We start from the raw sequence: 110,944 nt of genomic DNA, 5'->3' as shown, positions 1-110,944 counted from the left end.
GTGTCGACGGGAGAGCCATTCAGGGGAAAAGGATGAAACGAGAACGGAGAAAGGTCGGCGAGCGCGCGTTGATGCTGGCGCTCAGCCTTGGCGTGGTCGCGATGCCTTCGGCGCAGGCCGACGTGGTGGACAACTGGCAGGTGGAGGGCGCCCATGGCGTGCTGCAGGTGTACGGCGCGCTGACGGAGAGCGCCTGTCGACTGGAGATGACCAGCGCGCGGCAGGAGATCTGGCTGGGTGAGACCGGCACCGCGCGCATGCGCCAGGCCGGCGATCGCGGGCGGCCGGTGGCGTTCGAGCTGCGTTTGATGGATTGCCTGCGCACCCCGGGCGGCCAGCGTGATGCGCGCACCGGCGCGCTGGTTTGGGCGCCGAATCAGCCGGCGGTGACGGTCAGCTTCGCCTCGGTGGCGGACAGCGACAACCCGCAGCTGGTGAAGGCGCAGGGCGTTTCCGGGGTGGGGCTGCGCCTGCGTGATGGCCGTGGCCGCGACGTTCGGCTGGGGAGCCGCGGCGAGCCGCTGCTGTTGACGCCGGGGCAAGACGCGCTGAGCTACAGCGTGGCACCGGAGCGGACTGCGGCGCCGTTGATGGCCGGCGCTTATCGGGCGACGGTGGACTTTAGGCTGAACTATGACTGAGGCGAGGACATGGTGCTGAGGATAACACGGGGCCGGGCGCTGATTGGGTTGGCGGGGCTGCTGGCGCTGGGCCTTCCGCCGGCTCAGGCGACCACGGTGAACGTGCGGGTCACCGTGCTTTCTCCACCCTGCATCATCAATGGCGGGCGGCCGATCGAAATGGATTTTGGCGACGAAGTGATGACCACCCGCATCGATGGCGTCAACTATCGGCGGGCGGTGAGTTACACGCTGACGTGCAGCGGGCAGAGCAGCAACGGGCTCAAGCTGCAGGTACAGGGGACGGCGAGCGGTTTCGACGGCCAGCTGCTGCGCACCAGTAAAGACGGGTTGGGCATTGCGTTGATGAGCGGTGGCCGCCGTTGGCCGATCAACCAGTGGTTGAACTTTACCTACCCGACCGCGCCGACGCTTGAAGCGGTGCCGGTGAAGTCGGCCACAGCCAAACTGGCGGCGGGCGAGTTCACCGCGGGCGCCACCATGAAGGTGGATTACCAGTAACGCGGGAGCGAGAGCATGAAACTACGTTTTACGGCGAGCGTGCTGCTGTGCGCCGGGATGGCGTGCCATTTCGCCTGGGCGGAGAAAACGGTCGATATGCAGTTTCGCGGCACGCTGATCGAACCGCCGCCCTGCACCATTAACGATGACGGGATCATCGACGTGAACTTCGGCGATCGCGTCGGCATTAACAAGGTTGATGGCGTGAACTATCGGCAAAATATCGGTTACCGCATTCGCTGCGAACCGGGGATCGGCAAATGGGACATGCTGTTGAGCCTGACCGGCACCGCCGCGACGTTTGACGAAGCGGCGGTGCAAACCGACCGGCGCTATCTGGGCATCCGCATTTACCAGAACGCACAGCCGTTCAAAGTGGGCAGCGCGCTGCCTGTCGATCCGGCCAAGCCGCCGGTGCTGGAGGCGGTACCGGTCGGCAAATCGGGTGAAACCCTGACGGAAGGCGCGTTCGATGCCACGGCGACGCTGCGGGCCGAGTATCAATGAAGGAGGAGGCGAGCGTGAAAACAACGCAAGGCGGCCGGGGCGTTATCGGCCTGGTGCTGTTGGCGCTGGGCGTGAACGGGGCCGCGCAGGCCGCAGACAATCTACGCATGCGCGGTGCGCTGGTGGCGGAACCCTGCGTTATTCAGCCGGGCGACGAAGACATCGAGCTGGATTTCGGCACGCTGGTCGACAAGTACCTGTACCTGAACCAGCGCACGCAGGGGCAACCTTTCGAGCTGCGGTTGGCGCAGTGCGATCTCAGCCTGGGCAAGACGGTGTCGATCACCTTCAAAGGAACGGAGAATGCGCAGCTGCCGGGGCTGCTGGCGCTGGCGGCGAGCAGCCAGGCGCGTGGGATCGCCATCGGTATGGAGACGCTGCAGGGGCAGCCTTTGCCGCTCAACAGCGCCGGCGGCAAGTACCCGTTGCAGGACGGCGGCACGGTGATTGGCATACAGGCCTATGTGCGCGGCGAACCGGAAGCGTTGGCAAAGCGAACCCTCGGCCGCGGCGCTTTCAGCGCTATTGCGACTTTCAGTCTGGATTACCAATGAGCGCCGGGTTCCGGCAAAACAGAATAAGGATATGACGCGATGCAGCGTGTTCACTTCAGCGCGATGTACTTACTGCTTGGCCTGCTGCCGGGGCTGTGCTCGGCGCAAATTTACTCCTACGTGACCAAAAGCAGCGGTTCCCCCAGTGACGCCAAGTATGAGTATGTGCTTGAGAGCTGGGATACGGATGATCCGTCGCCAAACCCGTGCTATCAGCAAAGCCAGTGCGCGATCGGGATCAACCACCGTCACACCAGCGCCAACACCGGCGGCAGCACCGATGTGACGCCATCGGCTTCGGTTGTCGGTTCCTCCGTACATCCGCAGATCACCAAACTGAAGACGATGGGGGAACTCAGCAGCTATTACCAGCGCTATTACCCGTTGCCGATTAGCGGCAAAACCTCACATGTGGGCGATCCCATCACTCAGGAGTGCGTGGGGCTGTTTTATACCACCAGTTCCGGTTCCGCCGTTGTGGGGTCCAGCGCACGGCTGATGCCGAGCAGCGTCTGCGGCATCGCGCCGCCGCCGGTCGGGGTGTGCGGCATCGATGAGCAACAGCTCGATCTGAACCACGGCGTATTACCGGATACCGAATTGGCGGGCAACACGGCGCGCGGCAGCCTGCGCGTGGTTTGCTCGCAGAAGATGAACATCGTCATGTATATCCGCGTCGGCAGCAATGGCCGCCTGGATCTGGGGAGCTCCGGCGTCTACAGCACGCTGCGCATCAACGGCGCCCTGGGCAACCTGGGGTATCAGTTCACTGCGGATACGCGCGGAGTCACGGTGCCGATCACCTCCACGCTCGGCGTGACGGGCACCATCAAGGCCGGCAATTACTCGGGCCAATCAGTCGCCATTTTGGCGCTGCCGTAGCCGTATTATCCCGCCGCGCGCCGCCACGATACGGCGCTGTGTCATGGCGGCGCGCGTCATCCGGGAGGATGACTCACGCCCGGCGGCGGCCGGGAAGGATTATTTCAAAGGGAGCGTGCCGATGGAAAGCACCATCACTCTGGCGTTTATCGATAATGACCGTTTCTTTATTGACGGTTTGCAGCAACTGCTGCTGCCGTATTTCGCGCGTCGCGGCATACGGGTGCAACTGCTCGACGCTGCCCTGGCGCACCGGGCGGATATGGTGTTTCAGTCCGTGGCGCGAGACTGGCAGGCGCGCTTCTGCCTGCGGTCAGCGAGCGGCGGCCGGCCGATGAACTTTGCGTTGCGTGTGCCGGACGATACCCGTTGGCGCGAGAACCCGCGCTGCGCCAGCGAAACGGGCGTCATTTTCCGCAACGACTCGCCGGGCAGCGTCTTACGCCAGTTGGAGCGGGCACTGACGGCGCGGGCGCATGGCGATGTCGCACACCGTTGCTATTGGTGTGAACGTCAGCGCATTACTCGCCGTGAACGGGATGTGATGCGCTATCTGGCCAGTGAATTACCGCAGGCCACCATCGCGCGCAACCTGCGTCTGAGCGTGAAAACCGTCAGCAACCACAAGCAGGCGGCGATGAGGAAGCTGGGGTTCAAGCGCAACGCGGATCTCTACCGCTGGCTGCGCTTGGGCGGATTGAACACCGTAGAGCGGCCGCAAGGGTAAGCGGCCGGGGGGGCGTCAATACAGCAGCGTCATCGCGCTGAAGAACAGCAGGGTCAACGCGATGATGATGACGTTTTGCGTGGCTTTGCGCACCAGCCTGCTGGCGCTCAGCCGGCTGTCGATGACGTAGAGCAGCGGCACCATCAGCAGCACGTAGGCAAACATCAGCATGGCGGTAAAGGGCTGCAGGTTCATTCATGTTCCTCCTGTGCGTCATCATGGCCGATCAAATGTACCAGCACGGCTTGCGTCTGGTGAGGCAAACCGACAAAAGACGGGGTGGAGGGAAAGGCCGGCACGAACGCTACGCCGGCGCGCCGCGTTTTCACCGCCGCTTGCAGGATTTTCTTTCGATGTTTCCGAGTATGGTCGACCATGCGCCTCCGAATAAGGCCGCCTGAAGGCGGCCGACTGCCGTATTGCCCATTAAGCTGGAGAAGGATTGCGGGCCACTGCCTGGCCACAAAGCCATAATATTGCGAATGATAATTATTATCAATATTGAAGATGAAAAAAATAGGGGTATTGCGGGCGGGCGTTTCGGCGGGGCATAAAAAGAAAAAGCACGCCTTATGGCGTGCTTTGCGGAGTATTAACCCAGACGGTTACTTCTGATCGGGCAGCGCGTACGCGATCACATAGTCGCCCAGCTTGGTGCCGAAGGAACCGTGGCCGCCGGCGAAGATCAGCACGTACTGCTTGCCGTTGACCTCATAGGTCATCGGCGTCGCCTGGCCGCCGGCCGGCAAACGCGCTTCCCACAGTTTTTCACCGTTGGTCACGCTGAAGGCGCGCAGGTAGTTGTCTGCGGTGGCGCCGATGAAGAACACGTTACCGGCGGTGGTCACCGGGCCGCCCAGCATCGGCATGCCCATTTTGAACGGCAGCGGCAGCGGTGAGCTGTCGCGCACGGTGCCGATGCGTTTTTTCCACACGATGTTGTTGGTTTTCAGATCAACGGCGGAAATGTAACCCCAGGCCGGCTGTTTGCACGGCAGGCCGAACGGTGACAGGAACGGGTTCAGGGTGACGCCGAACGGCACGCCATACTGCGGCTGGATACCGGTTTCGGTGCCGCTGCCGCCTTTGTCGCCTTCCGGCGGTTCAATCGGGTTGCCTGGGCCGCGTGGGATCAGTTTGGAAACGAACGGCAGCGCGATCGGGTTGGCGATGGCGATTTCGCGATCGGTATCGACGGCCAGGCCGCCCCATTCGAACATGCCCAGGTTACCCGGGAACACCAGCGTACCCTGCTCGGAAGGCGGGGTGAAGGTGCCTTCATAACGCAGGTTGTGGAACATCACGCGGCAGACCAGTTGGTCATAGATGGTCGCGCCCCACATGTCCGCGCCGGTCAGTTTCTTCTCAGGACGGAAGGTCAGCTCGGAGAACGGCTGGGTCGGCGACAGGCGATCGCCCTTGGCCGGGCCCTGCGGTACCGGTTTCTCCGGCGCCGGCACTACCAGCTCGCCGTTGGTGCGGTTCAGCACGAAGATGTTGCCGGTTTTGGTCGGCACATAGATGACCGGCACTTTTTTGCCGCTCTTGTCGGTAATGTCCGCCAGGGTCGGCTGCGCCGGCACGTCCATATCCCACAGATCGTGGTGGACCGTCTGATAGAACCAGACCAGCTTACCGGTAGAGGCGTTCAGCGCCAACAGGCCGCTGGCGTAGCGCTCCATTTCCGGGGTGCGATCGCCGCCCCAGATGTCCGGCGTGGCGACGCCCATCGGCAGATAAACGATATCCAGCTTGGCGTCATAAGCGGCCGGCGCCCAGGAGTTCGGCGAGTTCGGCACGAAGTGATGCTCGTCCGCCGGGATGGCGTTCGGATCTTTCGCGCCCGGATCGAAGGCCCACAGCAGCTTGCCGCTGTTGACGTCGAAGCCACGGATCACGCCGGAAGGCTCGCGGTTGGAGTAGTTGTCGGTCACGGCGCCGGCGACGACGATCACGTTATCGGTGATCACCGGCGGCGAAGTCGGCTCGTAGTGGCCCGGCGTCGCATACGGCATGTTGCTCTGCAGATTCAGCTCGCCGTTGTTGGCGAAGTCTGGGCACGGTTTACCGGTTTCGGCATCCAGCGCGAACAGACGGCCGTCGTTGACCGGCAGAATGATGCGGCGCGCGCACATTGCCGGTGCGGCGTCGCCGGCGGCGCCCGCAGCCGCAGCGGTTTCGTGGTAAGACACGCCGCGGCAGGTGATGTGCTGGAAGGTCGGGTTATATTTCAGCTGCGGATCAAATTTCCACTTCTCTTTACCGGTGGCGGCATCCAGCGCGAACAGCTTCTGGTGCGGGGTACACATGTAAAGGGTATCGCGGATCTTGATCGGTGTGACTTCGTTGGTGATCTCGCCCGGATCGTTGGCGGTCTTCAGATCGCCGGTCTGGAAACGCCAGGCCTCTTGCAGCTGGCCGACGTTTTTGTCGTTGATCTGGCTCAGCGGCGAATAACGAGTGCCTTCCTGGGTGCGGCCATAGGCCGGCCAGTCTGCGCCGGTGGTGTCTTTCGGCTGTACCTGCGCGGCGTCGAGCGTACCGTTGATCTCTTGCGGATCGTTGAACACGGCATAGGCCAGCGCGATGACGGTGATGACCAGCGCCGCGCTCAGCGCGCCGTAGGCGAACTTGCCGTTAGCGACCAGCTTGCGGTAGATAAACGGCAGCACCAGCCACAGGCCGAAGAAGAAGGTAACGTCGAGCCGCGGCGTCAGCGCCCAGAAGTCCGGGCCGACTTCCCACAGGGCCCAAAGGGTGGTGCCCAACAGGAACACCGCGTACAGCAGCAGCGCGGTGGCGCGGCGGCGGAACAGCAGCCATGAGGTCGCCAGCAGCACCAGCCCGGCGATGATGTAATACAGCGAACCGCCCAACTTGGCGAGCCAGATGCCGCCGCCGAGCAGATAGAGCCCGCTCAGCGCGGCAAACAGCGCCGTTATGACGATAAGCGGCGATAGTGACGCTTTATTTTGCATAGCAATACCCTTACCAAAAAATGAAAGTCCCCGATTTAGAGATTAAGCCAAATCGCAAAAAACACGCGGTTTCTCCCTACTATTTCAGCGAGAAGCCGCTAGGGTGACGTAAAACCCATCCCGTTTTTTAACCTTAAGGTGCTTTGCCTTATTCAAAGCGATAAGACAAGGTGGCGCCGCCACCCCAGTTGCGCCCCGGCGCCGGCTCGAAATAGCGGCCGTTGCCTTCGTTGACGATCACCGAACCGACGTAGCGGCGATCGAAAACATTGTCCACCCGGCTGAACACGTCCAGCGCCCAGCGGTTCCAGGTAAAGCGATAGCCGGCGTTCACGCCGGCCACGGTGTAAGCGGGGGCCTGCGCGCTGTTGGCGTCATTGGCCTGAATGTCGCTCATGTAGCGCAGCTCCGCCCCGGCGTGCCAGCCTTCCGGCGGCGCATAGGCCAGTGAGGCGTAGCCCATGTTGCGGGCGATGCCCGGCAGGCGGTTGCCGGCGGGAATGGTTTGGGCCGGGGTACAAACGGCTTTGCCGCACATCTCGCTGCGGTAGGTGGCGTCCAGCAGCGTCCAGGCCATATGCAGGCGCCAGTCCAATGCGAACTCCTGATCCAGCGCCAGCTCCAGACCACGCCGCCGGGTCTTGCCGGCGTTGGCGTAGCTGGTACGCCCGCCGCTGCTTTCCGCCACCACCAGCTCGTTGTCGGTATCGGTCTGGAACAGGGCGGCGCTCACCAGGCCGTTGCCGAGGCGCAGTTTGCTGCCCAGTTCGACGGTGTCGCTGGTGGATGGCTGCAGGCCGATGTTGAGACCCGCCTGGCCGTCGGGACGGTAGGAGAGTTCGTTGATGGTCGGGGTTTCGAAGCCGCGGCCGGCGGAGAGATAGACGTTCCACGCCGGGCTGATTTTGTAGTTGAGCGAGCCCATCGGCAGCCACTGGTGATAGCGTTTGCTGCCGCTGTCATCGCCGTTGCGCGGGGTGATGTAGTAGTCGGTCGAATCGAAGCTGACCGTGCTGTAGCGCAGGCCGGCGTCCAGCGTCCAGTGTGGCGTCAGTTGCCAGGAAGTTTGCAGGTAAGGATCCAGGTTCCAGATGCGGTTCTTCTCGTTGCGCCGCTGGTCGCCTTTCTCGCCGTAGTCCACTTTGCCGTCTCGCAGAATAAAGTTTTCGAACCCCTGCCGGCGTTCGGTCATGGTTTCATAATCCAGACCGCCGATCAGTGTTACCGGTAACGAGGCGAGAGTATCCTCATGCTTCCAGCGAGTGTCAATGCCCTGATATTTCCTTTCCAGCACGATCACCCCGCCGGCGTGGGTGGGGTTGAGCTGCGGTCCGCTCGGGATCGATTGGTACTGCGTGGTGTGGCGCTCGCCGTGGTAGGCGGTCAGCGTCAGTTCGTCGCGTTCGCTCATCTGGCGCTGATAGCGCAGGCCGGCCTGGGTCTGGTCGAGCGATTTGCGGGTGTTGTATTGATCCGCGCGCGGTGCCTGGCGTGGGTTTTCTTTCCATTCCGCCTCGGTCAGGCCGCCCGGATCGCCGGCGTCAATCGAGACGCTGTTGAACATCAGCGTCAGGGTGCTGACGTCGTCCAGCCGCACGCCGAGCTTGCCGTTGCCGAGGTTTTTCCGCGCGGCGCTGTGATCGCGGTAGCCCTGGGTGGTAAAGCGGGTGCCGGAGAGGGCGTAGTTAACGTCGCCGGCCTGGGTGCCGTCGCCGGTGGCGCCGGTTGCTTTCACCCCGTAACGCCAGGTGTTGTCGCTGCCGAAATAGCCGCCGGCTTCCAGCGTCGGCGGCTGGGTGCCGGTTATCGTATCAACGTTGATGACCCCGCCCGAGGCGTTGCCGTACAGCGCGGAATAGGGGCCGCGCAGTACCTCGATGCGTTCGACGGAATTGATGTCAATGTTGGAGGTTTGCCCCTGGCCGTCGGGCATGGTGGCGGGAATGCCGTCGACGTACATGCGCACCCCGCGCACGCCGAACATCGAACGGCTGCCGAAGCCGCGTATCGATAGCTGCAGATCCTGCGCATAGTTTTGCCGATTCTGGAGCTGCAGGCCCGGCACGCTGCCAAGATTTTCCGACAGGTTAATCTGCGGGGCGGCGTTGCGCAGATCCTGGCCGTCGATCACGCTGACGGACACCGGCGATCCCAGCTCAGTGAGGCCGGTAGGTTGCGCCATCACCACCAGGGTGTCGCTCTTTTCTTCAGTTTTTTCCGCCGCTGACGCCTGGCCGATGAACATGGGTTGCAGCAATAGCATCGCCGCCGGGGTCAGCACGGCGCTTTTCTTATTGGTCATGGGATAAATCTGCCACTGGTATTAAAAGGGAATCGCTGATCGATTCAGGGTTAGCCATCTGTCACTCCATCTACATGACGCTAAACGAAAAGGGTAGTGCATCCTGACATCAGTATAGAGTATCTGCGGAAGGAACGTTCCCGGAAAATGTTCAATCCGCTGAGACGGTTAGCGGATTAATGAAACTGACTCATAAGCTCAAGCGTATTTTGCCCCATAGTCATGGCGGCATGGGTCTTTTACAGTCATCTCATCCGAGCGGCTCTGTGTCAGGGGGCCGGTATCCATCCGCAGGAGAGTGAAGATGCAAACACGTAAGTTGGGGCGCGAAGGGCTGGAAGTATCGGCGTTGGGTCTGGGCTGCATGGGGCTCAGTTTTGGCTACGGCCCGGCTACCGACAAGCGGCAGGCGATCGATCTGATCCGTGCCGCGGTTGACGAGGGCGTGACGTTCTTCGATACCGCCGAGATTTATGGTCCGTTCACGAACGAGGAATTGTTGGGCGAAGCGCTGGCGCCGGTGCGCGATCGGGTCGTCATCGCCACCAAGTTCGGTTTCGATCTGCCGCAACCGGCGGGGCAACAGGTGTTGAACAGCCGCCCGGAGCATATTCGCCGGGCGGTGGAAGGTTCGCTGCAGCGCCTGCGGGTAGAGACTATCGATCTGCTGTATCAACACCGCGTCGATCCCGAGGTGCCTATCGAAGAGGTGGCGGGCACGGTGCAGCAACTGATTCGCGAAGGGAAAGTGAAGTACTTCGGCCTGTCGGAAGCCGGCGCGCAAACCATTCGGCGCGCCCATGCGGTGCAGCCGGTCACGGCACTGCAAAGCGAATATTCGCTGTGGTGGCGCGAGCCGGAGCGTGAAATCCTGCCGACGCTGGCGGAACTGGGCATCGGTCTGGTGCCGTTCAGCCCGCTTGGCAAGGGCTTTCTCACCGGCGCCATCACCGAAGACACCGCCTTTGACAGCGGCGATTTTCGCAACGTGGTGCCGCGCTTCAGCACCGAGGCGCGCCGGGCCAATCAGGCGCTGGTGAGCGTGCTGGGGCAGATAGCGCAGCGCAAGGGCGTGACGCCGGCGCAGATCGCCCTGGCCTGGCTGCTGGCGCAGCAGCCGTGGATCGTGCCAATCCCGGGAACCACTAAGCGTCACCGACTGGAAGAAAACCTTGCGGCGGCGTCGGTGGTGTTGACGGCGGACGAACTGGGCGAGATTGAGCGTGCGCTCTCCGCTATCGACGTGATCGGCGATCGCTACCCGGCGCATCTGCAAAAGAACGTCGGGCGTTAAGCCCCGCGCCGCAGCGCCTCAATCAGCAGCGCAAAGGCGGTGGTGTGTTGCCTGCGGCTTGGGTAATAGAGGTAATAGCCGGGAAACGGCGGGCACCACTCGTCCAGCGCCATCTGCAAGCGCCCGTCGGCAAGCGCCTCGGCGACGCTGTCTTCCGGCACGAAGGCGATGCCGAGACCGAGCTGTGCGGCGTCGATTCGCTGGCGCAGGCTGTTGAAGGTCAATTGCCCCTCCACCCGGACTTTGATCTCCCGGCCATCGCGGGCGAACTCCCAGGCGTACAACCCGCCGAGGGTGGGCAGGCGCATATTGATGCAACGGTGGTTTTGCAATGCCTGCGGCGTGGCGGGGAGGCCGTGACGGGCGAAATAGGTGGGTGAGGCGACGGCCACCATGCGCATGTCCGGGCCGATGCGTACCGCGATCATGTCCTTCGCCACCTGTTCCCCCAGCCGGATGCCGGCGTCGAAACGCCCGGCGACGATGTCGGTCAGGCTATTGTCGACGGTGATTTCCACGTTGATGTCCGGGTAATCGACGAGAAAAGTGCGCAGCACCGGCCACAGCACCGCATCCACCGCGTGTTCGCCGGCGGTGAGGCGGATGTTGCCGGCGGGGCGATCGCGCATTTCACCCAGCGCGTTCAGCTCGCTTTCTATCTCCGCAAAGCGCGGGCCGATGCTGTTGAGCAGCCGCTCACCGGCCTCGGTGGGGGCCACGCTGCGGGTGGTGCGCGTAAGCAAGCGCAGCGCCAGGCGTTCTTCCAGCCCGCGGATAGCGTGGCTGAGCGCCGATTGAGACACCCCGAGCTGCGCCGCCGCTTTGGTGAAGCTGCGTTCTCTGGCCACCATCAGGAAAGCGATCAGGTCGTTAAAGTTTTCTTTCAGCATATCGGCACCGGAGAGCAAGGTTAGGGCGCGGCCACGCGTAGATTTATGAATTGAGCTCATAGCTCCTTGCGCATTTTAGCCGCTAGTCGCTGGAAAAGCATGGCGCTATCTTGGCATCACTGACCCATGACTATCAGCGCCGGCTGTGAGAGCCGGCGCGGAGGACACTACAGATGAAAATACAACGCAGCGGTTCGATCCCTTCGCAGCGCGGCCCGGCGGATTACTTTACCGGGCAGGTGCGCATCGACGCGCCGTTCGCCGGCGAGGCGCCGGCCAGAGTGGGCGGCGCAACCGTCACCTTCGAGCCCGGCGCCCGCACGGCCTGGCATACTCACCCGCTCGGTCAGACGCTGATCGTCACTCAGGGGCGCGGTTGGATCCAGATGTGGGGCGAGAAGACGCAGGAAATGCACCCCGGCGATATCGTCTGGATCCCGGCGGATGTCAAACACTGGCACGGCGCGACGCCGGACTGCGCCATGACCCATATCGCCATCGCCGAAGCGGTGGACGGCAGCCCGGTGACCTGGCTGGAGCCGGTCAGCGAGGCGGAGTACCGGCAATAACGGCGCTCAGGACCGGCGGTTCTGTTCGCAGAACCGCAGGCGGTTGCCGAACGGATCGGTGAGGTTCAGTTCCTTGCCCCAATCGACAATCTCCAAGCCCGGCCGTGCATAGCGGTAGTTTTTGGCCGTGAGTTCGCGATGCAGCGCATCGATGTCCTGCATCGGAATGAAAATGGCGGCGCCGGGCGTGCTGTCGCCGTAGTGTTCGCTCAGGTGCAGTGTCAGCCCGGCGCGGGCAATCTGCATGTACAGCGGCAGGTCTTCGCTGAAACGGTGCTCCCACTCCAGCGTGAAACCGAGAAAATTCAGGTAAAACTCTTTGGCCTTGTCGACCGAAAAGATGTGCAGGATCGGAATGGCGGGCGAGAAGGCGATCATCGTTGACCTCATTGCCGCGTTAGCGGCAGCCGATGTGGATATCGACCGCGTCGGGGCCGGTATAGGCTTCGAAGTCGGTCAGGAAGCGGCGTTCGATCTCAGGGTGTTGTGCGAAGTAGGCCCAGATGCGCTGCCAGCCTTCGATGACCGCCGCCGGCATCGCGCCACGGGCGGAGAAGACCAGATAGCGGCCGGGTTGGATGTGCAAACCGCTCTGTGCCTCACTGCCGGCGGTGACGTCAAACGGCCCGCTGGCGTCGGAAGCGTAATTGGAATAGACCCCGTATACCGGCAGGGCGGGTGAGGTAGCGAAAAAATCCGACCACAGCGCGGGAATCTTTGCCGTTTCGGCTTGGGTTTCGTTCTGGTTGGTGGTTCTGACTGTTTGGCCGGCGACGTAAAAGCCGTGCAAGTGCACCGAGGTAGGCTGCATAGGGGAAATTCCTTTTAACCGCTTGAAAGAGATGCCTAAAGGTAGCAAAGGCTTGCCGGATCCGCCAGGTATGGCCCCCGCAGGTGCGGGGGCCGATCGCATCAGGCGCCCAGGCCGCCGAGGCACAGGTATTTGATCTCGAGATAGTCTTCGATGCCGTATTTGGACCCTTCGCGGCCCAAGCCGGAGTGCTTCATGCCGCCGAACGGCGCTACCTCGGTGGAGATCAACCCTTCGTTGATGCCGACGATACCGTACTCCAGCGCTTCGGCCACGCGCATCACCCGGCCGATGTCGCGGCTGTAGAAGTAAGCGGCCAGGCCGAACGGCGTGTCGTTGGCCATTTCGACGGCTTCGGCTTCCTGGCTGAAGCGGATCAGGGGCGCCACCGGGCCGAAGGTTTCCTCACGGAAGATTTTTGCCGTGCGCGGCACGTCGGTCAGGATGGTCGGGGTGAAGAAATTGCCGCCCAACGCGTCAGGCTTGCCGCCCAGCAGCACCGAGGCGCCGTGTTCGACGGCGTCGGCGATATGCTCGCGCACTTTCTCCACCGCGTCCTGGTTGATCAACGGGCCGATGGTGACGCCATCATCCAGGCCGTTGCCGACTTTCAGCTTGGCGACGGCGGCTTTCAGCCTGGCGGCGAAGGCGTCGTACACGCCATCCTGCACCAAAAACCGGTTGGTGCAGACGCAGGTCTGGCCGGCGTTGCGGTATTTGGAGGCGACTGCGCCGGCCACAGCGGCGTCCAGATCCGCGTCGTCGAATACGATAAACGGCGCGTTGCCGCCCAACTCCATGCTGGTTTTCTTGATGGTGGGCGCACACTGAGCCAGCAGCTGCGCGCCGACTTCGGTGCTGCCGGTGAAGGAGAGTTTACGCACGTCCGGGTTGGCGGTGAGCTCGCCGCCGATGCCCTTGCTCGGGCCTGTTATCACGTTGCATACCCCGGCGGGCAGCCCGGCGCGCTCCGCCAGTACGGCGATTGCCAGCGCCGAGAACGGGGTCTGGCTGGCGGGACGGATCACCCCGGTGCAGCCTGCCGCCCAGCCGGGGCCGGCTTTACGGGTGATCATCGCCGCCGGGAAGTTCCACGGAGTGATGGCGGCGAACACGCCGATCGGCTCTTTCTGCACGATAATGCGGCGGCCCGACTGGGGCTGCGGAATGGTGTCGCCATAGACCCGCTTCCCTTCCTCGGCGAACCATTCGATAAAGGAGGCGGCATAGGCGATTTCACCGCGGCTTTCGGCCAGGGGTTTACCCTGTTCCGCCGTCATGATGCGCGCCAGATCTTCCTGATTCTCCATCATCAGTTCAAACAGCCGCCGCAGCTTGCCGGCGCGCTCTTTGGCGGTCAGGGCGCGCCAGGCGGGCAGCGCTTTTTTTGCGGCGGCGACGGCGCGCGCGGTTTCTTCGGCGCCGAAGGCCGGCACGTGGCCGACCAGCTCGCCGTTGGCGGGGTTATGAATGGCGATGGCGCGGCCCTCATGGGCCGGCAACCATTGGCCGTCGATGTAATTGGCCTCGCGGAACAGCGTGGGATCCTTGAGGGTCGCGCAGATACTGGTGCTCATTGGTCTCTTCCTTTGCTGAGTTCAACAGAATGGTCTATCCCATACGGCTACCCTTTACCCTAGCAAACTTTGCCGCCGCCGTTTGCCGACGCGGCGACAAGATGACCGTTTTCTTTATGCGCACCTTCTGTACAAAAAACATCCGCCGCCGGGTCGATACTGAAAGAGCAGGCATATGACCCTTTTCGATGTGATTAAAAGGAGTGTGCGAATGATGAAATCAGTGGACAGGCATCTCGCGGCCTACGGCAGCGAAATGGATTTTTTGGCGTCGAGCATCGCCCTGATGGAGTGGCAAGGGCGGCAGATTGACGCCGGGCAGGTGGCCGGCAACATGTCGGAGCAGCAAAGCCGCCTGTTCTTTGCGCGGTTGAGTTATTTTCGTCAGCTTTATCAGGCCGCAGCGGCGGCCGAACACAGCCTGTAATTTGCCGATGTTTCCCGACATCGCAGGCGCCGCCGTTCGCTTAAGCTGAGGCGAACGGCAATTTTGCCTGACGTATTTTCTACCTTTTGACAGTGCTCTGCCTGGGTATGTGAGCGCTTATCAATGTCATCGCCAATCTCCCCGCTGAGGACGTCGTTTACTGAGGGTATCCGGCGGCGCGTCATGCTTTACCATTCTGAATGCCGTTCTCCGTACGCTAAAATAAACAGCATGTGAGTTCTTCAATGCCAGCCCTACTTATGGTGTTGTCTTTTGACGCTCTCTGCATCGATATTGCAACCTATACTCATACAGGCATTCGACATGCTGTGATTTGGCTGGGGCAATATCTTTATGTGTTTTAGCCGCAGCAAACGGATGAATGAGCCGCGTTTGAAAATAAAGGGGGGGACATGACAGCTGACATCGCCATCAACAAGAACGAAGGTATTCTCACGATCGCGTTAACACGGCCGGATAAAAAGAATGCGCTAACGACGGCGATGTATGCGGCTTTGGCCGATGCTTTGGCTATTGCGGAAGCGGAGTCGGACATTCGCGTCATTCTGCTCCAGGCGGCGGGCGACATGTTTACTGCCGGCAATGACATCAATGAATTTGCTTCGCAGGTCATGCAAGGCAGCGGGGGGCAAGAGGTCGTGCGCTTTTTAAAGAGCCTGGCCAGTATCACCAAACCTCTCGTCGCCGCGGTGCAGGGGAAGGCGGTCGGTGTTGGCACCACCATGCTTCTGCACTGTGATTATGTGCTGGTTGCCGATAATGCGGAGTTGAGCACGCCGTTCGTGAATTTAGCCTTGGTGCCGGAGGCCGCCTCGAGCTATTTGTTACCTTCGCGGATAGGCCATGTCAGAGCCTTTGAGATGTTCGCTCTCGGTGAGCCCGTCGCCGCGCAGGACGCGGTTGCCTGGGGAATGGCGAACAAATGCGTTCCGCTCGCCGCTCTCGACGAGGAGGCGCGTCAGGTCGCGCTGAGGCTGGCGGCCAAACCGGCGATTTCGCTGCAGGCAACGAAAAAACTCATGCGTGATGCCGAGCATCTCATTGCCCAGACCGACCTGGAGTTGAGCGTTTTCATGGCGCGGCTGCAAAGCGCGGAGGCCAGAGAGGCATTTGCCGCCTTTGTGCAAAAGCGCCGGCCAGACTTCACCAATCTGGTATGACCCCGATGCCTGGCTCGGTGCGGCCAGCAACCTCTCAGCGATCGCCCTCGGCATTCGTGCTATTTTCATGGCAAAAATAAACGCGGCCGGCGGCGAAAAAGTTTCATGGGTTAAACTTTTTCGCCGCAAACGAGGTTTTATTTTACCGGACGCGCATTGCTGCAACGCCCATCTTGACAATAATTTTGCCGCTGCTAATAGTTACTTTATATTTTAAATAATAAACGAAGTTTAATATATGAGACAACTTGCGGGGAGCTATGATAACGGCGCTACGGTGGATGATGAAGCGGCTATTTTGGCTTCGTTTCAAACCCGCAGCGCGGCCGTTTATAATCAGACGCGGCATGAAAAGAATATTGCTTACGGTGAAAGCGAACGCGAAACATTGGATTGGTTCTATTCTGCAAAGCAACATCAGGGGACGTTAATTTTTATTCACGGCGGCTATTGGCAATTTTGCGATAAGGCGGATTTCGCCTTTATCGCCGCCGGGCCGTTGGCGTTGGGATTCGACGTGGTGCTGGTGGAATATACGCTGGCGCCGGCGGTTAATCTTGACGCTATTTGTCGGCAGATCGGCGCCGCATTGGATGCCATTCAGCGTCGCCTGCCGCCGCACGACGCCCATCCGGTGCACCTGTGCGGCCATTCCGCCGGCGGGCATCTGGCGGCGTTTTGGCAGCAGCATGCGATGGTGGATGCGGTCTTTCCCATCAGCGGCCTGTTCGAGCTGGCGCCGCTGCGAGAAAGCTATGTCAACCGGGCGCTGCAGCTGACCGCACGGCAGATTGAAACGCTCAGCCCAGCGCGCCACCTGCCGGCGCGAACCAAACCGCTCACGCTGTATTACGGCGCGGCTGAGCTGCCGGAACTGATCGGCCAGTCGCGCCACTATCACGCGGCGCTGCATCAACATGGGCTGCCGGCGGAACTGGTCGCGGTGCCCGGCGCCAACCATTTCACCATTCTGGATGCGTTGTTCGCCGCCGACGGCGCGCTGCTTCGCCAACTTGATCATCATGGGAAACACTGACATGCGCGAGATCGTAGAGACCGGGCTGCCGGAAATCGGCCAGCCTTTTTCCTGGGCTACCCGGGGCGGCGGCATGCTGTTTACCGCTCATGGCCCGGTGCGGGCGGACGGCAGCATCGAGACCGGCGCGCCGGAGCAACAGATTGCGTTGACCTTCGACAATCTGGCGCAAACGCTGAAGGCGGCGGGCAGCCACAGCGATAAGGTCTTGCAGGTGATCGTTTATCTTACCGACGTCAACGACGTTAAATGTCTCGATAATATTTACCGAGAATACTTTAATTATCCTTACCCTAACCGATCCACGGTGATTGTCGAAAAACTGGTGGCGCCGGGAATGAAAATAGAAATTACCGTCAGCGCTATCGCCTGATTTAATTTCCGCTTAAATCCGTTCTTATATTAATTCAATAATGAATTAAGGATGCGTCATGTTTAAACAGATTGCGCCTTCCGCAGCCGATCCTATTATGTCGCTGATGGAAGCCTATTTGCAGGACCCCAATCCGAACAAAGTGAATTTAGGCATTGGGCTGTATTACGACCAGCAGGGGAATATTCCGCTGATGCAGGCGGTTGCGGCCGCCGAGCAACGCCTGCTGGCGCTGCGTCGCCCGCATGGCTACCCGCCGATCGAAGGCTCGCCGCAGTTCGCTCGCCAGGTGCAGACGCTGCTGTTCGGTGAGCGAACTGTGGCCGACATCGCCACGGTGCAGACCGTCGGCGGCTCCGGGGCGCTGAAACTGGCGGCGGATTTTCTGCGCCACTTTTTGTCGCGCAGCGAGATCTGGGTGTCCGATCCCACCTGGGCCAACCACTGGGCGATTTTTGAAGGCGCCGGGTTGCAGGTGAAAACCTATCCCTACTTTGACGAGGCGGTGGGCGGCCTGCGTTTCGCCGCCATGCTCGACGCGCTGAGCAACCTGGCGCCTGGCAGCGTGGTCTTGCTGCATCCTTGTTGTCATAACCCGACCGGCACCGATCTGACGCCGGAGCAGTGGCGCGCTACGCTCGCCGTACTGCAGCGGCGCAACCTGCTGCCGCTGTTCGATATCGCCTATCAGGGCTTCGGCGACGGGTTGGACGAGGATTGTCTGGCAGTACGCGAAGCGCTGAAAATCGACTTGCCGTTTTTGGTCTGCAACTCGTTCTCCAAAAACGTGGCGCTGTACGGCCAGCGACTGGGCGCGCTGTCGGTGCGCTGCGCCGATGCGGAAAACGCCGCCAACGTCAAAGGCGCGTTAAAAACGTTGATCCGCCGCAGCTACTCCTGCCCGCCGACACACGGCAGCCAGATCGTGGAAACCCTGCTCGGTGATGCCGAACTCGGTGCGCTTTGGCGCAACGAGCTGGCGGAAATGCGCTCGCGCATCAAGCAGATGCGTGAGCAGCTGGCCGCCGGGCTGGCGCGGGGCGGCTCTTCGTTGGATCACCGGCGCATTCGCGATCAGCGCGGCATGTTCAGCTATACCGGCCTGAACGAAACGCAGCTGCAAACCTTGCGGCAACGCTACGCCATCTATCTGGTTGCGCCCGGCCGCATGTGCCTGCCGGGGCTCAACCCCGGCAATATCGATTACGTGACCGCCGCCATTCTCGACGTCACCCGTACCGTCTAACTCTGCTCGGGAACACTGCCATGCCACAGATGAATGATTTTGAGCATATCGCCCGTCGCCAGGGCGGGTTGAACAAGCATCTTACCGCCGGGCAGATGTCGATGCTGGCGATAGGCGGCGCCATCGGCACCGGGCTGTTTCTCGGCAGCGCCTATGCCATTCAGATGGCGGGGCCGTCGGTCTTGCTGAGCTACCTGATCGGCGGCGTCATTGCGTTGCTGCTGATGGGCAGCCTGGCGGAAATGACCTCCGAACACCCGACGCCCGGTTCGTTCGGCGACTACGCCGAATTTTATCTCGGCCCGCTGTTCGGTTTTCTGGTGCGCTACTCCTACTGGTCCTGCGTGGTGCTGGCGGTGGGCACCGAAGTCACCGCCATCGGCATGTACATGCAGTTCTGGTTTCCGGCGACGCCGACCTGGCCGTGGGTGCTGCTGTTCTCGGCGGCGGTGATCGCGGTCAACGTGATCGGCGTGAAGTCGTTCGGCCAGGTGGAATACGCGCTGTCCACCGTCAAAGTGACGGCGATCGTGGCCTTCATTCTGATCGGTATCGGCATCCTGGCGTTCTCGGGCAACCCGACCTACGGCCTGCGCAACCTGACCACCGGCGGTTTTATGCCGTTTGGCATCAAGGGCATGTGGTTTGCGGTGATCGTTTCCATCTTCAGCTACCTGAGCATTGAGATGATCGCGGTGGCCGCCGGTGAGGCGAAAAATCCGGTGATTGCGGTGAAGGCGGCGTTCAAGGGCACCATCGTGCGGCTGTTCATCTTCTACATGCTGTCGATCGCCCTGATGCTGGCCATCGTGCCCTGGCGCCAGTCCGGCACCGGCGAAAGCCCGTTTCTGATGGCGATGAACGTGATCCATCTGCCTGCCGCCGCCGGCATCTTCAACTTTATCGTGCTGGTGGCGGCGCTGTCGGCGATGAACAGCCAGCTGTACATCACCACCCGCATGATGTTCTCGCTGTCGCGCGCCGGGCAGGCGCCGGCGGCGCTGGGGCGCGTCAGCCGGCGCGGCATTCCGGTCAATGCGCTGGCGATGTCGTGCATCGGCATCGTGGTGTCCATCGTCCTGAGCCTGGTGGCGCCGGAAACGTCGTTCGCCGCCATGATGTCCATTTCGGTGTATGGCGCCTGTTTTACCTGGCTGATGATCTTCGTCACCCATCTGTTCTTCCGCCGCCGGCACCGGCAGACCCATCTGAAGTTCCGCATGTGGGGATTCCCCTATACCACCTTACTGGGTGGCGGGCTGATGGCGGCGCTGATGATCTCGACGGCGTTTACCGAATTCTTCCGCATGACGCTGTGGTTCGGCATTCCGTTCACCTTGCTGCTGGTGGTGGCCTACCGCTTCCAGAGCCGCCGCGCGGCTGCGCCGTCGCCGTTCAAGGCGCCGGAGGTGGAGTAATGCGGGGCAGGGGCTGAGACGCACCTCAGCCCTGGGGATTAAAGCTGGCTTTTCGGGATGAGGTGATCGCCGAAGCTCAGGCGCTGGCGGCCCGGCTCGATTGCGGTCAACGGCGCCACTTCGTGCAGCGAGGATTTGCAGCGCTGCACCAGATCCTGATACTCGCGGGTGCCGGCGATCTTCCAGGCCAGCTCCTGTTCGGTCAGATCGCGCAGCACGCGCGCCGGGCTGCCGACCACCAGCTTGTTGGCTTCGATCGTCGCCGCGGCTTTGACGAACGCCATCGCGCCGACGATGGTGTTCTCACCGATCTCCGCGCCGTCCATCACTACCGCGTTCATGCCCACCATCGCGTTGCGGCGAATGCGGCAGCCGTGCAGGATGGCGCCGTGGCCGATATGGCCGTCTTCTTCCACCACCGTGTCCTGCTGCGGGAAGCCGTGCATCACGCAGTTGTCCTGAATGTTGGCGCCGTCGCAGATCACCAGGCGGCCAAAATCGCCGCGCAGGCTGGCGTTCGGGCCGATATACACGTGTTTGCCGACGATCACGTCGCCGATCAGCACCGCGGTTGGGTGCACGTAACTGCTGGGGTCAACGACCGGCGTCAGACCGTCAATCTGATACACAGGCATAGCGTGAGTTCCTTAACATGTAGGGTCGCGCGGCAGGCCGCCGAAGCGCCGATAGTAACCGGCGGCCGGCGCGGGCAGGGCGCCGATGGTGGTCTCCGCCAGCGAGCTGACGTACTCCGTCGCAGCGCGATCGACCTGCTGATAGAGATTGATGCACAGATTGCGAGCGATCTGGCCTTCCCACTGCGCGGGCAGCAGCGCGTCCGGCAGCAGCGGATCTTTCAACACCACGCGACGGAAGAAGTGAATCAATAATAGCTTAATCTGGAAACAGCGCAGCGGCGTCAGCGCCGCCGGGTCGACTTCGCGCAGCAGCGCCATCAGCGGCCGGAAGGAGACGATAAACTCGTGATAGCCGGCCGCCACCTCGCTCAGCGACCAGCAGTCGGCCACCAGTTTCTGCAGGGTTTGTTCGGAGCGGTTGTAGGGGTAATCGGCGCGGAAGTAGATCACCTGCTCGCTGGCGTTCAGTTCGCCGAGCAGCGCCGTCACGTCGGTCTGCGCATGGGTGGGGGCGGCCATCAGGTTGCTGGCGATTTGCCCGAACCCGAGCCAGCCGAGCTCTTTTTTCAGCCGCGCGCGCGCGTTTTTATCGGCGCTTTCCAGCAGCAACAGCTCCCACTTGCCGTCCCAGGCGGGCTGCTCGCGCAGATAAATTTTCGATTCGGCGTGGCGGAACTGACGCATTCCCTGATCGGTCACGCGGTAGAAGCTGCGGCGGCCTATTTTCTCCACCGCCAGCCAACCCTCTTTCTGCAGGCGGAACACCGAGGTGCGCACGAAGCGATCGCCGAAACCGAAGGCCTCCAGCAGCGCGCTCAGGCTGCCGAGCCACACTTCGCCGCCGCGGTGGCTGAGCGCGTCGCCGTACAGCGAAATGATCAGCGAAGTGCCGCTGATCGGCTGCGCGTCGACGGCATGGCGAATGAACTCATCCAGTTTATGTTCCATATTTTTCCATGGGTTAGCCTTCGATGAGCCATAACATTACGCCTAATTTAGGGCGGCGTCATCCGTGACGCCGTGCGCCTCAGCGCGGCCGCAGATCGACCACGCGCTGCGCTTTGCCTTCCGATCGCGGAATATCGCCGCAGTTGGCGATGCTGACGTCGGTGCTGACGCCCACGATCGATTTGATGTGGTGGCGCAGCTGGTGGCAGATGTCGCAACGTTGCTGGTGGCTGAGGCTGAGCGCCGATTCTTTCAGCTCGACGCGCACCGCCAGCGTGTCCAGGTGCCCGCTGCGGCTGACCTGCAGCTGATAGTGCGGCGACAGCTGCTCGAACTGCATGATCTGCTCTTCCACCTGCGACGGGAAGACGTTGACGCCGCGGATGATCAGCATGTCGTCGGAACGGCCGGTGATCTTGCCCATGCGGCGCATCTGGCGCGCGTCCCCCGGCAGCAGACGGGTGAGATCGCGGGTGCGGTAGCGGATCACCGGCAGCGCCTCTTTGGTCAGGGTGGTAAACACCAGTTCGCCGTGCTCACCGTCCGGCAGGGCGACGCCGGTCTCCGGGCAGATGATCTCCGGCAGGAAGTGGTCTTCCCAGATGGTGGGGCCGCCGCCGCTCTCCAGGCATTCCATCGCTACGCCCGGCCCCATCACTTCCGACAGGCCATAGATATCCAGCGCCTTGATGCCCATGCGGGTTTCGATTTCGTGCCGCAAGGCTTCGGTCCAGGGTTCGGCGCCGAACACGCCGAGCCGCAGCGAACAGCCGCGCGCATCGCCGCCCATCTTGCGCTCCAGCTCGTCGATCAGCGTCAGGCAATAGGACGGCGTCACCATGATGATGTCGGGTTTGAAGTCGAGGATCAGCTGCGCCTGTCGTTCCGTCTGGCCGCCGGACATCGGGATCACCGTGGCGCCGAGCCGCTCCGCGCCGTAGTGCGCGCCCAGGCCGCCGGTGAACAGGCCGTAACCGTAGGCGACGTGCACCTTGTCTTTGGCGGTGGCGCCGCCGGCGCGCAGACAGCGGGCGACGATATCGGCCCAGTTATCGATGTCGCGCTGGGTGTAACCGACCACCGTCGGGCGGCCGGTGGTACCCGAGGAGGCGTGGATGCGTACCACCTGTTCCATCGGCACCGCGAAGGTGTCGAACGGGTAGTTGTCGCGCAGATCCTGCTTGGTGGTGTAAGGGAAACGCGCCAGATCGCTCAGCTGTTTGAGATCGTCAGGGTGCACGCCTGCCTGGTCGAACTTGCGTTTGTACATCGGCACATTGTCGTAGGCGTGGTGCAGCGTCCATTTCAAGCGCGCCAACTGCAACGCTTCAATCTCATCGCGCGAGGCGAATTCGATGCTATCGAGGGGCTGTGGATTTATTGTCATGGTTAGCCTCAGGGGTCAGACACGCTCAATGATCATGGCGATGCCCTGGCCAACGCCGATGCACATGGTGCAAAGCGCGTAGCGGCCGGCACGCCGTTCCAGTTCAAACAGGGCGGCCAGCGCCAGGCGCGCGCCGCTCATGCCCAGCGGGTGTCCCAGAGCGATCGCGCCGCCGTTGGGGTTGACCTGCGGCGCATCGTCCGGCAGGCCAAGCTGGCGCATCACCGCCAGCGCCTGGGCGGCGAACGCTTCGTTCAGTTCGATAACGTCCATCTGCGCCAGGCTCAGCCCGGCGATCTCCAGCACCTTGCGGGTGGCGGGCAACGGGCCGATGCCCATCAGCCGCGGCTCCACGCCGCAGGTGGCGGTGGCCAGGATGCGCGCGCGCGGCGTCAGGCCCTGGCGCGCCGCCATCGCTTCGGAGGCGACGAGCAGCGCCGCCGCGCCGTCGTTCAGCCCCGAGGCGTTGCCGGCGCTGACGCTGCCGGGCTGACGGAACGGGGTTTTCAACGCCTGCAGCTGCTCGAGCGTGGTGTCGGCGCGCGGATGCTCATCCTGGCTGAACAGCGTCACCGCGCCTTTTTTTCCAGTGAGGCTGACCGGGGCAATCTCCTGCGCCAGGTAGCCCAGCGCCTGCGCCCGGGCGGCGCGCTGCTGGCTGCGCAGCGCAAAGGCGTCCTGATCGGCGCGGCTGATGTTGAACTGCGCCGCGACGTTTTCGGCGGTCTCCGGCATCGAATCGGTGCCGAACTCGGCCTGCATGCGCGGGTTGACGAAGCGCCAGCCGAGAGTGGTGTCGTACAGCTGCGCCTGGCGGCTGAAGGCGCTGTCGGCCTTGCCCATCACCAGCGGCGCGCGGGTCATCGATTCTGCGCCGCCGGCCAGCATCAGCCCGGCGTCGCCGGCTTTGATGCTGCGCGCCGCCATCGCCAGCGCATCCAGACCCGAGCCGCACAGGCGGTTCACCGTGGTGCCGGACACGCCGACCGGCAGCCCGGCCAGCAGCAGCGCCATGCGCGCCAGGTTGCGGTTGTCCTCCCCGGCCTGGTTGGCGCAGCCGAGGATCACATCGTCCAGCTGCGTCCAATCCACCTGCGGATAGCGTTCCAGCAGCACGCGCAGCGGCAGGGCGGCGAGATCGTCGGCGCGCACCTGTGCCAGCGCGCCGCCATAGCGGCCGATCGGGGTGCGCACGCCGTCGCAGATAAATGCCTGATTCATGCCTGCTCTCCTAAAATGCTGTGGCCGAGGCGGTGCGCGCGGCCGCGGAACCAGGCGACGGTTTTGCCCAGTTGGTTAACGATCTCTACGTCATACAGCCCGGTGGCTTTGCCCTGATGGCGCACCTCCGCACTGGCGGTGAGGCGATCGCCGGCCAGCGCCGGGCGGACGAAGTCGATGCTGCAGCCGGAGGCGACCGCCGCCAACCCCTGGCTATTGCAGGCGTAGGCGAAAGCGGTGTCCGCCAGGCTGAACAGCTGGCCGCCGTGACAGGTCTGGTGGCCATTGAGCATCTGCGGGCCGACGGTCATGCTGACCTGCGCGTACCCGGCGTCGACGGCGTCGATATGCATACCCATCGCCTGAGCGCAGGTATCTTGCTGAAACATTTGCTCGGCGCAGCGCTGAGCCAGCGCGCGCGGCGTATTGGCGTTCATTGTTCGGCTCCTGGGAAAGAGGCGGGAGAAGCATAACGGCGCAGCAGCGGCATAGGGCGATAGCGCGCCTCGCCGTAATAGCGTTGCAGGTTTTCCAGCGTCGCCAGGATGTGGCGCCAGCCAAGCGCGGCGCCCCAGGCCAACGGTCCGCGCGGGTAGTTGACGCCGCGCAGCATCGCCAGATCGGTATCTTCGGCGCTGGCAACGCCTTTGTTCACCACGTCGAGCGCTTCGTTGGCCAGCATGGCCAGGGTGCGCATCGTCAGCAGGCCGGGGTAATCCGGCAACGGAATGACCTGCTTGCCGAGGGACTGCAGCAGGCGAATCGCTTTGGCATTGTGTTGCGCACCGTTTTGCGCCGCGCAGCTGATGGCGATGGCGGAGGCGCGCGCATAGTCGGCACAGAGATCGAACAGCACCACGGGCGTTCCACGTTCGTCGGCCAGCTGGCCGGCGGTTTTACCATTGGTTAACATCAGTGTAACGTCGTCGATCGTGACGTGCGGGCTGGTCTGGCCAGGTTGTATGATCGCCCCCGCATTTTCGCTTAACAGCTGCGCCAGATCGGCCAGCGGCGACCAATCGCCGTGCAAGGTGACGCGCTGTGGCTGCGCGGCCTGCGCCGGCGGCGCAAAGGCGATCTCGGCGGCGGAGCGCGATGTGTCGTAGCGGTAGAAGCCGCGGCCGGATTTGCGGCCGAGGTGCCCCGCGGCCACCAACTCCTGCTGCACCAGCGAAGGGGTGAAGCGCGGATCCTGGTAGAAGGCCTGATACACCGATTCGGTCACGGCGAAATTGACGTCCTGGCCGATCAGATCGGTCAATTGCAGCGGGCCCATGGCGAAACCGCCGGCGTCGCGCAATACCGCGTCCAGCGTGGCGGCGTCGGCCACCCGTTCCTCCAGCGCGCGCAGGGTTTCGGCATAGAACGGCCGCGCCACGCGGTTGACGATGAATCCCGGCGTTGAGCGGCACAGAACGCTCTGCTTACCCCAACGCTGCGCCACGGCCTGCAGCGCGGCGAGGGTTTCGGCACCGGTCTCCAGACCGCTGACGATCTCCACCAGCTTCATTAGCGGCGCCGGGTTGAAAAAGTGCAGTCCGGCCATACGCGCCGGGTGTTGCAATGCCCCGGCGATGGCGGTGATCGACAGCGAGGAGGTGTTGCTGGCAAACAGCGTCGCGGGCGAGCAGACCGCTTCCAGATCGCGGAACAGGCTCTGCTTAATCGCCAGGTTTTCCGCCACCGCTTCAATCACCAGCGCGCAGTCGGCCAGTTGCTCGAGCGAGTCGGCGCGTTCGAGGCGCGCCAGCAGCGCTTCGGTGGTCGCGGCATCGGCCTTGCCGCCGTCCACCCGCTGCCGCAGGCGGCGAGCGAGTTCGTCGATCGCTCGTTGGGCGGCGGCGGGCGCGATATCGAACAGCCGCACCGGGTGGCCGGCGGCAGCGGCCACCTGGGCGATGCCGATGCCCATGGTGCCGGCGCCGATCACCGCCACCCGGCCGTTAACAAGGGACGCGTTCATGGCTATTTCCCGCTGAAGTTCGGCGTGCGTTTGGCGAAGAACGCGCTGACGCCTTCGCGGTAGTCGTCGCTGCGGCCGCCCAATCGCTGCAGATCGCGCTCCAGATCGAGCTGCTGATCGAGGCTGTTGGTGGCCGAGCTATAGATGGCTTTCTTGATAAGGCCCAGACCGTAGGTTGGCTGAGTGGCCAGATGGCGTGCCAGCGTTTGCGTGCGATCGGCCAATTCCTCCGCCGGCACTACCTGCCAGATCATGCCCCACTCCAGCGCCTGTTGGGCGCTGATTTTGTCGCCCAGCAGCGCCATGCCCATCGCGCGAGCGTGGCCGGCCAGCCGCGGCAGGAACCAGCTGCCGCCGGAATCCGGCACCAGCCCCAGGCGGCAGAAAGACTGAATAAAGCTGGCGTTGTCGGCGGCGATGACGATGTCGCACGCCAAAGCCAGCGCGGCACCGGCACCGGCCGCTACGCCGTTGACCGCACACACCACCGGCTTGGGCAGGGCGGTCAGACGGCGGATCAGGGGGTTGTAGAAACGTTCGACCGACAGACCGAGATCCGGTGCCTGTTGATCGGCGCTGACGTTGCGATCGTTGAGATCCTGCCCGGCGCAGAAACCGCGTCCGGCGCCGGCGATCAGCAGGCAGCGCACGTTGTCGTCGCGCTCGGCTTGCGTCAGCGCCTCGCTCAGCTGGCGATGCATCTCGTCGTTAAAGCTGTTGAGCCGATCCGGACGGTTGAGGGTCAGCGTCAACACGCCGGCGTCGAGATGGCTGAGAATCAATGCGTTATCCATAAATCAGCGCCCCTGATAGTTTGGCGTACGTTTTTCGAAAAAGGCGGCGATGCCTTCGCGGCGATCGTCGGTGGCGGCCAGGGTGACGAACTGCTGACGTTCCATCGCCAGCCCCTGGCTAAGGCCGGTCTCCTCGGCCTGTTTCAGCGCCTGCTTGGCGGCGCGCAGCGCCAGCGGCGCCTGACGGCTGATGCGCTCGGCAATCTGCTGTGTGCGTTCCAGCGTCAGAGCATCGACGCACACTTCGCTGATAAGGCCGGCCTGCAGCGCGGTGCGGGCGTCGATGGCTTCGCCGGTTAGCACCATCTGGCTGGCGCGCGATTTGCCGACGCAGCGGATCAGGCGTTGAGTACCTCCGGCGCCCGGCATCAGACCAAGGGTGATCTCCGGCAGGCCGAAGCGGGCGCTTTCACCGCCGATGACGATGTCGCAGGCCAGCGCCAGCTCGCAGCCGGCACCCAATGCATAGCCGTTTACCGCCGCCAGCAGCGGCTTGCTGAACTGCGCCAGCCGCTGCCACAGCTGCGGACGGCTGTCCGCCAGGGCGGCCGGCACATCCTGCTGCTGCAGTTCGCGCAGATCGGCACCGGCGGCGAAGAAACGCGCCGCGCCGGCGATCACCACGGCGCCCACGCCGCGGTCGGCATCGGCCTGCTCCAGCAGAGACACCAGCTGCTCCAGGCAGGGGGTGCTCAGGGCGTTGCGCGCCTCCGGGCGGTGCAGCGTCAGCGTGACCACCCGGTGTTGTTGTTGGCGTAAAATGAAAGGGGTGTCCATCGCGGCTCCTAGACGTCGAAGTCCAACACCACGCCGTCGCCTTTCGGCCACGACTGGCAGCTCAATACATAGCCCGCGGCCAACTGGTCCGGCTCCAGGCTGTAGTTGACGCCCATCTCCACCTGGCCGGCCTTCAGCCGGCATTTGCAGGTGGCGCACACGCCGCCTTTGCAGGCGTAGGGCAGGTCGGCGCCCTGGCGCAGCGCCGCGTCGAGAATGCTGTCGTCCTGTTCGCCGACCTCAATATCCAACCGGCGGCCGTCGAGCAGGATCGCCACCCGGGTGGCGTTGCGATCGCCGCTGCTGCGCGGGCGGGCGACCAGGCCGCTGGTGTTGAAGCGCTCGCTGTGGATGTGATTGGCCGGTACCCCGGCCTGTTCGAGTACGGTTTGCGCGTCGTCCATCATCGATTCCGGCCCGCAAATGAAGGCGTGGTCATAGTCGCGGAAATCCAGCAGCGCGCCGCCGATCGCAGCCAGGCGTTCGCGGTCGATGCGGCCGCTGAGCAGCGGGCTGTCGAGGCTCTCCTGGCTGAACAGGTACAGCTGCTGAAAACGCTGTGGGTAGCGGTTTTTCAAATCCGACAGCGCTTCTTTGAACATCATGGTTCTGCTGTTGCGGTTGCCGTAGATCAGGGTGAAACTGCTGCCCGGTTCGAGCTGCAGCGTCGCCTTGATGATCGACAGCATCGGCGTGATGCCGGAACCGGCGGCGATCGCCAGGTAGTTGCCGCTGCGCTCCGCCTGCGGTTGATAGCCGAAGCGCCCCTGCGGCACCATCACCTCCAGCGCATCGCCGACCTTCAGCATGCGGTTGACGAAGCCGGAGAAACGGCCCTGATCGATCGCTTTCACGCCGATCTGCAGCAGGCCTTCCTGCGGTGAACTGCAGATGGAGTAGCAACGCCGCAGCTCTTCGCCGTTGACCAACGCCTTGAGCGTCAGGTGCTGGCCGGGGGTATAGCGGTATTGGTTTTGCAGTTCTTCGGGCACGCGCAGCGTGATGGCTACGGCGTCCGGCGTTTCGCGCTCGATGGCGGCGACGTTCAGGCGATGAAAGACCGTCATGGTGTCAGCGCTCCTATATGCATTTGAAGTAGTCGAACGGTTCCCGGCAGTCGCAGCAGCGATACAGCGCTTTACAGGCGGTGGAGCCGAACTCGCTGATCTTCTCGCTGTGGGTGCTGCCGCAGCGCGGGCAGGCTACCGGGCCGTGGGCGTGCGGACGATCGCAGGTATGGCCCTGCGGCGGCGCCACGCCGTATTGCCGCAGCCGTTCGCGGGCGTCGGCGTTCATCCAGTCGGTGGTCCAGGCCGGGCTGAGGCGGATCTCAACCTGCACCGGGCTGAAACCGGCTTCCGCCAGCCGCTGCTCGATGGCGTTGAGCAGAAATTCGGTGGCCGGGCAGCCGGAGTAGGTTGGGGTGAAAGTCACGCGCCAGCCGGCGCCGTCGCGCGCCACGTCGCGCACCATGCCCAAATCGGTGATCGACATCACCGGCAGTTCGGGATCGCTGATCTGCTGCAGGCAGTGCCAAATCTGCGGAATTTCGGCGGGTTTCAAACGAGTGACGTTCATCGCGGCCTCCTACCACTGACTGTTTGGATAGGCGCGCTGCAGGAACTGCATCTCCGCCAGCAGCGGGCCGAGGTGTTCGCTGTGTCGCCCTTGTTTGCCGCCGTGACGGAACGCCTGCTCGGCAGGCAGCGTCAATGTCGCCTGGCGCAGCGTCTCTTCCACCTGCGCCTGCCAGGGGGCCTGCAGTTCGCGCGGATCGACGGCAACGCCTTGCTCCGCCAACGCCAGTTCCAGCTCGTCGGCGTGGAACAGCTCGGCGGTGAAGCGCCACAGGTTATCCAGCGACTGTTGGATCTTGCCGTGGCTGACGTCGTTGCCGTCGCCCAGGCGGATCATCCAGCCGCGGCTGAAACGCAGGTGGTAATCGGCTTCCTTCAACGACTTGGCGGCGATGGCGGCGATCTGCGCATCGCGGCTGCGGCTCAGCGCCTGGTGCAGCTGCACGTGGTAGGCGTCGAGCAGGAACTGGCGCACCAGCGTGTCGTTGAAACCGCCGTTCGGCTGTTCCGCCAACAGCAGGTTGTGAAACTGGCGCTCGTCACGGCCAAAGGCCAGGCTGTCTTCGCTGCAGGGCGGCCCGGCCAGTTCGGCGGCGTAGCCCAGAAAGTTGCGCGCCTGGCCGAGCAGGTCGAGCCCGATGTTGGCCAACGCCAGATCGATTTCCAGCTCGGGCGCGTGGCCGCACCAGGCGCACAGGCGCTGGGCGAGGATCAGAGGCGTGTCGCCCTGGCGGAGCAAATAGCTGATGCGCGGATCGTTAACCGTCATGGTCGCCTCTACATGTTCTTGATGCCGTCGGGGATGGTGTAAAACGTCGGATGACGGTAGATCTTGTCTTCGGACGGATCGAAGAACGCGCCGCGATCTTCCGGCTGCGAGGCGATCAGATGGCGCGACTGCACCACCCAAATCGAGCAGCCTTCATTGCGGCGGGTGTAAGCGTCGCGGGCGTTTTCCAGTGCCATTTGATCGTCGGCGGCGTGCAGGCTGCCGACGTGGCGATGCGCCAACCCTTGTTTGCTGCGGATAAACACTTCATACAGCGGCCATTCAACGTGGCTCATGATCTCGATTCCTTATGGTGGCTATGCGGCGGAGGCGGCGTTTTTCGCGGCGTGGGCCATGGCGCCGTCGCGCACCCAGGCGCCGTCTTCCCAGGCGCGGCGCTTGGCCTGCAGGCGTTCGTGGTTGCACTGGCCGCGTCCTTTGATCACCTCATGCAGTTCGCTCCAGTCGATCTCGCCGAAGCGATAGTGGCCGGCGGCATCGTCCCAGATAAGGTCCGGGTCCGGCGCCGTCATGCCCAGCGCCTCAAGCTGCGGCACGGTGTTGTCGACGAATTTCTGCCGCAGCTCATCGTTGCTGTGACGTTTGATTTTCCATGCCATGCTTTGGGCGCTGTGCGGGGAGTCGGCGTCGCTCGGGCCGAACATCATCAGCACCGGCCACCAGAAGCGATCGATGGCGTCCTGCAGCATGGCGCGTTGCGTGTCGCTGCCGTTGGCCATCGCCATCACCGCCTCATAGCCCTGGCGCTGGTGGAAGCTTTCCTCTTTGCAGATTTTCACCATCGCCCGCGCATAGGGGCCGTAGGACGCACGGCATAACGCCACCTGGTTGACGATGGCGGCGCCGTCGACCAGCCAGCCGATCACGCCGATATCCGCCCAGTTGAGCGTGGGATAATTGAAGATAGAGGAGTACTTCATCTTGCCGTCGAGCATCTTTTGGTAGATGTCCTGGCGTGAACAACCGAGGGTCTCGGCGGCGCTGTAGAGGTACAGACCGTGGCCGGCCTCATCCTGCACTTTGGCCAGCAGCACCGCCTTGCGGCGCAGCGTGGGGGCACGCGTCAGCCAGTTGGCTTCCGGCAGCATGCCGATGACTTCCGAGTGGGCGTGTTGGCCGATCTGCCGAATCAGGTTCTGACGGTAGGCGTCCGGCATCCAGTCTTTGGCCTCGATAGCGATATCCGCCGCGATCTTGTCGTCGAAATGCTGCTGGTACTGTGCTTCAGTTGTCATGCTTGCCTCTTGGTGATTCGTATTTTTCACATTAAACACAAAAATGTGAATCACTTTAACTAACCATAAGGCTACAAACTGATAACAAAAAGATCAAACGAGATTTATGTGGTTTTGCGAGTTCAATCACAGGGTATATCATTAGTGTATTGATTTAATTTGATAAATTTTGAGGTTAACTCCGCGTTAACGGCAAGATTAGCGGCTTAGTGGTGCCTTTTGTTCTCTTTTTGTTAAAATTGAGCTTGGCGTTGACTGGCATTTATGTGATACGTAATTAAGCTGTATGGTGAAAATTTATGAATTTTGGAGGGCACATGCAGCAGTTACACAGTTATCTTTCTGGCGCCTGGGTGTATGGGCAGGGAGAGGGCCGCCAGATCCGCCACGCCGTGACCGGCGAAGCGCTGTTCCAGGTCTGCTCCGACGGCCTGCCGTTAGCGGCCAGCCTGAGCTATGCCCGTAGCCACGGCGGCCCGGCGCTGGCGAAAATGACGTTCCAGCAGCGCGCCCAGATGTTGAAAACGGTGGCGAAGCACCTGCTGGCGCATAAAGAGGCGCTGTACCAGATCTCCTATCAAACCGGGGCGACGCGCAGCGACGGCTGGGTCGATATCGAAGGCGGCATCGCGACGCTGTTCGCTTATGCCGGCATGGCCGGCCGCGATCTGCCGGACGATACGCTGTGGCCGGAAGATGAGCTGATCCCGCTGTCGAAGCAGGCGCAATTCGCCGCCCGCCACGTACTGACCTCGCGCCCGGGCGTAGCGCTGCATATCAACGCCTTCAACTTCCCGTGCTGGGGGATGTTGGAAAAACTGGCGCCGACCTGGCTGGCGGGCATGCCGGCCATCATCAAGCCGGCCACCGCCACCGCGCAGTTGACGCAGGCGATGGTCAGGCTGATCGTCGACAGCGGCCTGGTGCCGGAAGGGGCGCTGCAGCTGGTGTGCGGCGGCGTTGGCGACATGTTTGCGCACCTGGATTATCAGGATGCGGTAACGTTCACCGGTTCGGCGCAGACCGGCCAGCGGCTGCGCGCGCATCCGCGCCTGTTGGAGAAATCGATCGCGTTCACCATGGAGGCGGATTCGCTCAACTGCTGCGTGTTGGCGGAGGACGTGACGCCGGAAATGCCGGAATTTGCCCTGTTTATTAAAGAGGTGTGTCGTGAAATGACCGCCAAGGCGGGGCAGAAATGCACCGCGATCCGCCGCATCATCGTGCCGGCGTCGCAGGTGGCGGCGGTGCGTCAGGCCTTGCTGCAGCGACTGTCAGGCGTGACGGTGGGCGACCCGCAGCTGGAGCAGGTGCGCATGGGGGCGTTGGTCAGCCACGAACAGCGTGATGATGTGCAAAGCAAGGTGGAGTTCCTGCTGCGCAACGGTTGCGAGCCCCTGTGCGGCGCAGCCCTGGATAAGCTGGACGTGCTGGGGGACGGCGCGCGCGGTGGCGCATTTTATCCGCCGACCCTGCTGTATTGCGCCGATCCGTTCACCCATCAGGCGGTGCACGGTACCGAGGCCTTCGGCCCGGTGGCGACGCTGATGCCGTATGCGGATACCGAGCAGGCGATCGCGCTGGCGTTGCTGGGGCAGGGCAGCCTGGCGGGATCGCTGGTGACCGCCGACCCGGCGCTGGCCAAGCGCTTTATCCGCGCGGCGGCCTGCGCTCACGGACGTATGCTGATTTTGGATGAGCAGGCGGCGGCGGAATCCACCGGCCACGGCTCGCCGTTGCCGATGCTGGTGCACGGCGGCCCGGGGCGCGCCGGCGGCGGCGAAGAACTGGGCGGGCTGCGCGCGGTGAAACATTATATGCAGCGTACGGCGATCCAGGGCAGCCCGGCGATGCTGGCGGCCATCGGCGGTGAATGGGTGCGCGGCGCGCCGGTCGCCGAGTATCCGGTGCATCCGTTCCGCAAATATTTCGAGCAGCTGCAGCTGGGCGACAGCCTGTTGACCGCGCGCCGCACCGTGACCGAGGCGGATATCGTCAACTTCGCCTGCCTGAGCGGCGACCATTTTTACGCGCACATGGACAAGATCGGCGCTGCCGATTCGCTGTTCGGCGAGCGGGTAGCGCACGGTTACTTTGTGGTGTCGGCCGCTGCCGGGCTGTTTGTCGACGCCGCCGTCGGGCCGGTAATCGCCAACTACGGCATGGAAAATCTGCGTTTTATTGAACCGGTGAAGATCGGCGACACCATTCAGGTGCGGTTAACCTGCAAGAAGAAGATCCGCAAGCCGCAGAAAACCGCCGAAGATCGGCCGCATGGCGTGGTGGTGTGGGATGTGCAGGTGCTGAATCAGGAACAGCAGCCGGTGGCGCTGTACAGCATCCTGACGCTGGTGGCGCGCCAGCAAGGGGACTTCGAGGCATAATGCGCGCTTCGCCGCCGCCGGGTGCCGGCGGCGGCGGGTCATTCAGATCAGCGGCTGCCCGCGCAGCTGTTCCAGCACTTTCAGCGGCGAACGCTGCGGATCCTGCATTTTATTCACCGGCAACAGGAAGGTCTGCTCCAGCATAAACTGGCCGCCCATCGCGGCGTGCGGCGTTTGATCCGAGAAGCAAATCCAACTGCTGCCCGGCGGGAACTCCAGCGCCAGCTGCGGACCCCGTTGCTGATAATCGCCGTCGGCCTTCATCGCGTCATGCAGTTGCAGCATCAGATGGTCATAATGGCTGCGGCGGGTTTTGGTGATGCGCACCTGATGTTGCAACCAGCTGCTGAAGGCGGAGTAACGGGCCAAACGCGGCATAAAGCGTTCCGCCAGATCGGGGAAGGGTTCTCCGACGCGCCATTGGCGATTCTCACCGTGCGGATTGATGTTGGTGAAGATGCGCAGAATGCGTTCGCCGTAGTTTGGACGCGACGGGAAAGCGTCGACGTGCAGCCGGCTGTCGTCTTTGCGCCAGGAGTTCTTGGCGCGCCAGGCGGAAACCGGATGCAAGCGCAGGCTGCCGGTCGGATGGTGCAGCACCTCCTGATACTCGGGCAACAGCCCGGCGATCAGCTGGCGACAGGATTGGTAATAGCGTTCCAGCATCTGCTGCACCTGCTGCTGGCGCTCCGCAACGGCGACGCCGGTCAGCTTGCCGGACAGAGGCTGATAGCTGATGTTCTTGCGCTTCGGATCGACCAGCGTCGGATCCAGCAGCGGCTTTTCCTGCTCAGACAGGGTGAAGGCCAGTTCAGGCAGAAACAGCACTTTGCCCTGTTCCAGTTCGCTGACCGCGCTGGATGTTTCCGCCGCCGCCCATTGCCGCAACGGCAGCGTCAGTACGGCCTGTTCACGCATAATATCGCCAGTAGGCATGAGATCTCCTCGCAAATCTGTATCGCTTTATTCCCGCCTTTCAGGTTGCCGCGTGGATGGCTGCACTGGTTTGCACAGTGGCTGGCTGGAGCGGCGTCAGAACGCTTTGCGCCGGTCGCCCAATGGCAACGTGAAATAGGTGAGTTCTATTATGGTTGTATCAGCAGGGCGCATTGCGCCGAAGCGTGCGATGGCTTCCTGATATTTAGAATAGTTCTGACAAGGGTATCACCGGCAACGCCAATAAAAAGTAAACGTAGGCTAAACGAGCCCCGCTGTAGGCACGAATAATCAAAAAAGGCACGAATTGTTCGTTAAATGGCGTGTTTTTTATCTTGTTGAATTTTAATGGAAATAAATACCCTGCTTATTTTTCGCCGCTATTCTATTCAGGAGGGAAGATAACGCCGGAGAGAAAAAGTTTTGGGGGGGAATTATTTCATTTTTCCGGATGAATAATTGGGGCCGCCTGGTTGCGACGGCCTAATTATTGGTCAAGCGCCGTAAATGCAGTTTTTGCCTTTTTTCTTGGCCTGATACAGCGCGCTGTCGGCCTCATTGATAAAGCCGATCGGCGTATCGTTGTACATATGCGGCACTTTGGCGCAGATGCCGATGCTGATGGTAACGATGCCGTGCGGATTGCCCTGATGCGGGATCTTCAGATCGCGCACCGCATTGATAACGCGTTCGGCGAAAATCAGCGCGCCTTGCACATCGGTATCCGGCAGAATAATCCCCATCTCTTCACCGCCGTAGCGCGCCAGCACGTCGTTGCTGCGGCATGCCAACCCCTTCAGCGTTTGGCCGATCTGCTGCAGGCACTGGTCGCCGGCGACGTGGCCATAGCTGTCGTTGTACTGTTTGAAGTAGTCGATATCCAGCATCAGTAGCGCCACGCTGCGGTAGTTGCGCGAAGCGCGCGCCAGCTCGTTCTTCAGCGCGATATCAAACTGGCGGCGATTGGCCAGGCCGGTCAGGCCGTCCAGCAGCGCCAGCTCTTCGAGCATCTGGTTGATGCTGGTCAATTGATCGCGGGTGCGCATCAGTTCGGCTTCGGTTTGCATGCTGTGCTTGATTTGCCGCAGCAGCACCATGCCCATCGCCAGCAGGATCATCAATAAAGAGAGGCCGCCGGCGGCGAACAGGCCGGCGTCGGTGCGCCAATCCGCCAGCGCGTCGCGTTTCGACAATCCCGCGGCGATCACCAGGGGAAAGCGGTTCACTCGCGAGTAGCCGTAGATGCGCTCCACTTTGTCGAACAGCGAGGTAATGGTGGCGTTGCCGAACTCCGAATGCGGCAAAATCTCGCTGAACAGCACGCCCTTGGCGATGTTTTTACCGATCGACGTTGCCGAGTACGGGCGGCGGTACAGGATGGTGCCATCCGCCAGCAGCAGGTTTAACGAGGCGTCGGTGTTGAGCGCGAAACTATCGTAAAACTGGCGGAAATAATCGATGTACAGCGTGGCCAGCACTACGCCGCCAAAGCTGCCGTCCGGGTTGTTGAATCGCCGCGAAACGGGGATGATCAGATCGCCGGTGGTGCGGCTGCGGATCACTTTGCCGATGTACAGGCCGGCGCCATCGCGATTCTGATGATATTTGAAGTAATCGCGATCGGCGTTGTTGGCGTTCTTGATGAATTTGCCTGAGGCCGTCGCCAGCCAGCGGCCGCGCGCATCGTAAACAAACAGCCCATGCAGCTGCGGCAGGTTGCCGACCTGTGTCTGCATCACCCGCTGCAGCCGCATCAGCTGTGACGGACCCAGTCCGTCGGTCTGAATACGCTCGGTCAGATCGAGCAGATTGCCATCCACCTGCATGAAGGTGTCGTCGGCATGCTGCGCCAGCGAACGGGCGAGGTTGGCGGATTCATGCTCGGCGCTGCGCAGATCGCGCTGGTGCGCGCTCCAGATTTGCCAGCTGTTAAAGAGGATCAGCGTGGCGGCAACGATGATGACAAACACGCCGGCCTGAAATAATAATGGGGAGCTTTTAACGCTGCGCGGCGGCACGGCATCCTGTAGGGGTTGCTGCTGAGTCATGTCACCCTTGTGGTTTGATTACTATTCAATTTGAGTTAAGAGCAATCCTATATTTTATGCATAAATGCGCCAGACCTCTAGCCCTTAACGTGGCGATGCGGGAAAGTCGGGCCGCAAACTGCATCAGCGGCGGCGTAAACACTACGGAGTGAAAGGATCCATGTCGGATTACATCATTATCGCGTTACTGACGTTGGCGGTGTATTACCCCCTCACGCTGGGGGCGCTGGCGGTGATGATGTACTTCGCCTGGCGGCGGCGTCGGTCGCCCTACTGGCGGTTGGGATTGATGCTGTTGGCGCTGCTGTTCGTTCTGTTCGCCAAGGCGGCCTATGACTGGCACCGCTATAGCTAGCGGTGCCATGACGGAGTTACTCGACGTTGATCATCCAGTTGACGCCGAATTTGTCGGTCAGCATGCCGAAGCCTTTGGCCCAGAAGGTGGCTTGATAAGGCATCGTCACCTGGCCGCCCTGCGCCAGATTATCGAACAGTTTGCGTCCTTGTTCCGCATCGCTGGGGTTCAGCGACAGCGAGAAGCCTTTGTGGGAAGCCCCGCCGCTGTCATCCTGCGGACAGCCGTCTGAAGCCATCAGCACGCCGTCGCCGATCAGCAGGCGCGCATGCATGATCGCATCCGGGTTGACGTCCTGTGGCCCGCCTTGTCGGGCCTCTTCGGGCATATCTTTGAAACGCATGACCATTTCAATTTTGGCATTCAGCTGCTGCACATAGAAGTTAATCGCTTGCTCACAGTTACCGCTGAAGAACAAATAAGGTTGTACCAGCATGACATTGACCTCGGTTAAGACCCGGCAGGCAACGACCGGCCCACGGGCGGGAAAAATGATTGCTGGCGGCAATAATTGCCGTCGGTGACTTATTAGTGTAGTTCCCCTGCTGCAGAATGCTTGAGCGCGGCGAAGGCGATTAATACAGCGAAGGTTCGCCGGGCGGGCGGGTTTTAAAGCGGCGGTGCAGCCACATGTATTGATCGGGTGCCAGCAGCACCTGTTCCTCCACCACGCGGTTCATCATGGCCGCCGCGCGCGTTTCATCGTCCAGCGGGAAGTCCGTCAGCGGCGGTTGCACGATCAGCTCGTAGCCGCGGGCATTCGGCAGGCGGCGCGGCACGAATGGCACGATCGACGGCCGCCCCATACGCGCCAGGATATAGGTGCCGGTCGTCGTGGCGGCGTTTTCCACGGCGAAGAACGGGGCGAACACGCTGCTTTGCGGGCCGTAGTCGTGGTCCGGCGCGTACCACAGGATTTCACCCTGCTTCAGGTTGCGAATCATGCCTTTGATATCTTTACGATCGATCATGAATTTATTCGAGCGCAGCCGGCCCCAGGTCTGCACCCATTCCATCAGCTTGTTATTGTGCGGGCGGTGTACGCCGATGCCGGGGTTTTGCATGCCGAAGATGCGCGCGCCCAGCTCCAGAGTGAGGAAATGCAGGCCGATCAGCAGCACGCCTTTCCCGTCCTGACGCGCCAACTGCATGTTTTCCATGCCGCTCACCTTAAACCAACGGGCGATGCGCCAGTCAGGCCAGAACCAGGCCATGCCGACTTCGAACAGGCCCATGCCGACGGACTCAAAATTTTTGACAATCAGCGCCTCTCGTTCGGCGGCGGGCATCTCAGGGAAACAGAGTTCTAAATTACGGCGCGCTATTTTTACCCGGCGTTTCATCAGGAGCATGGCGATTCTGCCAAGGCCGTGTCCAAGCCGATAAATGAGCGGGTAGGGCAATAACACCAATAGATAGAGTATTCCCAGCCCTATCCACAGCAACCAATAACGAGGGCGCAAGAATTCGCGCTCAAAGCGTTGGTTTAAAATCATTTTTTCTGTTCTTCCTTTAATTTCGCAATGGGACCTTAACCCAAATTGTTAAGTGCGAAATGATAGAGCATTTTTTGTGAGACCGGGTTTTCCATTCATGCTTTTTTTACGCTTTATTTAAGCGCAGACGGAAAACGGAACGAAATGAGATTTTTACCGAGGGAAGGGGGGATATTCACCGCTATTTCAACCGGCTGGCGACATTGAAAAATAAGGACACAATTCAGCGCATCGCAAAAGTGACAACCGCTATGTAACCTTAGAGAAACAGTAACGCGGCGGAACCGTCCCAGATGGCGGCCAGTGCGTACAGTAGCGCGAGAATCAGAACAAACGGGCCATTGAACATCGGCGTTTCCTCCCAAAGGATTTGTTCAAAGTTTAGTCTGCCAATATGACGACGAGATGAAATGCGAGCGTTTTTTATACGGTGAAATTCAGACGGACGGAAATGGGTAAACCGCTGATTTTTTACTATAGTCATAGTGTGAAGTTGCGCGTTTGTCGCCGCACACCCTGCATTGAGCTGCTGCGGGCAAGTCGCCCAGAGCAACATCGCGGAGCGGACGGCGTCTGGCGTGAAACAGGTGACGCAATTCTCAGAGGGTGGGTCTGTAAGGATTTGACATGTCATATGAAAATGACGATCTAAACGGTGTTGAGCAACCGAGCGACTACGTGAAAACCACCGCCTGCGAAGTGCGCAGCGGCGTACAAGCAGCGCTCGAGCAATCATGTGCCTGCATCAAGGATAACCCTTGGGCGGGGATAGGCGCCGGCGCCGTCGTGGGCCTGGTCATAGGATTTCTGTTAGGCAAAAGGTAAGAGGGAGAGTAAAGATGGGCATCATTTCCTGGATCATTTTTGGTTTAATCGCCGGTATCCTGGCCAAATGGATTATGCCGGGCAAAGACGGCGGCGGGTTTATTATGACCGTGGTACTGGGGGTCGTGGGCGCCGTGGTCGGCGGCTATATCAGCACCTTCTTCGGCATGGGTCGCGTTGACGGTTTTAACCTGGGCAGCTTTGTGGTGGCAGTCATCGGTGCCCTGGTGGTGCTTTTTGTCTACAGGAAGATCAAAGGCTAAGCAGCCGTTGCTCAACAGGGTCGCCGCGGCGGCCCTTTTTCGTGAAATCAATCCGGCGGCGCGGCGCGGCCGAATCGCTGAAAGGGGAATATCATGGGTCTGTTCGATAGCGTATTGGGTAACATTTTAGGCGGCGGTGCCAACGGCAAAGGCATCGATTACATCGCCATTATGCAGTGGGTCGAGCAACAAGGCGGCCTGCAGGCCATTTTGGACAAGTTCCGTCAGGGGCAGTTCGGCGATATCGTCGGTTCCTGGCTCGGCAATGGCGAAAATCAGCCGATTACCGGCGATCACGTGCAGCAGGCGTTGGGCAGCGATGCGATCAATCAACTGGCTGAAAAGCTGGGCGTCGATCCGGCCCAGGCGTCCAGCACCATTGCGCAGTTCTTGCCGACGGTAGCCGATGCCGCTTCACCAAATGGCGAAGTACAGCAAGACAGCAATGAATTGGGCGACATGGTCGGCAAATTGTTCAAATAATGATTATGCTCCCGGCGTCTGGCCGGGGGCATTCACTCCGCTGATTCCCTCGATCGTCGTCAACGCCTGTTGCAGATGCGCCACCCAGGCGCGCACTTTCTGCGGAATAAAACGTAAAGCGGGATAGACCGCGTGCAGCGCCATGGGCGGGTAGCGGTATTCCGGCAACACGGGAACCAACGCCCCTGTCGCCAGCTGCTCGCCGATCAACGGCCGCTGCGCGCCGCCGATTCCGGCGCCTGCCTCGATGGCCGCCAGCAGCGATAACGTATTGTTGGCGCGGAACGTGGGCCGCAGAGCGACTATCTCGGCGCCGTGTGGGCCGAGCAGGGTGAGCGTATCACCGTCGTTTAATCCGCTGTAACGAATGTGCGCATGTTTCACCAGCTCCGCCGGCGAACGGGGGGTACCGTGCTTGGCCAGATAGGCCGGCGACGCCACCAGCAGGCGTTGCAACTCACCCAGCCGTTTCGCCACCATGCCGGGCGCGTGCAATTCGCCGAAGCGAAGCGCTACGTCGATGCCTTCGCCGATCACGTCGGCGCGGCGATCGTCCAGCAGCAGCTCGATGGTGAGTTCCGGGTGACGCTGCTGGAACGCGATGGCCAGCGGCGTGACGTGTCGTTGCCCGAAACCGGTCGGTGCGTGAAGGCGCAGATTGCCCTGCAGCCGGTGGTGCTGCCCGAGCAGCGCCTCTTCCGCTTCGTCGACCGCCGCCATAATCGGTTTGATACGCTGATAGTAATCATTGCCAGCCTCGGTCAGGGTGACCGCCCGAGTGCTGCGAAACAACAGCTGCGCTCCCAGCTGTTGCTCCAGGCCGGCGATTTGCTGACTGACCGCCGGCTGCGTCAAACGCAGATCGCGAGCGGCGGCCGACAGGCTGCCCAGCTCCGCTACCCGCAGAAAGGTTTTCATCGCGTTCAGCTTATCCATGATGTGCTTGCCTATAGATTTTTCTTATTAGTGTTAGTAGAAAGTCTCTTCTACCACAAGTATTGCTAATCAATAACACTCAGGGCATCGATAACCCGAGGAGTGGCAAGATGAACGCAATGCGACAGGCGCTGGTGATCGGCGCCAATGGCGTGATTGGGCGCCGATTGATTGAGGAGCTGACCGGCCTGGGTTGGCCAGTGGTGGGCGTTTCGCGGCGGGGTGGTCAACCGGCGCCAGGGGTGAGCCATCTGCAGGTTGACCTGCTGGATGCGGCGGCGACGCGTGACGCGCTGCGACCGCTGAGCGCGATTAGTCACGTTTTCTATGCCGCCTATCAGGATGCGCCGGACTGGGCGGGACTGGTGGCGCCGAACCTGCAGATGTTGCAACACGTTGTCGAAGGACTGGAGCCGATCGCGCCGGCGTTGGAGCATATCAGCCTGATGCAGGGCTATAAGGTCTATGGCGCGCATTTGGGGCCGTTTAAAACGCCGGCGCGCGAAAGCGACGCGGGGCATATGCCGCCGGAGTTTAACATGGCGCAGCAGCAGTATTTGGCGCAGCGTCAGGCAGGCAAGCGCTGGCGCTGGAGCGCTATTCGCCCGAGCGTGGTGGGGGGCTTCTCGCTCGGCAACCCGATGAATCTGGCGTTAAGCATCGCGGTTTACGCCTCCATCAGTAAAGCGCTCGGGCTGCCGCTGCGCTTTCCCGGTAAGCCGGGCGCTTACCCATGTTTATCACGCTGTTTGATGAGTTCCGCCGTCGCGGCATCATTCCCTGAGTGGCGTATTGGCTTCCCCGCCGCGAGGCGGCGGGGAACGGTCTTAGAACGTCAGCATGATTTTGCCGATATGCTCGCTGGACTCCATCAGCGTATGCGCTGCGGCGGCCTGCTCAAGCGGGAAGGTTTTAAAGATCTGCGGTTTCAGCACGCCGCGTTCCAGCAGCGGCCAAACCTTCTCTTGCAGCTCGGCGGCAATCTGCGCCTTGTCCGCGACGCTGCGCGAGCGCAATGTCGAACCGGTATGGGTCAGGCGTTTCAACAACAGCGGCATCAGGTTTAACTCTTTCACCACGCCATGTTGCGTGCCGATTTGCACGATGCGGCCTTCCATCGCCGCTGCCTGATAGTTCTTGGCGACATAGTCGCCGGCGATCAGATCGACGATTACGTCGGCGCCTTTGCCGCCGGTGACCTCTTTGGTGCGCGTGACAAAGTCTTCGTTGCGGTAATTAATCGCCACGTCGGCGCCCAGCGCCAGACTGGCCTGGCGTTTATCTTCGGAGCCGACGGTGGTGATCACCTGTGCACAGAAGGCTTTCGCCAGCATGGTGGCGACTGTGCCGATACCGGAAGTGCCGCCGTGGATCAACACGGTTTCGCCGGCTTTGAGGTGGCCGCGTTGGAACACGTTGACCCAGACGGTAAAGAAGGTTTCCGGCAGTGCGGCGGCCTCGGTCAGGCTCAGACCCGCCGGCACCGGCAGCGCATTGCTTTCATGTACGGTGCAGTATTCCGCATAGCCGCCGCCGGCGATGAGGGCGCAAACCCGATCGCCAAGGGCGAAATGGGTTACGCCTTCGCCGAGGGCCACCACTTCGCCGGCGATTTCCAGACCGGGGATATCCGAAGCGCCCGGCGGTGGCGCATAGTTTCCCTGGCGCTGCAGCACGTCGGGGCGGTTAACGCCGGCGGCGGCAATTTTCACCAACAGTTCGCCCGCTTGCGGGACGGGTACCGGGCGCTCGGTGACGACCAGAACCTCGGGGGCGCCTGGCTGGCTGATCTCAATCGCTTTCATCATGCCGGGCAGCGCTGCATTTGTTGACATGGTCACTCTCCTCATCGTGGCGGACGCGGCTATCAGGCGGAGCGCCCGCAATAAAGTCTGCCGTTAGCTTAGCGAAATCGAATGAGGTGCGCGTGGTCGAATAGAGCGGTTTTGCGAGGAAGGGGCGAAGCCGCCGCGATGGGCGGCAGGCGATCAATCGTTAGGCGGGATGCGGAAGCCTTTTAACGAGACGATAAAGTGTTCTTTTCCTTTGGAGATCTTGGCGCCTTTATCGCACCACAGGCTGGCAAGCTGGAAGAAATCGTCGCTGTCGATATCGTAGGCCAGTTCGATTTTCTTGGCCGTGCCGGCACGGATGAGCTTTTCTGCTTCCTGGTGGTTTGCAGCTTTAATTAGGGTCATGGGCGAAATCCTTGGTGTTAAGCCAGAGCGGATAATCGCCAATCATGATATGGCCATATTGTGACATTTTTGTGATGAAAGGATGACAATCAGCGAAGGCGCGGCGTGCGGTGAGCCGCGCCTTTGCGGTGAAAACGCGTTGCCGGTTACCGATCGTACAGGCGAACCAATGCGCTTTTCTTCTGAGATTTGAAATGCTTGTAGAGCGCATAGCCCGCAATGCCGGCCAAGACGGCCAAGAGAGCAAGGGATCCTGTGGCCATGAACATCACCTCCGAAATAAGAATGGCAAAGAGGCGTATTTGTGACATTCATCACTTAGTCGGGCAATGAGACCAATCTGTAATCGGCAAAGCGCGATGGCGAGAGGCAAAAAAAAGCGCCTATAGGGAGGCGCATAAAGATTTGCAACACAGCTTGTTAGGTTCAACACCAGGAGGAGTGGTGAACTGACGCTATTCTAAGCGGCCGTGATAGCGGGGTGTATAGGCATTACTCCGAAAGCGCTGTTACCATTCATAACCTAACTGAATGTTGTAATCGGGATCCTGGTTGGTGGAATAAGGATCGGATTGGCGGCGGCGATCGGTTTTCTTCACCGGGCCTTCATACGCGGGGTAAGGTTTGGTGCGCGGCTTGCTGCAACCCGGATGATCGCACTCGATATCGACGCGAAAGCCGCTTTTATCTCGCGCTTCCGCCCAGGTAATCGGCGATTTCGCCGCCTTGGGGGCCGGCCCTGGCGGCGCCAGCGGTTTAGGGGCAGCACTGGGCTCTGGAGGCTGATAATTCAACTCCAGCGCGCCAAGCGGGGCGCTGCAAGTAGCAAAGGCCAGCAGCGCGGCGCGGCAGGCGGTCGGTAATGTGAGCCATCTCGGCATGGTGAGTCTCCCTGGATGATTTCGCCAGGCAACTATAGAACAGCAGAACGAGAATTACTATCATTTGAGCAGGGTGTTACGGATACGCCAGACGGCGATTCCATCGGCAAGCAGGGTCAAATCCTGTGCGCTTAGCCGCGATTAGCGTCTCATCACGGCGAAAAAGGTTGCTATTGCTGCTCGCTCATGAGTTAATGATGTCGGCCTGTGGTACAGACCTATTTATGCACGACATTTTGAGTAAAGTAGTTCAAATTTAAAGCGTTATCCCGGATAGCCCTTCTCTGACGAATTTCCTTTCCAGTGCCTCCATAAGTAACTGATGACCGGCTATCTCGCCCATGGCGGCTTACATTATTATTGAAGGAAATTAGACATGTCCAACATGATCAAAGGTCAAGTGAAGTGGTTCAACGAAGCTAAAGGTTTTGGTTTCATCACCCCAGCAGACGGCAGCAAAGACGTATTCGTACACTTCTCTGCTATCCAGGATCAAGGCTTCAAGACCCTGGCTGAAGGCCAGAACGTACAGTTCTCTATCGAGAACGGTGCGAAAGGTCCATCTGCGGCTAACGTTACCGCTATCTAATTGGCGTTTACCGCTGATTGAAAAGAACCCGCTGCGGCGGGTTTTTTTATGCCTGTAATTTGGCGCGGGGCAAAAAAAAGCCCGCAAGTCAGCGGGCAAAAGTTCCTTGTTACTTCTTCATTTGCGAGCGCTTCTCTGGGGGGGAAACGCCTACGGACAGGTTACGCGGGGCCGGCTTAAGATTCTGCGGCCAAAATGTTAAGGAAGTGAAAAATCCTGATGGCTGCTACGCTGATAGCAGAGTGCGGCAGGACAGGGCGGTGTGTTCTCCCTGCGTTTTGTAATACACTGACGCCAATCGCAAATAATGGGGAAAGGTATGCAGGTTAACGATCGCGTGACGGTAAAAACAGACGGCGGCCCACGGCGGGAAGGCGTCATCCTGGCCGTAGAGGTGTTCAACGAGGGCACCATGTATCTGGTTTCCCTTGAGGATTATCCGGCGGGCGTGTGGTTCTTTAATGAAATAGATAGCCGCGACGGCACCTTTGTGGAGCCGCACCGCGAACGCGGGCAGTGACTTCGGGTAATCTCATTAATCAACTTGTGAAATAGTCTATTTTGAGACTATTTCGTTACGGTAGGATTTATTTTATCTATGTAAAAAAATACCCGTTGCGCTAGCGGGGGATAACGCAGCAGGTATTCTTTTGGCGTTTCCGACGCTTGACACCCGGATTACATTATCACCGGATATTTAACGACGGCCAAAACAGAGTGGGGGGCGTTCTCTGTATGTTTAACGGCTATTGACAAATATTCCACTGGTCAGCGTGTCAGTCAAACGAACAACGTGGTATATGATTTGCTTGTTGTGCGTTTTTATTTTCCGCTTGATGTTTCCCTTGTGTGAAGAGACCGTTTTAGCTTTTATTTGCATCTGGTCTGATATCTGGATGGTACCTTGACCGGACATCCACATGCGTAACATGTTCGATTCGGTCTGGCTCAACGTGACCGGCGTTTGATCCAGGGAGGACTTTTCCACCCGAAGGGACTTTTTCTCGAGATAGTGACTAAGTAGCTGATTCATAGTCTCTGGTTTGATGGATTTTGACGATATGATGACATTCTTGCGAACATATAAGTAATCGTCGAAATGTACGTTGGTAATGGCCATAAAGATAAAGAATAACGTATCCGGGTGCAGTGATATCACCCGTTTTATTCGCTCGGTGGCGTTTGCTTCGTGGATGAAGCAGTCCTCGTTAATAAACACCAAACTGGGATTCAACTTACTGCATTTTTCATGCAGGCTGTCAATATCCTCAATGGCATTAATATGGCGTTTCTTCACGCCGTGCGAAGTCAGATAGTCGGTTAATCCCAATCTGGTATAGCTACATGAATCCATGATGATCGTTGGCATATCGCACCCCCACTTAAATCCGTTTTACTGCGGTAATATGAGAAAAAGCCTAAAAAGCCGAAAGGCAAAATGAAACAATAATTCAGTGTAGCGAGTGTTCTATCAATAAACGCGACGGCACTCAATGATATTTTCATACTAAACTTATTAATCACATGAATCTATAAGTTTAGCTTAAGTCAGAGCGTTCCACTGACGGCTCCGTTTCAATATGATAGGCCTGATTTGTACTTGGCGCCCGTGCCTGGCGGCATCTCTCGCCGGGATTCTGCCCATCATGTCACGAAACAAAATTTTAGTTTGCTAGGAAAAGTCTTAAAAAAAATTCATGTGTTGTTTTTTTGAAGCTTTTCAGCGGGCTTTTTGAACGCTCAAAAACAACTCACTTTGCGTAGTTGGTTTTTTATGATTTAAAATCAATCAATTATCTAGTGTGGCAGTGTTTTTGAGAATGACAATCACTTCATTTTGTATCATAACGGCAAACAAAAGTTAACGTTATTGCTGAAATGTGTAGCTTAATTGTTGCCATAAATCACCGTTTTACAATGAGTTATATGGATATTTATTTCAGCTGAAATCATTTCTGTGAATGCCAAACGGGAATTGAGTTATTTCTCTAAACAGTTGCGCCGCTTTCTGGCAAACCTGCGCCAAAAAGCAGGTCGGAGTTGTCTCTGGCCTGAGTTGGTTTTAACGTGCTTTTTCCCTTTCAAAAACAGGACGCCGCGATGAGACGGAATCCGTACGGGCAGCCGATAGGCGACGCTCTTCCCCATTGGCAGCCGGCAGGCATGCCCGGACAGACGTTACTGCAAGGACGGTTTTGCCGTCTGGAACCGCTGAACATCGATCGCTGGGGCGATGAACTCTATCGCGCTTATCAAACCGCCGAAGACGATAGCGACTGGACCTATCTGTTCTGGGAACGGCCGCAGACGCGCGAGGATTTCCAGCGCTATCTCCAGGCCCAGGCAACCAGCGCCGACAGAAACACGATGGTAGTGATCGCGCAGGAGAACGGGCGCGCGGTGGGAACCTGCGCCTTTTTGCGCGTCGATCCCGCCAACGGTGTGGCAGAGCTGGGAACCATCAACTGGTCGCCGTTGATGAAGCGCAGCGCCCTCGGCAGCGAAGCGATCTTCCTGATGCTGCGACATCTGTTCGACGATCTTGGCTACCGGCGCTGCGAATGGAAGTGCGATAACCTCAATCTGCCTTCACGCCAGGCCGCCGAGCGTTTTGGCTTTCGTTACGAGGGCACTTTCCGCCAGGCGATTGTCGTCAAAGGGCGCACGCGCGACACCGATTGGCTGTCGATCATCGACGGAGAGTGGCTGCCGCTGCGCGCGGCGTTTACCGCCTGGCTGTCGCCGGACAATATCGGCGATGACGGGCGGCAAGAGCGGCGTTTGCAGACCTTTCACCTCGGTGACCTGCCGAGCGCCTAAGCCGTCTCCGCCAGGCAATGGCGCAACGAGTCCAGCGCCAATTGGATGTCCTGCTCCTGCGTCATCCAGTTGACCAACGCGGCGCGGATCCCCGGCTGATGGTTATAGGTGGTCGGGGTGCAGCGCACTACGCCATGCCGATTAAGGCGCTCGAGAAAGCGATCGCGCGCCGCCTCGCGCTCACCTTGCGGATGGCTGAGCGCAAAGCACACCACGTTCAAATTCACCGGTGCCAGCAGGTGGAACCCCTCGTCTGCCGCTAACGCCGCCCCCAGCGCCTGCGCCAGTTGGACGTTGCGCTCGACGATATCCCGGATACCGCTGCGGCCATAGGCTTTCAGCGTCAGCCAGAGCGGCAGGGCGCGAAAGCGGCGCGAGTTTTCCGGCGTCAGATGCAGGTAGTTGTCCGGCCGCAGCGTCGGCGCCTCCAGGTAGGCCGAATGGTTCTGAAACACCTGCATCTGTAGATCCAGATGCCGGGTAAATTGGATCGCGCTGTCGTAAGGCACGTTCAGCCATTTGTGGGCATCGACGGTGATGGAATCCGCATGTTGCCAGCCCTCGAGCCTTGGGGCGTATAGCGGCGAGCAGGCCGCCACGCCGCCGAAGGCCGCATCGACATGCAGCCAAAACGGATAACGCTCCCGCAGCGCCAGCAGACGCGGCAGATCGTCGAAAGCCACGGTGTTGACCGTGCCGGCGCTGGCGAGCACCAACGTGAGCCGGCCTTCGCCAGCGGCGAGCTGCCGCTCCAGTGCTTCCATATCCATGGCTTCAGACTCCGGCAGGCTGGCGACGGTCGTCAACGCTTCGCGGCCGATGCCGAGCATGCTGAGCGCCTTCACGCTGCTGGAGTGTGGATTGGCCGCCAATACCCGGATGGGGCCCAGTGCCGCCAGGCCCTGTTGGGCGACATCGACACCGTGTCGTTGGCCCAGCCACTGTCGGCCAATGGCCAGCCCGGCGAAATTGGCCATGGTGGCGCCGCTGACCAGGCTGCCGTTGAACGCTTCCGGCAGGCCCAGCAGGGATTTCAACTGCGTCACGGCCGCCAGTTCGATCGTAGCTGCGATGGTATCATGGCTGAGCAGGCTATTTTGGTCTGTCACGCTAACCAGCCAGTCCGCGGCGACCGCCGCCGGGGTGCCGCCGCCGGTGACGAAGCCGAAATAACGCGGGCCGGCGCTGGCGGAAATGCCGGCCTGATACTTCTGCCAGAAGTCATCCAGCGCTGCCAGGGCGCCGGCGCCGTTTTCTGCTAATCGGTCATCACCCGGTTGCAGCTGCTGGTGCGCGAGCGGCGGGCAGACCGAGCGCTGTTGCAGCCCAGCCAGAAAGTCCTCCGCCAGCTGGCGGGTGTGGTCGATGATCTGCGGAAACTGAGCGAGATCCTGTTGTAAACGTGGGTGCATGGCGGCTCCGAAAGCGTCAGGAATGGTCAGGTAAACATAGAACATTTGCCTGTCGGTCAAAATCGATAAAAAATACCCTTTTTGGATAGCCTGGTTAACCAATGATGAATGAACGTCTTCCCCTGCATGTCTTGCCGACTTTTGCGATCGCCGCCCGGTTGGAAAATTTGCGTGCCACGGCGCAGCAGGTGCATTTGACGCATGGCGCGGTCAGCCAGCAAATTCAGCAGCTGGAGCAGGCGGTCGGCTACCCGCTGTTTGAACGGCGCGGGCGCGGGCTGCGTTTGAATGCGGCTGGGCGAGAGTTGCTGGCGGCGGTGGAACCGGCGCTGCAGGCGCTGCAGCAGGGCGTGGCCCGCGCCCGACGTGCGGCGGCACGCCAGACGCTGCGCATCAGCGTGTTGCCGTCTTTTGCCCATTACTGGCTGTTGCCGCGTTTGCCGGCCTTTAATCAGGCCTGCGCCGATATTGCGCTCGATATCGATGCCTCATTGACGCTACAGGATCTGTCGCAGCGCGGCTTCGATGCGGCGATCCGCATCGGCGGCGGGCATTGGCCGGGGCTGCAGGCGCAGCGCATCGCGGCGGGTGATGTGCTGCCGGTCGCTTCACCGGACATGGCGCGGCAGTGGCGGGAGGCATTCGAGAGCGGCGGGGATATGCCGTTGCTGGAGCACGACGTCAGCCCCTGGCGCGACTGGTTCAACGCACAGGGGCGCTCGTTGTGCGGGCGGCAACAGGCGCTGTTCAACGATGCCGGATTATTGATTCGCGCAGCGGAACAAGGATTCGGCATCGCGCTGGCGAAAAAGCTGCTGGTACAGGACGCGATCGACGCGGGGAGGCTGGTGGCGCTGGCCGCGCCATGCCGCCTGAGCGATGACGACGTTTATCTGGCGTGGCCGCAGACCGCCGGGCTGACCCCGGCGGTGACACGTTTGCTGCAGTGGCTGCAGCAGCTGGCGGCGGTTTAACGGCGCAGCCACTCCGGCTGCGAGGCGCCGAGCGTGGTCGCCGGCAGCGCCCATTGCAGTGCGGTGCCCTGCAGGCTTAACGGCGCGCGCAGGCGTTGCGCGGCGCCCCAGTAAGTCAGTTCCGTTTCCGGATTCTCGTCGGCGGGGCCGGCAGGCGCCAGCGGTTCCGGCCGATAATGCGTCGGATGCGGATGCGCCAACAGCAGTTGCGCCGTGCGCGCCAGCGACAACCGGGCGTGGTAGCCGGCACCGTTTTTCATGCGCTGCGCCATACCGGTCAATACCGCTGCCGCCATCAAATAGCCGGTGGCGTGGTCCAGAGCCTGTACCGGCAGCGGCACCGGCATACTGGCGCTGCGCCAAACCATGCCTGCCTCCGCCAGCCCGCAGCTCATCTGCACCAGACTGTCGAAACCGCGCCGGGTGCGCCACGGCCCGCTCCAGCCGTAGGCATTCAGGCAGACGTCGATCAGGCCCGGCGCCAGCGCGCGCCTTTCCTCCGTGCCATAGCCCAGCTTCTCCAGCGCACCGGCGCGGTAGCCGTGCACAATCACGTCGGCGTTCTTCAGCAGGTGTTCAAACGTATGGCGATCGTGCGCATTGCCCAGGTTGAGGCGCGCGCTGCGCTTGCCCAGCATCACCTCATGCTCGACGCCGGGTTCATCCCAACCGTAAGGATCGATGCGCAGCACGTCGGCGCCCAAACCGGCGAGAAAACGCGTGGCGATTGGCCCGGCGAGAATGCGCGTCAGATCCAGCACCCGTACGCCGTGCAGCGGCCGGGCGGCGGGCAGCGCCCAACCCGGCGGCGGCGCTTCCGGCTGCAGCGAGGTGTGGATCAACGGTTCGAGCGCCACGCTCTTGCCCTGAATATGCTGGTGCCAGTCGGCCGCCGAACGCATTTGGGCCGCGCAGCCGCCGGCCTCGATGACCGCCTGTTCCAGTTCGCTTTTTTTCCAGCTCAGCACGCGCGCCGCCAGCGAGCCTTTATCCGATGCCGCGCCCAGCACCTGTTCCACCGCTCGCCGATGGTGCGGCGCATTGGTATGCAGGCGTATCCAGCCATCCGCCGTGGCATAGTCGCCGGCCAGCGCGTCCCACGCCGCAGGCAGCGTCCAACCCAACGGACGCAGCGTCCAGCCGAACCAGAATGAGGCCAGGCGTTGATCGATCCAGGCCTGCGGTGCGTCGGCAGCCTCACGGCGCAGCAATTCGCCGCAGGCCAATCCGGCGGCGCCCCAGGCGGCGGTGGCCAATTCGGTGACGGGAAACGCCGAAGGTAATGCGCCGGCGCCGCTGACGGTGAGCCGGTCGACGGGCGCGGGGCACTGCCCCAGGCTTTGCCAAATGTCGTCGAGCAGAGTGTGAATAAGAGGCGTCATCGGCCGCTCCTTGCGTGTCGTCGGAAATATAGCCTAGCGTAGCCCACCACCGGCGACCTTGCTAAGGGGCAACGTCGAGCGTGCGGCCGTCGGCCAGTTTGGCACGCAGACTGTGGGCCGCTATGCCGGCGAAAGGCCGCTCGCCAAAGTTGGCGGTCAGCGTCGAGCCGTCGCTGAAGGTCGTCTGTTGTACCCAGCCTTCCCGATCGAGCCAGCGGAAGTCGGTCAGCGCTTTGTCCCACAGAGCCTGATGCAGCGGCCGGAAAGCGGCATCGGCGCGTTTGATCGCCGGCAAGCGTGCCGCCAGGGTGGCGCGGCTCAGATGGAACATCGGCGCAGTGTTATACAGCTGGCTGAGCAGGCTGCGGCTGGTCTGAACGTCGCTGAACTTCAGATTGTCGTAATTCCAATGGTGGCTGCTGACGATCGCATCGTGGAAAACGGCCTGGTAGAGCGGCAGGCGATAACGCGGATCGAATTCGACCGTGCGGTAGGGCTGTTTCACTCTGGCGGGGCGGAAGAAAAACGCCGGTTGGGCGTTGGGCCACCAGGCACCGAGATAATAGGGCGAGGACTTATCCTGATTCATCTGTTTATCGCCCCAGCCGAATCCCCAGGTTTCCATGCCGTGGGCGAACATCAGGCTGCGGGCGGTCACCGCGTTGCCGTCCTCCGAGCCGAGCGGCAACTTAAGGGTGGCGCCGAACCAGGCCAGCCGGGCGTTGCGCGCCTCGGCCATCTGCGCTGCGCCGGTCGGGTGGTCGGGCTGATAGTCATCGGACACCATGCCGGTGCCGTCCACGTCGAGAAACAGGCTGTTCAACCCGGCCAGTTGCACCAGCTCGCGCATGCGCTGTTGAGAATAGGGCAGGACGCAGCCCGGATTAAGGTAGTAACCCTGTTTGCCGAAGCCGGGTTTCTTGCTGCCGTCGGCGCGCACGATGGCGCAGGTTTCGCGCAGCGCCGTCGGCAGTTGCGCGGTGAGCCAGCTGTCGTTCACGCCGCGCGCAATGGCAGTATCATAGGAGTCGTAGCTGGCGATCAGATAGCCGGCCGCTTTGGCGGCGGCCACCGCTTGCGGGTGCAGGAAGGCGGCGGTCCAGTTGTCGGTGCCCAACCACAGGCGCGGCAAACCGGCCTGGCGCAGCGCATCGATCAGTGGTTTGGCCAGCCCTTGCCCCCAACCGTCCACTGGGGTTAACCAGCGTCCCAGCTCTTGCTGCGCCCGCTCACGCACTGCGGCGGCCTGGCGCTGCTGCGCCAGCAGGAAATCGGCGTCATCCGGCGTCGCGCCCAGCGCGAATTGCGCCGTCAGCGCCTGGTTGATGCCGTCTATCAGGGGCTGTTGTTGCCAGCCTTCCGGCGTTTTGCCCGCCAATTGCCGCAAGGACTTCCTGCTCTCGGCATCCATCTGCTGCCGCAGCGCTTCGGCGGCGGGAGAGGCGAGGTAGTGCAGCAAGCCCTGCCAATCTTTGACATCTTCCGCCGCCAGCAGCTGGTCGCCCCACAGGTAGATATGGGTTGCGCCGATCAGCTTTTCGCCTTCGGGCGCCTGTTTCATCTTTTCGCGCAGGCTGCTGAACTGGCCACTTTGTTGCAGAATCTCGCGGTAACGGCGGGCGCCGGACAGCGGCGTGTTCCCCACGTGCAGCAGCACCTCGAATGCCTGTTGTTGATTGAAGCGGTTGAACTGATGCTCGGCGCGCATCGCCAGCTTTTCCTGCTCCGAAGCGAAGGTGACCCGGTTGCTGAACGGCGTCAACATCAGCCAGCTGTAGACCTTGTCCTGATGTTGCTGGCTCCACAGCGGCAGTTTCAGATCCCAGTTGGTATCCAGCGGCGTCATTTCCGTCGTCAGGTAGTTGCGCCAGACCGGGTTGTCGAGCGGAATGCGGCTGCCTTCGCCGATCGGCAGCAACAGCGCCGCCGCCTGCGGAGGCAGACGATACCAGCTCAGGGTTTGCGGCCGGTCGCTGCGGAAGCTCAGGCGCAGATCGCCGTCTTCCAGGCGGGCGCTCACGCTGACCGCGCTTTGCGGCCATCGCCAGCTGGCGCGCTGTGGCGACGCGGTGAGGTCCGCCACCTGTTGCGTGGGTTGAGCCAAGTTGACCGGTACCGCACCTGCGGCGATGCGCAGCGTGGCGGGATCGAGTTCAAACTGCACGTCGCCTTGCCGCAGCAGCAAGGCATCGGCGGAAAAGCTGACGAGCAGCGCAAGCGCGAGCGGGGAAAACCGTTGTTTCATCGGAGGCGTCCTTGAAAGATGAAGGAGGGCAGTTTACCGATAAGCACACCGCTACCCAACGTTGCCGCGCCCTATTTGTGACATCGAAATATCAGTGCGGTATTTCAGTTTATTTTTCGTTTAATAAATTAGCCTTTACTTCATTATCCGACGTCACTATACTCAGCAAAAATTTCGGTGGAGAAACCCAATTGGACAGTTGCAGTTGTAATAAAATAAATAAGGCAAGCTGACCAATTCTCTTCTGATTTGTTGCTTGCCGCTAGCGGCGGGCAGCACCCCTCTCCAGTTATTTCTGAGCTGTGCATACCCGAATAAGAAAACGTTTCCTGATGCCAGGTGGCTTCAGGTGAATTGAGTTGGACGTTATTATGGTATTCTGCAGCCACAGCCTTTTCCCTCCAGGCATGACACGCTGATTCGCTGATTTATTTTCAGCGCGTTTTCGCGTGTGCTAAACAGCACATGATTTTATCTCCTGTCGTTAATTAAGGGGAAAGTCATGGCTATGACTCCTTTCGTTTTAAATTTATTGCTGGCGATGTGCCTGGGCGCGGTGATTGGCGCCGAGCGCCAGTGGCGCCAACGCATGGCCGGTCTGCGCACCAATGCGCTGGTGGCGACCGGCGCGGCGGTCTTCATTCTCAGCTCTATGTCCACCGATCCGGCCAGTGCCGGCCGCGTGGCCGCGCAGATCGTATCCGGCATCGGCTTCCTCGGCGCCGGCGTAATCATGCGTGAAGGGCTGAACATTCGCGGCCTCAACACCGCCGCCACGCTGTGGTGTTCTGCGGGCATCGGCGTGCTGTGCGGCCTGGGTCAGCATTGGGATGCGGTGGTCGCCACGCTGGTGATCCTGTGCGCCAATATCCTGCTGCGCGAAGCCGCGCAGCGCATCAACCTGCAGCCGCAACAGCAGGCGACCGATCTCGAACTGTGCTATCGCATTCAGGTGACCTGCGGCGAGCAGGATGAAATTCTGGTGCGCACCCTGATATTGCAGGCGTTGAACGGCGTGGCCTTGCGGTTGCAATCCTTGCGCAGCGCCGATATTGCCAGCCCTGGGCAATTGGAAGTGTGCGCGGAAATTAACGCCACGCCGGCCGCGCAAAAAGAAATTGAGGGTATTGTCTGCCGCATCAGCCTGGAAAAAAGCGTGAGCGCCGTTCGCTGGCGCGTTGCGTCCGAATTACCGGTCTGATTAATCATATAAATATTTATTAACTTGATTGCATGTTCGGGTTTATTCAGGCACGCCGTGAATAACGTTGGGCATTAAGGAGGCGTTATGGACGATGACCCCGGAAGGGAAATAATTCTTGCGTGGCTGGCCGGGTGATCTCGCCATTCAGTCGCGCTAATTAAACAAATTCCAAGCTGTGCATAGTCACCTGTTTATCGGGCGGGAGAACCCTGTGCGCAGAACTAAAATAAGAGAATAGCGTTATGACTCAGATTAATGAAAGAACGCGCCGCCGTGATAAAGACGCGGTGAGCTACGCCATTGCGCAAGAGGCGACCAACAGCATCGCCCAGACGCTGGCGAACCTGAAGTGCAACCGTAACGGCTTGACCCAGGACGACGCCGATGAACGGCTGGAACAGTTCGGCGCCAACCAGGTCGCCCACGACAAGGCACCGCACGCCCTGATCCAGCTGATCAAGGCCTTCAATAACCCGTTTATCTTCGTGCTGATGGTGCTGGCTGCGATCAGTTTCTTTACCGATTATTGGCTGCCGCTCCAGAGCGGTGAAGAAACTGAACTCACCGGCGTCATCATCATCCTGACCATGGTCACGTTGAGCGGGCTGTTGCGTTTCTGGCAGGAATACCGCACCAACAAGGCGGCGGAAGCGCTGAAATCGATGGTGCGTACCACTGCTACGGTGCTGCGCCGCAGCAGCTACAGCGCGCATCCGCTGACGCTGGAGGTGCCGATCCGCGAACTGGTGCCGGGGGATATCATTCAGCTCTCCGCCGGCGACATGGTGCCGGCCGACGTGCGCCTTATCGCCTCGCGCGATCTGTTCATCAGCCAGGCGATTTTGACCGGTGAAGCGATCCCTATCGAGAAATACGATGCGATGGGCAACGTGGCGCAGAAGTCGAGCGAAGGGGAGGTCTCCAGTGAGAACGCGCTGCTTGAGCTGTCCAACATCTGCCTGATGGGCACCAACGTCGCCAGCGGCACCGCGACGGCAGTGGTGGTGGCGACCGGCGGGCGCACCTACTTCGGCTCGCTCGCCAAGTCGATCGTCGGTTCGCGGGCGCAAACCGCGTTCGATCGCGGGGTGAACAGCGTCAGCTGGCTGTTGATTCGCTTCATGCTGGTGATGGTACCGGTGGTGTTGCTGATCAACGGCTTCACCAAAGGCGACTGGAGCGAAGCGGCGTTGTTCGCGCTGGCGGTGGCGGTCGGTCTGACGCCGGAAATGCTGCCGATGATCGTCAGCTCCAACCTGGCGAAAGGGGCGATCGCCATGTCGCGCCGCAAGGTGGTGGTGAAGCGCCTGAACGCCATTCAGAACTTCGGCGCCATGGACGTGCTCTGTACCGACAAGACCGGTACGCTGACGCAGGATCGCATCATTCTCGAGCACCACATCGACGTCAATGGCGCCAGGGATAACGAGGTGCTGCACCTGGCCTGGCTGAACAGCTTCCACCAGAGCGGCATGAAGAACCTGATGGACCAGGCGGTGATCCGCTTCGGGCGCGGCAAACCGGGGATCGAAGCCCTGGGACGTTTCAGCAAGGTGGATGAGCTGCCGTTCGATTTCGTGCGCCGCCGTCTGTCGATCGTGGTGGCGGATGAGCATGACAGACAGCAGCTGATCTGTAAGGGCGCGGTGGAGGAGATGCTGGAGATCGCCACCCACGTGCGCGAAGGCGACAAGACGCTGAAACTGGATGAAACGCGTCGTGCGGCGCTGCAGGCGCTGGCTCGCGAGTATAACGAAGATGGCTTCCGCGTGCTGGTGCTGGCGACGCGCGAGCTGGATGCGCAACGCTCGGCCGAACCGCTGAGCGTGGCCGATGAGCGCGACATGGTGGTGCAGGGGCTGCTGACCTTCCTCGATCCGCCGAAGGAGAGCGCGCAGCAGGCGATCGCCGCACTGCAGGAAAACGGCGTGACGGTGAAGGTGCTGACCGGCGACAACCCGGTAATCACCTGCAAGATTTGCCGCGACGTCGGGCTGGAGCCGGGTGAACCGCTCTCCGGGCTGCAGATTGAACAGATGGATGACGAAGAGCTGGCGCGCGAAGTGGAACAGCGCACGGTGTTCACCAAGCTGACGCCGCTGCAAAAATCGCGGGTGCTGAAAATGCTGCAGGCCAACGGCCATACCGTCGGTTTCCTCGGCGACGGCATCAACGATGCCCCGGCGCTGCGCGACGCCGACGTCGGCATTTCGGTCGATACCGGCACCGACATCGCCAAGGAGTCGGCGGACATCATCCTGTTGGAAAAGAACCTGATGGTGCTGGAAGAGGGGGTGATCAAGGGGCGCGAAACCTTCGGCAATATCATCAAGTACCTGAACATGACCGCCAGCTCCAACTTCGGCAACGTGTTCTCGGTGCTGGTGGCCAGCGCCTTCATTCCGTTCCTGCCGATGCTGGCGATCCATCTGTTGATTCAGAACCTGATGTACGACATTTCTCAGCTGTCGCTGCCGTGGGACAAGATGGACAAAGAGTTCCTGCGCAAGCCGCGCAAGTGGGATTCCAAAAACATCGGGCGCTTTATGCTGTGGATTGGGCCGACCTCGTCGATCTTCGATATTACGACCTATGCGCTGATGTGGTACGTGTTCGCCGCCAACAGCGTGGAACACCAGGCGCTGTTCCAGTCTGGTTGGTTCATCGAGGGGCTGCTGTCGCAAACGCTGGTGGTGCATATGCTGCGCACCCAGAAGATCCCGTTCATTCAGAGCACCGCGGCGCTGCCGGTGTTGCTGACCACCGGGTTGGTGATGGCGCTCGGCATCTACATTCCGTTCTCGCCGCTCGGTGCCCTGGTTGGCCTGCAGCCGCTGCCGTGGGAATACTTCCCGTGGCTGGCCGCGACGTTGGTCAGCTACTGCGTGATTGCGCAGATGATGAAGCGTTTCTACATTCGCCGCTTCGGCGAGTGGCTGTAAGCCGCCTCGGCGTTCACTTCGGGGGCGAAATGCTTCGCCCCCTCACCGCTACAGCAGTTTGTTGACCAACAGGCCGAGCATGATGGTCAGCGTGAAGGAAAACAGCGTGCCGAGCAGCACATACTCGGTACGCATCTTATCGTCGCTCTGGCGCAGATCGCCGAAACGGAAGATGGATTTGGCCGCCAGCAAAAAACCGATCGCCGGGATCTGCCCCAGCAGCACAAAGGTCAGGATCAGCGTTCTCTCCAAGTAGCCAATCTGTTTGCCTGCGCGCAGCAGCGAGTCGTTGTCGGCCTTGGCCGAAGGCGGCATTTGCGGCGTCCAGCGTGCCAGCAGTTGCCCGATCAGCAGACTCATCGGCAGATAAATCAGGCTGTAAGCCACCAGCACCAGGCCGGTTTGCCAACTCCCCAGTTGCCGCCCCAGCGCGGCGAGCAGTTCAGCCGCATTCGGCGTCAGCCCTAGCCACAGCAAGGCGATCACCGCCAGATGCAATCCCTGATCGAGCAGGAAACTGCGGGCCGGGCTCAGGCGGGCCATGGCGGTGACTTTCAGCCAATCGATCAGGTAGTGGCTGAGGGCGATGACCAGCAGGCCGGCCAGCACCTGGCGTGAAGAGAGCCCGCCGTGCAGCAGGCCGAAACCGGCCACCACCCAGGCGGTCAGCACCCCGTGCAGCAAGGCGTGCAACAGCAGAAAACGCGAGCGCGCGCGATGTTGGATTTTATCTTCCACCCAACTCCGCGGCTGCAGCGGAAAATCCGCCAGCAAGTGGGCGAGCAACAGCCAGGCCAGCAAGGGCGTATAGGTCAGATCCATAGTCAGACGATCCTGTTAATGGCGTGAATAAACCGCATGATTTCCTCGTAGGCCGCGCGTTTCAGCGCGGCGGAGACCGTGGAGGCGGCTTTTTGCAGTTGGTCCGCCACGGCCGCGCCGCTGTCGGCGAACATTCTTGCCTGGACGATGCGCGCTTCGGTCTGTGACAGGCGGCTAATCACATGATCTAACATCGGCAGCAGATCGCTGACAATGGCGTTTGTCCGATCGTTGTCGGTTTTCAGAGCCAGCCGGCAATTTTTCGCCATGGCGTCCAGCGCGCTGCCGGAATTGATAAAGGCGCTGCCGTAACCGATGGCATCGGGCCGCTGGCTGCCCAGCCCGACGGCGATGCGCGCATCCCAGTGCGCGGCGCCCATCGCCCGCAGAGCGAGGCGAACGTGCACCGCCAGAAACAGCCCGTCCTCGGGGGCGGCCTGCGCCTGGAAGGCGTCGCCGCGGAAAATCTCCACCTGATGCAGCCGCCCATCGCGCTGCAGCCGTTCGAGCAGGCTGTGCAGCCCGTTGAGATAGTTGACGGTGTCTGACCGGCGAGAATCGACCAGATCGCCGCTGATTACGCTGATTGGCGTCGGCATGGCGTGATCCGTTGTTGGCAATAGGAAGACTATAAATTCGCATCTGGATGCGAATAAGTCAATAATTCGCTTCTTGATGCGAATTTATCAACTTTTCGCCTGTGGGGCCGAAATTCTGCGGTGAGGCGAAGGGGATGGGCAGCCGGGAATGCGCGGGCCCGTCAGGCTCGCCACCGGCGATGTAGAGGGAAAGGGGCCGGCAACCGGCCGTTCAGAAGCTTTTGACCAGCACTTCACGCGGCATTTCGCTGCCGTGTTTCAGCAGGTGTTCAAACGATCTTTCGCTGCTTTTCAACTGCTGCAAAAACTCCTGTGGCGACAGATCGTGCTTTTTGCCGCTCATGTAAGCCAGCGCCAGTTCTTTTGCCTGATAGCGGGAGAAGTTGTACATGGTGTCCTCGATACGGTGAATGTCAGTGCTCACGATTGTAGCGAAAGAGCACATAATGAACAGCGGCTTTGGCGTATGGAATCGATAGCTGAAACTTAACTCGCCGATAGCCGGGCGTGCGCGATGACATGTCGCGTGAATTTATATTCGTTTAAACGAATATGATTTTGAAATGTTCCAGCGCTGGATTATAGTGGGGCAAAGAATACCAGGAGCGCATTATGTCGTCATTGACGCCGCTGAAGCTGTTTAAAAACTTGTCGGACGATACGCGTCTGACGCTGGTGCTGTTGCTGCGCCACGCCGGCGAGCTGTGCGTGTGCGAGCTGTCGGGTGCTCTGGCGCTGCCGCAACCCAAAATCTCAAGGCATCTGGCGATGCTGCGCGAAAGCGGGCTGTTGCTCGATCGGCGCGACGGCAAATGGATACATTATCGCCTGTCGCCGCATATGCCGGCCTGGGCGGCGGCGATTATTGAGCAGGCTTATCTGTGCCGTCCAGAGCAGGTGGCGGCGTTGGGGCAACGAGTGGCGAAAGGCTGCTCGTAACGGTAAAAAAATTTGCCGTTATATATTCGAAAAAACATATATGTAAGCTTGAGAGAGCAGTGAGGCAGCGATGATAGTGGCGGGGACGATCTTTATTCTGACGTTGATCTTGGTTATCTGGCAACCGAAAGGGTTGGGTATTGGCTGGAGCGCGTCAATCGGGGCGGGGTTGGCATTGCTGAGCGGCGTGGTGCACGTCGGCGATATTCCCGTGGTGTGGCAGATAGTCTGGAATGCGACCGCGACCTTCATCGCCGTCATCATTATCAGCCTGTTGCTGGATGAGAGCGGGTTTTTCGCCTGGACCGCCTTGCATGTCGCCCGTTGGGGCAACGGTAAAGGGCGCTGGCTGTTTACCTACATGCTGTTGTTGGGCGCGGTGGTGGCGGCGCTGTTTGCGAACGACGGCGCCGCGCTGATCCTGACGCCGATCGTGATCGCCATGCTGTCGGCGCTCGGCTTTCGCCCTGCGGCGGTGCTGGCTTTCGTGATGGCGGCAGGCTTTATCGCTGATACCGCCAGCCTGCCGCTGGTGGTGTCCAATTTGGTGAATATCGTTTCGGCGGATTTCTTCCACTTGGGCTTTACGGAGTATGCGGCGGTGATGGTGCCGGTCAACCTCGTCGCCGTGGCGGCGACGCTGGTGATGTTGCATCTGTTCTTCCGCAAAGATATTCCCCTGCGCTACGCGTTGGCGCGCTTACCGGTACCGCGGGAAGCGATCCGCGATCGCGCGACGTTTAGGACCGGCTGGGCCGTATTGGCGCTGTTGCTGATCGGCTTCTTCGGCCTGGAGCCGCTCGGCGTACCGGTGAGTTTGGTCGCCGCCTGCGGTGCGCTGGTGCTGCTGGCGGTGGCGAAACGCGGGCGGGCGATCGATACCGGCAAAGTGCTGCGCGGGGCGCCTTGGCAGATTGTGATTTTCTCGCTGGGCATGTATCTGGTGGTCTACGGGCTGCGCAATGCCGGCTTGACCGATTTGCTGTCCGGCGTACTGGATGCGTTGGCGCGGCAGGGGCTGTGGGCGGCGACGCTCGGCACCGGTTTCCTGAGCGCGTTTCTCTCCTCCGTCATGAATAACATGCCGACGGTGCTGGTGGGGGCGCTGTCGATCGACGGCAGCAGCGTGGAAGGCGTCATCAAGCAGGCGATGATTTACGCTAACGTTATCGGCAGCGATCTCGGCCCCAAAATCACCCCGATCGGCAGCCTGGCTACGCTGCTGTGGCTGCATGTGTTGGCAAGGAAGAACATCGTCATTACCTGGGGCTATTATTTTCGCGTAGGCGTGATGATGACGCTGCCGATCCTGTTCGTCACCCTGGCCGCGCTGGCGCTGCGGCTGTCCGTTTTGCCATAACCGGAGCAACTGACATGAGCGACATCAAAATTTATCACAATCCCGCCTGCGGCACGTCGCGCAACACGCTGGCGCTGATCCGCAACAGCGGCGCTGAGCCGGAGGTGATTTTGTATCTGGAAACGCCGCCCAGCCGCGAACGTTTGACAGCGCTGCTGGCCGAGATGGGCATGACGCCGCGCGCCTTGCTGCGCAAAAACGTCGAGCCTTACGCCGAGCTGCATCTGGACGACAGCGCCTGGAGCGATGATCAACTGATCGACTTTATGCTGCAACGGCCGCTCCTGATCAATCGCCCTATCGTAGTGACGCCGCTCGGCACGCGTCTGTGTCGCCCATCGGAGGTGGTTTTGGATATTCTGCCGGATCCGCAGCGCGGCGCCTTCAGCAAAGAGGACGGGGAGCCGGTGATCGATGCGCAGGGCCGGCGGATCATACGTTGATCCCCCGGCGCCTGTTTTACCCCAAATCGCCGCCGGCGACCGGCAGCACCGTTCCGTTAATGTAACTGGCTTCGGCGCTGGCGAGGAACAGAATAGCGGCGGCTTGTTCATCGACGCTGCCGTAGCGGTGCATCAGACTGCTGTCGAGCGTTTGCTCAACCACCTGCCGATACCAACTTTCCTCCTGTTGCGTCGGGGATTCGCGATTGCGTGGCGTCAGCCGCGGCGGCGCTTCGGTGCCGCCCGGCGCCGTGGCGTTGATGCGAATGCCGGCGCCGGCATATTCAAAGGCCAGTGATTGGGTCAGGGCGTTGACGCCGCCTTTGGCTGCGGAATAGGGAACGCGATTGACGCCGCGCGTGGCGACCGAAGAGACGTTGACGATCACTCCGCTCCCCTGCGCCAGCATATGCGGCAACGCGGCGCGGCAACCCCATAGCGTCGGGAACAGCGAGCGCCGAATCTCCGCCTCAATCTGTTGCGGCGCATAGTCGGCAAACGGTCGTGCCCAGATGGTGCCGCCCACGTTGTTCACCATAATATCCACGCGCCCAAAGTGCTGTTGCACCTGATCCAGCGCATCGCGCGCTGCTTCCCAATGCTCCAAATCGGCCTGCAGGGCGATGATATCGGCGCCGCGTTCGCGTAAAACGGCCACGACCTCTTCCAGATAGGGGGAGCGATCGATCAGCGCCAAACGGGCCCCTTCCCGAGCCGCGCGTTCGGCCACCGCTTTGCCGATGCCTTGAGCGGCGCCGGTTATCGCCATCACCTGGCCGCTGAAACGTGATTTATCCATGGTCAACTCCTCCCATCGGCCTGGCTGGGGGCGAACTTCTCATAATGGAAGCTATGCGGGATAAAGGCGCGCCGCTGAAAATCGCCAAGCACCGCTTCCACCATCGGCGGCGGCCCGCACAGATACACATCCAACTCACCGTTATTAAGCAGGCTTTCGTCGAGATGCTGGGTGACATACCCTTTATGCGTCGAAAACGACGTTTCACTGGCCACGCAGGTCAGATAGCTGAAATTCGCCAGACGCTGGCGATACGCCTCCAGCTGTTCCAGCTTGACCAGATCGTGGTCATGGGTGACGCCGTAGATCAGATGCACCGGCTGTTCGCTGCCGCCGAGCGCCAGATATTCCAGCATGGAAAGGAACGGCGCCAGCCCGGTGCCGCCGGCCAAAAATAACATTGGCCGCACCGGCGCACGCAGATAGAAACTGCCCTGCGGGCCGCGCAGACGGATCGCGTCGCCGGGGCTTGCCCGTTCGGTCAGATAACGGCTCATCATGCCGCCGGGTACGTTGCGCAGCAGAAAAGAGAGCTGCCGGCTGCCGGGCGGCGAACTGAACGAATAGGCGCGGCTGGCCGCACTGCCGGGAACGTCGATATTCACATATTGCCCCGGCAGGAACGCGATGCCGCGTTCATCATCCAGCGTCAGGCAGAACTCGATGGCGCTGTCCGACAGGGCGGTGGCGGAGGTGACGGTGGCGGTAAACATTTCGCTGGCGGTTTTACACATCGTCGAAGGCATCGGCACCTCGATGACGCAGTCCGAGAGCGGCACCATCTGACAGGTCAACACCCGCCGCTGTGCGACTTCCTGCTCTGACAGCGCTTCGTCCAGATAGTCATCGCCCAGCTGATATTCTCCTTGTTCACAGTGGCATTTACAGGTGCCGCATACGCCGTCCGAGCAGTCCATCGGCAGGTTGATCTTTTGTCGGTAGGCGGCGTCGAGTACTTTTTCATTCGGGTTGCATTGAATAAAGCGGCTGACGCCGTCTTCAAAATTAAGGGCCACGGTAAAAGACATACCTCACCTCCTGCATTAAAGATGATAAATATCAATTACATGATTGATATAGTCATTATCCAGACGAATTTTCTTGCGCTTAATTTGTAGCGCCTCCCCGCTAAGATCTATCCACAGTCGGGTTGAGCCGAAATAGGTGTCCGTGTGGTTGTAGCGGTGATAGAAGGTGGCCCAGTGGTAGTTCACCTCGGCCTGTTCCGCGCCGGACGATAACAGCTCCACGTTGCTGATAAGATGCACCGTGCGCGGCTCCGGCATGCTGCTGGCGGCTGAGCGTTCGGTTTTTATGCGGTAAACGCGGTCTTCCAGGCCTTCGCGATTGGCGTAATAAATCAGCGAAATCTCGCTGTGAGGGTCCGTCGTCTGGCGATCGTCGTCAGCCCAGGCCGGCATCCAATATTCGACCTGCGGATGGTAACAGGCCAGCCAGTCATCCCACTGCCGGTCATCCAGCAGGCGTGCTTCGCGGTACAGGAACTGTTCCACCCGCTGTTGCAGGTTAAATGTGCTCATTGCGCCACCTCGTCGTGTCGTTGCTGGCGCTCCAGCTGGCGCAGCAGAATGTTTTGCCAATGATGATGCTGGCTGAGATACAGGGCCTCATCTTCCGGGCGCGGACCGGTCATGTCAGGTACGATCCCCAGCGCTTTGGCATTGTCGTCAGCCTGGCCCTCCAGCCTGCGGGTAGCGCCGCGGCTCAGATCGCTCCAGGGCATGTTGCCGGCGTTGAACCCGAGCTGGCAGGCGCGGAATTCCTCCAGATCGTCCGGCGTACCCATGCCGCTGACGTTGAAGAAATCCTCATACTGGCGAATGCGCAAGGCTCGCTCGTCGGCGTTTTCGCCCTTCGGCGCAAAGCAGAATACGGTCACTTCGGTTTTATTGACGGCAATCGGGCGCACTACGCGCAACTGGCTGGAAAGCTGGTCCATGATGTACAGATTGGGGTAAAGGCACAGGTTGCGGGTTTGGTTCACCATCAGGTCGGCACGGTGTGCGCCGAAGGCGTCGTTCAAACGGGTGAAGTGCCGATAAATGGGGCGGGACTCCGGGTTCAGCACCCGGGTCCACAACAGCAGATGACCATTCTTGAAGCCGTAGGCGCCACCGTCGTTTTTTGACGACCAGCAGTTGGCGTCCATGGTTTGGGTGCCGCTGGCGGCATCCCGATGCGCCATGGTGGAGACATAGTTCCAGTGCACCACGCTGACGTGGTAACCGTCCGCACCATTCTCCATCTGCAGCTTCCAGTTGCCGTCGAAGGTGTAGGAGGATGAGCCACGCAGAACTTCCAGCCCGCTCTCAGCCTGATCGACGATGAGATCGAGGATCTGTCGCGTTTCACCCAGATAGTCCTCCAGCGGTTGCACCTCATCGCTCAGGCTGCCGAACAGAAATCCGCGATAAGATTCAAAACGCGGCAGCTGTTTCAAATCGTGTGAGCCGTCCCGCTTGAAACAGGGGGGATAGGCGCCGGTTTTCTCGTCCTTGGCTTTCAGCAGGTTGCCGGCGTTATTGAAGGTCCAGCCGTGGAAGGGGCAGGTGAAGGTACTTTTATTGCCGGCCTTGCGGCTGGCCAACATTGCGCCCCGATGCGAGCAGCTATTGATCATGGCATGCAGCTGCATGTCTTTGTCGCGCGTGATCATCACCGGCTGACGCCCAACGGTGAGCGTGTAATAATCGCCTGAGTCGGCGATTTGGCTTTCATGCGCCAGATAAATCCAATTGCCTTCGAAAATGGCTTTCATTTCCAATTCAAACAGCGCCTCATCGGTAAAAATACCGCGGTTGCACTGATATATGCCATTTTCTTTATCAATGATTAAAGCATGATTTATTTTTTCTTTCAGCTTGGATATTGTCGGGTTCAATAATGAGTGCATATTCATGGCCTCATATAAAAGGGATTGACGGGCAATCAATAGCCGATTGCCCGTTATTGGCGTCGCTATTCTCTCGTGCGAAAAAGATTAATCTTGCAGCGCGCGGGGACGGTTTATTCTGTTTTGTTCGATGCGGTCCGCAGCGGCATAAAGCGTAAAATCAAACTGCACTTCGGAATGCGGGCCGGGCAGATCGCGTTTTGCCGCCAGCGCCGAATCGGTGATTTTCACCGGGGTGGCGATCAGCTCATCGCGGGTAGCGAAAGCAAAGTCATCCCACAGATAGCGGTCGCCATTGAGGTTGATTTGCGTCGTCAGGTGTTTATGCGCCGGTGCGGAGACGAAGAAATGAATATGCGCCGGGCGGTTGCCGTGGCGGCCCAGTCGATTAAGCAAAGCCTGAGTGGGCCCATCGGGCGGGCAGCCGTAGCCCGACGGCACGATGCTGCGTGCCGCGTAGCGGCCATCGGCGTCGGTGGTTATCCGCCGGCGCAGGTTGAAGCCGCTCTGCGATTTATCGAAGAAAGAGTAGTTGCCCAACGTGTTGGCGTGCCAAATATCGACCACAGCCCCAGCCAGCGGCTTGCCGTCGGCGCCTTTGACCTGGCCGTGCAGCCACATCACCTCGCCGTCGTCGTCGCCGTCGTCCATCCGCGCGAAGCCGGCGCTCAGTGGCGCATTGGCCACATACAGCGGCCCCTCGATGGTGCGTGACGTACCGCCGCTCAGCCCTTGTTGACGTTCGCGCTCGTCGTCGCGCAGATCGAGGTAGTGTTCCAGCCCCAAGCCGGCGGCCAGGAGCGCCGCCTCTTGGTGTTCGCCCAAGACGTGCAGATAGTTGATCGCCTGCCAAAATTCCTCAGGGGAAATATCATAGCGATCGATGAGCTGACAAATATCGCCCAGCAGTTGATGCATGATTTTTTTGAAACGCGGATCACCATTGTCATTAGTAAAACCGCTGCTGATTTCCAGCAGTTTGATAATGTCTTGACGTTGATTGAAGGAAATAGACATTGTGAATTCCTCATTGCTTATAATGTAGGTTATACAGAGAACAGGAATTAACAGCTAACCTTGCGGGTTATTATCCCGGTGTTTTATTTGTCATCGTCGCGGATCGATGACGGGTGTCGGCATAACGCCGTTACGCGAATTTTCATATAAGGGTAAAGCGGCAGTGCGAATAACAGCTCGTGCAGCTCGGCATTGCTTTCCACATCGAAAATGCTGACGTTGGCGTAGCTACCGGCTACGCGCCAAAGATGTCGCCATTTTCCGCTCGCCTGCAGGGTTTGCGAATACGCTTTTTCGCGCGCTTTTATTTCGTCGGCGAGCGCTTTAGGCATATCGAGCGGTAATTTCACGACCATTTCAACTTTGAACAGCATGGCGTCGTACCTCGTGGTTATTTGCGGCGGTAAAAGCGCAGTTTGTCTTCATCGATATCGAGCCCCAGGCCCGGGCCTGACGGTAGACTGACGTGACCGTTGGCGAAACGCAGCGGCGTGGTGACCACGTCGTCTTTCAGCAACAGCGGGCCGAACATCTCGCTGCCCCAATCCAGCTTCAGCGTCGACCAGGCGTGCAGCGAGGCGACGGTGCCCAGCGTGCCTTCCAGCATGGTGCCGCCATAGACGCCGACTCCGGCGGCCTGTGCGACCTGCGCCAGTTTCAGCGCCTGCGCCGGGCCGCCGGCCTTGGCTATCTTCAGCGCGTAGGCGCCGGTAAAGCCGCCCGCAGCCAATGCATAACCGTCGTGAGCGTCGGCCACCGCCTCGTCGGCCAGGATCGGCAGAGTGAAGCGCTGACTGAGGCGGATTAACGCCGTGCGATCCCATTGCGGCACCGGCTGTTCGACCAGATCGATGCCGATCTGCTGCAGCGCCGCCATTCCGCGTACGGCGGTGGCGGCATCCCAGGCCTGGTTAACATCGACGCGAATGCTGATCTCCGGTCCCAGCGCTCGCTTGATCGCCAGGGTGTGGTGCAGATCTTCCTCCAGCGGCCGGGCGCCGATCTTCAACTTGAAGGCGCGATGACGGTCTTCCGCCAACAGGCGTTGCCCTTCGATGATGTCTTGCTGCGTATCGCCGCTGGCCAGCGTCCACAGCACCGGCAGAGTGTTGCTGAGCGCGCCGCCGAGCAGGGTGCTGACCGGCAGGCCGAGGCGTTTGCCCTGGGCATCGAGAAAGGCGGTTTCCAGTGCCGACTTGGCAAAGGTATTGCCCTGGACCTGGCCATTCATCAACGCAACCAGCGGCGCCAGACCGCTGAAGCTTTTGCCGCTCAGCAGCGGCGCGAGGTAGCCGTCGATCGCCGACTTGATCCCCTCCGGGCTTTGCGGGCCGTAGCTCAGCCCGCCGATAGTGGTGGCTTCCCCCCAGCCGATCAGGCCGTCGGCGCAGGTCATGCGCACCAGCGTCAGCGTTTGGCAGCCCATAGTGGCCATCGACAATTTGTGTGGCCGAATAGTGGGGATATCCACCAGCCAGCTGTCGATGCGTTCAATGCGAAGTTCCATGTTTCATTCCTTTTCAGTAAGAAACTCGACAACGCAGCGGTTGAAGAGATCCGGACAGGCGATGTTGGAAATATGCGATGCCGGCAACCGCCGCAGGTCGGCGAGTGGCGCATTGGCGACTAAAAACTCGGCGTCCGCCACCGTCGTGACCGGATCTTGCTCACCGGCAATCACCCGCATCGGCCGCGTCATCGAGGCGACCTCGGCGCGCAGGTCGGCCCGCGCCAGCGCCTCGCAGCAGGCGGCGTATCCCTGTGGATTACCGGCTGCCAGCGCCGCCACCAGCGCCGCCACCTGCTCGGGGTGGCGCTGCGCGAATGCCGCGCAGAACCAGCGCGCGGGGGAGGCGGCGGCGATCGGCGCCAACCCGTGTTCCCGTACCTGCTGCGCGCGTTGTCGCCAGCCTTCTGCGTCGCCGATGCGGGCGGCGGTATTGGCGACCACCAGCCGGCCGATGCGCTCGGGGTGATAACGACTGAGCCAGAGCCCGGTCAATCCTCCCATCGAAATGCCGCAAAAATGGGCGTTCGGCGCATCCAAATGGTCGAGCAGGGTGATGACGTCTTCAGCCAACTGCTGCAGTTGCAGTGGCGCTTTCGCCAACGGGGTGGCTCCGTGGCCGCGCTGGTTGTAACGCAATAGGCGAAAGCGTTCGGTCAGCGCCGCCAACTGCGGTTGCCACATCTCGAAAGTGGTGCCCAGCGAGTTGGACAGCACCAGCAGCGGTGCGTCGGCCGGGCCGTCGAGACGATATTCAATATCCATGATTGGCCTCATACCCGTTCGATAATCAGCGCAATGCCCTGACCGACGCCGATGCACATGGTGCACAGCCCGTAGCGCCCGCGCGTTTTCCTCAATTGCCAGGCGGCGTTCATCACCAGCCTGCCACCGGAGGCGCCCAAAGGATGGCCGAGCGCAATCGCGCCGCCGTTCGGGTTCACCTGCGGCGCATCGTCGCGCAGTCCCAGCTCGCGGGTCACCGCCAGCGCTTGCGCGGCGAAGGCTTCGTTCAGTTCGATCACGTCCATCTGTTCGAGGGTCAGGCCGGCAATATGCAACACTTTGCGCACCGCCGCCGCCGGGGCAAATCCCATGATCGCCGGTTCGATGCCGGTGACAGCGCTGGCCACGATGCGCGCCATGGGCTGCAGGCCATGGCGCGCCATGCTGCGCTCCCCGGCCAGCAGCAGCGCACAGGCACCGTCGTTCAGGCCGGATGCGTTGCCGGCCGTGATGCTGCCCTGCGGGGCGACCACCGGCCTGAGTTTTTCCAGTGCGGCTAAGGTGGTGGCGCGCGGATGTTCGTCCTGGCTGAAGGTCAACGGCTCGCCCTTCTTCTGCGGGATAAGCACCTCGATCAGTTGGTCGCTGTAAAAGCCGCTTTCCTGCGCGGTGGCAGTGCGTTGCTGGCTGCGCAGGGCGAAGGCGTCCTGATCGCGACGGCTGATGTCGAATTGCGACGCCACGTTTTCAGCGGTCTGTGGCATCGTGTCCACGCCATACAGCGCCTGCATTTGCGGGTTGATAAAACGCCAGCCCATAGTGGTGTCTTCAATCTTCATCGCGCGGCTAAAGGCGCTTTCCGCCTTGCCCATCACATACGGCGCCCGCGACATGCTTTCCACGCCGCCGGCGATCATCAGCCCGCTCTCGCCGGTTTTGATGGCGCGCGCCGCAGCCGCCACCGCATCCAGGCTGGAGCCGCACAGGCGATTGATGGTGCAGCCGGGCACTTGCACCGGCAGACCGGCGAGCAGAAGCGCCATGCGCGCGACGTTGCGGTTGTCTTCCCCCGCCTGATTGGCGCAGCCGAGCAGCACGTCATCCACCTGGTTCCAGTCGAGCGTCGGATGACGTGCCTGCAGGGCTTTCAGCGGCAGAGCGGCCAAATCGTCAGCGCGTATGCCGGCCAGGCTGCCGTTGAGGCGACCGAAGGGCGTGCGGACGGCGTCACACAGATAAGCTGGATTCATGGCGCGGTTCCCCGTGTTGAAGGGTGAAAGTCAGTGCGACCGGGGTGACCTCCTGCAGCTGTTGCGGAGTCAGGCCGGCAAATATTTCGCGCACCACCAGTCCCTGGGGGGTGACATCCATCACCGCCAGATCGCTGTAAATGCGGTCGATGCAGCCGACGCCGGTCAACGGATAGCTGCATTGGCGGACGATTTTGCATTCACCCGTTTTGGTCAGGTGTTCGGTCATCACAAACACCTGGCGTGCGCCGATCGCCAGATCCATCGCGCCGCCGACCGCCGGAATCGCCCCCGGTGCGCCAGTGCTCCAGTTCGCCAAATCGCCGCGTTCGGAGACCTGATAGGCGCCCAGCACGCAAATATCCAGATGGCCGCCGCGCATCATGGCGAAAGAGTCGCCGTGGTGGAAAAAGCAGCCGCCTTTCAGCAGCGTAACCGGTTGTTTGCCGGCATTGATCAATTCCGGGTCCTCTTCGCCCGGCATCGGCGCCGGGCCCATGCCGAGAATGCCGTTTTCGCTGTGCAGGAAGATCTCTTTATCGGCGGGCAGGTAGTTGGCGATCTGAGTGGGTATGCCGATGCCCAGATTGACGTAGGCGCCTTCGGGAATATCGCGCGCGATGCGCTCAGCCAGCTGTTGATGGGTCAGTTTGCTCATGATGCGCTCCTTAAGCCGAAAGCCGTGCTGCACGGGGAGAAGAGGGCACCAGGCGTTGTACGAAGATGCCGGGCGTGATGATGTTCTCCGGATCCAGTTCGCCCAACGGCACCATATGGTTGACTTCGACGATGGTGCAGTTGGCGGCCATCGCCATAATCGGCCCGAAGTTGCGTCCGGTTTTGTCATAGCGGAGGTTGCCCCAACGGTCGGCTTGTTCTGCCTTGATCAGCGCGAAGTCGGCCTTCAGCGGCAGTTCGAAAACATATCGGCGGCCGTCGATCTCGCGGGTTTCCTTCCCTTCCGCCAATTGGGTGCCATAGCCGGTTGGGGTATAGAAACCGCCGAGCCCGGCGCCGGCGGCCTGGATGCGCGCCGCCAGATTGCCTTGCGGAACCAGCTCCAGCTCCAACTCGCCACGGCGGTAGAGGTCGTCAAACACCCAAGAATCAGCCTGCCGCGGAAAAGAACACACTACTTTGCGCACACAGCCGGCCTTCAGCAGAGCCGCCAGACCAAAATCGCCGTTGCCGGCATTGTTGCTGATCAGCGTAAGCGCGCGTGGCCGGTGACGGATCAGAGCATCCAACAGTGCGTAGGGTTGCCCGGCCGGGCCGAATCCCCCAACCATAAGGGTGGCGCCATCCGGAATATCTGCGACGGCGGCGTCTGCGGACGCCATGCTTTTATCGATCATCAGTTCTCCTCAAGGCTCGGTTAGGACGTTGCGCCAACAAATAGCGGGTTTGAAATTAACCTAGAGGATGAAAAAAGCATCAGCAAGTGCGAATATCAGAACATTGTGCGATTATCGATACATTGAGGGTATAGGTCTGCATTTTGTGATGCAGGCAGCTAAATCGGCATCGGATGCGATACGCAGGGCTTTACTGCCATATTGAGCGTGTAAATTGAGTGCAGATACTAATGGGAGGCCTGAATGAGTGAAGTTCCTGAATTTGGCACCGAAGAACTGCGTCGCCTGCAGGAGATCGGTGATTTAAGCAACGACCAGTACAAGGGCGACCCTAATTTTATGGCCTCGCTGGCCAGAGGGCTGGAGGTGTTGCAGGCCTTCAAGCCGCAATATTCGCAGATGTCGGTGTCTGAGATCAGTCAACAAACCGGCATTCCGCGCGCGGCGGTGCGCCGTTGTTTGTATACCCTAAGAGCGCTGGGATTCGTGCATTGTCCCGATGGGCGCCACTATCGCTTGCTGCCGCGCGTGTTGACTATTGGCCACGCTTATCTTTCCTCCTCCGAGCTGGCGAAGGCGGCGCAAAACTCGCTGGACTATCTCAGCAAATTGCTTAATGAATCCTGCTCGGTGGCGACGCTGGACGGCGATAACATTTTGTATATCGCCCGCGCCTCGGTTAAACGCATCATGACTATTGATCTGGGGCGCGGCAGCCGTCTGCCGGCTTATGCGACGTCGATGGGGCTGGTGTTGCTCAGCGCGCTGGACGAGGGAGAACTGGAGGATTATCTGTCGCGGGTCACTTTCGAACCGCTGACCGAGTTTACCGTCACCAGTGCGGAGCAGCTGCAGGAACAGTTGGCCAGGGTACGCAGGCAGGGGTATGCCATCAACGATCAACAGCTGGAGATCGGCCTGCGTTCCATTGCGGTGCCGATGCATTCACGTAAAGGCGGGGTTGTGGCGGCGATGAACGTTGGCGTCAATGCGTCGCAGATCTCGGCGGCGGAGCTGCGCGAACGAGTGCTGCCGCAGCTGCAGCGCACGGCGATGGAGCTGGCGCTGCTGCTGTAGGGCAAGCGGATTAGTGCAGTTCGGCGCCGCTGCGGTCGGCCAGCGCTTCCAACAGCGGGGCGGAAGGCACGAAGAACAGAGTGCCGGTCACCGCGCGGCTGAAATCGAGCAGCCGATCGTAGTTGCCGGCCGGGCGGCCGATGAACATGTTTTCCAGCATCTGCTCGATCGGCTGCGGAGAGCGCGCGTAGCCGATAAAGTAGGTGCCGAATTCGCGCAGGCCGGGGCGGCCGAACGGCATGTTGTCGCGCAGGATCTTCACCTCGTTGCCTTGCTCGTCAGTGATGGTGGTCAGAGAACTGTGCGACGACGACGGTTTGACCGCTTCATCCAGCTCGATGTTGGATTGTTTGTGGCGGCCGATGATCTTCTCCTGCGTCTCCACGCTGAGCGAGTTCCAGCCCTGCATGTCATGCAGGTATTTTTGCACCAGTACATAGCTGCCGCCGCTGAACGCCGCGTCTTCGTCGCCGATCACCGTGTAGTCGAAGGCCTCGTGCCCCTCCGGGTTTTCCGTGCCGTCGACGAAGCCGATCATGGCGCGCTGATCGAAGTAACGGAAGCCGTGCACCTCCTCGATTACCGTTACGGCGTCGCCGAGCTTGCCGATCAGCTGAGAGGCCAGTTCGAAACACAGATCCATTTCATCAGCGCGAATATGCAGCAGGATGTCGCCGGGCGTGGCGACCGCGACGCGTTCCCCGCTGCCGATCGGGCTGAACGGGTGCAGCTGGCGAGGACGCGGCGCGCCGAACAGCGTATCCCAGGCTTCGGAGCCGAAGCCGCAGACGCAGGTGAGATTGCCCGCCGGCGCGCGTTTGCCGACCGAACGCACTACGGCGGCGATATCGCCGCACCAGGCGCGCACCGCCGCCAGCTGGGCGGGAACCGGCGACAGGGTGGCGACGATGAAGATGGCATGGCGCGTTACCGGCGTGAATACGGCTTGCGGCGAAGTGTTATTTGCATTCATTGCATTCGGCTCCAGTGTGTTCGGGTGAAAGAGATCAGATCAAATTAAAGTGCTCGTCGGGTTTCATCGGCGGCGGCAGCGGGCTTTGGTCGTTCATTTCCAGCAGGTTGCGCTCGATGGTATTGCAGATGGCGTTTAACGGCAGATGGTTGGCCGACACGCCGAACGGATCTTCCAGCTCTTCGGCCAGTGAGTCCCAGGATAAGAAGGTATAGGAAATGAACACCGAAACAAATGGTGTCATGTAATGCAGGTCGGTTACCAGGGCGAAAGGCAGCAGGCTGCAGAACAGGTAAACGGTGCGCTGCAGGATTAGCGTATAGGCGAACGGCACCGGGGTGCTCGCGAGCCGTTCACAGCCGCCGAGGGCGTGGGACAGCTCGCTCAGCTTGTTGTCGAGCAGCTCGAAGGTGATGTCGCTCAGCAGGCCCTGACGGCGCAGTTTGCCGATCTCCTGACCCAGCATCAGCAGAATGCGGTTGGTCGGCATCGGGCTGGCGATCACTTCGGCCAGCTCCTTGCTGCTGAGATTGTGGTACAGATCGGCGGTCGGGTCGGTGGCGCGCAGCTGATGTTTCAGGCTCCAGCTGAAGGCGATCAGCAGCTTGGCGACCTTTTGCTGCACCGCCGGTTCATCCGGCAGCAGGCTTTTGATCTGACGCAGCAGGGAACGCTCGGTAATCAGCAGCGAACCCCACAGGTTGCGCGCTTCGACAAAGCGGCTATAGCCGGCGTTATTGCGAAAGCCGAGAAAGATGGCGATGGCGATGCCCAGCAGGCTGAACGGCGCGATGGTTAAATGCACGCCGAGCTGCTCGTACCATTGGTAGCTGATCACCGCCACTATCGACATCAGCACGTTCAGCGACAGGCGAAAGGTGATCTTTGACAGCACGGAACCGTGCCAGGCGAACAGGCGAAAAAACCAGTTCTGGTTCGGGCGAATTATCATGACGTTGGCGCTTCCTGGTGTCCTGCTATTGAGAATAGTCGATTCTTATCCGGCGGCGTTATGCAGCCGTCGTCGATTGCCAAAGCCGCTGCGGATGCGTATAGACGGTGGCGCGCCCCGGCTTGCTGAACCCCACCAGCGTCAGGTTGCTGCGTTCGGCCACCTCCACCGCCAGGCGGGTGGCGGCGGAAACGGCGAACAGGATCTCGACGCCGCACATGGCGGATTTTTGCACCATTTCATAGCTGGCGCGGCTCGAGACCAGCGCTGCGCCTTGCCACCATGCCCGTTGGCTGCGGTAGCCCAGCAGCTTGTCGAGCGCCACGTGGCGGCCGACGTCTTCACATCCGCCGCTGAGCGCGCCGTCCGGTTGGATCCAGGCCGCTGCATGGGTGCAGCCGGTCAGTTTCCCTACCGTTTGCACCCCTTGCAGCTGCGCCAACGCCCGGTCGAGCAGGGCCAAATCGAAGCGTTGCGTGAAGGGCAGCGGCGCGACGGGTTGAGCGACCTCCTGCAGCTGTTCCACCCCGCAGACGCCGCAGCCGGTGCGGCCGGCCAGGCTGCGGCGCTTCTCTTTCAGCTGCATAAAGCGGCGGCTCGAGAGCTCCACATGCACTTCGATGCCGTTGCAGGCCGGTTGTTGACGAATGTCGTAGATATCGTCGGGGGAGGCGATGATGCCTTCGGACAGCGAAAAACCGATGGCGAAGGCCGCCAGGTCTTTCGGCGTCGCCATCATCACTACGTGGGAAATGCCGTTGTACACCAGGGCGACCGGCACTTCTTCCGCCAGCCAATCTTGTTGCGCCTGAGCCAGATCGTTGCGCTGCCAGACTGCGTGGCGCGACAGGCAGGCCGAGTCGGCATCGCCGGGTTCGTCGAGAATCAAATGCTTGTTCATGATGGTTTCGCGGCGCCGGCGGATACAGCGCCGGCGTCAGATAGAGTCTGATGAGTGATAGCCGATTTTATCATAGATGGCGTGCTTGAACAGGGCGAAACGGGGCGTCTTTGCCACCGCCTTACGGCGCGGCGTGCCACTGCCCGAGATAGCTCGTGACCGCCCGCGTCGCCTCGCGGCAAATGGCCGGCGAGACGGTGCCTTCCCGCGCATAGCCGAATTTCATGCAGGCGAACGCCAATTCTATGGCGATCAAGACGACGTCGGGATCTGACGGCAGCGCATCAAGTTCGGGCAGCTCGCGCACTTTGGCGCGGAACATCTCGCCGATCGTCAGGTTCTTGGCGGCGTGCGCCTCTTGCTCCGGTTCGGTGAACGCGCCGCGCAGCAGCAAGACGCTCGCCGCCGGATGCGCGTTGTAGTAGCGGGCGGTGGCCGCCACGGCGGCATCCACCCAATCGTGCAGGGTGTCGGCGCTCTCGAGCTCCGCTTCACGCAGCGCCTGCGCCAGTTGCGCCATATGGCTTTGAGCCAGGTGTGAAAACAGCGCGTATTTGTCCGGGAAGAACGGGTAGATCGCGGCGCGCGGCACATCGGCCGCTTCCGCCAGAGCGGGAATGGAGGTTTTTTCCGGCCCGAGGGTGGCGAGCATCTGTTCGGCGGCGCTCAGCACTTTGGCCATGCGCGCCGCCGCGCGTTCCTGAACCGGCACGCGCACATTTTTTTTTGCTTGCGGCATCGCTTTTTCCGACATAAGTTGTATTTTAATAATCCGACATTTGTTGGATTGTACTGAAATTGAACCCGTCAACCAAGCGCCATAACGCCAGAGGTTTCGTATGGAGAATTACGCCAATCAATCTCACTGGCAGGAGATTCAACGATTCCTGCCGGAAAATTTTCGGCTGCGGCCGGGGGAAGAACCGACCGAGGTGTGGTGGCCCTGGCGGCAGCACCGTATTCATCTGGACTGCTATCGCCGCCCGGAGGCGCCGGTGAAAGTGATCCTGTTTCATGGGGTCGGCACCAACGGCCGACAGATGTCGACCATCCTGGGAGCGCCGCTGGCGCGCCGGGGGATAGAGACGATCGCCGTCGACATGCCGGGGTACGGAATGACGCAGATGGGCGGCCAACGGCGGCGCGTGCGTTACGACGACTGGGTGCAGATCGGCAGCGATCTGATCGACGCGGAACGGGCGAAGGATGCGCGGCCGATTGTGCTGTACGGCCTGAGCGCCGGCGGGATGGAGACTTACCACGTGGCGGCGTTGAACCGGCAGGTGAAAGGCATTGTCGGCATGACGTTTCTCGATCAGCGTGAACAGCAGGTGCGCGACGAGACGGCATTGAATCTGTTGATGAGCCGCCTGGGCATTCCGTTGGCGCGGCTGACGGCCGCCACGCCGCTGGCGGGTATGGCGATGCCGATGGCGCTGGCGAGCAAGATGCATGCGCTGGTCAATGACAAGGCGGCGCTCAAGGCGTGCCTGGCGGACAACACCTCGGCGGGAGCCTGGGTGACGATGCGGTTTTTGGCCTCGTACGCGGAGTATGCACCCGCCATTGAACCGGAAGCGTTCGACGTTTGCCCGGTTCTGTTGACGCAACCGGCGCAGGATCGCTGGACGCCGTTGCACCTGAGTGAACTGTTTCTGCGGCGCATTCGGCGGGTGCCGGTGACCACCGTGATGCTCGAGAACGCCGGGCATTATCCCCTCGAGCAGCCGGGCCTCGATCAGATGGTTGAAGCGGTGCATCGTTTTTGCCTGGCCGCAGCGGAGCGGTGAGGCGACGGCGCATGTTCTGAAGACGCCACTGCAACTCAGCATGTTATCCACAGTTTTAGTGGATAACGTGTGTGCAAGGCAGAGTGAAACCGTTAGCAGGCGTAAAAAAAAATCGCTCAGAAAATTATTATATTACGCGTCAAACTGTGTTCTGACGGGGGATAGGGGGTTTCACGCGTTCGCGTTTTGTTTATGCCTCACTGTATAAATATACAGTTTGGTTATGAATATGCTGAGCACTTCAAGGTTGTATGCTTTTTCACCAGGTGAGCCCCTGACGTTACCGCTATTTGCCGATCGTGTGGCCTGCGGCTTTCCTTCACCGGCGCAGGACTATGTCGAGAGCCGGCTGGATATCGGCAAGCTGCTGGTGCGCCATCCTAATGCCACCTATTTCGTGCGCGCCAGCGGTGAGATGGAGCGAGCAGGATGGATCAGGCACTACCGACAGATGAAGAAACTGAGCATCCGAGAAACAGCAGACGCGACAGGCTACAGTACTTCCCAAGTTTGTCGCATTCAGGCCTTCTATAAAGAAGTTGAGACTGATTAAAAAGCAGCCTTAATGTACAATAATTTTCGATATCCAAACTGACCCCATGAACAATCAATGAGTTAGAGGTAAAAGATGATTTCATACAAAAAAACCATACCTGCTCTTGTCATATTCGCTTTATCTAATGCTGTGGCATATGCGAATGATTTCGACAAATCAAATGAAGCGATGGCAATTTCAGCAATAGGTTTTTCTGGCTCAAATGCTCGTGTTGCACATGATGTTTGTGGGGCAACCAATGAGAAAATTGATAAATATAAAAAACAAATAAAAGACTCATTAACTAGAACATTAAAGTATGAACAGTCAGGATTCGATACGCATTGGGATAATGGTTGGAAAAATGCTGATTTTTTGGTTAAGTCGTTAAGTAATGATGAAGCCTATAAAAAAGAATATTGCCAAGAGGTTTTAGATGGAATTAATAATCCTGAAATGAATTAAGGATTATTCCTTATTCGGGGTTCTACGCCGGAACTCCAGATTTTTCCGTCCGCTAAAATTATCCCCGGTTGAGCAGCTTTATACCGTCAGCTCGCAGTGGACCATCAGGGGAAATGTGGCGGTACAGCGTTTGTCGGGTTATCCCAAGCTCCTGGCATAACGTACTGACTTTCGTCTCTGGCCGTCCCATTGATGCCATTGCCAGTCGCAATTTTATTGGCGTCATTTTGTAAGGCCGTCCGCCGTTCCTCCCGTGGGCTCTTGCTGAGGCAAGGCCTGCCGCTGTTCTTTGCGGCGCTGTACGCAGCAGAGACCGACGGCCGCGCGCGACTGGCTCGACACCCGCTTAGTCCCGCCCTCTGGTCAAATGCAGGCTGACGTGTACAGCCTGCAGGCAGAGGATTTCGTCTGGCAACCGGTATCGCCCGCCGTCGGCGCCGTTCGCAATGACAATCCCTCACTCATCCTGCCCATCGATACGCCAACGGTCTGAGTGCTGCATTATCCACAGTTTTGGTGGGTATCATGTGTGCAAACACACGTGAAGAACGCCAAAAGTTGCAGGAAAAATCACTCAGAAAATTATTATATTACACGGCAAAGTGCGATCCGCCGGGGAATTAGGGGTTGCACGCGTTCGCGTTTTGTTTATGCTTTACTGTATAAATATACAGTTTGGTTATGAATATGCTGAGCACTTCAAGGTTGTATGCTTTTTCACCAGGTGAGCCCCTGACGTTACCGCTGTTTGCCGATCGTGTGGCCTGCGGCTTCCCTTCACCGGCGCAGGACTATGTCGAGAGCCGGCTGGATATCGGCAAGCTGCTGGTGCGCCATCCTAACGCCACCTATTTCGTGCGCGCCAGCGGCGAATCGATGATCGACGGCAATATTCGGGATGGCGATCTGCTGATCGTCGACAGCGCCCTGACGCCAGAGCACGGCAATATCGTGATCGCCGCGGTGGACGGCGAATTCACCGTCAAAAAACTGCAGCGCCGGCCCGACGTGCGGCTGTTGCCGATGAATCCCGCCTACACGCCGATCGTGTTCGACGACGAAGCGCAGCTGGAGATCTTCGGCGTGGTGACCTTTATCGTCTACGCGGCACTGTAGCCATGTTCGCCCTGGTAGACGTCAACAGCTTCTACGCTTCCTGCGAAACCATCTTCCGACCCGATCTGCAAGGGCGGTCGGTGATCGTGCTGTCCAACAACGACGGCTGTGTGATCGCCCGCAACGCCGAGGCGAAGGCGCTGGGCGTGCCGATGGGCGCGCCTTATTTCAAGATCAAAGAGGAGATGCGCCGCCGCAACGTCGCGGTGTTCTCCTCCAACTACGCGCTGTACGCGGATATGTCCCGCCGGGTGATGGACACGCTGGAGGAGATGGCGCCGGCGGTGGAGATTTATTCGCTGGACGAAGCCTTTCTGCGGCTGGACGGCGTGGCGCACTGCGAGGCGCTGGAACTGTTCGGTCATCGGGTGCGCGATCGCATCCGGCGCGAGCTGCATTTGACGGTCGGGGTCGGCATTGCACCGAGTAAAACGCTGGCCAAGTTAGCTAACTTTGCTTCCAAGAAATGGCGGGGGACCGGCGGCGTGGTGGACTTGTCCGATCCGGCGCGCCAGCGCAAGCTGCTGGCGTTAATCCCGGTGGAGGAGGTGTGGGGCGTGGGCCGCCGCCTGACCCGTCAGCTGCAGGCGATGGGCATTCACACCGCGCTGCAGCTGGCGGACTGCGATACCCGGCTGGCGCGTAAAACCTTCAGCGTGGTGCTGGAGCGCACGATACGAGAGCTGCGCGGCGAGTCATGCCTGCAATGGGAGGATGAAGCGGCGGCCAAAGAGCAGATCATCTGTTCCCGTTCGTTCGGCCAGCGCCTGACGCATTACCCGCACATGCGCGAGGCGATCTGCAGCTACGCCGAACGCGCCGCCGAGAAGCTGCGGCAGGAAAAGCGCTACTGTCGCAATGTGTCGGTGTTTATCAAAACCAGCCCGCATTCGGCGGGCGAAGGGTATTACAGCAATATGGGCACCGCCCGGCTGCAAACGCCGAGCAACGACAGCCGTGACATTATCGCCATGGCGGTGCGCGCGCTGGAGAGCATCTGGCAGGAAGGGCGACGCTACCTGAAGGGCGGCGTGGTGCTGGGGGATTTCAGCGCCGCCGCCATGGCGCAGATCGACCTGTTCGACGACTGTCCGCCGCGCCGCAACGGCAGTCAGCTGATGGCGACCATCGATCGTCTGAATCAGGAGGGGCGCGGGCGAGTGTGGTTCGCCGGGCAGGGGATCGTCAAGCCGTGGCAAATGAAGCGCGAAATGCTGTCGCCGGCCTACACCACCCGGCTGGCGGATATCCCGCTGGTGCGGTTGGGGGAGCGGGAGCCGCGTGATGCCGAGCCGAAGGCGGAAAAACGCCGCGGGTGACAGCCGGCGGCGTGGGTAGGCTATGCGTTACTTCACCGCTGCCGGATCCGGCTTATCGGGGGCGATGCCATACAGCACCATGGCGCGGTTGACCTCGCTGCTTGCGGCGGGGTTATTTATTTCTCACAGAGCTAATGTGGCAAGGACTAGCGGGCGAACTTGCACATTTACGCACGAATCCTTGCGCCTGGTCAGCGTCGATTATCCGCCAATAGTAATAATGATTGGCCCTCCAGCATTGACGCCGGGTGTACCTGTATTCGAACACTTGATGCCGTTGCAGGTCGCACTGATACCCGATCCTGTGATTTGAGTCACCCACTTACCGCGTTTTTGATGAGTAAAACCGATCTGCGTATACTTGTTATTATTTAGATAAACATCCCAAAAAACTTGTTTATAACCATTAACACAACCTACTCCACTGTTTTTATCCTGAATAGATGTTGACTCCGAAGCATTCGAAGGGATAGTCATTGGACTCTTACCACTTGAATGCATGCATATTTCATTTACAACCACAATCTTTGCAGTTTTATTGGTTTGATTCTTGAAGGTAACCGCATAGTCTTCCGAGGCCATAACAGCATTGGATGTAACGATAAGTGATAAGACAAAAAAACTCCGCAGCATCATTTTCCATACTCCTAGAAGTAAATACAAGCAACAAAGAATACCGCGGGGCAGTCTCTGTCAGTGATTTATTAACAATGACGTTTTCGATCCCATAAAAAGAAAGGGGATCATTACCATGCTGACTAACAGGATGGTTACTTAGAAGGTAGAATAAGTATAATAAAATGGCAATTTGGAAAATAAATAAATAAATAAATAAATAAACAAACAAGCAAATAATTTAAATGAAACTACTTTCAATGGCATTTATTTCACTGCGCAGTGTGCTGGCGTAACCGGGAATATCACGCTTGTTATTGGCGATAACCGTGAGAATCGGAATACGATTGATAACGGCACATGTCAAACTACAGCCAATGGCTTTCTTTGGGTAACGCGCTGTAAGAGTGAGCGTGTTTTATGCGGCGAAGTATAAAAGGGGAAATTCATCCCCTCATTCTCCGCCGCGCTTTCACACCACCGGCGCCACTGTCAGCAGCAGATTGGCGAAACGGCGCTGTTCGCCGGAGGCGATCACCAGCAGCGTTCGATCCGATTTGACCGCGGCGTAAAACGCCTCGCGCGGCAGGTGTTCGACCGGGCAATGTGCCGGCAGCAGCTGCCGGTATTCGGCTTCGATGGTGTTGGTGAAGTCCGGCGGGCAGGCCATCAGCGCCGCGCTTTCCACGTTGATGCAGGCCAGCAGTTTTTCCAGGATTGGCGGGGCGGCGAGTGTGCCGGGCGCCAGGTTCAGATAGACCACGGTGGCGTCTTTCGGCGCGTGGGTCACGCAGGCGTAGTTGCCGTCGGCGATCAACACCTGGGTTTTATGCCCGCATTGCGCCAGTGCGGCGAGCAGCGACGGGTGAGTGATGACGGATTTGATCATAAAGCGATTCCTGAATGGGCGGGCGGCAAGCGCGCCGCCCGCAGCTGAATTACATGCGGTAGATGCCGCCGTTGATGTCGAGAGTCGCGCCGGAGATGAAGCCGTCGTATTCCGCCGCCAGGAAGGCGATGGCGCGCGCTACATCGTCCGGTGTGCCTGCGCGGCCCAGCGGGATGGCGCGAACGGTTTCCTCCGCCGATGCCTGGGTGGTGTGGCGATTGTGGAAACGGGTGCCGAGGATCAGGCCGGGCGCCACCGCATTCACCCTGATGCCGTGCTCGCCGAGCTCCGCCGCCAGCGAGCGCGTCCAGGTGAGTACCGCGCCCTTGGTGGCGGAATAGACCAGCGAGCCGGCGTGCCCGCCGGCGCGGCCCGCCTGTGAGGCCAGGTTAACGATGCTGGCGCCGTCCGGCGCCGCTTTCAGGTGCGGCAGCGCGCTCTGGGTGACGTTCAGCATGGTGGTCATGTTCACGTCGATCACGGTTTGCCAGAAGGCGCGGTCGATCTCGCCCAGCCATTTGCGCCCGACGATGCCGCCGACGTTATTGATCAGGATATCGATGCCGCCGAGCAACTCGGCGCCGGCCGAGACGCAGCGCAGCGTTTCGTCGGTATCGATGAGATCGGCGTAGCCGTAGGCGGCCTTTTGCCCCAATGAATGGGCCAGCGCCACCAGCGCTTTGGGGCCGCTTTCGTCGCTGTGATAGTGAAAATAGATGTCGCAACCGGCCTTGATCAGCCGCTCCGCGGTGGCGCGGCCGATGCCCTGTTCCGCCCCGGTGATAAAGACCTTTTTGCCCGCAAGATCGCCCATGATTGACTCCTTATTGGTTCGTTAAGAATTGATGACGCCTTCACGCTGTTTGGCGCAGTAGAAAATGCAGATCAACCCGGTGGCCAGCAGGCACGAGGCCAGGAAAAACAGCCCCGGCGCGCTGCTGCCGGTCAGATCGTTCAGCACGCCCACCGCATAGGGAGCGACGAAACCGCCGATATTGCCGATGCAGCTCACCACCGCCAGCCCGGCTGCTGCGGCCGCGCCGGTGGAAATGTTGGCGGGCATGGATAGGAACGGCGGCACGGCGGTATAGATGCCGATGGCGGCGATGCACAGGAATGACAGCGCGACGAACGGGTCGTATTTAAAAAATGTCACCGCGCCCATCAGGCCAATGGCGGCGATCACCATGCTGAGGCCGGCGAATACGCCGAGTTTTTTGGTTTTGCTGGCCCACAGGCTCCACGGATAGACCAGCAGCGCGGCCAGGCCGTAGGGAATGAGCGCCAGCAGGCTGACGCGGAAGATATCGCCGCCGGAAATGGCGCCGATGATGGACGGCAGCCAGGTGCCGAAGCCATAAATGCCGCACACCATGCCGAAGTTGAGCAGCGCATAGAGCAGGTATTTTTTGTTTTTAATTCCTTTCAGGAAGTCGCCCAGCGTGATTTTGGAGCCGGATTTGGAACGGCCGGCGTTGCTCATCAGCCAGGCTTTTTCTTCTACGTTCAGATAGCCGACGTCTTTGGGCGAATTCTTGATCAGGAACGGAATCAGCAGGCCGATGACGATCGGCGGCAGCCCTTCGAGAATGAACAGCAGTTGCCAGGGGGCGAACCCAAACCAATCGTGCTGAATATTGAGAATAAAGCCGGAAATCGGCGAGCCGACGGCGTTGGACAGCGGCTGAACGATAATGAACATGCCGAGAATTTTGGTGCGGTATTTTTCCGGGAAGAACACCGTGAAATAATATACCACCGAGGGAAAGAAACCGGCTTCGCACACGCCCAGCATAAAACGGCAGATATACAGTTCCAGCGGCGTGCGCACAAAGCCGAGCAGGGTCGCGAAGATGCCCCAGGAAATTAATATTCTGGCGAACCAGATGCGCGGGCCGAATTTAATGGTGCCGGCATTGCTGGGTATCTCAAACAGGAAATAACCGATAAAGAAAATTCCGGAGGCGAAGCCGAAGGCCGAGGCGGTCAGGCCCAGATTTTCTTCCAGCGCTTTGGCGGCGTAGGCCATATTGTTGCGGTCGAGAAAGGCCAGGAAATACAACAATATCATGAGGGGCACAATATGCAGCGTCAATTTCCTGATAGCGCTGCGCTCAATATCCTGCGGTATTGTTTTCTTCATCATGGTTTTTCCACGTGGTTAATCGGAATAATAGCGCCCCGGCCCAAAGCAATGAGCGGAGGGATGAATAACGACGTTGCGTGTATAACAGCGTCGCGCCGTTTATTTATTGCGACGACTCTATTTCTCTGATTTTGACTGCGCCGAGCCGGACGATGCCGGCTGCACATCGTCTGGGAAAGGCGTGTTTACTCTATTAACCGACGGTTTTGACCGAGCGCCGGCTAATAACCGTCGGCGGGAAGAGAAACTCGCCGGGCGGTTGCGAATCATTGTTGATGCGGCCGATCAGGCGTTCGACCATCAGCTGCGCCATCTCCGCCAGCGGCGGCCGGACGGACGTCAGCCCCGGTTCGGCCAGACCGGCCAGCGCGATATTGTCGATGCCGATCACCGAGATGTCTGCGGGCACCTGGACGCCGGCGGCGCGCAGGCCCACCATCAGCCCGATGCCCAGCGCGTCGTTAATCGCCACGATGCCGTCCGGGCGCGGCACCAACGCGAGCACGCGCGGCGCCAGCGTCAATCCCAGTTCGAACATCTCCGTATCGCCGTAGGCGCTGGTGGCCTTGCCTTCGATCACCCGCTGCCGTTCGTTCAAAGCATGCTGGCCCAGCGCGCTGAGGAAACCGTCTATTTTGTGGCTGCGCCCCACGGTCAGCGTCGCCTCGGTGGCGAACACGATATGCCGGCAGCCGCGCTCGAGCAGGTGCTGCGCGGCCAGGCGCCCGGCGGCGATATTGTCCATCGACACGCTGTCGAATAGCCGGCTATCGGCAGCCATCGGCTCGGCGAATGGGCTGTCGTAGCTGACGATCTTCATGCCTCGCTCGGCGGCCCGGACAAAATGGGTCTGGCGAATGTCGCTCGCCGCCACGATGATGCCGCGCACGCCGTGCAGGAACATATCGTCGATAAATGCGGCCTCCTCCTGCTCCTGGCGGTAGGCGTTACCCAGCAGAACGCGGTAGCGATGAGTTCGCGCCGCGCCGTCGACGGCGTGCGCCAGCGCCGAAAAGCTCGGGTTGACGATCGACGGCAGCAGCAGGCCGATAATTTTCGCCTGCGGTGCGGGCGCCGCTCGGGCTGGCCGATAACCCAGGGTCTCCATTGCCCGTTCGATGCGTTCACGGGTCTGCGCGCTCATCTGGTGGCTGCGGTTATTCAGCAGGTTCGACACGCTGCTGATGGACACGCCGGCCAACCGTGCGACATCGCGAATATTTGCCATTTGCCGATACCATGCTGCCTGCCGTTAGCCAGCAATCTATAAGGGAAGCCAGGTACAGGCAAGCCGCAACCGGCGTGCCGCGCGCATGGGATTGCGCATTTGTGAGAATCGTCAGGCGGCGGCCGTGTTGTTTACTAAACAACAACGGGGGTGGGGGCACTGTGTTAACGCAGATGAGTGAGATCTGCGAAGCATCTCTCGTTTATCGCCCTTCGGGGCGGCGGGTTCTGTACTATTGTTTTCTCTTTGCGGCACGTTCCAGGCCGATGGGGCGCTGGGCGCAACGGAGATCACAGATGAACAAACGGGAATTAGAAAGCGCGATTGTCACCGATTTTTCCAAACGCATGAGCTATGGCGACTACCTGTGCCTGGATCAACTGCTGGACTGCCAGCATCCGCTCTCCAACCCGCCGCATCATGATGAAATGCTGTTCGTGATACAGCACCAAACCTCCGAACTGTGGATGAAGCTGATGCTGCACGAGCTGCAGGCAGCGCTGCGGCTGGTGCAGCAGGACAAACTCAGCCACTGTTTTAAAATCCTCGCGCGCGTCAAACAGATCCAGCGGCTGCTGTTCGAGCAGTGGGCGGTGCTGGAAACGCTGACGCCGTCGGAATACGTCGAGTTTCGTGACGTGCTGGGCAGTTCGTCGGGCTTCCAGTCGCACCAGTACCGGTCGATCGAATTCCTGCTCGGCAACAAGAACGCCGCCATGCTGGCGGTGTTCAGCAACGACGCGGAAAAGCACGCCGCGCTGAAGGCGATCCTCGAAGCGCCGAGCCTGTACGACGAATACTTGCTCTACCTGGCGCGCCACGGCCTGCCAATCCCGCAGGAGTGCCTCGAGCGCGACTGGACACAGCCTTACCAGCGCAATCCGGATCTGCTGCCGGCGTTCAAAGTGATCTATGACAACCCGCAGACCTACTGGGAAGCCTATGAAATGGCGGAAAAGCTGGTGGATATCGAAGAGAGCTTCCATTTGTGGCGTTTCCGCCATATGAAAACGGTGGAGCGGATCATCGGCTTTAAGTCGGGCACCGGCGGTTCCAGCGGCGTCAGCTTCCTGAAAAAGGCGTTGGATCTGACCTTCTTCCCTGAGCTGCTGGACGTGCGCACCGAAATCGGCGCCTGAGATAACGAGAGGAGGCAAGGGCGATGAGCGTGAGGATTATCGATAAAGCGGCGGAAAAAGTGGTGGGGGTGAGGGTAGTGGGGCCGTATCCTCAGACCATCCCGCAGGGCTCGCAGCAACTGCTGGATTGGCGGCGGCACCACGGCGTGCCGTTCGGCAAATGGCTGGTGTTGTATTGGGACGACCCGGCGGAAGTGGCGCCGGAAAAGCTGCGCGCCGACGTGGTGATGACCGTGGCGGACGATTTCGCGCTGCCGGCGGGTAGCGAGGGCGTTGCGGTACAGACGCTGCCCGCCGGGCAGTATGCGGTCTACCGCGTACGCATCAGCGATGGCGACTTCGAGCGGGTGTGGGGCGAGTTCTATCAGAAGCTGCTGCCGGCCAGCGGCCATCAGCCGGTTGAGGGGGCGAGCTATGAACACTATCTCAACGACTGCGAGGCCGACGGCTATTTCGACCTCGAGATTTACCAGACGGTGAAGAAGTGGTGAGGAAGGCGTGAGCTACGCAAAACGCCCTTAGGTGCGTTTTGCGTGCCGTTCGGAACGATTCTATTCTTAGGTCTATTTCCCTCCCGGGAACAGCTGATCGACGGCGCTCTGGATCGCCGCCTGATGGCCGCCGCCCGGTGCGGCGGTGCGCGCGGCGCCGCCGGGCTGGTTAAGATCCAGCTGGCCGCCGGTATTGATCTCCCCGTCCTCTTTCACCGTGATATTGAAACTGGTGCCGGTGATATTGATTTGGCCGTTCGCCAGTAGCTCGATCACGCTTTCGCCGCATTCCAGCCGCAGCGATTCGCCTGAGCCGAGGGTAAAGGCGTTGACCGCGGCGTCGCTGCGGGTCTTGCCGGTCAGCGTGGAGGCGTCGCCTTTGACCCCGCTGGCCTGGTTGAGCACCACCCGATTGATCTGGTTGCCGCCTACCAGGTGGGTGTGATCGTTAGCGATGGTGTGGCTCTCGTCGTTTTTGACCTGGGTGTCCATGTTGCGTTCCGCCTGGATCCACACCTGTTCGGCTCCGGCCTTGTCTTCGAAGCGCAGAGCGTTGGCGTTGTCGGCGGTGCCGTCCTTGGTGCGGCTCATAAAGCCCATTTGGGTAGCGGCGGCCGGCAGCGCCCAGGGCGGCATGCTGGCTTCGTTATAGACGCGTCCGGTGACGATCGGCCGATCCGGATCGCCGTTGATAAAGTCCACCACCACTTCGTCGTTGACGCGCGGGATCTGCACGCCGCCGTAACCCTGGCCGGCCCAGGCGCTGGAAACGCGCACCCAGCAGGAGCTGCCGTCGTCCTTCGGCCCGAAGCGGTCCCAGTGGAACTTCACCTTGATGCGGCCGTATTTGTCGGTCCAGATCGATTCGCCGGCCGGGCCGACGACTCGGGCGGTCTGCGGCCCGTGGGTTTTCGGCCAGCTGGCCTGCTGCGGCGGGTGCCAGGGCACGTCTGCCGGCAGCACGATGAAGTCGATACGGTGTTCGCTGCTCTGATCGTCGCCGCTGGCGTAGCGGTTCTCTTTCAGGTGATAGTTGGCTTGCAGCGTCAGATATTCGCGGTTGTCGTCGGCGTGCGGGGCGTTATACAGCGTGAAAGTGCTGCCGGGGGCGATGCCCAACGCGGTGGCGGTGCCCCGAATCTGCTGATGCTCGGCTTGCCAGGCTTCCTGGCGCACGCGGGCGTAGAACTCGCCCTGCTGATGCTCGGTGTAGCGGCCCGGCCAGTCGTAAACGTCGATCTGCCCCGGCGTCGGCGATACCGGGTTCTGCCGCGCCTGGAACAGCCAGGCGTTCGGCTTGCGGAAATCGTAGTCGTCCAGGCTGTAGATGCCCGGCGTGACGCGATCGGACAGCGTCCACTGGCTGATGCCTTCCGCGCTGGTGCTGCCGCCGGAGGGCGTCAGGTGGTAGGGGATCATCTCGTAGCCGGGATAAGGCTGGTGGTGGTGGGGCGCATCCCCGAGCACCAGCGTGTGTTTGCCCATCTCGTGCTTGAAATAGTAATAGATGCCCTCCAGCTCCATCAGGCGGCTGATGAAGTTGAAGCTGCTTTCGTTGTACTGCACGCAGTAGCCCCACAGGCGATAGTCGCCGGTCAGCTGATCTTCCAGCTGCACGTTATGCTCCGCCAACAGGGTTTTGACGATCTGCGGCACCGTTTGTTCCTGGAAGATGCGGAAGTTGCGGTCCTTGGTCATCGGCCACAGATCCGGTTGCACGTGCAGGTTATACACCGCGTAGCGCGTGCCGCCGATCTCTTCGCTGCTGACGGCGATGGCGGTGATCTTGCCGTTCAGGTAGCGCGGAGCGCTGAGAAAGCCCTGGGTTGGGATCTCCAGCGTCAGCGGTTGGCCGAGCAGCGCTTTGCGATCGAGGCGCGCGTCGGTGCTCAGCAGTTCAATAGAGAAGTCGAAAGGAGTGGAAAGCGCTTCGATACCGTCCAGCGAGCGGAACAGCAGTTGCTCTTGGCCCAGTGGCGTGTGCGCAATAATGCGATCCAACATGAGAACGTCCTCTGTGATTGACGCATGCGTCAGTCTCATGAAATAGGGAGAAACCCGCCGCGGCGGGCTTCAAATCCGGCATCAGCCGGCGGTGGCCGGATTGACCAGCCAGGTGCCGGCGTTGTCGATGCTGAGCTGCTGGCGGCGGAGCCGATCGTTGTGGCGGATCTCCAACTGATAACGGCCCGGCGCCAGGTTCAGGCTGGCGAAGCCATTTTCGCCCGGCGTCACCTGCTGCGGCTTGCCGTCGAGGCTAACCTGCTCACCCGGCTGCAGTTTGAAGTACACCAGCGCCACCGGCTGCGGCGGTGGCGCCGTTTTTTCAGGTTCTACCGGCGCAGGCGGCGTGGTTTGCGGTGCGCTCGGCTGCTGCGTCAGGGTCTTCTGCGCCGGTGAAGCCTCGGTGTTTTGGGCGACGGCCTGAGCGTCGTCCTTGCCGCCGCTCAGCCAGGCGACGGCGCCGATCGCCAGCAGCACCGCGACGCCGGCGCCGGCCATCACTGGGCGAGTGAGTTTGGTGCTGCGCGCGGTAACGGTGCCCGCGGCCGCAGCGGCGGCTGCCGGGTTGGCGGCGACCAGCAGGTTCTCCGGCGCGGCCGTCGGGGTGCTGATGATTTCGTTCTCATCGGCGATCGGCAGCTGCAACAACTCGGCCATTTCATCGATGGTCTGCGGGCGGTCTTCCGGCTTCAGCGCCAACGCGCGGTCGACGGTGCGCAGCAGCTCCGGCGAGTAGCCGGCGGGGCGGCGATCGGCCAGCGGTTGATAGCTGTCTTCGATGCTGCGCACCACGCTGACCGGCGGCGGCGAGCCGACGATCAGCGTGTGCAGCACGGCGCCCAGCGCGTAAATATCGGTCCATGGCCCCTGTTCGCCGTCGCTGTTTTCGGTGTACTGCTCGATCGGCGCAAAGCCCGGTTTCAGCATGATCTCCGTTTCGTCCGACAGGTTGCCGATCTCTTTGCGCGCCGACCCGAAGTCCAGCAGCACCGGCAGCTGGCTCTCCTGGATCTGGATGTTATCCAGCGAAATGTCGCGGTGCAGGTAGCCTTCCTGATGGATGGTGTTGATGGCGCTGAACAGCGGCGGCAGCAGCCGGCGGATCCACGCTTCGTCAATCTTCTCCGGATGCTGCGCCTGCAGGTTTTTCAGCGTGGTGCCGCTGTAGAACTGGGTGCCCATATAGGCGGTGCCGTTTTCTTCCCAAAAGCGCAGCACGTGCAGCAGGCCGGGGTGCGAGAAGCGCGCCAGCAGACGCGCCTCCTGAATAAAGCTGTTCAGCCCGGCCTGGAAGGTTTTGCCGAAGCGCTCGCCGCGCAGCCCGATGCTGAGATCGTCGTTACGTTTCGCCAGCGAGGTTGGCATGTACTCCTTGATGGCGATGGTGCGTTCCAGTTGGTGATCGTAGGCGCGGTAGACGATGCCGAAGCCGCCTTCGCCGATCGCTTCCTGGATCTCGAATTCGTTGAATCGATAGCCGCTCGGCAGGCTGTTCGAATTCGGTTTGGTTATCCCGGTTCCCGACATAGTGATGACTCTCTGTGTTCAAAGGGCCGCCGTCTCGGCGGCCGCGGCGTTATGCCTGAAATTGACAAATGAATTCGTTGTTCTGCAGCGCGATATGCAGCTGGCGATAGCGCTGGTCGTTGGCGCTGCCGGTCAGCAGCCTGTGGCTGATCTGCGGCAGCAGGGTGTTGGTCAGGATGGCGTCGACCATGCGGCCGCCGGACTCCACCTCGGTACAGCGGCTGACGATCTGCTCGATGACCGCGTCGTCGAAGGTGCAGACGATGTCGTGATTCTCCGCCAGGCGGCGCTGAATACGGCCCAACTGCAGCCGCACGATGTTGCCTAGCGTGGCGTCGGTCAGCGGGTAATACGGCACAACCAGCAGGCGGCCGAGCAAGGCGGCCGGGAACACCGACAGCAGCGGCTGGCGCAGCGCGCCGCTCAGCGCCTCCGGTTCCGGCAGCAGCTCCGGATCGCTGCACAGCCCGGCGATCAGATCGGTGCCGACGTTGGAGGTTAGAATGATGATGGTGTTGCGGAAATCGATATGGCGGCCTTCGCCGTCCTCCATCCAGCCCTTGTCGAACACCTGGAAGAAGATTTCATGCACGTCCGGGTGTGCCTTTTCGATTTCGTCCAACAGCACCACGCTGTAAGGGCGACGGCGCACCGCTTCGGTCAACACGCCGCCTTCGCCATAGCCGACATAGCCGGGCGGCGCGCCTTTCAGCGTCGAAACGGTGTGCGACTCCTGGAATTCGCTCATGTTGATGGTGATGACGTTTTGCTCGCCGCCGTACAGGGTTTCCGCCAGCGCCAGCGCGGTTTCGGTCTTGCCGACGCCGGACGGCCCGGCCAGCAGAAACACCCCGACCGGCTTGTTCGGATCGTCCAGCCGCGCCCGTGAGGTGCGCACTCGGCGGGCGATCAGATCCAGCGCATGGCGTTGACCGATGACGCGCTGGTTCAGGGTGTCGGAGAGTTGCAGCACCGCTTCAATCTCGTTTTTCACCATGCGGCCCAGCGGAATGCCGGTCCAGTCGGCCACTACCGCCGCCACGATGTTGGCGTCGACGGCGGCGAAGATCAGCGGCGCTTCGCCCTGCAGCGCGCTCAGCTGCTGCTGCAGTTCGCCCAACTGGGCGCGCAGCGCGTCGGCGTCCGGGCGCGCCTGCGTCTCTTCTTCGGCGGGCTCTTCTTCCTGCTGATGCAGCTGGGCGCGCAGTGTGATGATCTGCTGGATCAGCGCCAGCTCCTGCTGCCAGCGCTCGGTCAACAGTTCCAGCTCCTGGCGCAGCGCGGTCAGCTGGGCTTCAATCTCCTGCGGGCGCAGGGGATCGCCGATGCCGACCTTGGCCTCGCGGTGGGCGATATCCAACTCTATTTGCAGCGCATCGATGCGGTGGCGGCAGTCTTCAACCTGAGCGGGCTCGGCGTGTTGGCTGACCGCCACGCGCGCGCAGGCGGTATCCAGCAGCGCCACCGCCTTGTCCGGCAGCTGGCGGGCGGGAATATAGCGGTGAGACAGCCGCACCGCAGCGTCCACCGCTTCATCCAGCAGCAGCACGCGATGGTGTTGTTCCAGTGGGCTGACGGTGCTGCGCAGCATCAGCAGCGCCTTGTCTTCGCTCGGCTCGTGCACCTGCACGACCTGGAAACGGCGGGTGAGCGCCGGGTCTTTCTCGATGTACTTCTTGTATTCCGACCAGGTGGTGGCACCGATAGTGCGCAACTGGCCGCGCGCCAGCGCCGGTTTCAGCAGGTTGGCGGCGTCGCCGGTGCCCTGGGTGCCACCGGCGCCGATCAGGGTGTGAATTTCGTCGATAAACAGGATGATCGGCGTCGGGCTGGACTGCACTTCGTCGATCACCGCCTGCAGCCGTTTTTCAAACTCGCCCTTGACGCCGGCGCCGGCCTGCAGCATGCCGATGTCCAGCAGGCACAGCTTCACGTCGCGTAGCTGTGGTGGCACGTCGCCGGCCACGATGCGCAGTGCCAGGCCTTCCACCACGGCGGTTTTCCCGACGCCGGCCTCACCGGTCAGCAGCGGGTTGTTTTGGCGGCGGCGCATCAGGATATCGATGATTTGCCGGATCTCTTCATCGCGGCCGGCCACCGGGTCGATCTCGCCGTTGCGCGCTCTGGCGGTCAGATCCTGGGCATACTGCGCCAGCACGCTTTCACCGCTGCGCGGCGCGCCGGGCAGGGGTTCGGCGCTGTTTTCCGCCGGCGCATCCTGGGCGTTTTCCGCCGAGTGAGCGGTGATGACGGCGAACTGCTCCATCAACAGATCGGCGTTGATGCGTTCGAACTGCGGGGAAATGGCCTTCAGCAGATGGCGCAGGCTGTAGGTTTTCAGAATGCCGAGCAGCAGGTGGCCGCCGCGGATGCGCGCCGCGCCGAACTTCAATGAGCCATAGACCCAGGCGCGTTCCACCGCGCTGTCGATGTGCTCGGACAGATCGGAGATGGCGCTGGCGCCGCGCGGCAGGCGATCGAGCGCTTCGACGATGTCGCGTGCCAGCTGCGCCTCGTCCAGCGCGAAGTGGCGAACGATCTGCTGCAGATCGCCGTCCGGTGATTGCATCAGCTGATGCAGCCAGTGCGCCAGTTCGACATAGGGGTTACCGCGCAGCTTGCAAAACGCCGTCGCACTTTCCAGAGAGGTGAATAACAGGCTATCCAGTTTGCCAAATAATACCGAGCGGCTGATTTCAGACATGGTTTTCCTCAGGTCTCAGGGTGGCCTGACGCCGCAGGGCGCCGGCCGAAATAGGGTCAGAACGGATTTTCCAGCGGTTCAGGGCTGAAGATCAGATCGTCGAGATCGCGCTGTCGCCGATCGTCGGCCAGCCAACTGCTCAGGCCCAAGCGCTGCGTGCCGCCGAGCTGGATGCCGTGCGCCTGTTCCTTCGCCAGAATCAGGCGTACTTCCCAGACAAACTCGATGCCCAGGTATTGGCGCACCCAGTCGCGCAGTTGCCGGCACAGCTCGGCGCCGGGCAGGAAGCGGTCATAGTCCTGCTGCGGCATCGGCCCCAGCTCGATGCGGAATTTATGCTGGATATCGCGCACCGCGATGCCGAGAAAGGCTGACTCGCCGAGCCGCGGCGCACCGCGCCCGGCCTTGAGCCGCGCCTGTTCGCGCGGTTCCACCCGCAGCCAGTGCGGCACGTTTTCGACGATGCGCACCGGCACCTTGAAATACTGCTGCAATATTTTGCTCAGGCCTTCCGGATCGCGGCTGTGGCGAATCAGATGACCGGCCATAAAATGCTTGGCGTGAGCGTTGAGGCTGTCGCGTTCCTGTTGCGCCGGCTGGCCGATGCCGATCAGGCTCGACAGATACTCGTCGAAGCGCCGGTTGTCCGGGCGATCCAGCGATACCGTCGGCTGCGCATCGGCCCAGGCGCGGTAAAACAGCAGCGTCAGCCGGTGATGGAACAGGTTGGTGAACGCCAGCAGGGTGGTGTCCTGATGGTGGTACACCCGTTCGCGCACGTATTCGGTCAGGTGCAGCGGCAGCGGCCCGTTGGGGCCGAACAGGCCGAAGCTGAAGATCGAAACGTCGTGCAGCGGGCTGTTGGCGCGTGGCGCCACCTGCGCCAGCGTGGAGGGCGCGAACGACAGCGACGGCTCCTGGCCCAGGCGCAGCATCTCGTGGCGCGGCAGCGGCGCTCGCCCCAGCAGATAGGGTTGGCCGCCCTGGGCGTCGATGCGTCGCAGCAGTTGAAACAGATCGTGCTTGTAAGGCGCGCTGCGCAGCCGCGGCCAGAAGTCGTCCGGCAGCCGATACAGCGCATTGATCTGCGGCGGCGCCAGTTCGGTGGCGATCATCTCCGCGCTCATATCAGCGTCCTTTTGCCCATGCGCGCCTGCCAGTGGGCGATTTCGCCGCGCTGCTGGCTCGAGAGCGTCATCTCGGTGAAGGTGTTCATCGCCACCAGGCGCGAGAACAGGCGCTCCAGCACGCTGCCGAGCAGGTAAGGGCTGTTGCCGGAGAATGCCTGCTCATCGACCGTCAGATCGATGGCGATACCGCGTGCGAACACGATCGGGCCCGGCTCCGGCACACGCCGATAGACCGGCCGCAGGTTGCAGTGGCGCACGCCCTGGATCTGTTTGGCGATCGCCGGTTCGCTCAGGTTGCCGTACAACCCCAGCAGCTGGCGCAGGCTGGCGGCGCCCTGTTCCGGATCGCCGTCCATCATGCTGAGGTAGTTCAGCTGCAGCTGACTGATCAGCCGCCAGGTGATCATGCCTTCGGCCAGTGCCGGGCGCGGCGGAGTGGGGCCTTTGCGCAGCGAAACCTGCTTGATCGGGATCGAATCGGGCATCACGAAATTGCCCTGATCCTGCTGCAACAGCATCAACGGCAGGTCGCGGCTGGTGCACAGCACGTCGGCGGTGAGGTATTTCAGATCGCTGTGCCACGGCGATTGCCGCTCGTCCACCAGCGACACGAACACTTCCGAACCGGCATAGCCGGTGCGGGTGCCGTAGCGGCGGGCATGTTCCGACAGCGTGCGCTGTTCGCGCCGCAAAGAGAAATAGGCACCATAGTTGCCGTCGTCCGCGCTCAGGGTGCTGTAAAACGGCCGAAACTCTTGCTCGTAGCGTTTTTCGCTGGCGCTGCCGCCGAGCCGCTGCACCGAAAACACTTCGTAATCCAGCGGTCGGATATTGTCGACCACCAGATGGTATTCGTGGCTTTTTTCGTTGATCGCGATGCGTTCGGCGACTTTCGGAAACAGGTTGATCACTGGCGTGCAGTGCAGCGCCAAATGGGCGGCGTCGACCACCCGTTCCAGCGCGACGTCGTGCCGATCCAGCAGCACCACGATCTCGAACTGGCGCAGCGCCTTTTTCCCTTCGCGCACGCTCTGCAGCAGCGGGCGCAGGCCGTTGACGCTGAAGAACTGGAAGCGCGCCGGGAAGGCGAAGTACTCCTGCAGCAGCCGGTAGCCTTCGAAGTTGCGCAGGTCGTTGGGCAGCAGCGCCTGTTCGGCGGCGAAGCCCTCCTGCCGCAACCCGTCCAACGCCAGCGCCCGCCGCTGCGGCTGCGCTTCCACCGTTTGGCAAATCAGCCCGACGCTGTGCTGCATCAGCAGTTCCAGCAGCTGCTGCGCCTGCATGTCCGGCCCGGCCAGATAAAACATCAGCTGGTCCAGCTGCAGGTTGTTGAGCGTGACGCTTTCGTAGCACTCGAGACGAATGCGCAGCGCGCTGACGCAGCCGCTGTGCTGCAGCCCCAGCGAAGCCAGCGGGATATCGGCCGGAATGCCGCCCAGTTCGACGCCGGCGATGCGCACCGGCTGCAGCGTGACGTCATGCGCCGTGGTGTAACTGCAGGTGATGCCGCTTTTCTTCAGCGTCTGGCTGTCCATCATGGTGCCGCGCGGCACCACGAAGCCGTTGCTGATGTCGCCCTTGCTGCTGTCCGGCTGCAGCTCGGCGATCGCCATCGACGGCGTCGGCGACAGATAGTTGGGATAGATGATCTCCAGCAAGCGCTGAGAAAAGCGCGGGAACTCGGCGTCCATTTTCAGCTGCACGCGCGAGGTGAGGAAGGCGAAACCCTCCATCAGGCGCTCGATATAGGGATCCGCCACGTCGATGCCGCGCATGCCGAGGCGGCCCGCGACCTTCGGGTACTGTTCGGCGAACTCGGCGCCCATTTCACGCAGATAGGCCAGCTCGCGGTTGTAATAGTCTAAAAGTTTACTGTCCATCGCCTTACCCTATGTCTTTCAGATCGAAGTGGCCGTTTTCCAGATCCACGTCGGTACGGAACAGAAACTCCAGCGGATAGGGCACGCACCACAGGCGGCCCTTGATTTCGATCGACAGCACGTTGTGCAGTTCCAGCGAGCCGGTGTCCGAGATGCAGCGCACCTGCAACCCTTCGGGCAGAATGCGCGGCTCGAAATGGAGAATGGAATCGGTCAGCGCGCGCTGAATGTCCAGCCATTCGATGTCCGACATGCGCTTGCCCGCCAGCGAGGCGATGCCGTAATTCAGGGTGGAACGGCGCACCTGCGGAAAATCGCCGAGATCCAGATTGGATTCGCTGTTGACGCAGTTGAACAGCCACTGCAGATCGCGTAATACCCGGCGGCGCAGCTCGCTGTGCGACACCAGGTTGCGCACCTGCGCCTCCTGCTTTTTATGCGGTTCGTCGTCGGTCAGCATATCGAGCAGCACCGGCTGCATTTTGTCGCGCGACGTCAGGCGTTCGCTGTCCTGACGATAGCGATAGCCCTGGCGGCGCAGATCGCCGCCGTCGTAGTGGGGTGGGCGCTTATCGTTCATGTTCAGGCGCTCGCGTCGAAGCTCAGCTGCCGCAGGCTGTGCAGCGGGAATTCATCGCTTTCGCTGAGCCAGGTCTTCAGGCCGAGCCCGGCATAGTGGGTGCCGTCGCCCAGCGGTTGCCATTCGGTGCGTTTGCCCAGCAACAGCGCGTCGTCGCTGTCTGCGGCCAGCGGATAACGGGCGGGCAGTTGGCACACCTGTTCGCGGCCATCGGTCAGGCGCACCAGCGCATGGCTCCACACCAGATCGATGGCGCTCTGCGGCGCCTGGAACTGGATCGCGGCGATGTCGGCGAACGGCAGCCAGTAGTAAACGCCATTCAGCGCCAGCTCGCACACCGGCCCGAGGCGGCCGTCGCCGTCGGTCAGCCAGTCGAAACTCAGCTGCCGCTCTTGCTCCCCTTCGGCCAGCGTTAACCGCCCGGCGCCGGCCGGCGCAGCTTCCAGCGCTTGGTCGCGCAGCGCCTGGGCCTGTTCGGCCGCCCCTTGTGCATCCTGATGCAGCGCCTGCACCAGCAGTTGCAGCCAGGGCTGATCCTGCCGCAGCAGCGCCGGCGCGGCCGTGCCGGCGAACACCGCCTGGCGCTGCAGCTCGGCGTTGACCGACTGCATCAGCAGCAGCGTGGTCGGTTGGGCGATCGGTTTCAGCGCCTGCCAGGACTTCAGCTGTGCGTTGGCGCGCGTCCAGTTGCCGCTCAGGCACAGCAGTTGCACCAGCGCGGCGCGCAGATCGGCATCCGCCGGTTTCGCCTTGATGTCATTTTCGACGGCGGTAATGGCCGCGCCGATCGAGTGGCCTTGCAGCATGCTTGCTAATGATTTCACAGGCTTTCCTTATAATCAGTGAGTGGCGCCGTTAACCGACAGGTAGCTGCCGCTGGCCGGATCGACCCGGTCTTCGGCCAGCTTCTCCACCAGTTTGAAGGCCAGCGGGGCGGGGGCGCTCAGCAGCGGTTGCCAGGCGGCCTGCGCCTGTTGCACGCGCTGTTTGATCTTGTTCTCGTCGGCGGCGTCGACGCGCGCCATTTCAACGATCGCTTCACCGTTGAACGCCCAGGCGTGCAACTGCGGTTCGAAGCTCAGCAGCAGGAAACTGCCCGGCGCCTGCGGGTTGCCGCCCAGCACCAGCCGTTGGGCGTTGGCGTTGACGACGGTCAGCGCGCGATCGCCACCGTTGATCTTCGCCAGCGGGTAGCCCTGCAGGAACCACAGCGTCGGCGAGAGGGTCTGGCCGCCCTGTTGCAGCGTGACCGCGCCGCTGCCCTGCAGCCAGCCGTCCTCGCCGCAACGCAGCGCGTCGCCGGCGGGAATGAACAACGCGCCGCCGTTGGCTTCATCGCGCCAGAAAGTGCGGAAATGGCAGCCCTGCGGCAGGCTGAAACGCTGCGGCGGTGCGGTGTCCGCCTGCGGAGAGGTCACCGCCACCGCCGCAGGGATCGCCGGCTGCGGTGGAGTTTCCGGCTGCTCGGCGGTCTCCTGTTTGACCACCGGTTTCCAGCCGCGCGCTTTGGCGGCTTCGCCGCTGGCCAGCTTCTCGCCGCGCTTGTCGGTCAACGTCCAGGGCAGGTGGCCGGCTTTCGGGCACTGCTTTTCCAGCAGATTGCCGACGCGCGGCAGGAAGTCGTTCAGCACCGCCGGATCTTTGCCTTGCGCCGAGACGATGCGCAGCGGGATGCTTTTGCCGCACCAGCTTTCCGGATTGCTGTTCTTGACGTCATCGATAAACACTTCCAGCTTCTGGCTGGGGGAGTAAACCAGGCGATAGTTCATCGCCTGCGCGGTCGGTACCGCCATCAGGGCAACGAGCCCCGGCATCCAGTATTTCATAGTGAACCTTGCTGTGAATGTGCGCCGACTCAGTCGCGAATCAAAAACCGTTCCGCATCCGCCAGCGAATGCAGCAGGGTGGTTTCCTGCGGTGAGCCAATCCAGACGGCGATAGCGCTGTAGTTATCGCTGTTATTGTTTTTCTTCCATGCCTGCTGCATCAGGGCGATCCACTCGCTGGGGGAGTTGACCATGTGCAGCGACTGTTCAAGTTCGGCCAGGCTGAAGCTGTGCCAGAAGCCGTCGGTGCACAGCAGGAAAACGTCGCCGTCCTCCAGCTGCAGCACGTCGCTGTAGGTGGCGTCGCGCTCTTCGTTGAGCCCCAGCGCGAAATACAGCAGGTTGCTGTTGATGCCGTTGGTTTGATAACCGGCGTCCTGCATTTGTTGGATCAGGCTGTGGTCGGTGGTGACGGCATGCAGGTAGCCGCGACGAAACAGGTACAGGCGGCTGTCGCCGGCGTGCGCCCAGTAGGCCAGCTGATAATCGCGATCGATAAACAGGCTGACCAGCGTGGTGCCCATCTTGCTGTATTCGTCTGACTGCCGCTGCTGCTGGTGGATCGCGGCGTTGGCGCGCGTGATGTGCTGACGAATGCTCTGGGCGTTCAGGTGCTTTTCGCCGTCGAAGTTCTGCAAAATGGTGTCGCGCGCCAGCTGGGCGGCGATATCGCCGCCCGGAAAGCCGGCGATGCCGTCGCACACCACGAAGCAGGCGGCGCGGTTGCCGAGCACCTCGCCGGTTTGATCCTGGTTGGAGGCGCGGCCGCCCTGGTTGGAGGTAGAGGCTATGGTGATATTCATTACGCGTCCGGTTTGGTCTGTGAGTCTTTGTATTGATTCACTTCAACGTCATAGGCGTGCAGGAAGGCTTCGCCGAACAGGGTGTGGAAATCGTCCTCGATCTCGCCGGAGGTTTGCTGATAGTTCTTCACGAAGTAGTCCCACAGCGCGGCCTTGCGGTTGGCGGGCAGCGACAGGCGCGGCGCCACGCCTTCTTTGCGCGCTTCCTCTTCGAGGCGCTCCGGATTGAACGACTGCAGCATGGCGGCGATGATGGCGCGGATGCCGGCGATCATCCCCAACTGGTGCGCCTGCAGGTCGATCAGCGCGTCGCGTACCGCCTGCTCTGGCGGCATAAAGCCCGGCATCTGGCTGCCGAACATCTGCATCAGCACCGTTTTACCCGAAGGCAGCAGCTTGAACGGGTTGTTGGCTTCGTCGAGGATCATGGTCATCTCGGCCTTCACGCCGCGCTTGAGGATCGAGCGGGATGAGAGCAGGGCGACGGTGCCTTGCGAGAACAGGCTCAGCAGGCGGCCGGCCTGGCGGATCTGGCGTTCGTCGAAATGCGGCTGCGGCTGCAGATCGTCGAGACCGATGCCTTGCAACAGCGCCGTCAGCAACGGCCCTTCCAATGCGTCGCCATTCGGCGCGGCGGCGTGTTGCCGCTGGGCGGACTGGTAGGCGACCGGATCGATGCCCAGGCGGTTGCCCTGGCGCGGGCGCGGCGGCTGTGCGGGCGGTTCCGGCTGGCTGAACTGCGGCGCGGGTTGGGGTTGCGGCTCGGGCATCTGCACGGGCGGCGGCGTCGGCTGTGGGCGCGGCGCTTGCGGTTGTGCTGCGATTGGTGCCGGTGCTGGCGGCGGGGACGACGGCTGTACCGGTTCCTCCGGCTGAGCCAGCGGCACGGCGCCGCCCATCAGTAATCCCAGCGGATCGTTGCTGTTCAGCGTCTCTGGCGAAGCGGGGGCGGATGAGCCGCCGAACAGTGCCAGCGGATCCAGTTCTTGCTCCGGTTGCTGCGCATTCTGCGCCGGGGCTGCCGGACGCGGCGGCGCTGCCTGTTCTGCCAGCAGCGCGCTAGGGGTGGTATCGGCCAGAATGTGCTCGCGCTCAAAGGTGGCGTCGGTGTTGAACAGCGCCGCCGGATCGGTTTGCTGCTGCTGCAGTTGGCGCAGATCGACATTGGCCGCCAACTGCGCCAGCGGATCGGCCGGGTTCAGTTCGCGAGTGGGGGTATCCAGCAGCGGATGATTGTCCGGGTTGGCGACCGGCGGCGGTGCGGCGGCGGCCGGCGCGTTCGGCGTAAACTCTTCCACCAGGCTGTCCCAGATTTCGTTGGGGATTGGCGCGGCGGATTTTTCGGTGGCGGCGGCAACAGGGGCTGCCGTCGCCGCAACGGCGGCGACCTTGACCACCGGTTGAGCCTGCGGCGCGGCATGTTGCTGCAGTGCGCTGACTTCGATCTGGTAATCGTCGATGCCCAGTACGTCGCCGTCCTGCAGTTCAACCTGGCGGCCGCGCTCCAGCGGAATGTCGTTCAGCAGCACGCGGGTGACGTTGCCGCGGTTGGTGATGCGGCATTCGCCGTCAGCGGAAATATGCACGATCGCCTGTAGGCGGGAAATGGCGCGCTCTTCGTCCGGCAACACCAGGTTGTTGTCCACGCTGCGGCCGATGGTGCCGCCCGGCGGTAGAAAATCGCAACTGCTCTGCGGCGGAACCTGGCCGCTTTTATTTTTTACAATGGAAAATCGCATAAGGCATTCCTGCTGATGGGGATTTTAGACTGCTTTGGGCGTATGTTGATTTAGTCATCTAATCAGATGGCTAACTTCGATTCTTTTCTTCTTTGTAATAGGTGTTTTTTGGTAGTTGAGTTAAGTAGATAAAGGTGAACATCAAACTGCCGTAGTGAATAGAGTCATAGTTATCGTTGCCTATTGGGTAGAAAAGATTAAGAAAATCATTTCCGTATGCAAAAATTGAGAGCTGTATGACACCCATAACAACCACAATGAGACAGTTGAAAACAAACAATGGATAATTGTGTTTGCGTGCCGATGTTTTTTTTAAGTAATATAATGCCACTAAAATTATGAGTGACAGTGAAAAGTAGGAGAATAAGAATCCATATGAGTAAGTTGATAGCGTGACGTCTGGAGTCATTTTCTTTGGTTGTCCTTTATGAGTTCGTACATCCCGCTGCCGGTTGTTAAATCTGATATAACCTCAATCGTCAAACCTGTTCGCCCCATCTCTTGCCAACCACGAATAAAGTCGCTATTGATATTCCTATATAATCTCCAGGCATCTGGTTTTAATGTTTTCCTGATCATTCCATATCCAGATAGGCTAAGGTCTACAGTGCCATAAATTGTATCCGCAGCATCCTGACTATATCCTAGTGCTTTCGCAGTATATCGATAGGCATTTCTTACACTGCCTGATTTATCTTTTCGGAAAAGTAAATAGTAACCGTTTTCATAAATATTGTTCGTACCTTGAGCAATCAGCGGTAAGCCAAAACCGCCACACGCCATACCGAGAGTCGCTGCACAAGTACCGACTCCGGCGAATATTTGTGTTCCGCCACCGACAAAACCTATCTGCTTCAAAATAAGGTTGGTGGTATTGTTACTCTTCTTTTTTTCTATTGATATATAGAGCGTGTTTCTTCCTGCGTCGATAGCAAAAGCTTGGCGTTTAAGATGATTAGTCTCGTCTTCAATGTCCCTGATTGCCCCAAAGTAGGATGTGCAGTATATACTGATATCCCTTTGTGCAAACTGAATAAGCTGGTCTATTTCCAGTGCGAAATTAGCTCTTGATTCGTTGGTGTAGAGATACTGCCGTGAAAACGTCCTTGATAGTTTTTTTAATTCATCGATAGATCTATCCAGATCTGCTTTTGTTTTGTATTGCATCAGGATTCCTTTCCTATTTTTCTAAACTAACATTTATTATATGTAAGGATGCGTATTTATTATCAGCTGTCGCCTTTCCCTTGGTATTTCTTGATGATGGCTTGCAACGCTTGGCTATGTACAAGATCGATGCACTTGGCCATCGTCATCGGCTCCCCAGACATGCTGTCATAGGGCTTTGCCAGAAATTCTTTTGCCAGCGCCCTGACGGCGGTATGCGCCTCCAGAGAGTAATCGCCGAATTCCATGTAACCCCGAGCGGCGGCGGCGGCATCGTTTTTGACTTCTTTTGCTGAGTACCCCTCGGCGATGCAAACGCTGAGCGCATAGTTTTTGAGGTACTCTTCGGGGGTATAGCTTTCTTTGGCTTGGGCCGATTGAATACATCCCAAAAATAGCATGCTTGCAACACACAGGGATTTTATTTTAGTAACCATATAGATGCCTCGCTGGATTTTGGAAAGTAACAATGATCTGAGCAGGTTGTACCGTTCCATAATGTTGCGTGTCCGCTGGCATCATTCCATCCTGGAACAGTGAAAACCAATATCCCTTTGTCTTTTGAAAAATCACTGGGGGTAGGGTTTTTTATCGTTTTATCAGGTTTGCCGAACTTATAATTCAAGAAGTTAATAATATCTCTGACACGATAAATGTACCAATTTTTATCTTTGCCTGAAACGGTCTTCCATGCTCCTCGTTCAACTTTAAAACCAGAATAATTGAGCGTGTAACTCATGCGTATTGCGCAGGCATTGGTGAATCCTTGCAATGGGTCATTGACGCCAAGCTCAATGTTAAGACCTACATTTCCACCGATCTTTTGGCCAACATCAGTAATATCTACGTTGATTTCGCTAAATCGTTGCCACGCTTGCTGGAATGAAGGGCGACTCATGATAACGTCCTCTGTTGATAGATGCCCCTAATCAGGGGCATCTGTGCGGGAAGATTAAGCTTCGCGGTTTTCCTTGATGTTCCAACCTGCGCTGCTTTCGGCGCCTTTGCCGCCTTTGTCGCTCTGCTCCCAGTACTGCTGTTTCACTTTCGCCGCCTGGAAGGAGTAGGTGATGCCTACGGTGTCTTCGCCACCTGCACCGGTGTACTGCACGGCGGTGACCAGCACGTCGTCCAGGGTGATTTTGACGTACTCAACCTGAGTACCGCCCGCCTTGCAGACAGACAACTCAACCTTGGTCAGGTGTTTACCGCTGGAGCAGTGCTTCAGCAGCGCCGGGGTTGACTTGTCGACCAGCGCGTTGACGTGCAGATCGTTGAAGCACACTTTGCCGGCGCCACCGCCGCCGCCAACGCCCATATTGCCCGGTTGAGAAGCGCCCCAGGAGAAAGAAGTGATGTCGGTCCAGCCTTTGTGATTCGAATCTTTAGATTCGCCGCTGGCACCTTCAACTTTCAGGAACATATCAATAGCCATAGTTTCTTCACTCTTTATTAAGGGTTAACAGTAGTATTAACGTTACGTTGAAAAACTCAGGTAATAGCAGCAGGAATTGCAAGTGTGGTAATGCATTACCAATTTATATCCTTGTGCCATGCACCTTCTTAAATACCGAAAACTGTCGGTACGGGTTACCGAGCCATTATTAAAATGATAATGGCTCAATGCTTAATTATTTCGCGTTATCTTGATTCCACGTGCGATCTGGGTTGCCTGCTATGAGCTGTCGGGAAAGCTTGTCCAATTCAGGGCTATGGTACAACCGCAGGCAGTTTAAGGTGACACCTTGACTCTTGTCTTTAGTTTCGCTGTGAAACTCATTGATTCTGGATTTATATTTGTCGATGAGAACATTGATTTTCTCATCACCTGATTCGATATCGAATGGCATCCACTCTCTCATCGCATTCGCCGTTCTGGCTGCATCAAGAGAGAATGCTTTATCCGAATCGGAGACCTGTGCCAGGCAGCGTGACAATGCCAGTTCTTTTACGACCTGGTGATAAGGCATCTGTTTGATAAATGCCACCGGATCTTGAATGTCCTTGGCGAGCGATGACTGCGAGAGCCCCAACAGGGTAGTTGCCAATCCGATTGTGATTAACTTGTTCATGGCAACTCCCAAAAATTGGCTCGCGGAGTAGAGTAATTGGTTCCGGGCTCATTGAAATAGCAATGATCTGAACAACTGGTTCCGTTCCAGAAAGTGACGTGCCCGCCCGCGTTTCCCCAACCTGATACTTCAAAAAGTATTAATCCTTTTTTGTTGGCCAGTTGCGTAACAGGTAATTGAGGGTAATTAACAACCATGTCAGGTTTTCCCCACGTTTTAGTCAGGTAGGGAATCAAATCCCGCACGCGGAAAAAGTACCATTTTTTATCTGCGCCTGAGACGGTTAACTGACCTATTCTGGGAACCGGATGGCCTGTGTAATTGAGCACGTAACTCATCCTTACGGCACAGCTGTTTTCCCAGCCACCTGATTCGACGGGTATCTCAAAGTTTCGTTTTACGGCACCGCCAATCGTATTTTTAACTTTTCCCAGAGGATCGTTTGGGTCGTAAATATTTTTAGCTGCAGTCCAGGCAGCCAGAAAACGGGGTCTTGTTCCCATGATTTACCTCCATGTTTTATTTATCAGGCCGCGCTATCGCGGCCTGACTTCAGTCCATCAGGACGCGTCGTTTTGCTTCAGTGAAGGCAGTTTCGACACCAGGCGCAGGGAGACGGTCAGGCCTTCCAACTGGTAGTGCGGGCGCAGGAAGAACTTGGCGCTGTAGTAGCCCGGATTGTCTTCGATCTCTTCCACCTGCACTTCCGCTGCGGCCAGCGGTTTGCGCGACTTGGTTTCCTGCGAGGAGTTGGCCGGATCGCCGTCCACGTAGTTCATGATCCAGTCGTTCAGCCAGCGCTCCATGTCGTCGCGTTCGCGGAAGGAGCCAATTTTGTCGCGCACGATGCATTTCAGGTAGTGCGCGAAACGACAGCAGGCGAACAGGTACGGCAGGCGCGCGGAAAGCTGGGCGTTGGCGGAGGCGTCGGCATCGTAATATTCCGCCGGCTTCTGCAGCGACTGCGCGCCGATAAAGGCGGCGAAGTCGGAGTTTTTGCGGTGCACCAGCGGCATAAAGCCGTTCTTGGCCAGCTCGGCTTCGCGGCGATCGCTGATGGCGATCTCGGTCGGGCACTTCATGTCCACGCCGCCGTCGTCGCTCGGGAAAGTGTGGCACGGCAGGTTTTCCACCGCGCCGCCGGATTCCACCCCGCGAATGGCGGTGCACCAGCCGAACTCTTTGAACGAACGGTTGATGTTGGCGGCCATGGCGTAGGCGGCGTTGGTCCAGGTGTAGTTGCCGTGGGTCGCGCCGTCGGTCTCTTCTTCGAAGTCAAACTCGTCCACCGGGTTGGTGCGGATACCGTACGGCAGGCGCGCCAGGAAGCGCGGCATCACCAGGCCCAGATAACGCGCGTCTTCCGATTCGCGCAGGCTGCGCCAGGCGGCGTACTCGGTGTTCTGGAAGATCTTGGTCAGATCGCGCGGGTTGGAGAGCTCCTGCCAGGACTCCATCTGCATCACGCTTGGCGCGGTGCCGGCGATGAACGGGCAGTGCGAGGCGGCGCCGATCTTGGCCATTTCACCCAGCAGCTCCACATCCTGCGGGCTGTGATCGAAGTAGTAGTCGCCCACCAGGCAGCCGAACGGCTCGCCGCCGAACTGGCCATATTCTTCTTCGTAGACTTTCTTGAAGATCGGGCTTTGGTCCCAGCCCACGCCTTTATAACGCTTCAGCGTGCGGCCCAGCTCCTGCTTGGAAATGCTCATGAAGCGAATCTTCAGCATCTCGTCGGTTTCGGAGTTGTTGACCAGGTAGTGCAGGCCATGCCAGGCGCCTTCCAGCTTTTGGAAGTCGTCGTGGTGAATGATCTGGTTGATCTGTTGCGACAGCTTTTCGTCGATTTCCGCGATCAGCGCCTGAATGGTGCGGTAGGCGTCGGAAGAGACGGTGACGGTGTTTTCCAGCGCCTGTTGCGCCAGGGTTTTCACCGCGTTCTCGACCGCTTCTTTAGCCTGATCGGTCTTCGGCCGGAACTCTTTGTTCAGCAGCGCGCTGAATTCGTCGCTGGAAAAAGTCTCGGTGGTTTGCAACGCATTTTGTTGCTGAGGCGAGTTGCTCATCGATTAATCCTCACGCTCGTTGTTGTCGTCGTTAACCGCCGGCTTTGGCGCGTCGGTCAAGGAGTGCAGCAAGGCCGGGTTTTGCAGGATCTTGGAGATCAGCTCCTCGGCGCCGTTTTTACCGTCCATATAGGACAGCAGGTTGGAAAGCTGGGTGCGGGCGTCCAGCAGATTGCCCAGCGAGTCGACCTTGCGGGCGATAGCGGCAGGGGAGAAGTCTTCCATGCTTTCGAAGGTCAGATCGATGTTCAGTTTGCCTTCGCCGGTCAGGGTGTTGTCGACCTGATAAGCGACGCGCGGCTTCAGCGATTTCATGCGCTCGTCGAAGTTGTCGACATCGATTTCCATGAACTTGCGTTCCTCCACGCTGGCTTGCGGATCGACCGCTTTCCCCACCAGATCCGCCATCACGCCCATCACGAACGGCAGCTGGATTTTGCGCTCTGCGCCATAAATTTCGACATCGTATTCAATCTGTACGCGCGGCGCGCGGTTGCGGGCGATGAATTTCTGCCCGCTGCGGGATTTCGAGTTTGACATGATTTACTCCATCTAATGGCGATTGGGAACGCGCCTCGTCCGGCTGGGAGAGTCAGGTTCTGATTCGGGTCTGCGCAGGCGGCAGACGGTATCGGGTGTCGTCAAGAGAACAAAAGTCGATGGCTAGCTGTTCTCCTCGTGGTCGGGGCGACCGAGAATGGTCTCCAGTTGGTTAAGCCCATCGGGCGCCAAATCGCGGACGATTTGCATAAAGTCCAGCGTAATCAGCCGCTGGACCCGATCGATCATCAGCGGCGCCGGGTGGCTCGGCTCATGAAGACGAAAATAATTTTTCACCTTGTCCAGCATCAGCTGGGCGTCGTCGCGCGACTGGATCTGTGCGCTGCGCCAGTTGAGCGGCGCCGTGGCGCTTTGCACCGCGGCCGGTTGCGGCTCGGCGGCGGCTTGCGGCGCGGCGTCTGGTTCGGTGGCGGCCGGGGCGTCGCTTTGGCCGGCGAGCGCCACCAGAGAAAACACCTTGGTCAACGCGCTCATTTCAGGCAGCGCGCTTTCCCCCAGATGGCGGGTCACTTCGCTGCGAATGGCGCTCAGGGTGTTGGCGATGTGCGTCACCAGCGCGCCTTCGGGGCGATCCTGTTGCGCCAGCTCATCCTGCAGCCGCGCGCGGCCGCCGGGGAAGTTGGGGCACTCTTGCTTGCTGCCGTCGAGCAGGGCGCCGGCGTCGCGCAGCGAGATTTCACCGGCGGCGCTTTTCAGCAGCGGCGCGGCGCGCACGCTGGCGGCCAGCGCGGCTTTGTCGCCAAGGTCGGCCAGCGCGTTGATGCGAAACAGCGGATCGGCCTCGCCGTCGAACTCCAATGCCGGCTGCAGGCTGTCCCAGTAACGGAGTATCGCCTGGTTGATCAGCGTCAGCCCGTCGGCGTAGCCCGGCAAGCCGCGCAGCTGGGTCCAGGCGCGGGTGAGGTACAGCATGACGCGCAGGTCTTTGGTGCGCGCCAGCAGCGAGGTCGAGAGACGCTCGACCTGCACCCAATCCGGCGCCTCTTCCGGAATGATGGTACTGCCGAACTGCTGTTCGGCCTTGCCGGTGGCGGCGCGCGCCATCGCCAGAAAGTCGGCGTCGTATTCCAGGTTGTCGCCGCAGGGATTGTCCGCGTCAACCGGGGCCAGCAGGGTATCGGTATCGATAGCCATAGAATTTCCTTCAACGAACGATGTTAATCAAACATTTGCGGGTACTGGCCGCCGCGGCCGGGGCGCGCCCAACCGTTGGGCTCGAACAGCAACGAAAACAGCTGCACGGTGAGGTTGCCGCTGTGCACGTGGGTGTAGAGCGGGTGCCCGTCGGCCTGATTGGTCCACCAGAAGCTGGTGTACTGCGCCGGGTCGAAACAGTCGGCGGCCTGTTGCCAGCCGAGGCCCGGCACGTCCGGATGCTGAAAACCGATGATCGACAATATTTCGGAGTCCGCTTCGGCCGGCGGGCTGGGCAGCGCCGGGATCGCCTGCAACGTGCGGTCGATCTGTTCGGCGGAAAAGCCGTTGCGTACGCCGTTCAGCAGGGTATGGCCGAGCTGCTGGTACCAGCCCGCCGCCATATTCAGCTGTTGCGGGCGCCAATCCTGCTGGCTGAACAGACGCAGCGCGCAGATCGGATAGCGGCGCCCGACGCGGTCGCGCGCCGGCAGCAGACAGCCCATCTGCACGTACTGGCTGCCGAGCGTGGCGGGGATCACGAAGTTCCACACCGGCGCGTTGCTGAACGGATGGCCGTTCGGCCCCTGCGCCTCGCGCTGCAAGTTCACCAGCCCGTTATGGAACCAGTGGGCCCAGTGGTTAACCACCGGATCGGGCAGGCGGCGTTGCAGGAAGTCGCCGGCGGAGGGCAGTTTGCCATACCAGCCGATGCTCGCCGGGGCGCTTGAATCAGTGCTCATGGTCATGTCCTTTCGGGGCTACGGGCACGAGAAGGCCGGCAGTTGGAACGGATTGCGGATGCTGTTGGGCGTGAACTCCAGCGTGACGCGATGGCCGTCGAGATTGAAGGTTGCCTGACGGCCGAGGCCGGCGGTACCCGAAGATTGCGCCATATCCACCAAACGGTTGAGCGCCCACGGCCCGCTGGTCACCAGACTGGCAGTGGTGCCGTTGGCCAGCGCCAGCTGCAGATGCACCTGATTGGTATTGCGGGTGCCCGGCCAGCTGACCACCAGCGGCACCTGTGGGCCGTGGCTGTATTTGAACAGCTGCCCGTCGATATCCAGCGTCAGGTTGAGGATGTCGTTATCCATCCGCACCGGCCGCACGGTGACGCGGTAAGAGGGTGTCGCGGTGCCGTTGGCGAAGAACGCGTCGCGGATGCGCTGCGCCTGCTGGAACGACCGCAGGATGCCTTCGCCGCCGGGCAGTGTCTTGCCGTCCACGCCGGGCGTGAAACGCCAGTTGGCGCGGGTGGTGTCGACCTTGCCCTGCAGATTGTCGCGGAAGAAGCTGTCCATCAGCCCGCTGTTCGGCGCGAACATGCGCGCCAGGTCGTCCGGCGTCACTTCCTGGCGCGCCCGGGCCACCAACGGATAACGCCCGGCGATCGCCTGGCGGCAGAAGCTGCCGACTTCGAAGCTGATGCGCTTTTTCACGTTCTCCATCTCTTTGCGCTGGGTGTCGCTGCTGGCGCCGATGGCCAGCGACAGCAGCATCTGCTTGAACGGCACCGGCAAGCGGCCGGACTCGGCCTGCAGGCGCGGGATGATGTCGCTCGGCGGCGCCGACATGCCGCTGTTGGCCGCGCCCTGCACCGCCGTCAGGTAACTGTACAGCTCATCGACCTGTTTCAGCACGCTGTCGAAAGGGATCGCCTTGTTGCCTTCGCCCTGGCTTTGCGCCAGTTCGAGCAACGGCGCGAAGTGCGCCATCACCAGCTGTTCCGGCTGGGCGGAGACGTCGCCGTCGGCGTTGGCCGGCCGGTTGGTGAACAGCGCTTCCAGCGTGCGGTTGGCGTTTTGGTTCAGCTTGTCTTCGGTTTTGGCCAGCAGCGAGCGGGAATCGGCGTCGTTTTTCTCGTCGTGCAAGGTGACGTTTTTGCTGACGTTGACCAGCAGGTTGCGCATCGGCGACGGGTTGCCGGACAGCAGACGCGCGCTGCTGATGCGCTGAGTCAGGTTGCCGATGTTGGCCAACTGGATATCCCCCAACAGCTCATCCCAGGCGCTGATGAAGTCCTGCATGTACAGCTGGCGGATGGTTTTGGTCAGATCGGCGCTTTTCTGCTCCGGCGTCTGGCTGTTCAACACCCAGACGTCTTCTTTGCGCAGGGTGTCGGTCACCGGATCGATGTTGTCGTTGAACGCCTTCCAATACCCTTGTGAGGTGAACAGACCCGGTACGCCGTCAGTCACCGGTTTGCCGCTTTTGCGGCTGAACGCCAGTTCGGTCTGCGGGCCGGCCAAATCGACCAGGCTGACCGGTTTGATGTCGGTCTGTTTCAGCAACAGGCGCTTGAGGCGGCCATAGACGCGCTGCGACAGCGGCGCCCGATTGAGCGCGGCCTGCGCCTGCGCCACCAGCTGTTCGTCTTTGGCGTAAGGCGAGGCCTGGATCTGCGTGTCCAGCAGCTGGCTCAGATGCCATTCGATCTGCTGCAGCTGTTTTTGGGTGCTGCCCTGCGGCAGGTTGCGCTGCAGGTTGAGCATCACCCAGGCGCGCAGGAACTTGCCGTCGTAGTGCTTCGGCAGATACAGCATCTGGTAGGCCTTCAGCGCTTCGTAGCTGAAGTCCGCGTCGCCGTGGTTGTCGTTGCGCAGCGTGGTGGCGATCTGTTGTGCCACCTGCGGCAGCAGCAGTTCTTTCAGCGCTTTTTGGTACAGCGCATTGCCGGCGTCGCCGACCTGATCGCCGCGGTACAATCCCATGCGGTAGGTGAACGGCGGATCGTCCAGCGCAAAGTTTTGGCTCTCCGGCAGGT

114 protein-coding genes and 3 pseudogenes (1 of these 117 running past the window's edge) are annotated in these 110,944 nt (G+C 60.5%); 39 read left to right on the top strand and 78 right to left on the bottom strand.

Annotated features, from left to right (window positions below; genetic code table 11):
- The first annotated feature begins 32 nt into the window (after positions 1-32).
- From AAIE04_RS11560 to AAIE04_RS11535, 6 genes are all read left to right on the top strand, one after another.
- Positions 33-641 carry a fimbrial protein gene (locus AAIE04_RS11560; RefSeq protein WP_498576970.1) on the top strand — a complete coding sequence of 203 codons (609 nt, stop codon included), beginning with the start codon at positions 33-35 and terminating at the stop codon, positions 639-641.
- A gap of 9 nt (positions 642-650) precedes the next feature.
- Complete coding sequence (locus AAIE04_RS11555; RefSeq protein WP_498576969.1) at positions 651-1,142, top strand: fimbrial protein; 492 nt, start codon at positions 651-653, stop codon at positions 1,140-1,142.
- Positions 1,143-1,157: 15 nt separating this feature from the next.
- Positions 1,158-1,649, top strand: a complete 492-nt coding sequence (locus AAIE04_RS11550; RefSeq protein WP_498576968.1) for a fimbrial protein — start codon at positions 1,158-1,160, stop codon at positions 1,647-1,649.
- Entirely contained in the window at positions 1,646-2,203 is a 558-nt protein-coding gene (locus tag AAIE04_RS11545) for a fimbrial protein (protein ID WP_019453463.1), read from the top strand. The genes AAIE04_RS11550 and AAIE04_RS11545 overlap by 4 nt, the downstream gene beginning before the upstream one ends.
- Positions 2,204-2,242: 39 nt before the next feature.
- Positions 2,243-3,085 carry an MrpH family fimbial adhesin gene (locus AAIE04_RS11540; RefSeq protein WP_498056636.1) on the top strand — a complete coding sequence of 281 codons (843 nt, stop codon included), beginning with the start codon at positions 2,243-2,245 and terminating at the stop codon, positions 3,083-3,085.
- A gap of 121 nt (positions 3,086-3,206) precedes the next feature.
- A complete protein-coding gene (locus AAIE04_RS11535) occupies positions 3,207-3,812 on the top strand; it encodes a helix-turn-helix transcriptional regulator (RefSeq protein WP_154746453.1) in 606 nt (201 codons plus the stop codon).
- Between the two features lie 15 nt (positions 3,813-3,827).
- Here AAIE04_RS11535 and AAIE04_RS11530 read toward each other — a convergent pair whose 3' ends face one another.
- The 4 genes from AAIE04_RS11530 to pqqU form a co-directional block, all read right to left on the bottom strand.
- Positions 3,828-4,007 (bottom strand): hypothetical protein, encoded by a 180-nt coding sequence (locus AAIE04_RS11530; protein ID WP_019453466.1) that lies wholly within the window; start codon positions 4,005-4,007, stop codon positions 3,828-3,830.
- Positions 4,004-4,189: a hypothetical protein gene (locus AAIE04_RS11525; RefSeq protein ID WP_198636673.1), complete on the bottom strand. Its 186-nt coding sequence runs from the start codon at positions 4,187-4,189 to the stop codon at positions 4,004-4,006. The genes AAIE04_RS11530 and AAIE04_RS11525 overlap by 4 nt, the downstream gene beginning before the upstream one ends.
- Positions 4,190-4,417: 228 nt before the next feature.
- A complete protein-coding gene (locus AAIE04_RS11520; RefSeq protein WP_498576967.1) occupies positions 4,418-6,790 on the bottom strand; it encodes a glucose/quinate/shikimate family membrane-bound PQQ-dependent dehydrogenase in 2,373 nt (790 codons plus the stop codon).
- A 148-nt stretch (positions 6,791-6,938) separates the two neighbouring features.
- On the bottom strand, positions 6,939-9,035 hold the full coding sequence (pqqU, locus tag AAIE04_RS11515) for a TonB-dependent receptor PqqU (RefSeq protein WP_232094183.1): 2,097 nt from the start codon (positions 9,033-9,035) through the stop codon (positions 6,939-6,941).
- Between the two features lie 361 nt (positions 9,036-9,396).
- Here pqqU and AAIE04_RS11510 point away from each other — a divergent pair, with 361 nt between their 5' ends.
- Positions 9,397-10,386 carry an aldo/keto reductase gene (locus tag AAIE04_RS11510; protein ID WP_498576966.1) on the top strand — a complete coding sequence of 330 codons (990 nt, stop codon included), beginning with the start codon at positions 9,397-9,399 and terminating at the stop codon, positions 10,384-10,386.
- On the opposite strand, the gene AAIE04_RS11505 is transcribed toward AAIE04_RS11510, so the two are convergent.
- The gene (locus AAIE04_RS11505; protein ID WP_498576965.1) at positions 10,383-11,276 is read right to left on the bottom strand and encodes a LysR family transcriptional regulator; all 894 of its coding nucleotides are present in this window, start codon (positions 11,274-11,276) and stop codon (positions 10,383-10,385) included. The two genes, AAIE04_RS11510 and AAIE04_RS11505, sit on opposite strands and share 4 nt — an antisense overlap.
- Positions 11,277-11,449: 173 nt before the next feature.
- Between AAIE04_RS11505 and AAIE04_RS11500 the strand changes: the two genes are divergently transcribed.
- Positions 11,450-11,845: a (R)-mandelonitrile lyase gene (locus AAIE04_RS11500; RefSeq protein ID WP_019453472.1), complete on the top strand. Its 396-nt coding sequence runs from the start codon at positions 11,450-11,452 to the stop codon at positions 11,843-11,845.
- A gap of 6 nt (positions 11,846-11,851) precedes the next feature.
- Here AAIE04_RS11500 and AAIE04_RS11495 read toward each other — a convergent pair whose 3' ends face one another.
- From AAIE04_RS11495 to gabD, 3 genes are all read right to left on the bottom strand, one after another.
- Complete coding sequence (locus AAIE04_RS11495) at positions 11,852-12,220, bottom strand: glyoxalase superfamily protein (protein WP_498577066.1); 369 nt, start codon at positions 12,218-12,220, stop codon at positions 11,852-11,854.
- Between the two features lie 22 nt (positions 12,221-12,242).
- On the bottom strand, positions 12,243-12,656 hold the full coding sequence (locus AAIE04_RS11490; RefSeq protein WP_498576964.1) for a GyrI-like domain-containing protein: 414 nt from the start codon (positions 12,654-12,656) through the stop codon (positions 12,243-12,245).
- 101 nt (positions 12,657-12,757) lie between these two features.
- Positions 12,758-14,233, bottom strand: a complete 1,476-nt coding sequence (gene gabD, locus AAIE04_RS11485; protein ID WP_019453474.1) for an NADP-dependent succinate-semialdehyde dehydrogenase — start codon at positions 14,231-14,233, stop codon at positions 12,758-12,760.
- 211 nt (positions 14,234-14,444) lie between these two features.
- On the opposite strand from gabD, the gene AAIE04_RS11480 reads away from it, so the two are divergent.
- From AAIE04_RS11480 to AAIE04_RS11450, 7 genes are all read left to right on the top strand, one after another.
- Complete coding sequence (locus AAIE04_RS11480) at positions 14,445-14,660, top strand: glycogen synthesis protein (protein ID WP_049201387.1); 216 nt, start codon at positions 14,445-14,447, stop codon at positions 14,658-14,660.
- Positions 14,661-15,073: 413 nt separating this feature from the next.
- Positions 15,074-15,841: an enoyl-CoA hydratase-related protein gene (locus tag AAIE04_RS11475; RefSeq protein WP_498576963.1), complete on the top strand. Its 768-nt coding sequence runs from the start codon at positions 15,074-15,076 to the stop codon at positions 15,839-15,841.
- The gene (locus AAIE04_RS11470; RefSeq protein ID WP_498577072.1) at positions 15,801-16,058 is read left to right on the top strand and encodes a hypothetical protein; all 258 of its coding nucleotides are present in this window, start codon (positions 15,801-15,803) and stop codon (positions 16,056-16,058) included. The genes AAIE04_RS11475 and AAIE04_RS11470 overlap by 41 nt, the downstream gene beginning before the upstream one ends.
- A gap of 21 nt (positions 16,059-16,079) precedes the next feature.
- A complete protein-coding gene (locus tag AAIE04_RS11465; protein WP_198636666.1) occupies positions 16,080-16,877 on the top strand; it encodes an alpha/beta hydrolase in 798 nt (265 codons plus the stop codon).
- A 1-nt stretch (position 16,878) separates the two neighbouring features.
- Positions 16,879-17,250: a RidA family protein gene (locus AAIE04_RS11460; RefSeq protein ID WP_498576962.1), complete on the top strand. Its 372-nt coding sequence runs from the start codon at positions 16,879-16,881 to the stop codon at positions 17,248-17,250.
- 58 nt (positions 17,251-17,308) lie between these two features.
- Positions 17,309-18,496, top strand: coding sequence for an amino acid aminotransferase (locus tag AAIE04_RS11455; RefSeq protein ID WP_498576961.1), 1,188 nt, complete (start codon positions 17,309-17,311; stop codon positions 18,494-18,496).
- Between the two features lie 20 nt (positions 18,497-18,516).
- Complete coding sequence (locus AAIE04_RS11450) at positions 18,517-19,914, top strand: amino acid permease (protein ID WP_063918605.1); 1,398 nt, start codon at positions 18,517-18,519, stop codon at positions 19,912-19,914.
- Between the two features lie 38 nt (positions 19,915-19,952).
- On the opposite strand, the gene paaY is transcribed toward AAIE04_RS11450, so the two are convergent.
- From paaY to paaA, 13 genes are all read right to left on the bottom strand, one after another.
- Positions 19,953-20,549 (bottom strand): phenylacetic acid degradation protein PaaY, encoded by a 597-nt coding sequence (paaY, locus tag AAIE04_RS11445; RefSeq protein WP_019453481.1) that lies wholly within the window; start codon positions 20,547-20,549, stop codon positions 19,953-19,955.
- Positions 20,550-20,561: 12 nt separating this feature from the next.
- Positions 20,562-21,500, bottom strand: a complete 939-nt coding sequence (paaX, locus tag AAIE04_RS11440; RefSeq protein ID WP_019453482.1) for a phenylacetic acid degradation operon negative regulatory protein PaaX — start codon at positions 21,498-21,500, stop codon at positions 20,562-20,564.
- A 79-nt stretch (positions 21,501-21,579) separates the two neighbouring features.
- The gene (gene paaK, locus AAIE04_RS11435) at positions 21,580-22,887 is read right to left on the bottom strand and encodes a phenylacetate--CoA ligase PaaK (protein WP_063918604.1); all 1,308 of its coding nucleotides are present in this window, start codon (positions 22,885-22,887) and stop codon (positions 21,580-21,582) included.
- A 15-nt stretch (positions 22,888-22,902) separates the two neighbouring features.
- A complete protein-coding gene (pcaF, locus tag AAIE04_RS11430) occupies positions 22,903-24,108 on the bottom strand; it encodes a 3-oxoadipyl-CoA thiolase (RefSeq protein ID WP_498576960.1) in 1,206 nt (401 codons plus the stop codon).
- Positions 24,105-24,545, bottom strand: a complete 441-nt coding sequence (gene paaI, locus AAIE04_RS11425) for a hydroxyphenylacetyl-CoA thioesterase PaaI (protein WP_019453485.1) — start codon at positions 24,543-24,545, stop codon at positions 24,105-24,107. The genes pcaF (AAIE04_RS11430) and paaI overlap by 4 nt, the downstream gene beginning before the upstream one ends.
- On the bottom strand, positions 24,542-26,071 hold the full coding sequence (locus AAIE04_RS11420; RefSeq protein WP_498576959.1) for a 3-hydroxyacyl-CoA dehydrogenase: 1,530 nt from the start codon (positions 26,069-26,071) through the stop codon (positions 24,542-24,544). The genes paaI and AAIE04_RS11420 overlap by 4 nt, the downstream gene beginning before the upstream one ends.
- Before the next feature lie 2 nt (positions 26,072-26,073).
- A complete protein-coding gene (gene paaG / locus AAIE04_RS11415) occupies positions 26,074-26,865 on the bottom strand; it encodes a 2-(1,2-epoxy-1,2-dihydrophenyl)acetyl-CoA isomerase PaaG (RefSeq protein ID WP_019453487.1) in 792 nt (263 codons plus the stop codon).
- Positions 26,866-26,868: 3 nt separating this feature from the next.
- Positions 26,869-27,642: a 2,3-dehydroadipyl-CoA hydratase PaaF gene (paaF, locus tag AAIE04_RS11410; protein WP_498576958.1), complete on the bottom strand. Its 774-nt coding sequence runs from the start codon at positions 27,640-27,642 to the stop codon at positions 26,869-26,871.
- A gap of 8 nt (positions 27,643-27,650) precedes the next feature.
- Positions 27,651-28,709, bottom strand: a complete 1,059-nt coding sequence (gene paaE / locus AAIE04_RS11405; RefSeq protein WP_019453489.1) for a 1,2-phenylacetyl-CoA epoxidase subunit PaaE — start codon at positions 28,707-28,709, stop codon at positions 27,651-27,653.
- A gap of 13 nt (positions 28,710-28,722) precedes the next feature.
- Positions 28,723-29,220: a 1,2-phenylacetyl-CoA epoxidase subunit PaaD gene (gene paaD, locus AAIE04_RS11400; protein ID WP_498576957.1), complete on the bottom strand. Its 498-nt coding sequence runs from the start codon at positions 29,218-29,220 to the stop codon at positions 28,723-28,725.
- 9 nt (positions 29,221-29,229) lie between these two features.
- Positions 29,230-29,988, bottom strand: coding sequence for a 1,2-phenylacetyl-CoA epoxidase subunit PaaC (gene paaC, locus AAIE04_RS11395; RefSeq protein WP_498576956.1), 759 nt, complete (start codon positions 29,986-29,988; stop codon positions 29,230-29,232).
- A gap of 8 nt (positions 29,989-29,996) precedes the next feature.
- Positions 29,997-30,284: a 1,2-phenylacetyl-CoA epoxidase subunit PaaB gene (gene paaB, locus AAIE04_RS11390; protein ID WP_004935173.1), complete on the bottom strand. Its 288-nt coding sequence runs from the start codon at positions 30,282-30,284 to the stop codon at positions 29,997-29,999.
- Between the two features lie 21 nt (positions 30,285-30,305).
- Positions 30,306-31,244, bottom strand: coding sequence for a 1,2-phenylacetyl-CoA epoxidase subunit PaaA (gene paaA / locus AAIE04_RS11385; RefSeq protein ID WP_063918600.1), 939 nt, complete (start codon positions 31,242-31,244; stop codon positions 30,306-30,308).
- A gap of 317 nt (positions 31,245-31,561) precedes the next feature.
- Between paaA and paaZ the strand changes: the two genes are divergently transcribed.
- Positions 31,562-33,628 (top strand): phenylacetic acid degradation bifunctional protein PaaZ, encoded by a 2,067-nt coding sequence (gene paaZ / locus AAIE04_RS11380; protein WP_498576955.1) that lies wholly within the window; start codon positions 31,562-31,564, stop codon positions 33,626-33,628.
- Between the two features lie 42 nt (positions 33,629-33,670).
- On the opposite strand, the gene kdoO is transcribed toward paaZ, so the two are convergent.
- Entirely contained in the window at positions 33,671-34,564 is an 894-nt protein-coding gene (gene kdoO, locus AAIE04_RS11375; protein WP_498576954.1) for a Kdo hydroxylase KdoO, read from the bottom strand.
- 494 nt (positions 34,565-35,058) lie between these two features.
- A complete protein-coding gene (locus tag AAIE04_RS11370; protein ID WP_063918598.1) occupies positions 35,059-36,612 on the bottom strand; it encodes a sensor domain-containing diguanylate cyclase in 1,554 nt (517 codons plus the stop codon).
- 160 nt (positions 36,613-36,772) lie between these two features.
- Between AAIE04_RS11370 and AAIE04_RS11365 the strand changes: the two genes are divergently transcribed.
- Positions 36,773-36,967, top strand: a complete 195-nt coding sequence (locus tag AAIE04_RS11365; RefSeq protein WP_498056624.1) for a hypothetical protein — start codon at positions 36,773-36,775, stop codon at positions 36,965-36,967.
- A gap of 16 nt (positions 36,968-36,983) precedes the next feature.
- Here the strand turns inward: AAIE04_RS11365 and yjdN are convergent, their stop codons facing one another.
- Both yjdN and AAIE04_RS11355 read right to left on the bottom strand, forming a co-directional pair.
- Positions 36,984-37,403 (bottom strand): VOC family metalloprotein YjdN, encoded by a 420-nt coding sequence (gene yjdN, locus AAIE04_RS11360; protein ID WP_019453497.1) that lies wholly within the window; start codon positions 37,401-37,403, stop codon positions 36,984-36,986.
- 139 nt (positions 37,404-37,542) lie between these two features.
- Positions 37,543-38,463 carry a Kdo(2)-lipid IV(A) acyltransferase gene (locus AAIE04_RS11355; protein ID WP_498056623.1) on the bottom strand — a complete coding sequence of 307 codons (921 nt, stop codon included), beginning with the start codon at positions 38,461-38,463 and terminating at the stop codon, positions 37,543-37,545.
- 627 nt (positions 38,464-39,090) lie between these two features.
- Between AAIE04_RS11355 and AAIE04_RS11350 the strand changes: the two genes are divergently transcribed.
- The 3 genes from AAIE04_RS11350 (at position 39,091) to AAIE04_RS11340 (ending at position 40,034) form a co-directional block, all read left to right on the top strand.
- Complete coding sequence (locus AAIE04_RS11350) at positions 39,091-39,288, top strand: ElaB/YgaM/YqjD family protein (RefSeq protein WP_019453500.1); 198 nt, start codon at positions 39,091-39,093, stop codon at positions 39,286-39,288.
- Between the two features lie 14 nt (positions 39,289-39,302).
- Positions 39,303-39,551 (top strand): GlsB/YeaQ/YmgE family stress response membrane protein, encoded by a 249-nt coding sequence (locus AAIE04_RS11345; RefSeq protein ID WP_019453501.1) that lies wholly within the window; start codon positions 39,303-39,305, stop codon positions 39,549-39,551.
- Between the two features lie 93 nt (positions 39,552-39,644).
- Positions 39,645-40,034, top strand: a complete 390-nt coding sequence (locus AAIE04_RS11340; protein WP_019453502.1) for a YidB family protein — start codon at positions 39,645-39,647, stop codon at positions 40,032-40,034.
- A 3-nt stretch (positions 40,035-40,037) separates the two neighbouring features.
- Here AAIE04_RS11340 and AAIE04_RS11335 read toward each other — a convergent pair whose 3' ends face one another.
- Positions 40,038-40,970, bottom strand: coding sequence for a LysR family transcriptional regulator (locus tag AAIE04_RS11335; RefSeq protein WP_498576953.1), 933 nt, complete (start codon positions 40,968-40,970; stop codon positions 40,038-40,040).
- A 110-nt stretch (positions 40,971-41,080) separates the two neighbouring features.
- Here AAIE04_RS11335 and AAIE04_RS11330 point away from each other — a divergent pair.
- Positions 41,081-41,711, top strand: a pseudogene (locus AAIE04_RS11330) (NAD-dependent epimerase/dehydratase family protein); the annotation flags it as partial.
- Between the two features lie 86 nt (positions 41,712-41,797).
- Here the strand turns inward: AAIE04_RS11330 and AAIE04_RS11325 are convergent.
- The 3 genes from AAIE04_RS11325 to AAIE04_RS11315 form a co-directional block, all read right to left on the bottom strand.
- On the bottom strand, positions 41,798-42,805 hold the full coding sequence (locus AAIE04_RS11325) for an NAD(P)H-quinone oxidoreductase (protein WP_197667811.1): 1,008 nt from the start codon (positions 42,803-42,805) through the stop codon (positions 41,798-41,800).
- Positions 42,806-42,958: 153 nt separating this feature from the next.
- Positions 42,959-43,168 carry a hypothetical protein gene (locus tag AAIE04_RS11320; protein WP_019453506.1) on the bottom strand — a complete coding sequence of 70 codons (210 nt, stop codon included), beginning with the start codon at positions 43,166-43,168 and terminating at the stop codon, positions 42,959-42,961.
- A gap of 509 nt (positions 43,169-43,677) precedes the next feature.
- Positions 43,678-44,049 carry a hypothetical protein gene (locus AAIE04_RS11315; RefSeq protein WP_498576952.1) on the bottom strand — a complete coding sequence of 124 codons (372 nt, stop codon included), beginning with the start codon at positions 44,047-44,049 and terminating at the stop codon, positions 43,678-43,680.
- 376 nt (positions 44,050-44,425) lie between these two features.
- Here AAIE04_RS11315 and cspE point away from each other — a divergent pair, with 376 nt between their 5' ends.
- A complete protein-coding gene (cspE, locus tag AAIE04_RS11310; RefSeq protein ID WP_004935122.1) occupies positions 44,426-44,638 on the top strand; it encodes a transcription antiterminator/RNA stability regulator CspE in 213 nt (70 codons plus the stop codon).
- A gap of 319 nt (positions 44,639-44,957) precedes the next feature.
- Positions 44,958-45,158, top strand: a complete 201-nt coding sequence (dsrB, locus tag AAIE04_RS11305; protein WP_019453509.1) for a protein DsrB — start codon at positions 44,958-44,960, stop codon at positions 45,156-45,158.
- 219 nt (positions 45,159-45,377) lie between these two features.
- On the opposite strand, the gene rcsA is transcribed toward dsrB, so the two are convergent.
- Positions 45,378-46,007: a transcriptional regulator RcsA gene (rcsA, locus tag AAIE04_RS11300; protein ID WP_019453510.1), complete on the bottom strand. Its 630-nt coding sequence runs from the start codon at positions 46,005-46,007 to the stop codon at positions 45,378-45,380.
- 731 nt (positions 46,008-46,738) lie between these two features.
- On the opposite strand from rcsA, the gene AAIE04_RS11295 reads away from it, so the two are divergent.
- The gene (locus tag AAIE04_RS11295; RefSeq protein WP_498576951.1) at positions 46,739-47,458 is read left to right on the top strand and encodes a GNAT family N-acetyltransferase; all 720 of its coding nucleotides are present in this window, start codon (positions 46,739-46,741) and stop codon (positions 47,456-47,458) included.
- Here the strand turns inward: AAIE04_RS11295 and AAIE04_RS11290 are convergent.
- Positions 47,455-48,870, bottom strand: a complete 1,416-nt coding sequence (locus AAIE04_RS11290; protein WP_498576950.1) for a pyridoxal phosphate-dependent decarboxylase family protein — start codon at positions 48,868-48,870, stop codon at positions 47,455-47,457. The genes AAIE04_RS11295 and AAIE04_RS11290 overlap by 4 nt on opposite strands.
- A 101-nt stretch (positions 48,871-48,971) precedes the next feature.
- Between AAIE04_RS11290 and AAIE04_RS11285 the strand changes: the two genes are divergently transcribed.
- Positions 48,972-49,844 carry a LysR substrate-binding domain-containing protein gene (locus tag AAIE04_RS11285; RefSeq protein ID WP_498576949.1) on the top strand — a complete coding sequence of 291 codons (873 nt, stop codon included), beginning with the start codon at positions 48,972-48,974 and terminating at the stop codon, positions 49,842-49,844.
- Here the strand turns inward: AAIE04_RS11285 and AAIE04_RS11280 are convergent.
- From AAIE04_RS11280 to AAIE04_RS11270, 3 genes are all read right to left on the bottom strand, one after another.
- Positions 49,841-51,226, bottom strand: coding sequence for a CoA transferase (locus AAIE04_RS11280; protein WP_498576948.1), 1,386 nt, complete (start codon positions 51,224-51,226; stop codon positions 49,841-49,843). The genes AAIE04_RS11285 and AAIE04_RS11280 overlap by 4 nt on opposite strands.
- Positions 51,227-51,287: 61 nt before the next feature.
- The gene (locus AAIE04_RS11275) at positions 51,288-53,471 is read right to left on the bottom strand and encodes a glycoside hydrolase (protein ID WP_498576947.1); all 2,184 of its coding nucleotides are present in this window, start codon (positions 53,469-53,471) and stop codon (positions 51,288-51,290) included.
- Between the two features lie 143 nt (positions 53,472-53,614).
- On the bottom strand, positions 53,615-53,860 hold the full coding sequence (locus tag AAIE04_RS11270) for a hypothetical protein (protein ID WP_498576946.1): 246 nt from the start codon (positions 53,858-53,860) through the stop codon (positions 53,615-53,617).
- A 113-nt stretch (positions 53,861-53,973) separates the two neighbouring features.
- On the opposite strand from AAIE04_RS11270, the gene AAIE04_RS11265 reads away from it, so the two are divergent.
- A complete protein-coding gene (locus AAIE04_RS11265) occupies positions 53,974-54,672 on the top strand; it encodes an MgtC family protein (RefSeq protein ID WP_025159855.1) in 699 nt (232 codons plus the stop codon).
- A 245-nt stretch (positions 54,673-54,917) separates the two neighbouring features.
- Positions 54,918-57,617: a magnesium-translocating P-type ATPase gene (gene mgtA, locus AAIE04_RS11260; RefSeq protein ID WP_498576945.1), complete on the top strand. Its 2,700-nt coding sequence runs from the start codon at positions 54,918-54,920 to the stop codon at positions 57,615-57,617.
- Between the two features lie 48 nt (positions 57,618-57,665).
- Here mgtA and AAIE04_RS11255 read toward each other — a convergent pair whose 3' ends face one another.
- From AAIE04_RS11255 to AAIE04_RS11245, 3 genes are all read right to left on the bottom strand, one after another.
- On the bottom strand, positions 57,666-58,439 hold the full coding sequence (locus AAIE04_RS11255) for a DUF3307 domain-containing protein (RefSeq protein ID WP_498576944.1): 774 nt from the start codon (positions 58,437-58,439) through the stop codon (positions 57,666-57,668).
- Between the two features lie 2 nt (positions 58,440-58,441).
- Positions 58,442-59,038 (bottom strand): hypothetical protein, encoded by a 597-nt coding sequence (locus AAIE04_RS11250; protein ID WP_498576943.1) that lies wholly within the window; start codon positions 59,036-59,038, stop codon positions 58,442-58,444.
- 211 nt (positions 59,039-59,249) lie between these two features.
- Positions 59,250-59,429: a hypothetical protein gene (locus AAIE04_RS11245; protein WP_019453520.1), complete on the bottom strand. Its 180-nt coding sequence runs from the start codon at positions 59,427-59,429 to the stop codon at positions 59,250-59,252.
- Positions 59,430-59,650: 221 nt separating this feature from the next.
- Between AAIE04_RS11245 and AAIE04_RS11240 the strand changes: the two genes are divergently transcribed.
- The 3 genes from AAIE04_RS11240 to arsC all read left to right on the top strand — a co-directional run bounded on the left by AAIE04_RS11240 (position 59,651) and on the right by arsC (position 61,780).
- Entirely contained in the window at positions 59,651-59,977 is a 327-nt protein-coding gene (locus AAIE04_RS11240; protein WP_019453521.1) for a metalloregulator ArsR/SmtB family transcription factor, read from the top strand.
- 70 nt (positions 59,978-60,047) lie between these two features.
- Positions 60,048-61,337 carry an arsenic transporter gene (locus AAIE04_RS11235; protein ID WP_498576942.1) on the top strand — a complete coding sequence of 430 codons (1,290 nt, stop codon included), beginning with the start codon at positions 60,048-60,050 and terminating at the stop codon, positions 61,335-61,337.
- A gap of 14 nt (positions 61,338-61,351) precedes the next feature.
- Positions 61,352-61,780, top strand: coding sequence for a glutaredoxin-dependent arsenate reductase (gene arsC / locus AAIE04_RS11230; RefSeq protein ID WP_498576941.1), 429 nt, complete (start codon positions 61,352-61,354; stop codon positions 61,778-61,780).
- 16 nt (positions 61,781-61,796) lie between these two features.
- On the opposite strand, the gene benD is transcribed toward arsC, so the two are convergent.
- The 11 genes from benD to AAIE04_RS11175 form a co-directional block, all read right to left on the bottom strand.
- Positions 61,797-62,579: a benzoate diol dehydrogenase BenD gene (gene benD / locus AAIE04_RS11225; protein ID WP_498576940.1), complete on the bottom strand. Its 783-nt coding sequence runs from the start codon at positions 62,577-62,579 to the stop codon at positions 61,797-61,799.
- 2 nt (positions 62,580-62,581) lie between these two features.
- Complete coding sequence (gene benC / locus AAIE04_RS11220) at positions 62,582-63,607, bottom strand: benzoate 1,2-dioxygenase electron transfer component BenC (RefSeq protein ID WP_498576939.1); 1,026 nt, start codon at positions 63,605-63,607, stop codon at positions 62,582-62,584.
- A 15-nt stretch (positions 63,608-63,622) separates the two neighbouring features.
- Positions 63,623-64,120, bottom strand: a complete 498-nt coding sequence (gene benB, locus AAIE04_RS11215; protein ID WP_063918582.1) for a benzoate 1,2-dioxygenase small subunit — start codon at positions 64,118-64,120, stop codon at positions 63,623-63,625.
- Positions 64,117-65,493: a Rieske 2Fe-2S domain-containing protein gene (locus AAIE04_RS11210; protein WP_498576938.1), complete on the bottom strand. Its 1,377-nt coding sequence runs from the start codon at positions 65,491-65,493 to the stop codon at positions 64,117-64,119. Before AAIE04_RS11210 ends, benB begins: the two co-directional genes overlap by 4 nt.
- An 87-nt stretch (positions 65,494-65,580) precedes the next feature.
- Positions 65,581-66,510: a catechol 1,2-dioxygenase gene (gene catA, locus AAIE04_RS11205; protein ID WP_498576937.1), complete on the bottom strand. Its 930-nt coding sequence runs from the start codon at positions 66,508-66,510 to the stop codon at positions 65,581-65,583.
- A gap of 83 nt (positions 66,511-66,593) precedes the next feature.
- Complete coding sequence (catC, locus tag AAIE04_RS11200; RefSeq protein WP_063918580.1) at positions 66,594-66,884, bottom strand: muconolactone Delta-isomerase; 291 nt, start codon at positions 66,882-66,884, stop codon at positions 66,594-66,596.
- 17 nt (positions 66,885-66,901) lie between these two features.
- On the bottom strand, positions 66,902-68,017 hold the full coding sequence (locus AAIE04_RS11195) for a muconate cycloisomerase family protein (protein WP_498576936.1): 1,116 nt from the start codon (positions 68,015-68,017) through the stop codon (positions 66,902-66,904).
- Between the two features lie 3 nt (positions 68,018-68,020).
- Complete coding sequence (pcaD, locus tag AAIE04_RS11190) at positions 68,021-68,782, bottom strand: 3-oxoadipate enol-lactonase (protein WP_498056609.1); 762 nt, start codon at positions 68,780-68,782, stop codon at positions 68,021-68,023.
- A gap of 8 nt (positions 68,783-68,790) precedes the next feature.
- Entirely contained in the window at positions 68,791-69,993 is a 1,203-nt protein-coding gene (gene pcaF, locus AAIE04_RS11185) for a 3-oxoadipyl-CoA thiolase (RefSeq protein WP_154746425.1), read from the bottom strand.
- Positions 69,971-70,651 carry a 3-oxoacid CoA-transferase subunit B gene (locus tag AAIE04_RS11180; protein WP_440528966.1) on the bottom strand — a complete coding sequence of 227 codons (681 nt, stop codon included), beginning with the start codon at positions 70,649-70,651 and terminating at the stop codon, positions 69,971-69,973. Before AAIE04_RS11180 ends, pcaF (AAIE04_RS11185) begins: the two co-directional genes overlap by 23 nt.
- Before the next feature lie 10 nt (positions 70,652-70,661).
- Positions 70,662-71,348 carry a 3-oxoacid CoA-transferase subunit A gene (locus AAIE04_RS11175; protein WP_015378315.1) on the bottom strand — a complete coding sequence of 229 codons (687 nt, stop codon included), beginning with the start codon at positions 71,346-71,348 and terminating at the stop codon, positions 70,662-70,664.
- A gap of 243 nt (positions 71,349-71,591) precedes the next feature.
- On the opposite strand from AAIE04_RS11175, the gene AAIE04_RS11170 reads away from it, so the two are divergent.
- On the top strand, positions 71,592-72,425 hold the full coding sequence (locus AAIE04_RS11170) for an IclR family transcriptional regulator domain-containing protein (RefSeq protein ID WP_015378314.1): 834 nt from the start codon (positions 71,592-71,594) through the stop codon (positions 72,423-72,425).
- A gap of 10 nt (positions 72,426-72,435) precedes the next feature.
- On the opposite strand, the gene AAIE04_RS11165 is transcribed toward AAIE04_RS11170, so the two are convergent.
- From AAIE04_RS11165 to AAIE04_RS11150, 4 genes are all read right to left on the bottom strand, one after another.
- Positions 72,436-73,398, bottom strand: coding sequence for a Dyp-type peroxidase (locus AAIE04_RS11165; protein ID WP_440528965.1), 963 nt, complete (start codon positions 73,396-73,398; stop codon positions 72,436-72,438).
- A 34-nt stretch (positions 73,399-73,432) separates the two neighbouring features.
- Positions 73,433-74,350 carry a bestrophin family protein gene (locus tag AAIE04_RS11160; protein WP_337147339.1) on the bottom strand — a complete coding sequence of 306 codons (918 nt, stop codon included), beginning with the start codon at positions 74,348-74,350 and terminating at the stop codon, positions 73,433-73,435.
- A gap of 58 nt (positions 74,351-74,408) precedes the next feature.
- The gene (gene fdhD / locus AAIE04_RS11155) at positions 74,409-75,251 is read right to left on the bottom strand and encodes a formate dehydrogenase accessory sulfurtransferase FdhD (protein WP_074053840.1); all 843 of its coding nucleotides are present in this window, start codon (positions 75,249-75,251) and stop codon (positions 74,409-74,411) included.
- A 121-nt stretch (positions 75,252-75,372) separates the two neighbouring features.
- Positions 75,373-75,990, bottom strand: a complete 618-nt coding sequence (locus AAIE04_RS11150; RefSeq protein WP_498576935.1) for a TetR/AcrR family transcriptional regulator — start codon at positions 75,988-75,990, stop codon at positions 75,373-75,375.
- A 100-nt stretch (positions 75,991-76,090) separates the two neighbouring features.
- Here AAIE04_RS11150 and AAIE04_RS11145 point away from each other — a divergent pair, with 100 nt between their 5' ends.
- The 6 genes and pseudogenes from AAIE04_RS11145 (at position 76,091) to umuC (ending at position 80,476) form a co-directional block, all read left to right on the top strand.
- Complete coding sequence (locus AAIE04_RS11145) at positions 76,091-77,041, top strand: alpha/beta hydrolase (RefSeq protein ID WP_019453527.1); 951 nt, start codon at positions 76,091-76,093, stop codon at positions 77,039-77,041.
- A gap of 223 nt (positions 77,042-77,264) precedes the next feature.
- Positions 77,265-77,456, top strand: a pseudogene (locus AAIE04_RS11140) (S24/S26 family peptidase); the annotation flags it as partial.
- Between the two features lie 213 nt (positions 77,457-77,669).
- Entirely contained in the window at positions 77,670-78,041 is a 372-nt protein-coding gene (locus AAIE04_RS11135) for a hypothetical protein (RefSeq protein ID WP_126181107.1), read from the top strand.
- A 313-nt stretch (positions 78,042-78,354) separates the two neighbouring features.
- Positions 78,355-78,534: pseudogene (locus AAIE04_RS11130) on the top strand (SOS response-associated peptidase family protein); the annotation flags it as partial.
- Positions 78,535-78,722: 188 nt separating this feature from the next.
- Positions 78,723-79,157 (top strand): translesion error-prone DNA polymerase V autoproteolytic subunit, encoded by a 435-nt coding sequence (gene umuD, locus AAIE04_RS11125; protein WP_498576934.1) that lies wholly within the window; start codon positions 78,723-78,725, stop codon positions 79,155-79,157.
- Between the two features lie 2 nt (positions 79,158-79,159).
- Positions 79,160-80,476 carry a translesion error-prone DNA polymerase V subunit UmuC gene (umuC, locus tag AAIE04_RS11120; RefSeq protein ID WP_498576933.1) on the top strand — a complete coding sequence of 439 codons (1,317 nt, stop codon included), beginning with the start codon at positions 79,160-79,162 and terminating at the stop codon, positions 80,474-80,476.
- Positions 80,477-80,677: 201 nt separating this feature from the next.
- On the opposite strand, the gene AAIE04_RS11115 is transcribed toward umuC, so the two are convergent.
- The 5 genes from AAIE04_RS11115 to AAIE04_RS11095 all read right to left on the bottom strand — a co-directional run bounded on the left by AAIE04_RS11115 (position 80,678) and on the right by AAIE04_RS11095 (position 85,354).
- The gene (locus AAIE04_RS11115) at positions 80,678-81,112 is read right to left on the bottom strand and encodes a hypothetical protein (RefSeq protein WP_197667825.1); all 435 of its coding nucleotides are present in this window, start codon (positions 81,110-81,112) and stop codon (positions 80,678-80,680) included.
- A 451-nt stretch (positions 81,113-81,563) separates the two neighbouring features.
- Positions 81,564-81,980 (bottom strand): RbsD/FucU domain-containing protein, encoded by a 417-nt coding sequence (locus AAIE04_RS11110; RefSeq protein WP_498576932.1) that lies wholly within the window; start codon positions 81,978-81,980, stop codon positions 81,564-81,566.
- 49 nt (positions 81,981-82,029) lie between these two features.
- Complete coding sequence (locus AAIE04_RS11105) at positions 82,030-82,794, bottom strand: SDR family NAD(P)-dependent oxidoreductase (protein WP_021505753.1); 765 nt, start codon at positions 82,792-82,794, stop codon at positions 82,030-82,032.
- A 21-nt stretch (positions 82,795-82,815) separates the two neighbouring features.
- Positions 82,816-84,051, bottom strand: coding sequence for an MFS transporter (locus tag AAIE04_RS11100; protein WP_498576931.1), 1,236 nt, complete (start codon positions 84,049-84,051; stop codon positions 82,816-82,818).
- Between the two features lie 268 nt (positions 84,052-84,319).
- Positions 84,320-85,354, bottom strand: a complete 1,035-nt coding sequence (locus tag AAIE04_RS11095; RefSeq protein WP_498576930.1) for a LacI family DNA-binding transcriptional regulator — start codon at positions 85,352-85,354, stop codon at positions 84,320-84,322.
- Positions 85,355-85,650: 296 nt separating this feature from the next.
- Between AAIE04_RS11095 and kynA the strand changes: the two genes are divergently transcribed.
- On the top strand, positions 85,651-86,493 hold the full coding sequence (gene kynA / locus AAIE04_RS11090; RefSeq protein WP_015378298.1) for a tryptophan 2,3-dioxygenase: 843 nt from the start codon (positions 85,651-85,653) through the stop codon (positions 86,491-86,493).
- Positions 86,494-86,516: 23 nt separating this feature from the next.
- The gene (gene sbmC / locus AAIE04_RS11085) at positions 86,517-86,984 is read left to right on the top strand and encodes a DNA gyrase inhibitor SbmC (protein ID WP_019453008.1); all 468 of its coding nucleotides are present in this window, start codon (positions 86,517-86,519) and stop codon (positions 86,982-86,984) included.
- 72 nt (positions 86,985-87,056) lie between these two features.
- Here sbmC and AAIE04_RS11080 read toward each other — a convergent pair whose 3' ends face one another.
- From AAIE04_RS11080 to tssM, 21 genes are all read right to left on the bottom strand, one after another.
- Positions 87,057-88,988 (bottom strand): type VI secretion system Vgr family protein, encoded by a 1,932-nt coding sequence (locus AAIE04_RS11080; protein ID WP_211129611.1) that lies wholly within the window; start codon positions 88,986-88,988, stop codon positions 87,057-87,059.
- 81 nt (positions 88,989-89,069) lie between these two features.
- Positions 89,070-90,515, bottom strand: a complete 1,446-nt coding sequence (locus tag AAIE04_RS11075; protein WP_063918566.1) for a serine/threonine protein kinase — start codon at positions 90,513-90,515, stop codon at positions 89,070-89,072.
- A gap of 49 nt (positions 90,516-90,564) precedes the next feature.
- Positions 90,565-93,219: a type VI secretion system ATPase TssH gene (tssH, locus tag AAIE04_RS11070; RefSeq protein WP_498576929.1), complete on the bottom strand. Its 2,655-nt coding sequence runs from the start codon at positions 93,217-93,219 to the stop codon at positions 90,565-90,567.
- Positions 93,220-93,275: 56 nt separating this feature from the next.
- Positions 93,276-94,346 carry a type VI secretion system baseplate subunit TssG gene (tssG, locus tag AAIE04_RS11065; protein WP_019453004.1) on the bottom strand — a complete coding sequence of 357 codons (1,071 nt, stop codon included), beginning with the start codon at positions 94,344-94,346 and terminating at the stop codon, positions 93,276-93,278.
- Positions 94,343-96,229: a type VI secretion system baseplate subunit TssF gene (gene tssF / locus AAIE04_RS11060; protein WP_019453003.1), complete on the bottom strand. Its 1,887-nt coding sequence runs from the start codon at positions 96,227-96,229 to the stop codon at positions 94,343-94,345. The genes tssG and tssF overlap by 4 nt, the downstream gene beginning before the upstream one ends.
- A gap of 4 nt (positions 96,230-96,233) precedes the next feature.
- Positions 96,234-96,809, bottom strand: coding sequence for a type VI secretion system baseplate subunit TssE (locus AAIE04_RS11055; RefSeq protein ID WP_019453002.1), 576 nt, complete (start codon positions 96,807-96,809; stop codon positions 96,234-96,236).
- Between the two features lie 2 nt (positions 96,810-96,811).
- Positions 96,812-97,633 (bottom strand): type VI secretion system accessory protein TagJ, encoded by an 822-nt coding sequence (locus AAIE04_RS11050; RefSeq protein WP_370520158.1) that lies wholly within the window; start codon positions 97,631-97,633, stop codon positions 96,812-96,814.
- A gap of 15 nt (positions 97,634-97,648) precedes the next feature.
- Positions 97,649-98,635 carry a double-strand break repair protein MRE11 gene (locus tag AAIE04_RS11045; RefSeq protein WP_063918563.1) on the bottom strand — a complete coding sequence of 329 codons (987 nt, stop codon included), beginning with the start codon at positions 98,633-98,635 and terminating at the stop codon, positions 97,649-97,651.
- Positions 98,636-98,664: 29 nt separating this feature from the next.
- The gene (locus AAIE04_RS11040; protein WP_498576928.1) at positions 98,665-99,438 is read right to left on the bottom strand and encodes a PP2C family protein-serine/threonine phosphatase; all 774 of its coding nucleotides are present in this window, start codon (positions 99,436-99,438) and stop codon (positions 98,665-98,667) included.
- Entirely contained in the window at positions 99,438-101,177 is a 1,740-nt protein-coding gene (tagH, locus tag AAIE04_RS11035; protein ID WP_498576927.1) for a type VI secretion system-associated FHA domain protein TagH, read from the bottom strand. The genes AAIE04_RS11040 and tagH overlap by 1 nt, the downstream gene beginning before the upstream one ends.
- A gap of 405 nt (positions 101,178-101,582) precedes the next feature.
- Positions 101,583-102,344 (bottom strand): DUF4225 domain-containing protein, encoded by a 762-nt coding sequence (locus AAIE04_RS11030; RefSeq protein WP_498576926.1) that lies wholly within the window; start codon positions 102,342-102,344, stop codon positions 101,583-101,585.
- A gap of 62 nt (positions 102,345-102,406) precedes the next feature.
- The gene (locus AAIE04_RS11025) at positions 102,407-102,781 is read right to left on the bottom strand and encodes a T6SS amidase immunity protein Tai4 family protein (protein WP_498056297.1); all 375 of its coding nucleotides are present in this window, start codon (positions 102,779-102,781) and stop codon (positions 102,407-102,409) included.
- Complete coding sequence (locus tag AAIE04_RS11020) at positions 102,766-103,245, bottom strand: type VI secretion system amidase effector protein Tae4 (RefSeq protein ID WP_171404734.1); 480 nt, start codon at positions 103,243-103,245, stop codon at positions 102,766-102,768. Before AAIE04_RS11020 ends, AAIE04_RS11025 begins: the two co-directional genes overlap by 16 nt.
- 51 nt (positions 103,246-103,296) lie before the next feature.
- The gene (locus tag AAIE04_RS11015) at positions 103,297-103,779 is read right to left on the bottom strand and encodes an Hcp family type VI secretion system effector (protein ID WP_019452993.1); all 483 of its coding nucleotides are present in this window, start codon (positions 103,777-103,779) and stop codon (positions 103,297-103,299) included.
- A 196-nt stretch (positions 103,780-103,975) separates the two neighbouring features.
- Entirely contained in the window at positions 103,976-104,416 is a 441-nt protein-coding gene (locus AAIE04_RS11010) for a T6SS amidase immunity protein Tai4 family protein (RefSeq protein WP_033635027.1), read from the bottom strand.
- Positions 104,413-104,919 (bottom strand): type VI secretion system amidase effector protein Tae4, encoded by a 507-nt coding sequence (locus AAIE04_RS11005; protein ID WP_498576925.1) that lies wholly within the window; start codon positions 104,917-104,919, stop codon positions 104,413-104,415. Before AAIE04_RS11005 ends, AAIE04_RS11010 begins: the two co-directional genes overlap by 4 nt.
- Positions 104,920-104,976: 57 nt before the next feature.
- Entirely contained in the window at positions 104,977-106,482 is a 1,506-nt protein-coding gene (tssC, locus tag AAIE04_RS11000) for a type VI secretion system contractile sheath large subunit (protein WP_019452990.1), read from the bottom strand.
- Between the two features lie 3 nt (positions 106,483-106,485).
- Positions 106,486-107,022, bottom strand: coding sequence for a type VI secretion system contractile sheath small subunit (gene tssB, locus AAIE04_RS10995; protein WP_019452989.1), 537 nt, complete (start codon positions 107,020-107,022; stop codon positions 106,486-106,488).
- 123 nt (positions 107,023-107,145) lie between these two features.
- Positions 107,146-108,177, bottom strand: coding sequence for a type VI secretion system protein TssA (gene tssA, locus AAIE04_RS10990; protein WP_498056295.1), 1,032 nt, complete (start codon positions 108,175-108,177; stop codon positions 107,146-107,148).
- 23 nt (positions 108,178-108,200) lie between these two features.
- Positions 108,201-108,920, bottom strand: a complete 720-nt coding sequence (tagF, locus tag AAIE04_RS10985) for a type VI secretion system-associated protein TagF (protein ID WP_154746405.1) — start codon at positions 108,918-108,920, stop codon at positions 108,201-108,203.
- Between the two features lie 18 nt (positions 108,921-108,938).
- Positions 108,939-110,944: the 3' portion of a type VI secretion system membrane subunit TssM gene (gene tssM / locus AAIE04_RS10980; RefSeq protein ID WP_498576924.1), read on the bottom strand. It continues 1,630 nt past the right edge of the window; the window shows 2,006 of its 3,636 coding nt (coding positions 1,631-3,636); its start codon lies off the right edge, out of view; its stop codon occupies positions 108,939-108,941.

It is taken from the genome of Serratia sp. Ae19-1 (assembly GCF_059801225.1).
This window is presented reverse-complemented; position numbering and strand designations above follow the sequence as displayed.

Coding starts and splice junctions, on each gene's coding strand:
- fdhD (WP_074053840.1), bottom strand. CDS start 75,251: ATGAACAAGCATTTGATTCTCGACGAACCCGGCGATGCCGACTCGGCC.
- AAIE04_RS11520 (WP_498576967.1), bottom strand. CDS start 6,790: ATGCAAAATAAAGCGTCACTATCGCCGCTTATCGTCATAACGGCGCTG.
- AAIE04_RS11235 (WP_498576942.1), top strand. CDS start 60,048: ATGATAGTGGCGGGGACGATCTTTATTCTGACGTTGATCTTGGTTATC.
- yjdN (WP_019453497.1), bottom strand. CDS start 37,403: ATGCTGGTACAACCTTATTTGTTCTTCAGCGGTAACTGTGAGCAAGCG.
- AAIE04_RS11450 (WP_063918605.1), top strand. CDS start 18,517: ATGCCACAGATGAATGATTTTGAGCATATCGCCCGTCGCCAGGGCGGG.
- benB (WP_063918582.1), bottom strand. CDS start 64,120: ATGAGCACATTTAACCTGCAACAGCGGGTGGAACAGTTCCTGTACCGC.
- tagF (WP_154746405.1), bottom strand. CDS start 108,920: ATGAGCACTGATTCAAGCGCCCCGGCGAGCATCGGCTGGTATGGCAAA.
- AAIE04_RS11475 (WP_498576963.1), top strand. CDS start 15,074: ATGACAGCTGACATCGCCATCAACAAGAACGAAGGTATTCTCACGATC.
- tssA (WP_498056295.1), bottom strand. CDS start 108,177: ATGGCTATCGATACCGATACCCTGCTGGCCCCGGTTGACGCGGACAAT.
- paaA (WP_063918600.1), bottom strand. CDS start 31,244: ATGACAACTGAAGCACAGTACCAGCAGCATTTCGACGACAAGATCGCG.
- tssH (WP_498576929.1), bottom strand. CDS start 93,219: ATGTCTGAAATCAGCCGCTCGGTATTATTTGGCAAACTGGATAGCCTG.
- AAIE04_RS11150 (WP_498576935.1), bottom strand. CDS start 75,990: ATGCCGCAAGCAAAAAAAAATGTGCGCGTGCCGGTTCAGGAACGCGCG.
- AAIE04_RS11040 (WP_498576928.1), bottom strand. CDS start 99,438: ATGAATATCACCATAGCCTCTACCTCCAACCAGGGCGGCCGCGCCTCC.
- AAIE04_RS11505 (WP_498576965.1), bottom strand. CDS start 11,276: ATGCTGAAAGAAAACTTTAACGACCTGATCGCTTTCCTGATGGTGGCC.
- sbmC (WP_019453008.1), top strand. CDS start 86,517: ATGAGCGTGAGGATTATCGATAAAGCGGCGGAAAAAGTGGTGGGGGTG.
- kdoO (WP_498576954.1), bottom strand. CDS start 34,564: ATGCCTACTGGCGATATTATGCGTGAACAGGCCGTACTGACGCTGCCG.
- AAIE04_RS11075 (WP_063918566.1), bottom strand. CDS start 90,515: ATGTCGGGAACCGGGATAACCAAACCGAATTCGAACAGCCTGCCGAGC.
- AAIE04_RS11015 (WP_019452993.1), bottom strand. CDS start 103,779: ATGGCTATTGATATGTTCCTGAAAGTTGAAGGTGCCAGCGGCGAATCT.
- paaI (WP_019453485.1), bottom strand. CDS start 24,545: ATGAACGCCAATACGCCGCGCGCGCTGGCTCAGCGCTGCGCCGAGCAA.
- umuC (WP_498576933.1), top strand. CDS start 79,160: ATGTTCGCCCTGGTAGACGTCAACAGCTTCTACGCTTCCTGCGAAACC.
- AAIE04_RS11115 (WP_197667825.1), bottom strand. CDS start 81,112: ATGATGCTGCGGAGTTTTTTTGTCTTATCACTTATCGTTACATCCAAT.
- AAIE04_RS11210 (WP_498576938.1), bottom strand. CDS start 65,493: ATGCACTCATTATTGAACCCGACAATATCCAAGCTGAAAGAAAAAATA.
- umuD (WP_498576934.1), top strand. CDS start 78,723: ATGAATATGCTGAGCACTTCAAGGTTGTATGCTTTTTCACCAGGTGAG.
- rcsA (WP_019453510.1), bottom strand. CDS start 46,007: ATGCCAACGATCATCATGGATTCATGTAGCTATACCAGATTGGGATTA.
- kynA (WP_015378298.1), top strand. CDS start 85,651: ATGAACAAACGGGAATTAGAAAGCGCGATTGTCACCGATTTTTCCAAA.
- AAIE04_RS11365 (WP_498056624.1), top strand. CDS start 36,773: ATGTCGGATTACATCATTATCGCGTTACTGACGTTGGCGGTGTATTAC.
- AAIE04_RS11025 (WP_498056297.1), bottom strand. CDS start 102,781: ATGGTTACTAAAATAAAATCCCTGTGTGTTGCAAGCATGCTATTTTTG.
- AAIE04_RS11250 (WP_498576943.1), bottom strand. CDS start 59,038: ATGCCGACGCCAATCAGCGTAATCAGCGGCGATCTGGTCGATTCTCGC.
- AAIE04_RS11175 (WP_015378315.1), bottom strand. CDS start 71,348: ATGATCGATAAAAGCATGGCGTCCGCAGACGCCGCCGTCGCAGATATT.
- paaF (WP_498576958.1), bottom strand. CDS start 27,642: ATGGACACCCCTTTCATTTTACGCCAACAACAACACCGGGTGGTCACG.
- AAIE04_RS11110 (WP_498576932.1), bottom strand. CDS start 81,980: ATGATCAAATCCGTCATCACTCACCCGTCGCTGCTCGCCGCACTGGCG.
- AAIE04_RS11455 (WP_498576961.1), top strand. CDS start 17,309: ATGTTTAAACAGATTGCGCCTTCCGCAGCCGATCCTATTATGTCGCTG.
- AAIE04_RS11535 (WP_154746453.1), top strand. CDS start 3,207: ATGGAAAGCACCATCACTCTGGCGTTTATCGATAATGACCGTTTCTTT.
- AAIE04_RS11340 (WP_019453502.1), top strand. CDS start 39,645: ATGGGTCTGTTCGATAGCGTATTGGGTAACATTTTAGGCGGCGGTGCC.
- paaC (WP_498576956.1), bottom strand. CDS start 29,988: ATGACGGTTAACGATCCGCGCATCAGCTATTTGCTCCGCCAGGGCGAC.
- arsC (WP_498576941.1), top strand. CDS start 61,352: ATGAGCGACATCAAAATTTATCACAATCCCGCCTGCGGCACGTCGCGC.
- tagH (WP_498576927.1), bottom strand. CDS start 101,177: ATGCGATTTTCCATTGTAAAAAATAAAAGCGGCCAGGTTCCGCCGCAG.
- AAIE04_RS11275 (WP_498576947.1), bottom strand. CDS start 53,471: ATGAAACAACGGTTTTCCCCGCTCGCGCTTGCGCTGCTCGTCAGCTTT.
- gabD (WP_019453474.1), bottom strand. CDS start 14,233: ATGAGCACCAGTATCTGCGCGACCCTCAAGGATCCCACGCTGTTCCGC.
- AAIE04_RS11555 (WP_498576969.1), top strand. CDS start 651: ATGGTGCTGAGGATAACACGGGGCCGGGCGCTGATTGGGTTGGCGGGG.
- AAIE04_RS11355 (WP_498056623.1), bottom strand. CDS start 38,463: ATGATTTTAAACCAACGCTTTGAGCGCGAATTCTTGCGCCCTCGTTAT.
- AAIE04_RS11100 (WP_498576931.1), bottom strand. CDS start 84,051: ATGATATTGTTGTATTTCCTGGCCTTTCTCGACCGCAACAATATGGCC.
- paaZ (WP_498576955.1), top strand. CDS start 31,562: ATGCAGCAGTTACACAGTTATCTTTCTGGCGCCTGGGTGTATGGGCAG.
- AAIE04_RS11265 (WP_025159855.1), top strand. CDS start 53,974: ATGGCTATGACTCCTTTCGTTTTAAATTTATTGCTGGCGATGTGCCTG.
- AAIE04_RS11545 (WP_019453463.1), top strand. CDS start 1,646: ATGAAGGAGGAGGCGAGCGTGAAAACAACGCAAGGCGGCCGGGGCGTT.
- AAIE04_RS11180 (WP_440528966.1), bottom strand. CDS start 70,651: ATGAGCAAACTGACCCATCAACAGCTGGCTGAGCGCATCGCGCGCGAT.
- AAIE04_RS11510 (WP_498576966.1), top strand. CDS start 9,397: ATGCAAACACGTAAGTTGGGGCGCGAAGGGCTGGAAGTATCGGCGTTG.
- catA (WP_498576937.1), bottom strand. CDS start 66,510: ATGTCTATTTCCTTCAATCAACGTCAAGACATTATCAAACTGCTGGAA.
- AAIE04_RS11290 (WP_498576950.1), bottom strand. CDS start 48,870: ATGCACCCACGTTTACAACAGGATCTCGCTCAGTTTCCGCAGATCATC.
- AAIE04_RS11195 (WP_498576936.1), bottom strand. CDS start 68,017: ATGGAACTTCGCATTGAACGCATCGACAGCTGGCTGGTGGATATCCCC.
- AAIE04_RS11490 (WP_498576964.1), bottom strand. CDS start 12,656: ATGCAGCCTACCTCGGTGCACTTGCACGGCTTTTACGTCGCCGGCCAA.
- tssG (WP_019453004.1), bottom strand. CDS start 94,346: ATGAGCGCGGAGATGATCGCCACCGAACTGGCGCCGCCGCAGATCAAT.
- tssB (WP_019452989.1), bottom strand. CDS start 107,022: ATGTCAAACTCGAAATCCCGCAGCGGGCAGAAATTCATCGCCCGCAAC.
- AAIE04_RS11530 (WP_019453466.1), bottom strand. CDS start 4,007: ATGAACCTGCAGCCCTTTACCGCCATGCTGATGTTTGCCTACGTGCTG.
- AAIE04_RS11105 (WP_021505753.1), bottom strand. CDS start 82,794: ATGGGCGATCTTGCGGGCAAAAAGGTCTTTATCACCGGGGCGGAACAG.
- AAIE04_RS11145 (WP_019453527.1), top strand. CDS start 76,091: ATGGAGAATTACGCCAATCAATCTCACTGGCAGGAGATTCAACGATTC.
- AAIE04_RS11315 (WP_498576952.1), bottom strand. CDS start 44,049: ATGCCGAGATGGCTCACATTACCGACCGCCTGCCGCGCCGCGCTGCTG.
- pqqU (WP_232094183.1), bottom strand. CDS start 9,035: ATGTTCATCGGCCAGGCGTCAGCGGCGGAAAAAACTGAAGAAAAGAGC.
- AAIE04_RS11500 (WP_019453472.1), top strand. CDS start 11,450: ATGAAAATACAACGCAGCGGTTCGATCCCTTCGCAGCGCGGCCCGGCG.
- AAIE04_RS11320 (WP_019453506.1), bottom strand. CDS start 43,168: ATGACCCTAATTAAAGCTGCAAACCACCAGGAAGCAGAAAAGCTCATC.
- pcaF (WP_498576960.1), bottom strand. CDS start 24,108: ATGAATCAGGCATTTATCTGCGACGGCGTGCGCACCCCGATCGGCCGC.
- paaB (WP_004935173.1), bottom strand. CDS start 30,284: ATGAGCCACGTTGAATGGCCGCTGTATGAAGTGTTTATCCGCAGCAAA.
- mgtA (WP_498576945.1), top strand. CDS start 54,918: ATGACTCAGATTAATGAAAGAACGCGCCGCCGTGATAAAGACGCGGTG.
- AAIE04_RS11010 (WP_033635027.1), bottom strand. CDS start 104,416: ATGAACAAGTTAATCACAATCGGATTGGCAACTACCCTGTTGGGGCTC.
- AAIE04_RS11135 (WP_126181107.1), top strand. CDS start 77,670: ATGATTTCATACAAAAAAACCATACCTGCTCTTGTCATATTCGCTTTA.
- AAIE04_RS11285 (WP_498576949.1), top strand. CDS start 48,972: ATGATGAATGAACGTCTTCCCCTGCATGTCTTGCCGACTTTTGCGATC.
- paaE (WP_019453489.1), bottom strand. CDS start 28,709: ATGACGGTCTTTCATCGCCTGAACGTCGCCGCCATCGAGCGCGAAACG.
- AAIE04_RS11255 (WP_498576944.1), bottom strand. CDS start 58,439: ATGGATCTGACCTATACGCCCTTGCTGGCCTGGCTGTTGCTCGCCCAC.
- benC (WP_498576939.1), bottom strand. CDS start 63,607: ATGTCTTTTACCGTGGCCCTTAATTTTGAAGACGGCGTCAGCCGCTTT.
- dsrB (WP_019453509.1), top strand. CDS start 44,958: ATGCAGGTTAACGATCGCGTGACGGTAAAAACAGACGGCGGCCCACGG.
- paaX (WP_019453482.1), bottom strand. CDS start 21,500: ATGGAACATAAACTGGATGAGTTCATTCGCCATGCCGTCGACGCGCAG.
- AAIE04_RS11005 (WP_498576925.1), bottom strand. CDS start 104,919: ATGGGAACAAGACCCCGTTTTCTGGCTGCCTGGACTGCAGCTAAAAAT.
- AAIE04_RS11160 (WP_337147339.1), bottom strand. CDS start 74,350: ATGATAATTCGCCCGAACCAGAACTGGTTTTTTCGCCTGTTCGCCTGG.
- AAIE04_RS11165 (WP_440528965.1), bottom strand. CDS start 73,398: ATGAATGCAAATAACACTTCGCCGCAAGCCGTATTCACGCCGGTAACG.
- AAIE04_RS11170 (WP_015378314.1), top strand. CDS start 71,592: ATGAGTGAAGTTCCTGAATTTGGCACCGAAGAACTGCGTCGCCTGCAG.
- AAIE04_RS11095 (WP_498576930.1), bottom strand. CDS start 85,354: ATGGCAAATATTCGCGATGTCGCACGGTTGGCCGGCGTGTCCATCAGC.
- AAIE04_RS11080 (WP_211129611.1), bottom strand. CDS start 88,988: ATGTTGGATCGCATTATTGCGCACACGCCACTGGGCCAAGAGCAACTG.
- AAIE04_RS11460 (WP_498576962.1), top strand. CDS start 16,879: ATGCGCGAGATCGTAGAGACCGGGCTGCCGGAAATCGGCCAGCCTTTT.
- AAIE04_RS11540 (WP_498056636.1), top strand. CDS start 2,243: ATGCAGCGTGTTCACTTCAGCGCGATGTACTTACTGCTTGGCCTGCTG.
- catC (WP_063918580.1), bottom strand. CDS start 66,884: ATGCTGTTCAAAGTTGAAATGGTCGTGAAATTACCGCTCGATATGCCT.
- pcaD (WP_498056609.1), bottom strand. CDS start 68,782: ATGGATATTGAATATCGTCTCGACGGCCCGGCCGACGCACCGCTGCTG.
- AAIE04_RS11295 (WP_498576951.1), top strand. CDS start 46,739: ATGAGACGGAATCCGTACGGGCAGCCGATAGGCGACGCTCTTCCCCAT.
- AAIE04_RS11525 (WP_198636673.1), bottom strand. CDS start 4,189: ATGGTCGACCATACTCGGAAACATCGAAAGAAAATCCTGCAAGCGGCG.
- AAIE04_RS11345 (WP_019453501.1), top strand. CDS start 39,303: ATGGGCATCATTTCCTGGATCATTTTTGGTTTAATCGCCGGTATCCTG.
- AAIE04_RS11045 (WP_063918563.1), bottom strand. CDS start 98,635: ATGAAATACTGGATGCCGGGGCTCGTTGCCCTGATGGCGGTACCGACC.
- paaK (WP_063918604.1), bottom strand. CDS start 22,887: ATGACAATAAATCCACAGCCCCTCGATAGCATCGAATTCGCCTCGCGC.
- AAIE04_RS11420 (WP_498576959.1), bottom strand. CDS start 26,071: ATGAACGCGTCCCTTGTTAACGGCCGGGTGGCGGTGATCGGCGCCGGC.
- paaY (WP_019453481.1), bottom strand. CDS start 20,549: ATGCCTGTGTATCAGATTGACGGTCTGACGCCGGTCGTTGACCCCAGC.
- AAIE04_RS11480 (WP_049201387.1), top strand. CDS start 14,445: ATGATGAAATCAGTGGACAGGCATCTCGCGGCCTACGGCAGCGAAATG.
- tssC (WP_019452990.1), bottom strand. CDS start 106,482: ATGAGCAACTCGCCTCAGCAACAAAATGCGTTGCAAACCACCGAGACT.
- AAIE04_RS11055 (WP_019453002.1), bottom strand. CDS start 96,809: ATGAACGATAAGCGCCCACCCCACTACGACGGCGGCGATCTGCGCCGC.
- cspE (WP_004935122.1), top strand. CDS start 44,426: ATGTCCAACATGATCAAAGGTCAAGTGAAGTGGTTCAACGAAGCTAAA.
- paaG (WP_019453487.1), bottom strand. CDS start 26,865: ATGGATAACGCATTGATTCTCAGCCATCTCGACGCCGGCGTGTTGACG.
- benD (WP_498576940.1), bottom strand. CDS start 62,579: ATGGATAAATCACGTTTCAGCGGCCAGGTGATGGCGATAACCGGCGCC.
- AAIE04_RS11325 (WP_197667811.1), bottom strand. CDS start 42,805: ATGTCAACAAATGCAGCGCTGCCCGGCATGATGAAAGCGATTGAGATC.
- AAIE04_RS11350 (WP_019453500.1), top strand. CDS start 39,091: ATGTCATATGAAAATGACGATCTAAACGGTGTTGAGCAACCGAGCGAC.
- AAIE04_RS11245 (WP_019453520.1), bottom strand. CDS start 59,429: ATGTACAACTTCTCCCGCTATCAGGCAAAAGAACTGGCGCTGGCTTAC.
- AAIE04_RS11335 (WP_498576953.1), bottom strand. CDS start 40,970: ATGGATAAGCTGAACGCGATGAAAACCTTTCTGCGGGTAGCGGAGCTG.
- tssF (WP_019453003.1), bottom strand. CDS start 96,229: ATGGACAGTAAACTTTTAGACTATTACAACCGCGAGCTGGCCTATCTG.
- AAIE04_RS11240 (WP_019453521.1), top strand. CDS start 59,651: ATGTCGTCATTGACGCCGCTGAAGCTGTTTAAAAACTTGTCGGACGAT.
- pcaF (WP_154746425.1), bottom strand. CDS start 69,993: ATGAATCCAGCTTATCTGTGTGACGCCGTCCGCACGCCCTTCGGTCGC.
- AAIE04_RS11550 (WP_498576968.1), top strand. CDS start 1,158: ATGAAACTACGTTTTACGGCGAGCGTGCTGCTGTGCGCCGGGATGGCG.
- AAIE04_RS11030 (WP_498576926.1), bottom strand. CDS start 102,344: ATGCAATACAAAACAAAAGCAGATCTGGATAGATCTATCGATGAATTA.
- AAIE04_RS11280 (WP_498576948.1), bottom strand. CDS start 51,226: ATGACGCCTCTTATTCACACTCTGCTCGACGACATTTGGCAAAGCCTG.
- AAIE04_RS11465 (WP_198636666.1), top strand. CDS start 16,080: ATGAGACAACTTGCGGGGAGCTATGATAACGGCGCTACGGTGGATGAT.
- AAIE04_RS11560 (WP_498576970.1), top strand. CDS start 33: ATGAAACGAGAACGGAGAAAGGTCGGCGAGCGCGCGTTGATGCTGGCG.
- AAIE04_RS11370 (WP_063918598.1), bottom strand. CDS start 36,612: ATGACTCAGCAGCAACCCCTACAGGATGCCGTGCCGCCGCGCAGCGTT.
- paaD (WP_498576957.1), bottom strand. CDS start 29,220: ATGAACGTCACTCGTTTGAAACCCGCCGAAATTCCGCAGATTTGGCAC.